The 115,343-nt window shown below is 51.2% G+C and carries 99 protein-coding genes and 1 pseudogene (1 of these 100 running past the window's edge); 24 read left to right on the top strand and 76 right to left on the bottom strand.

Annotated features, from left to right (window positions below):
* A protein-coding gene (locus E2980_RS02490) for a GerAB/ArcD/ProY family transporter (protein WP_135150550.1) crosses the window boundary here: on the bottom strand, positions 1 to 876 show its 5' portion. It extends 216 nt beyond the left edge of the window; the window shows 876 of its 1,092 coding nt (coding positions 1-876); it begins with the start codon at positions 874 to 876; its stop codon lies off the left edge, out of view.
* 26 nt (positions 877 to 902) lie between these two features.
* Complete coding sequence (locus E2980_RS02485) at positions 903 to 2,438, bottom strand: spore germination protein (protein ID WP_420808599.1); 1,536 nt, start codon at positions 2,436 to 2,438, stop codon at positions 903 to 905.
* Positions 2,439 to 2,726: 288 nt separating this feature from the next.
* On the opposite strand from E2980_RS02485, the gene E2980_RS02480 reads away from it, so the two are divergent.
* Both E2980_RS02480 and E2980_RS02475 read left to right on the top strand, forming a co-directional pair.
* Complete coding sequence (locus E2980_RS02480; protein WP_135150548.1) at positions 2,727 to 3,299, top strand: RNA polymerase sigma factor; 573 nt, start codon at positions 2,727 to 2,729, stop codon at positions 3,297 to 3,299.
* Complete coding sequence (locus tag E2980_RS02475) at positions 3,286 to 4,044, top strand: hypothetical protein (protein ID WP_135150547.1); 759 nt, start codon at positions 3,286 to 3,288, stop codon at positions 4,042 to 4,044. The genes E2980_RS02480 and E2980_RS02475 overlap by 14 nt, the downstream gene beginning before the upstream one ends.
* Before the next feature lie 43 nt (positions 4,045 to 4,087).
* Here the strand turns inward: E2980_RS02475 and E2980_RS24895 are convergent, their stop codons facing one another.
* From E2980_RS24895 to E2980_RS02465, 3 genes are read right to left on the bottom strand one after another with little or no spacing between them, the layout of a single operon-like run.
* A complete protein-coding gene (locus E2980_RS24895) occupies positions 4,088 to 4,219 on the bottom strand; it encodes a hypothetical protein (RefSeq protein ID WP_276322229.1) in 132 nt (43 codons plus the stop codon).
* Between the two features lie 49 nt (positions 4,220 to 4,268).
* Positions 4,269 to 4,607 carry a hypothetical protein gene (locus E2980_RS02470; protein ID WP_135150546.1) on the bottom strand — a complete coding sequence of 113 codons (339 nt, stop codon included), beginning with the start codon at positions 4,605 to 4,607 and terminating at the stop codon, positions 4,269 to 4,271.
* 23 nt (positions 4,608 to 4,630) lie between these two features.
* Positions 4,631 to 4,960, bottom strand: coding sequence for a hypothetical protein (locus E2980_RS02465; protein ID WP_135150545.1), 330 nt, complete (start codon positions 4,958 to 4,960; stop codon positions 4,631 to 4,633).
* A 135-nt stretch (positions 4,961 to 5,095) separates the two neighbouring features.
* On the opposite strand from E2980_RS02465, the gene asnB reads away from it, so the two are divergent.
* A complete protein-coding gene (gene asnB, locus E2980_RS02460) occupies positions 5,096 to 6,952 on the top strand; it encodes an asparagine synthase (glutamine-hydrolyzing) (RefSeq protein ID WP_135150544.1) in 1,857 nt (618 codons plus the stop codon).
* Positions 6,953 to 7,021: 69 nt separating this feature from the next.
* Here asnB and E2980_RS02455 read toward each other — a convergent pair whose 3' ends face one another.
* Both E2980_RS02455 and rph read right to left on the bottom strand, forming a co-directional pair.
* Complete coding sequence (locus E2980_RS02455) at positions 7,022 to 7,651, bottom strand: XTP/dITP diphosphatase (RefSeq protein ID WP_135150543.1); 630 nt, start codon at positions 7,649 to 7,651, stop codon at positions 7,022 to 7,024.
* The gene (gene rph / locus E2980_RS02450; RefSeq protein WP_135150542.1) at positions 7,648 to 8,394 is read right to left on the bottom strand and encodes a ribonuclease PH; all 747 of its coding nucleotides are present in this window, start codon (positions 8,392 to 8,394) and stop codon (positions 7,648 to 7,650) included. Before rph ends, E2980_RS02455 begins: the two co-directional genes overlap by 4 nt.
* 153 nt (positions 8,395 to 8,547) lie before the next feature.
* Here rph and E2980_RS02445 point away from each other — a divergent pair, with 153 nt between their 5' ends.
* From E2980_RS02445 to E2980_RS02435, 3 genes are read left to right on the top strand one after another with little or no spacing between them, the layout of a single operon-like run.
* Entirely contained in the window at positions 8,548 to 9,873 is a 1,326-nt protein-coding gene (locus E2980_RS02445) for a spore germination protein (protein ID WP_135150541.1), read from the top strand.
* A gap of 4 nt (positions 9,874 to 9,877) precedes the next feature.
* Positions 9,878 to 11,017, top strand: a complete 1,140-nt coding sequence (locus E2980_RS02440; RefSeq protein ID WP_135150540.1) for a hypothetical protein — start codon at positions 9,878 to 9,880, stop codon at positions 11,015 to 11,017.
* 18 nt (positions 11,018 to 11,035) lie between these two features.
* Complete coding sequence (locus E2980_RS02435) at positions 11,036 to 12,133, top strand: Ger(x)C family spore germination protein (protein ID WP_135150539.1); 1,098 nt, start codon at positions 11,036 to 11,038, stop codon at positions 12,131 to 12,133.
* A 2-nt stretch (positions 12,134 to 12,135) separates the two neighbouring features.
* Here E2980_RS02435 and E2980_RS02430 read toward each other — a convergent pair whose 3' ends face one another.
* The gene (locus E2980_RS02430) at positions 12,136 to 13,245 is read right to left on the bottom strand and encodes a GerMN domain-containing protein (protein ID WP_135150538.1); all 1,110 of its coding nucleotides are present in this window, start codon (positions 13,243 to 13,245) and stop codon (positions 12,136 to 12,138) included.
* A 160-nt stretch (positions 13,246 to 13,405) separates the two neighbouring features.
* Here E2980_RS02430 and E2980_RS02425 point away from each other — a divergent pair, with 160 nt between their 5' ends.
* Positions 13,406 to 13,954 (top strand): phosphatidylglycerophosphatase A family protein, encoded by a 549-nt coding sequence (locus E2980_RS02425; protein ID WP_135150537.1) that lies wholly within the window; start codon positions 13,406 to 13,408, stop codon positions 13,952 to 13,954.
* 432 nt (positions 13,955 to 14,386) lie between these two features.
* Here E2980_RS02425 and E2980_RS02420 read toward each other — a convergent pair whose 3' ends face one another.
* Positions 14,387 to 15,418 carry an MBL fold metallo-hydrolase gene (locus E2980_RS02420; protein ID WP_135150536.1) on the bottom strand — a complete coding sequence of 344 codons (1,032 nt, stop codon included), beginning with the start codon at positions 15,416 to 15,418 and terminating at the stop codon, positions 14,387 to 14,389.
* On the bottom strand, positions 15,415 to 16,176 hold the full coding sequence (locus E2980_RS02415) for a class I SAM-dependent methyltransferase (RefSeq protein ID WP_135150535.1): 762 nt from the start codon (positions 16,174 to 16,176) through the stop codon (positions 15,415 to 15,417). Before E2980_RS02415 ends, E2980_RS02420 begins: the two co-directional genes overlap by 4 nt.
* A gap of 197 nt (positions 16,177 to 16,373) precedes the next feature.
* Here E2980_RS02415 and E2980_RS02410 point away from each other — a divergent pair, with 197 nt between their 5' ends.
* From E2980_RS02410 to E2980_RS02390, 5 genes are read left to right on the top strand one after another with little or no spacing between them, the layout of a single operon-like run.
* Positions 16,374 to 17,741 carry a YheC/YheD family endospore coat-associated protein gene (locus E2980_RS02410; RefSeq protein WP_135150534.1) on the top strand — a complete coding sequence of 456 codons (1,368 nt, stop codon included), beginning with the start codon at positions 16,374 to 16,376 and terminating at the stop codon, positions 17,739 to 17,741.
* Positions 17,716 to 19,035, top strand: a complete 1,320-nt coding sequence (locus E2980_RS02405; protein ID WP_135150533.1) for a YheC/YheD family endospore coat-associated protein — start codon at positions 17,716 to 17,718, stop codon at positions 19,033 to 19,035. The genes E2980_RS02410 and E2980_RS02405 overlap by 26 nt, the downstream gene beginning before the upstream one ends.
* Positions 19,016 to 20,392 (top strand): YheC/YheD family endospore coat-associated protein, encoded by a 1,377-nt coding sequence (locus tag E2980_RS02400; protein WP_135150532.1) that lies wholly within the window; start codon positions 19,016 to 19,018, stop codon positions 20,390 to 20,392. The genes E2980_RS02405 and E2980_RS02400 overlap by 20 nt, the downstream gene beginning before the upstream one ends.
* A complete protein-coding gene (locus E2980_RS02395; protein ID WP_135150531.1) occupies positions 20,392 to 21,561 on the top strand; it encodes a YheC/YheD family endospore coat-associated protein in 1,170 nt (389 codons plus the stop codon). The genes E2980_RS02400 and E2980_RS02395 overlap by 1 nt, the downstream gene beginning before the upstream one ends.
* A gap of 28 nt (positions 21,562 to 21,589) precedes the next feature.
* On the top strand, positions 21,590 to 22,786 hold the full coding sequence (locus E2980_RS02390; protein WP_167746943.1) for a YheC/YheD family endospore coat-associated protein: 1,197 nt from the start codon (positions 21,590 to 21,592) through the stop codon (positions 22,784 to 22,786).
* 533 nt (positions 22,787 to 23,319) lie between these two features.
* On the opposite strand, the gene E2980_RS02385 is transcribed toward E2980_RS02390, so the two are convergent.
* The 22 genes from E2980_RS02385 to moaA form a co-directional block, all read right to left on the bottom strand.
* Positions 23,320 to 24,000, bottom strand: a complete 681-nt coding sequence (locus E2980_RS02385) for an HAD-IA family hydrolase (protein WP_135150530.1) — start codon at positions 23,998 to 24,000, stop codon at positions 23,320 to 23,322.
* Positions 24,001 to 24,040: 40 nt separating this feature from the next.
* Positions 24,041 to 25,024 carry a substrate-binding domain-containing protein gene (locus E2980_RS02380; RefSeq protein WP_135150529.1) on the bottom strand — a complete coding sequence of 328 codons (984 nt, stop codon included), beginning with the start codon at positions 25,022 to 25,024 and terminating at the stop codon, positions 24,041 to 24,043.
* A gap of 15 nt (positions 25,025 to 25,039) precedes the next feature.
* A complete protein-coding gene (locus E2980_RS02375; RefSeq protein WP_135150528.1) occupies positions 25,040 to 26,800 on the bottom strand; it encodes a cache domain-containing sensor histidine kinase in 1,761 nt (586 codons plus the stop codon).
* Between the two features lies 1 nt (position 26,801).
* On the bottom strand, positions 26,802 to 28,415 hold the full coding sequence (locus tag E2980_RS02370) for a response regulator (protein ID WP_135150527.1): 1,614 nt from the start codon (positions 28,413 to 28,415) through the stop codon (positions 26,802 to 26,804).
* Between the two features lie 129 nt (positions 28,416 to 28,544).
* Entirely contained in the window at positions 28,545 to 29,507 is a 963-nt protein-coding gene (locus tag E2980_RS02365; RefSeq protein WP_135150526.1) for an ABC transporter substrate-binding protein, read from the bottom strand.
* Positions 29,508 to 29,590: 83 nt separating this feature from the next.
* Positions 29,591 to 30,580 carry an ABC transporter permease gene (locus E2980_RS02360; protein WP_135150525.1) on the bottom strand — a complete coding sequence of 330 codons (990 nt, stop codon included), beginning with the start codon at positions 30,578 to 30,580 and terminating at the stop codon, positions 29,591 to 29,593.
* A gap of 19 nt (positions 30,581 to 30,599) precedes the next feature.
* Entirely contained in the window at positions 30,600 to 32,081 is a 1,482-nt protein-coding gene (locus tag E2980_RS02355) for a sugar ABC transporter ATP-binding protein (RefSeq protein ID WP_135150759.1), read from the bottom strand.
* 211 nt (positions 32,082 to 32,292) lie between these two features.
* Positions 32,293 to 33,033, bottom strand: coding sequence for a YheC/YheD family protein (locus E2980_RS02350; RefSeq protein WP_135150524.1), 741 nt, complete (start codon positions 33,031 to 33,033; stop codon positions 32,293 to 32,295).
* A gap of 153 nt (positions 33,034 to 33,186) precedes the next feature.
* The gene (locus E2980_RS02345; protein WP_167746942.1) at positions 33,187 to 34,620 is read right to left on the bottom strand and encodes a flotillin family protein; all 1,434 of its coding nucleotides are present in this window, start codon (positions 34,618 to 34,620) and stop codon (positions 33,187 to 33,189) included.
* A gap of 36 nt (positions 34,621 to 34,656) precedes the next feature.
* Positions 34,657 to 35,157: an NfeD family membrane protein gene (locus E2980_RS02340; protein WP_135150522.1), complete on the bottom strand. Its 501-nt coding sequence runs from the start codon at positions 35,155 to 35,157 to the stop codon at positions 34,657 to 34,659.
* An 82-nt stretch (positions 35,158 to 35,239) separates the two neighbouring features.
* Positions 35,240 to 35,809 carry a manganese catalase family protein gene (locus E2980_RS02335; protein WP_135150521.1) on the bottom strand — a complete coding sequence of 190 codons (570 nt, stop codon included), beginning with the start codon at positions 35,807 to 35,809 and terminating at the stop codon, positions 35,240 to 35,242.
* 15 nt (positions 35,810 to 35,824) lie between these two features.
* Positions 35,825 to 36,082 carry a spore coat protein CotJB gene (locus E2980_RS02330; RefSeq protein WP_240702843.1) on the bottom strand — a complete coding sequence of 86 codons (258 nt, stop codon included), beginning with the start codon at positions 36,080 to 36,082 and terminating at the stop codon, positions 35,825 to 35,827.
* 97 nt (positions 36,083 to 36,179) lie between these two features.
* Positions 36,180 to 36,413, bottom strand: a complete 234-nt coding sequence (locus tag E2980_RS02325) for a spore coat associated protein CotJA (protein WP_135150519.1) — start codon at positions 36,411 to 36,413, stop codon at positions 36,180 to 36,182.
* Positions 36,414 to 36,592: 179 nt separating this feature from the next.
* A complete protein-coding gene (locus tag E2980_RS02320; RefSeq protein ID WP_135150758.1) occupies positions 36,593 to 37,000 on the bottom strand; it encodes a Fur family transcriptional regulator in 408 nt (135 codons plus the stop codon).
* A 75-nt stretch (positions 37,001 to 37,075) separates the two neighbouring features.
* Positions 37,076 to 38,110 carry a sporulation integral membrane protein YtvI gene (gene ytvI / locus E2980_RS02315; RefSeq protein ID WP_135150518.1) on the bottom strand — a complete coding sequence of 345 codons (1,035 nt, stop codon included), beginning with the start codon at positions 38,108 to 38,110 and terminating at the stop codon, positions 37,076 to 37,078.
* Positions 38,111 to 38,138: 28 nt separating this feature from the next.
* The gene (locus E2980_RS02310) at positions 38,139 to 39,500 is read right to left on the bottom strand and encodes a hemolysin family protein (protein WP_135150517.1); all 1,362 of its coding nucleotides are present in this window, start codon (positions 39,498 to 39,500) and stop codon (positions 38,139 to 38,141) included.
* A 50-nt stretch (positions 39,501 to 39,550) separates the two neighbouring features.
* Entirely contained in the window at positions 39,551 to 40,702 is a 1,152-nt protein-coding gene (gene yfkAB / locus E2980_RS02305) for a radical SAM/CxCxxxxC motif protein YfkAB (protein WP_135150516.1), read from the bottom strand.
* A gap of 136 nt (positions 40,703 to 40,838) precedes the next feature.
* Positions 40,839 to 41,957, bottom strand: a complete 1,119-nt coding sequence (locus E2980_RS02300) for an HD-GYP domain-containing protein (RefSeq protein WP_135150515.1) — start codon at positions 41,955 to 41,957, stop codon at positions 40,839 to 40,841.
* A gap of 158 nt (positions 41,958 to 42,115) precedes the next feature.
* Positions 42,116 to 42,967: an undecaprenyl-diphosphate phosphatase gene (locus tag E2980_RS02295; RefSeq protein WP_135150514.1), complete on the bottom strand. Its 852-nt coding sequence runs from the start codon at positions 42,965 to 42,967 to the stop codon at positions 42,116 to 42,118.
* Positions 42,968 to 43,005: 38 nt separating this feature from the next.
* Positions 43,006 to 44,439, bottom strand: a complete 1,434-nt coding sequence (locus E2980_RS02290) for a bifunctional metallophosphatase/5'-nucleotidase (protein ID WP_135150513.1) — start codon at positions 44,437 to 44,439, stop codon at positions 43,006 to 43,008.
* Positions 44,436 to 44,909 carry a molybdopterin-dependent oxidoreductase gene (locus E2980_RS02285; RefSeq protein ID WP_240702841.1) on the bottom strand — a complete coding sequence of 158 codons (474 nt, stop codon included), beginning with the start codon at positions 44,907 to 44,909 and terminating at the stop codon, positions 44,436 to 44,438. The genes E2980_RS02290 and E2980_RS02285 overlap by 4 nt, the downstream gene beginning before the upstream one ends.
* Before the next feature lie 18 nt (positions 44,910 to 44,927).
* Positions 44,928 to 45,929, bottom strand: a complete 1,002-nt coding sequence (moaA, locus tag E2980_RS02280) for a GTP 3',8-cyclase MoaA (protein WP_205699911.1) — start codon at positions 45,927 to 45,929, stop codon at positions 44,928 to 44,930.
* Positions 45,930 to 46,048: 119 nt separating this feature from the next.
* On the opposite strand from moaA, the gene E2980_RS02275 reads away from it, so the two are divergent.
* Both E2980_RS02275 and E2980_RS02270 read left to right on the top strand, forming a co-directional pair.
* Complete coding sequence (locus tag E2980_RS02275; RefSeq protein ID WP_135150512.1) at positions 46,049 to 46,819, top strand: molybdenum cofactor biosynthesis protein MoaE; 771 nt, start codon at positions 46,049 to 46,051, stop codon at positions 46,817 to 46,819.
* Positions 46,816 to 47,862, top strand: a complete 1,047-nt coding sequence (locus E2980_RS02270) for a ThiF family adenylyltransferase (RefSeq protein WP_135150511.1) — start codon at positions 46,816 to 46,818, stop codon at positions 47,860 to 47,862. The genes E2980_RS02275 and E2980_RS02270 overlap by 4 nt, the downstream gene beginning before the upstream one ends.
* Positions 47,863 to 48,152: 290 nt before the next feature.
* On the opposite strand, the gene E2980_RS02265 is transcribed toward E2980_RS02270, so the two are convergent.
* The 5 genes from E2980_RS02265 to E2980_RS02245 are packed head-to-tail and all read right to left on the bottom strand — an operon-like array spanning position 48,153 to position 52,862.
* Positions 48,153 to 49,106, bottom strand: a complete 954-nt coding sequence (locus E2980_RS02265; protein WP_135150510.1) for a 1-phosphofructokinase family hexose kinase — start codon at positions 49,104 to 49,106, stop codon at positions 48,153 to 48,155.
* A gap of 22 nt (positions 49,107 to 49,128) precedes the next feature.
* On the bottom strand, positions 49,129 to 49,983 hold the full coding sequence (gene fba / locus E2980_RS02260; protein WP_205699910.1) for a class II fructose-1,6-bisphosphate aldolase: 855 nt from the start codon (positions 49,981 to 49,983) through the stop codon (positions 49,129 to 49,131).
* Positions 49,984 to 49,997: 14 nt separating this feature from the next.
* Positions 49,998 to 50,963, bottom strand: a complete 966-nt coding sequence (locus E2980_RS02255; protein WP_135150508.1) for an ROK family protein — start codon at positions 50,961 to 50,963, stop codon at positions 49,998 to 50,000.
* 20 nt (positions 50,964 to 50,983) lie between these two features.
* Positions 50,984 to 51,775, bottom strand: coding sequence for a DeoR/GlpR family DNA-binding transcription regulator (locus E2980_RS02250; protein WP_135150507.1), 792 nt, complete (start codon positions 51,773 to 51,775; stop codon positions 50,984 to 50,986).
* 19 nt (positions 51,776 to 51,794) lie between these two features.
* Positions 51,795 to 52,862, bottom strand: coding sequence for an SIS domain-containing protein (locus E2980_RS02245; protein ID WP_135150506.1), 1,068 nt, complete (start codon positions 52,860 to 52,862; stop codon positions 51,795 to 51,797).
* Positions 52,863 to 53,036: 174 nt separating this feature from the next.
* Here E2980_RS02245 and E2980_RS02240 point away from each other — a divergent pair, with 174 nt between their 5' ends.
* The gene (locus E2980_RS02240) at positions 53,037 to 54,086 is read left to right on the top strand and encodes an HD-GYP domain-containing protein (RefSeq protein WP_135150505.1); all 1,050 of its coding nucleotides are present in this window, start codon (positions 53,037 to 53,039) and stop codon (positions 54,084 to 54,086) included.
* A gap of 52 nt (positions 54,087 to 54,138) precedes the next feature.
* On the opposite strand, the gene E2980_RS02235 is transcribed toward E2980_RS02240, so the two are convergent.
* The 16 genes from E2980_RS02235 to E2980_RS02160 form a co-directional block, all read right to left on the bottom strand.
* Complete coding sequence (locus E2980_RS02235; RefSeq protein WP_135150504.1) at positions 54,139 to 55,098, bottom strand: C40 family peptidase; 960 nt, start codon at positions 55,096 to 55,098, stop codon at positions 54,139 to 54,141.
* Positions 55,099 to 55,223: 125 nt separating this feature from the next.
* Complete coding sequence (iolB, locus tag E2980_RS02230) at positions 55,224 to 56,036, bottom strand: 5-deoxy-glucuronate isomerase (RefSeq protein ID WP_135150503.1); 813 nt, start codon at positions 56,034 to 56,036, stop codon at positions 55,224 to 55,226.
* Positions 56,037 to 56,912 carry a class II fructose-1,6-bisphosphate aldolase gene (gene fba / locus E2980_RS02225; RefSeq protein ID WP_135150502.1) on the bottom strand — a complete coding sequence of 292 codons (876 nt, stop codon included), beginning with the start codon at positions 56,910 to 56,912 and terminating at the stop codon, positions 56,037 to 56,039.
* Positions 56,913 to 56,950: 38 nt separating this feature from the next.
* On the bottom strand, positions 56,951 to 58,411 hold the full coding sequence (locus E2980_RS02220; RefSeq protein WP_135150501.1) for a CoA-acylating methylmalonate-semialdehyde dehydrogenase: 1,461 nt from the start codon (positions 58,409 to 58,411) through the stop codon (positions 56,951 to 56,953).
* 22 nt (positions 58,412 to 58,433) lie between these two features.
* Positions 58,434 to 59,429, bottom strand: a complete 996-nt coding sequence (gene iolC / locus E2980_RS02215; protein ID WP_135150500.1) for a 5-dehydro-2-deoxygluconokinase — start codon at positions 59,427 to 59,429, stop codon at positions 58,434 to 58,436.
* Between the two features lie 23 nt (positions 59,430 to 59,452).
* Complete coding sequence (gene iolD / locus E2980_RS02210; RefSeq protein ID WP_135150499.1) at positions 59,453 to 61,318, bottom strand: 3D-(3,5/4)-trihydroxycyclohexane-1,2-dione acylhydrolase (decyclizing); 1,866 nt, start codon at positions 61,316 to 61,318, stop codon at positions 59,453 to 59,455.
* 31 nt (positions 61,319 to 61,349) lie between these two features.
* Entirely contained in the window at positions 61,350 to 64,493 is a 3,144-nt protein-coding gene (locus tag E2980_RS02205; RefSeq protein WP_135150498.1) for an alpha-mannosidase, read from the bottom strand.
* 32 nt (positions 64,494 to 64,525) lie between these two features.
* Positions 64,526 to 65,278, bottom strand: coding sequence for a sugar phosphate isomerase/epimerase family protein (locus E2980_RS02200; protein WP_240702818.1), 753 nt, complete (start codon positions 65,276 to 65,278; stop codon positions 64,526 to 64,528).
* Positions 65,275 to 66,216 (bottom strand): aldo/keto reductase, encoded by a 942-nt coding sequence (locus tag E2980_RS02195; protein WP_135150497.1) that lies wholly within the window; start codon positions 66,214 to 66,216, stop codon positions 65,275 to 65,277. Before E2980_RS02195 ends, E2980_RS02200 begins: the two co-directional genes overlap by 4 nt.
* Positions 66,217 to 66,241: 25 nt before the next feature.
* Positions 66,242 to 69,289 (bottom strand): glycoside hydrolase family 2 TIM barrel-domain containing protein, encoded by a 3,048-nt coding sequence (locus E2980_RS02190; protein WP_135150754.1) that lies wholly within the window; start codon positions 69,287 to 69,289, stop codon positions 66,242 to 66,244.
* Positions 69,290 to 69,314: 25 nt separating this feature from the next.
* Positions 69,315 to 70,601 carry a glycoside hydrolase family 125 protein gene (locus tag E2980_RS02185; protein WP_240702817.1) on the bottom strand — a complete coding sequence of 429 codons (1,287 nt, stop codon included), beginning with the start codon at positions 70,599 to 70,601 and terminating at the stop codon, positions 69,315 to 69,317.
* A 33-nt stretch (positions 70,602 to 70,634) separates the two neighbouring features.
* Complete coding sequence (locus tag E2980_RS02180) at positions 70,635 to 71,582, bottom strand: carbohydrate kinase family protein (protein WP_135150495.1); 948 nt, start codon at positions 71,580 to 71,582, stop codon at positions 70,635 to 70,637.
* A 39-nt stretch (positions 71,583 to 71,621) separates the two neighbouring features.
* On the bottom strand, positions 71,622 to 72,641 hold the full coding sequence (locus E2980_RS02175) for a LacI family DNA-binding transcriptional regulator (protein WP_240702816.1): 1,020 nt from the start codon (positions 72,639 to 72,641) through the stop codon (positions 71,622 to 71,624).
* A gap of 52 nt (positions 72,642 to 72,693) precedes the next feature.
* Positions 72,694 to 73,509: a carbohydrate ABC transporter permease gene (locus E2980_RS02170; protein WP_135150494.1), complete on the bottom strand. Its 816-nt coding sequence runs from the start codon at positions 73,507 to 73,509 to the stop codon at positions 72,694 to 72,696.
* A gap of 18 nt (positions 73,510 to 73,527) precedes the next feature.
* Positions 73,528 to 74,412, bottom strand: a complete 885-nt coding sequence (locus tag E2980_RS02165; protein WP_135150493.1) for a carbohydrate ABC transporter permease — start codon at positions 74,410 to 74,412, stop codon at positions 73,528 to 73,530.
* An 88-nt stretch (positions 74,413 to 74,500) separates the two neighbouring features.
* Complete coding sequence (locus tag E2980_RS02160; RefSeq protein ID WP_167746941.1) at positions 74,501 to 75,784, bottom strand: extracellular solute-binding protein; 1,284 nt, start codon at positions 75,782 to 75,784, stop codon at positions 74,501 to 74,503.
* Positions 75,785 to 76,141: 357 nt separating this feature from the next.
* Between E2980_RS02160 and E2980_RS02155 the strand changes: the two genes are divergently transcribed.
* The 3 genes from E2980_RS02155 to E2980_RS02145 all read left to right on the top strand — a co-directional run bounded on the left by E2980_RS02155 (position 76,142) and on the right by E2980_RS02145 (position 80,866).
* Complete coding sequence (locus tag E2980_RS02155; RefSeq protein ID WP_135150491.1) at positions 76,142 to 77,047, top strand: AraC family transcriptional regulator; 906 nt, start codon at positions 76,142 to 76,144, stop codon at positions 77,045 to 77,047.
* 93 nt (positions 77,048 to 77,140) lie between these two features.
* A complete protein-coding gene (locus E2980_RS02150) occupies positions 77,141 to 79,141 on the top strand; it encodes a beta-galactosidase trimerization domain-containing protein (protein WP_135150490.1) in 2,001 nt (666 codons plus the stop codon).
* 819 nt (positions 79,142 to 79,960) lie between these two features.
* The gene (locus E2980_RS02145) at positions 79,961 to 80,866 is read left to right on the top strand and encodes a hypothetical protein (RefSeq protein ID WP_135150489.1); all 906 of its coding nucleotides are present in this window, start codon (positions 79,961 to 79,963) and stop codon (positions 80,864 to 80,866) included.
* A gap of 61 nt (positions 80,867 to 80,927) precedes the next feature.
* Here E2980_RS02145 and sufB read toward each other — a convergent pair whose 3' ends face one another.
* The 7 genes from sufB to E2980_RS02110 all read right to left on the bottom strand — a co-directional run bounded on the left by sufB (position 80,928) and on the right by E2980_RS02110 (position 87,331).
* On the bottom strand, positions 80,928 to 82,325 hold the full coding sequence (gene sufB, locus E2980_RS02140; protein WP_135150488.1) for a Fe-S cluster assembly protein SufB: 1,398 nt from the start codon (positions 82,323 to 82,325) through the stop codon (positions 80,928 to 80,930).
* Between the two features lie 18 nt (positions 82,326 to 82,343).
* Positions 82,344 to 82,793 carry a Fe-S cluster assembly sulfur transfer protein SufU gene (sufU, locus tag E2980_RS02135; RefSeq protein ID WP_135150487.1) on the bottom strand — a complete coding sequence of 150 codons (450 nt, stop codon included), beginning with the start codon at positions 82,791 to 82,793 and terminating at the stop codon, positions 82,344 to 82,346.
* Positions 82,777 to 84,006, bottom strand: a complete 1,230-nt coding sequence (locus tag E2980_RS02130) for a cysteine desulfurase (protein ID WP_135150486.1) — start codon at positions 84,004 to 84,006, stop codon at positions 82,777 to 82,779. Before E2980_RS02130 ends, sufU begins: the two co-directional genes overlap by 17 nt.
* Positions 84,007 to 84,008: 2 nt before the next feature.
* Positions 84,009 to 85,313: a Fe-S cluster assembly protein SufD gene (sufD, locus tag E2980_RS02125; protein WP_135150485.1), complete on the bottom strand. Its 1,305-nt coding sequence runs from the start codon at positions 85,311 to 85,313 to the stop codon at positions 84,009 to 84,011.
* Between the two features lie 18 nt (positions 85,314 to 85,331).
* Positions 85,332 to 86,111 carry a Fe-S cluster assembly ATPase SufC gene (gene sufC / locus E2980_RS02120; protein ID WP_135150484.1) on the bottom strand — a complete coding sequence of 260 codons (780 nt, stop codon included), beginning with the start codon at positions 86,109 to 86,111 and terminating at the stop codon, positions 85,332 to 85,334.
* A 162-nt stretch (positions 86,112 to 86,273) separates the two neighbouring features.
* Positions 86,274 to 86,846, bottom strand: a complete 573-nt coding sequence (locus E2980_RS02115; protein ID WP_135150483.1) for a DUF1802 family protein — start codon at positions 86,844 to 86,846, stop codon at positions 86,274 to 86,276.
* A gap of 194 nt (positions 86,847 to 87,040) precedes the next feature.
* Positions 87,041 to 87,331, bottom strand: coding sequence for a hypothetical protein (locus E2980_RS02110; RefSeq protein ID WP_135150482.1), 291 nt, complete (start codon positions 87,329 to 87,331; stop codon positions 87,041 to 87,043).
* Between the two features lie 157 nt (positions 87,332 to 87,488).
* Here E2980_RS02110 and E2980_RS02105 point away from each other — a divergent pair, with 157 nt between their 5' ends.
* On the top strand, positions 87,489 to 89,240 hold the full coding sequence (locus E2980_RS02105) for an alpha-glycosidase (protein ID WP_135150481.1): 1,752 nt from the start codon (positions 87,489 to 87,491) through the stop codon (positions 89,238 to 89,240).
* Positions 89,241 to 89,438: 198 nt separating this feature from the next.
* On the opposite strand, the pseudogene E2980_RS02100 reads toward E2980_RS02105, so the two are convergent.
* The 5 genes and pseudogenes from E2980_RS02100 to E2980_RS02080 form a co-directional block, all read right to left on the bottom strand.
* A pseudogene (locus E2980_RS02100) lies at positions 89,439 to 90,838 on the bottom strand (hypothetical protein).
* 177 nt (positions 90,839 to 91,015) lie between these two features.
* Positions 91,016 to 92,695 (bottom strand): alpha-amylase family glycosyl hydrolase, encoded by a 1,680-nt coding sequence (locus E2980_RS02095; RefSeq protein WP_240702815.1) that lies wholly within the window; start codon positions 92,693 to 92,695, stop codon positions 91,016 to 91,018.
* Positions 92,692 to 93,531: a sugar ABC transporter permease gene (locus E2980_RS02090; RefSeq protein ID WP_135150480.1), complete on the bottom strand. Its 840-nt coding sequence runs from the start codon at positions 93,529 to 93,531 to the stop codon at positions 92,692 to 92,694. Before E2980_RS02090 ends, E2980_RS02095 begins: the two co-directional genes overlap by 4 nt.
* Positions 93,528 to 94,841, bottom strand: a complete 1,314-nt coding sequence (locus E2980_RS02085) for a sugar ABC transporter permease (RefSeq protein ID WP_135150479.1) — start codon at positions 94,839 to 94,841, stop codon at positions 93,528 to 93,530. The genes E2980_RS02090 and E2980_RS02085 overlap by 4 nt, the downstream gene beginning before the upstream one ends.
* Before the next feature lie 78 nt (positions 94,842 to 94,919).
* Complete coding sequence (locus E2980_RS02080) at positions 94,920 to 96,233, bottom strand: sugar ABC transporter substrate-binding protein (RefSeq protein ID WP_135150478.1); 1,314 nt, start codon at positions 96,231 to 96,233, stop codon at positions 94,920 to 94,922.
* Between the two features lie 463 nt (positions 96,234 to 96,696).
* Between E2980_RS02080 and E2980_RS02075 the strand changes: the two genes are divergently transcribed.
* From E2980_RS02075 to mtnA, 3 genes are all read left to right on the top strand, one after another.
* Positions 96,697 to 97,731, top strand: a complete 1,035-nt coding sequence (locus tag E2980_RS02075) for a LacI family DNA-binding transcriptional regulator (RefSeq protein WP_135150477.1) — start codon at positions 96,697 to 96,699, stop codon at positions 97,729 to 97,731.
* A gap of 189 nt (positions 97,732 to 97,920) precedes the next feature.
* On the top strand, positions 97,921 to 99,129 hold the full coding sequence (gene mtnK, locus E2980_RS02070; protein WP_135150476.1) for an S-methyl-5-thioribose kinase: 1,209 nt from the start codon (positions 97,921 to 97,923) through the stop codon (positions 99,127 to 99,129).
* A 44-nt stretch (positions 99,130 to 99,173) separates the two neighbouring features.
* Positions 99,174 to 100,244 (top strand): S-methyl-5-thioribose-1-phosphate isomerase, encoded by a 1,071-nt coding sequence (mtnA, locus tag E2980_RS02065; RefSeq protein WP_135150475.1) that lies wholly within the window; start codon positions 99,174 to 99,176, stop codon positions 100,242 to 100,244.
* 22 nt (positions 100,245 to 100,266) lie between these two features.
* Here the strand turns inward: mtnA and E2980_RS02060 are convergent, their stop codons facing one another.
* Entirely contained in the window at positions 100,267 to 100,581 is a 315-nt protein-coding gene (locus E2980_RS02060) for a YunC family protein (protein ID WP_135150474.1), read from the bottom strand.
* Between the two features lie 177 nt (positions 100,582 to 100,758).
* Between E2980_RS02060 and E2980_RS02055 the strand changes: the two genes are divergently transcribed.
* Positions 100,759 to 101,193: a hypothetical protein gene (locus E2980_RS02055; protein ID WP_135150473.1), complete on the top strand. Its 435-nt coding sequence runs from the start codon at positions 100,759 to 100,761 to the stop codon at positions 101,191 to 101,193.
* A gap of 92 nt (positions 101,194 to 101,285) precedes the next feature.
* Here E2980_RS02055 and E2980_RS02050 read toward each other — a convergent pair whose 3' ends face one another.
* Together E2980_RS02050 and E2980_RS02045 are read right to left on the bottom strand one after the other, a co-directional pair.
* Positions 101,286 to 103,106, bottom strand: a complete 1,821-nt coding sequence (locus tag E2980_RS02050; RefSeq protein WP_240702813.1) for a putative bifunctional diguanylate cyclase/phosphodiesterase — start codon at positions 103,104 to 103,106, stop codon at positions 101,286 to 101,288.
* 125 nt (positions 103,107 to 103,231) lie between these two features.
* Positions 103,232 to 103,612, bottom strand: coding sequence for a DUF423 domain-containing protein (locus E2980_RS02045; RefSeq protein ID WP_135150471.1), 381 nt, complete (start codon positions 103,610 to 103,612; stop codon positions 103,232 to 103,234).
* A gap of 72 nt (positions 103,613 to 103,684) precedes the next feature.
* On the opposite strand from E2980_RS02045, the gene E2980_RS02040 reads away from it, so the two are divergent.
* Positions 103,685 to 104,140, top strand: a complete 456-nt coding sequence (locus E2980_RS02040; protein ID WP_135150470.1) for a hypothetical protein — start codon at positions 103,685 to 103,687, stop codon at positions 104,138 to 104,140.
* A gap of 497 nt (positions 104,141 to 104,637) precedes the next feature.
* Here the strand turns inward: E2980_RS02040 and E2980_RS02035 are convergent, their stop codons facing one another.
* From E2980_RS02035 to E2980_RS02000, 8 genes are all read right to left on the bottom strand, one after another.
* Positions 104,638 to 105,636, bottom strand: coding sequence for an MFS transporter (locus tag E2980_RS02035; RefSeq protein WP_135150469.1), 999 nt, complete (start codon positions 105,634 to 105,636; stop codon positions 104,638 to 104,640).
* A gap of 164 nt (positions 105,637 to 105,800) precedes the next feature.
* Positions 105,801 to 106,643, bottom strand: coding sequence for a carbohydrate ABC transporter permease (locus E2980_RS02030; protein ID WP_135150468.1), 843 nt, complete (start codon positions 106,641 to 106,643; stop codon positions 105,801 to 105,803).
* A gap of 14 nt (positions 106,644 to 106,657) precedes the next feature.
* Positions 106,658 to 107,560, bottom strand: a complete 903-nt coding sequence (locus E2980_RS02025; RefSeq protein WP_135150467.1) for a carbohydrate ABC transporter permease — start codon at positions 107,558 to 107,560, stop codon at positions 106,658 to 106,660.
* Positions 107,561 to 107,636: 76 nt separating this feature from the next.
* Positions 107,637 to 109,010: an ABC transporter substrate-binding protein gene (locus E2980_RS02020; RefSeq protein WP_205699909.1), complete on the bottom strand. Its 1,374-nt coding sequence runs from the start codon at positions 109,008 to 109,010 to the stop codon at positions 107,637 to 107,639.
* 143 nt (positions 109,011 to 109,153) lie between these two features.
* Positions 109,154 to 110,431 carry an extracellular solute-binding protein gene (locus E2980_RS02015; protein ID WP_135150466.1) on the bottom strand — a complete coding sequence of 426 codons (1,278 nt, stop codon included), beginning with the start codon at positions 110,429 to 110,431 and terminating at the stop codon, positions 109,154 to 109,156.
* 32 nt (positions 110,432 to 110,463) lie between these two features.
* Complete coding sequence (locus E2980_RS02010; protein ID WP_135150465.1) at positions 110,464 to 111,450, bottom strand: substrate-binding domain-containing protein; 987 nt, start codon at positions 111,448 to 111,450, stop codon at positions 110,464 to 110,466.
* Positions 111,451 to 111,463: 13 nt separating this feature from the next.
* Positions 111,464 to 113,254, bottom strand: coding sequence for a cache domain-containing sensor histidine kinase (locus tag E2980_RS02005; protein WP_135150464.1), 1,791 nt, complete (start codon positions 113,252 to 113,254; stop codon positions 111,464 to 111,466).
* A gap of 1 nt (position 113,255) precedes the next feature.
* Positions 113,256 to 114,881, bottom strand: a complete 1,626-nt coding sequence (locus E2980_RS02000; RefSeq protein ID WP_135150463.1) for a response regulator transcription factor — start codon at positions 114,879 to 114,881, stop codon at positions 113,256 to 113,258.
* Positions 114,882 to 115,343 lie beyond the last annotated feature (462 nt).

Genomic DNA, 115,343 nt, shown 5'->3' with positions numbered 1-115,343 from the left:
ATAGAAAGTGATTGTATAGCTGGCGAACATTTGCATGATCCATATCGTGAGCAGCAAAGATTCGAAACGTTCAAAGAGCAGACCTTCGATTTCAAAGCTTCTCATGAGATCTATCGTGGGCCAAGTTATCGCTTGAACTCCCTCGATGGATAAGGCGCCTATAACTAGGATGATTGTCACTAAGTAAAAAACAATCGTAACGCCAATTCCAACGACAACGACTTTTACGCCCTTGTTGGGATGCTTCATAAAAGCAAGTAGAAGCAGCATGATTTCGGGGCCTGCAAAAGCAAGCGTCGTCGCCTTCACCCCTTTCAAAACCGGCATGATACCGAGGCCTAATACCGGGCGCAAATGATCGACCTCGAATATTCTCAGGCTCAGCGAGGCAATTACGATAAAAATAATAATCGTGATCGGGAAAATGATTTCAAAAAGGCGGGCAATCGGGTTAATTCCTCCAACCGTCACAAAAAGACTCACCCACATAAAACATAAGATAATCGCCGAGCTCGGAGTTCCCTCCAATAAGAAAAAGTCGGTTACTGCCGTCATCGATCTAACTTGAAATGCGGAAGCCATAAAAAAATAACAAATAATGAGCAAACTTATGAATCCTCCGCACCATTTCCCGATGATATCCCGACTATATTGGTAAAAGGTTTTCTCAGGATACCGCTCGCTTAACTTCGCCATAATGATCCCTGCGAGCATCGCAAGAAGTCCTCCAATAATAACGGATATCCATACATCCGGCGTTTTCACCGCCTGCGCAGCCGTCCTAGGAAGAGTGAGAATGCCTGTTCCCAGCACGTAATTGATGAGGATAACTGCTGATTGCGGGGTCGTAATTCGGTCTTTCGGAGTGGAAATCATTCTTGGCGGCCGCCCTTCTCAGTGAACTAACCCTTTCGTATCGGGTTCCGGGTATGCATCATTTTGGGGCGACGTTTCATCATCAAGAGCGGCATGCGAATCATAAAATCCTTCCAGTCGCTAAGCCGATAAGGAACAGCCGGGCTCGCATAAGGTAATCCGAAACTCTTCAGCTTTACCAAATGGCTGCACAGCAATAGAAAAAACAGGATAACCCCGTACAACCCGAATACCGCTGCGCAAAACATACCGATAAACCGCAAAATCCGGAACGTAAGCCCCAAGCTGTAATGCGGGATGGAAAAGGAGGAGATCGCCGTTACGGCGATTACGATGACTAGAATCTGGCTGACGATACCCGCCTGAACCGCGGCTTCTCCAATAATGAGCCCTCCGACGATGCCCATCGCCGGACCGACCGGTTTGGGTAAGCGCAGCCCTGCTTCCCTCAAGATTTCGATGGATATTTCCAGAATCAAGGCTTCAATGATCGCCGGAAAAGGGACTATTCCCCGAGTTCCGATTATGGAAATGGCCAGCTTGGTCGGAATCAGACCCGGATGAAACGATATAAAGGAGATGTATAAGGCGGGTGCCAGAAAGGAAACAAAGACCGCAAAATAACGCAGCAGCCGGAAGAGCGTGCCGGGAATCCAACGCTCGTAATAATCTTCCGGCGTTTGCAGCAGCATGCTGAAAGTAACCGGAACGATAAGAACAAACGGCGTGCCGTCCAATAAGATGGCTACCCGTCCCTCCATTAATGCGCCGATTACGCGGTCGGGCCGCTCCGTATTCTGTACTTGCGGAAACAAGCTAAGATAATTGTCCTCTATAAATTGTTCCACATAGCCTGATTCCGGCACGCTGTCTATATCGATTTTTCGAATTCTTCGCTTGACCTCTTCCACTAATTTCGTTTCGGCAATATCTTCCATATAGGCGATGACGAGATCTCTTTTTTCACGCTTGCCCACTTGAAATTTGATTAACGACAGGCTCGGATTTTCACCATCTCGTCGCAATAGGGCGGTATTATCGCATAAATTTTCATTGAAGCCGGCCCGCGGGCCTCTTATTAACCCTTCCGATATCGGTTCTTCAATATTTCGCGATTTTCCGTTCGACGTTTCTAGGAGGAATATATCCTGTAATCCTTCGATCATTAGAGCCGTTGAGCCTGTCAAAACTTTTGGCGTCATTTCTTTGATGCGCCGGGCCTCATCGACTTTTCTTATGGAAAGAACCTTATTTAAGATGTACTCTTTAGACAGGTTTCCATTTGTCCGATGCCGATCTTTGGGACATTCTTCGTAATCCGACATCAACGATTTCATGATGTGCTTGTCGATAAGATTTTTATCCGACAGTCCCTCAACAAACACAATCGCTGCTTTAAGGCCTATACCGCCTATTTGGAACTCCCGAAAGTATACATCCGAATGACGAGCCATTTCATGTCTAACTGCTTCTAAATCCTTCGCGAAATCGCCTGTGAACCATTCGTTCGGATCTTGGGCTTGAGTTGTTTGATTGGAGTCCATGGATTCGCCGCTCTTCATTTTATCCGCTGTCCGAATCCAATCAAAAGTTTTATAGATCGCATACGGAATAATCGCTGCAATTAGCGACAGGGCAAAAACTTTCCAGTCCGGAATATAGGCGACAATCGATTTCCACATTTCCTATCAACCCCTGCAAGTATATTTTCCCTCTTCACGTAAAATTAACCACAGTACAGTCATCTTCGACCGTCTTTGCTCCGGAACATCCGCACCGATCTGGTGATTATGCTAAAATCGCTTTTTTCCGCGTAATTCCTCTACCAAAAGATATTTATTCCGTTTTGTATGTATACCGCTTTGATTTGCGAAACCAATCCCTCTTTTAAGTTGTCTAAAAATGATACATTACGTTCTATCATGCACGCCTATGGGCAAGAGGTTTGGAACTACGTGTTTGCCTTGACCCGCAACCGCCACGACGTCGATGATATCGTACAGGAAGTGTTCATCAAGTGCCATCGGTCGATCGATTCGTTCCGCGGGCAATCGGCGTTCCGGACTTGGTTATTCGCGATCGCGCGGAATACCACCTTTAACGTACGCAAAACGGCATACTGGCGAATGGTGATCCCTATGGGAAGCTTATTCGGGATAGGCAATCGAGGAGACCCTGTTTCCCCTTCTGCCGAGGATACGTTTCTGACGAATATGATCGAAGGATCAATATGGGAAAAGGTTCTCCTGCTCCCCGCGAAATATAGGGAAGTCCTCGTCTTGGACGCGGTATACGAACTCAATCAACGGGAAATCTCCGAGCTACTCAACCTCTCGGTTGGGGGAGTCAAATCACGTCTTAGCCGTGCCCGGGAGAAGATGAACAAGCTACTGAGGGAGGAAATTGCACATGTCGAAGCATGAAGCCATGATGGACGGGGATCGTCCGGTTTGGTACGGAGAATTGTCGCACCCTCCCTTCCGGACTTTCAGGGACGAAGAGCTGAACGCGGTCATGGAGAGGGTACGCTCGGGAAAAAGCGCGAGGAACGCTTTGCGGATAAAATGGGGCATTGCGGCACTGTGCTTCGTTGTTTTGTTAGCCGGAGTTGCTGTTTTGGATCGTACATCCTCTCTTCACTTGTTTACTAAATCCTCGTCTCCTGCGACTCAATCCGGAAAGTGGTCCACCTATGCTGAGATGGAGTCGACCTTTTCTTTCCCCTCCGATTGGGAAGTCGTACGAACGAGCAATGACAGATTGGAATTCATATCGGATAGAGGCTCTGTAGGAAGCTTAACTGTAATCCAATACGGCTTAGCTTATTCGAGAACGTTCGAAAGTCATTATCCCCCAAATTCTAAGATCATCGAGACGGTACCCGATCAAGCAAAATCCGAGCAGGAACGAAAAGATCATAACATCGGTTTGATTGGACCTCAAGCCACACATATGAGATTTCAATTATATACAACAGAAGGCGAGCCTGGATTCATTGAAGATCATTATTACTTCATGCAGGCCTTGGTAACTTACGACTTTGCGTTCCGTTCGGATTGGGTTGATCAACAAACTGCGGATGTCATCGCCGAAAGCTTCGTCTACACCGGCAAACTGCCTTCTAACCCTTGCGAATCTAAAAATGTCACCTGCGATTACGACAAATAAAAAGCCGCCAAACCCCTTAATTGGGGAGGGCAGCTTCAGGACCTTAACGGTTATGCGGCCGAGCCGGACTGTTCTCAGCGGGATGAAAATGATTGATTTTGAGCTTTTCCTCTACGTAATCCTCGCCTTTTTTGGCGATTTGGTTGCCTTTGTTTTTCTTGAATTTTTCGGCCATGTGTCTCTGTTCACCTCCCCTTCTGATCTAAACCGCCGATTGAACACGCCTATAAGTTCCTATCCAATACTTCAGCGATACCCGGATATGCCAAAATTTGAGCAACGAATTCCTTCCGGTCGCTCTCGCCTATGTGGTCGGGCGTGAAGAGCATCGTCCCCATCACGTCATCGAACGCGGAATGAAGGTTGTTCTCGTACCAATCGATCTCATAATCGGCATCGTTAGAGATGAGCTTAACGAGCGAATAATCCCCATTCTGGCTCGTGCGAAAATATGCCAGCATCTGCGGGTTGCGCGGATGATCGGTTAACACCTCCACTTCGGCGAACGGCTGTCCGCCGCGATCCAAGACCCGTCGGAAATGCGCCTCTCTAACCTTCGTCATCGGATCATTTCTCCTCCTGGCGATCAATGCAAGATGTTCATCGATTCGATATGCTTTCTGGTTTCATCCGTTCCTAACTTGTGCAGCATGCGATAAATATCCTTGAATAACGCGTCGTAAGTCTCATTCCCGGGATCGTCGCTGACGGTGGGGGATCCGCTGAAATGAAGCGCGTTATCCTCGTCCGAGTCCTGTAATTCCTCGAACAGCACCAGAAGCTGGTTCACTTCATCCTCGTTAGCTCGAATGGCGAACTCGAATGCAGCCGCCTCGGGATCCTCCAATATTTGTCCCGCTCCGACCGCTACGTAATAGGTAGTCCTGGACGGATCGGAATTTTGGGTTTCTGTCATGGAGCATGCCATCTCCTTTTCCCGGTAAAGAACCGTTACTCCTTACGTATTTTCTCCCGGAGGACATACATGTTATGCCTTTTTTCGCATATCCATCTTATGATCGGTTTTTAGGCAGAGGAGGGTTGAAGGCACATGTGTGGAATAACCGGATGGATTGATTGGAACAAGGATTTAACGACTCAAGCGGACACGATCGAGAAAATGACCGAAACGTTAGAGCTTCGCGGACCGGATGCGGCCGGCACTTGGCTATCCCGTCATTGCGCCTTCGGACATCGCCGCCTATCCGTCATGGACCCTGCCAATGGCGCCCAACCTATGGTTCGCCCCGCCAAAGGCGTAGACAATCATGACTGCGTGCTCGTGTATAACGGTGAATTGTATAATGCCCCCGAGCTTCGCAAAGAGCTGCAGGATCTGGGCTATCGGTTTCGAACGACTTGCGATACGGAGGTTCTGCTGCTCGCCTACGTGGAGTGGGGGCAGGAGTGCGTTGAGAAACTTAACGGCATTTTCGCCTTTGCCATCTGGCAAACCCATGAGGAGAAGCTGTTCATGGCGCGTGACCGCCTGGGAGTTAAACCGCTGTTCTATCGTCGGGAGGAAGGACGTCTCTTGTTCGGCTCGGAGCCGAAAGCGATCTTGGCGCATCCGGAAGTTCCGGCCGAAATCGACGCGGAGGGGCTGGCGGAGCTATTCGTTATCGGTCCTGCCAGAACGCCCGGGCATGGGATCTGGCGAGACTTCCTCGAGCTGAAGCCAGGCCACTGCCTCCAATATGATCGGGCCGGAATGAGGATATTCGCATACTGGCAATTGCAGAGCGCCGATCATGAAGAGGAAGTCTCGCAGACGGCCGAGAAGGTCCGCGAGTTGCTCGCGGATACGGTAGAGCGTCAGCTCGTATCGGATGTGCCGATATGCACCTTGCTATCCGGCGGCCTTGATTCCAGCGCCTTAACCGCGCTGGCGGTAGACTATTACCGGAGAGAAAATCAGGGCAACGTGCATACCTTCTCGGTCGATTACGTCGACAACGACAAGCATTTCCACGCTCATGATTTTCAACCGAACTCGGATGCGCCTTGGATCAAGCGGATGACCGAATATCTTTCGACCGTTCATCACCCCGTTCAGTTCGATACCCCCGAACTCATCCATGCGCTGGAAGCAGCAGTCCTCGCAAAGGATACTCCCGGTATGGCCGATATCGATGCATCCTTGTATTTGTTCTGCCGAGAGATCAAGAAAGAAGCTACCGTAGCCATCTCGGGCGAAGCCGCGGACGAAATATTCGGCGGCTACCCTTGGTTTCACCGCGAAGATGCCTTAAAAGCCGAAACCTTCCCATGGTCCTTGGCCACCGGCTTGAGAGCTAGTCTGTTATCCCCGGAACTCAGGGAGAAAATTCATCCGCAGGAATACTTGGCCGATCGCTATTCGCAAGCCGTATCCGAGGTTCCGCATTTGGCCGGAGAGGACGAAGTCCGCAAACGCATGAGGCGCATGTCCTACTTAAACATCACCCGGTTCATGCCCACCTTGCTCGATCGTAAGGATAAGATGAGCATGGCCGTAGGGCTTGAAGTTCGAGTACCCTTCTGCGATCATCGGCTGGTCGAATACGTATGGAACATTCCTTGGGAAATCAAAACGGCGGGCACTCGGGAAAAAGGATTACTTAGAAAAGCGCTCGAAGGCGTTCTTCCCGACGACGTGCTTTACCGCAAGAAAAGTCCATATCCGAAGACGCACAATCCGAACTATTTAACGGCTGTACGTGCCCGACTCCTTGAAAGATTAGACGATCCTAGCTGCCCGCTCCTGCCGCTTGTGAATTCGGCTAAGATCAGGGAACTCGCCGCGGCATCCGACGCCAGCTCCCATCTCCCTTGGTTCGGCCAGCTCATGTCCGGGCCGCAATTGTTCGCTTACTTGCTGCAAATGGACTTTTGGCTGAGGCAGTATAAGGTCAAGATCGTATTATGATTGCAAAACCAAAAGGCGACCGAGTTGGTTCCGGGTTGGTCGCCTTTTTTGCGTGAAAGTATTAAAAGCTTAAAGCAATGCCAACAACTTGCGCAAGGCTTGTCCGCGATGACTGATGGCGTTCTTCTCTTCCACCGTCAGCTCCGCCATGCTGCGCGAATGCGAAGGAACCCAGAATAACGGGTCATAACCGAATCCGTCCGCTCCGCGGGCTTCACCGAGAATGAACCCTTCGACCGATCCTTCCGCCTGCAACCGGCTGTCATCCTCGGGATCGTAGAGGACGAGCGAACAAGTAAACCTAGCCGGGCTAAGCAACCTAAGTCCGAACTCCCCGTCCGAACGAAAGTCTGCTCCTGCCTTTTCCAGCTCCCGCAGCAGCTTCGCGTTATTCGCCGCGTCTCCGGCGCCTTCGCCCGCGTAACGCGCGGAGTAAACGCCGGGAGCGCCGTCAAGGGCATCCACGCACAATCCCGAATCGTCCGCGAGCACCGGCAATCCTACGAGATTGGCAGCGGTTGTCGCCTTGATGAACGCATTCGCCGCGAACGTTTCGCCGGATTCATCGATGTCCGGAATCCCTTCGACCTCGTGCAAATCCTTAACCTCGATTCCGAGTTTCCCGAAAGCATCCCGGAACTCCTTCGTCTTGCCTCGGTTACGCGTAGCCAAGAGCAGCGTGCCGCCTTCCCCGATCATGCCTTGCCTCCGCCGATCCGCTCTCCTGCCGGGCCCAACGCGTCCTTTTGCAGTTGGATAAGCTCGTGAATGGCATCTTCCGCGAGCGATAGCATTTGATCGAGTTCCGCTCGAGTAAATGGAGCTTCCTCTCCCGTGCCTTGTACCTCCACGAATGCTCCCGCCCCCGTCATAACCACGTTCATGTCGACTTTGGCTTTGGAATCTTCCTCGTAGTTCAAATCTACGACCGCTATATCCTGAATAACTCCCACGCTGGTGGAAGCCAAATAATCCGTCAAAGGATACTTATCGAAAGCGTTCGTGCCTGCCAGCTTATGTATGGCTAACGCCAAAGCAATGTAAGCGCCGGTGATGGAAGTTGTCCTCGTGCCTCCGTCCGCTTGGAGCACGTCGCAATCCAGCGTAATCGTTCTTTCGCCAAGAGCGTGCAGATTCACGACCGAGCGTAGCGCACGTCCGATCAGACGTTGAATTTCCATGGTGCGGCCGGTTAGCTTCCCTTTCGCGGATTCTCTTTGATTACGGGTATGCGTAGCGCGCGGAAGCATGGAATATTCCGCTGTTACCCAACCTTTGCCCTGCCCTTTTAGAAAAGGAGGAACTCTCTCTTCCACGGATGCGGTACAGAGCACCTTCGTGTTGCCGGCTTCGATAAGTACGGAGCCTTCGGCGTATTTATTCGGATGCAGCGTAACCGCGAATGGCCGCAGGTCACGAGATTGTCTACCATCGGATCTCATTGATTTGCCTCCCAAATACTGAACTTTCACCATTTTACCAAAGGATGCCCTTAAAAGCATCTTCAAACTCGCATGTTGCGTATTAGCGTATGATTCAATAGCCTTGGGGCAATATACAGAGGATGGAAAATCAAGGATGGGAGGCCATTGTTCATGATTGAAGAAATCCGCTCCGACTTCATAGACGCTACGGATCTGTTCACGGATATTTTGGATAACGGTTTCTGGGCTATAGAAATTGCCTATTTCCCCTCCTTGTGCGATGAACGGATTAAGGATGGAGTATTAGTCCCGTTTTCCTATCGTTTCGATCCCGATGAATTTCGGAGAATGCTGCATTCTAATCCAAAATACGAAAATGCGGACAATCCCAAAGAATGGGCGAATCTGCTTCTGAAAGGATACGTCTTACTTAAGATCGAGGGAAAGCACTATTCATTTAAGTCGGATCGAACGCCTGTAACTCAGATTGACATCGCGCAGGTAGAGTCAACGTTGCAAGGTCCTCAGGCCGCTTTCACGGAAGATTTGAACATCAACATGTTTCTCCTGCGCCTCAGGTATAATGTGCCTTCGTTAACCGTGGAGCCTTTCGATAAAGGCACGCTGTCCCGTACGGCTCTTTTCGTCGTGTACGATCATCGGCTCGTGAATCCAAACATTCTGAAGTCTTTGCATAAGCAGTTAGACAAGGTCAAGCTCGATTTATTGCAATCCTCGGGACAAATGATCAAACAATTGACCGAAAAAAGTCGCCGTTTATTTCCGACCATACTGGAGACGGAGCGTCCCGACCGCGTCGCTTCCATGCTTAGCAAAGGGAAGATCGCCATACTGATCAACGGGAGCCGGTTCGCGTTGCTGCTCCCCGTCAGACTGTTCGACTTCATGCACGCCATGGACGATGAATACGAATCCTTCTGGATGAGCCGTCTTCTCTCGATCGTTCGATATTTCGCCGTCGTCCTAACGATTACTCTCCCGGCTTTATATATCGCGATCGTATCCTATAACCCTGAGATCTTCCGAGTGCAGATTGCCTTCACGATCGACGGCAGCAGAGCCGGAGTCCCGTATCCGTCGTTCATCGAGGTTTTCATCATGTTATTCATGATAGAAGCGCTAATCGAAGCCAGCATTCGCCTTCCTCGGATCGTCGGATCCACGGCAACGACGGTAGGCGGTCTCATTCTCGGCCAAGCGGCCCAACAAGCGGGTCTCGTCAGCACCATCATGATCATCGTCACCTCCGTCGTGGCGATTTCAAATTTCGTCATTCCTAATGTGAGCTTTAGCCAGTCCGTCAGGTTAATGAAGTATTTGTTCATTGTTATCGCCATGATTTACGGGGTTAGCGGCGTCGCCGTCCTTTTCTTTGCCTTGATCGTCTATCTCTGCAACCTCCGCAGCTTCGGAGAACCGTACTTCGCTCTCTTTACGAGCCGATCCAAAGAAAAGTCCAACAAAGAAAAGGGTTGATCCCATGTCGCGTTATTTCTATTATCACGTCATCTACGTCGGCTTGATAAATATCATGCTATTCGTTCCCTGGACTCTCGTTCATTATCGGTTCAACGGTGCCGTATCCGGGATGGCGATTGCCGCAGTCGCAGGTACGTTCTTGGCCTACCTAACGACATCGCTTTACTTGCGCTTTCCGGGCATGAGTCTTCCCGATATCGTCAATAGCTACCTGCCGCGCGGATTTGCCGTGTTCCTTAATCTGATCGGAGCGTCATTATGGGTTGTGGCAGGAATTCTAGTCATTTACTCTTATTCCTCTACGATCCAGCAATTTTTCAACCCTGACATGAATCCATATCTATTTTTGCTCCTCATGACTGCAGCTGGGGTGTGGGGCGCAAGCCGTTCCACGAGATCCGTACAATTCGCGCAAGAGATTATGCTTTTGATTAGCGCGCCGCTGATCATCATGATCTTATTCAAGGCCATCTTCAGTCCATGGCTGGATTGGGACGCGATAAGGGTAACCGCCGGGTACGTTCGAACCCCGCCGTCCTTCATCTCCTTTTGCGCGGCGACCTTCGTGTTCGCCGGGTACAACACGCTGGCTGTATTCAACCGCCTGCTGCCGCCAGGGACGCAGATCCGACATCGCTGGATCATCCCTTTGGTCTGCTCTTTTTTCTTGCTCGTTTCCTTTTTCGTCCCCATCGGTTTTCACGGGACAGTCGGCGTCGCCGAATACTTGTACATTTGGAGCGTAACCGCGGACTCGATGATCATGGAATACGGATTCGTCTATCGGGTATTGTACGTTTTCTTGCTGCTCTATACCGCATTGTCGCTCATGTTCGCCATGAATACGTGGCATACCGCCATGGAATTCATTAAAGCTTGCCATCCTAGGCACAAGCCGAAGCCGGACCAATTCCCCGTGTCTCCCGCCAATTGGTGGATTAATCTTGCCTTCGCCGGCCTCACGTTCGGCTATGCCTTGTGGACCAATGAGCAGCGCAACCAATGGGTGAACCAAAATTGGCTAATAGCCCGGACTTTCTCCGACGTATTGGCCGCGGTGATTCTAGGTTGGCTAGCCGTAAAAGCCGCGCGAAGAAAACGGTCTCCTATCCCATCGGAAGCGGCTTCTCAGGATTCCTAATGCAAGGAGGAACATCTCATGCGTCGTGCTAGAATATTTTTTTCCGGTTTCGCTCTGCTTCTCATTTTCTCGATCAGCGGCTGCGGATTCAAGGACATCGATAAACGCTTTTTCGTCGTGGCCATGGGAATCGATCGGGGGAGCGCTCCGAGTAGCTATCGTGTTACGGTACGATTAGCTATACCGACTGGCAACATGGAAAGCGGAGAAACAAAGACGGAAGTAGAAACGATGGAGGCTCCTAGCATTGCGGAAGCGGTGCGCCAACTTAAATCGATAGTCGACAAGGAACTTGACTTCGGGCATTGCAGAGTCATCCTGTTCGGCAGAACCTTAATGGAGGACGGAGTAGACGACCCTATCAACTGGTTGTCCCGCCGGCGCGACATTCAACAGGTCGCTTTCCTTGGGATGGCGGAGCCCGATGCCTTCCATGTGCTGAAGCTCCATCCCCAATCGGAACGTTATCCTGGAAATGCCTTATTCCTATCATTCGGGAGCGAAGGGACGGAGTCCTCTTATACCCTGACCGAATATTTATTCGACTGGGTTCGCCGCCAGTCGGAAACCGGAAAAGACGGATTCTTACCCATAATCAGGACGGATAAAGACAGAAATTCTTACCGGGTTGACAGAGTGGCTTTCACGGACAAAGAGAAGCTGCGCCTCTGTTTGGATCCCGAGGAGTCGCAGCTGTTTAACATTTCGGCCAGACGATACGATAAAGCAGCCATCGCCATGCCTTATCAAGGGACCCGAATCGTATTCGCTCTCTCGCAGGTCATAACCCGAGTAAGCATAACCCGTGACGACGTCCCTACCGTAACTTTCCATATCCGGGCATCCGGGTTCTTGGAAGAAAGCCCTCCGAATTTCATGGAAGGGGATATCCCAAAGATCGAAAGCCGCTTGCAAGCGGAAGTTAACAATCGACTAGTGGATTTGCTTAACAAAATCCGAGGCGCAGAAGTCGATCCTTACGGATTCGGCCTTCATTACTTAGCGACTTATTTCGGAAATACCAAGGATTGGGAACATTGGAAGAAAGTTTATCCCGAGGTTGTTTTCCGCGTTCAGAGCCGCATCGTGATCGAAAAAGTCGGACTGGTCGAATGAATTTAGCGAGAAAGGGTATTGACGTATGCTTGTCGGGTTACGGGCCGGTCGTAAGCGCGATTGTCCGAATCCACCAAGGAGTCGTCCCCATTCATGACAACTTGTACCTGAGGTACGCCGGTTGCTTCCGTCAAGGTCAGTACCAGCGCTTCCATCATCTCGGATGGAACCGGCGATTTCGGCACCCAATCCGAATCTTGCAAGGATACGTTTACGGTGTCGGCCATTTGGGAAAGCTTCTCTATCGACATGTCGTTAGTTAATACGGCTTTGAGCGATGACGTTTTTTGCGGTCCAAGAATCAACTGCTCAAGCGCTGCCTTTGCCGGATCGGCCTGTCGGTTGATTAAGCGGGTTACAGGAACAAAGTAGCCTTCTCCTTCCGCGGATTGCGCCGAGAAATACAGCGTTACTGCCATCGCGCGGCTGATCTGAATGTTTGCGACTTTCTCCAGGTTAATGCCCAGGCCGCGAGTTAGAGTCGAATCGACGGGAATTCCCGAGGAGGGCAAGGATTGAATCGGCTTACCCGCGACGGACAGCTTAACCTTATTGATTCCGGGAAGCTCCGTCAAGGTCCACACGAGCGCCTCTATGACTTTACGCTCTTGCGCTGCGGCAATGGTTGGAAAAGGAGCGGCAAAGTCGATAGCAATCGTATGCTGGGACGTATTCTCGGTCACTGAGTTTACCTTCGTTCCCTCCGGCAATACCGCCCCGAACCCTGGCGGCAACTGATCCGCAAGCTGTTTGTTTTTAGTCATCCAAGCAATCGCTTGCTGGGCAGTGGTTTGGGAAGGCGATTGCGCCGGTGATTGGGTCAGCGATTGCTCTGAGCTCTCGACATCATCTTCTAACCTTAGAGATATTGGGGCAAGATACCCGTTACGGTCTTGCAAATAGACCGTCACGACATCGTTCCCTTCCAGAATGGCTGTCGGAGACATATCCTGAATCATGGCCTGCTCAACATCATAAGGCGGCGGATCGATGCTTTCCGCTTGATCGACATTGGTTCCCGCACCCTGGCTACAAGCCGATAACAATGGCAACAACAGTAGAATAGGTGCCCATTTCCGAAACGCGATGCCCCGGTAGAAACTTTTCTTCATTCTTACATCCTCCTATCATATGATGGCCGTAAGGGTAGGCTGACGTTTCATCGGCCTCCTATTTGTAGTACTATGTATACGAGCCCTTGGGATAATTATGTACGTTTGTCCCATTCAAGTTCATGACGGAGGCCTAAGGCTTCGGAAAGAGGTGTTGTTCATGTCCCAACCGAACGTGTACCGTCTTAACAGCAAGGAGGTCGCCAAGGCGACGGAAGAATGGTTAACGAAGCGAGGTGTCACCAAGGAACAAATCGGGCAGCTGGTTATGCTGCTGCAGAAGGATTATTTCCCTGAGCTGACACTGGCGGAATGCGTCATCAATGTGGATTCCGTTCTGTCCAAGCGCGAGGTGCAGAACGCGGTGCTAACCGGCATCCAGCTTGATATGTTAGCGGAGGAAGGGAAACTGCTGCCTCCGTTGCAAGATATGATTTCCTATGACGAAGGCCTATACGGCTGCGATGAAATATTGGCTCTGAGCATCGTCAACGTCTATGGAAGCATCGGATTCACGAACTTCGGTTACATCGATAAGCTTAAGCCAGGCGTCCTCAGAAAATTGAACGATAAAAACAGCGGGGAAATTCATACGTTTCTTGACGATATCGTAGGCGCTATCGCGGCAGCGGCATCCAGCCGCATCGCCCACCGCAAGCAAGCGGAGCGCGAAGCGGTCGCGGAGGCCTTTAAAGAAGGCGGAGAATAGATGATTCGCTATTTATGAAAAACAGCGGCAGCCCGGACTGATAACTAGTCCAGACTGCCGCTGTTTTATTTACAGCGCTTTTGTGAGTCTCTAATAATAGACATCCTGCTAAGTCGAACTACAGCGCTCCCAAGCTACTCCTATCGGGCATTTAATTTGACTAAGTCGAATTACAGCGCTCCTAAGCTACTCCCATCGGGCTTTTAATTTGACTAAGTCGAACTACGGCACTCCAAAGCTACTCCCATCGGGCATTTAGTTTGACTAGGTCGAACTACAGCGCTCCCAAGCTACTCCTAACGGGCATTTAATTTGACTAAGTCGAACTACGGCACTCCGAAGTTACTCCCATCGGGCATTTAGTTTAACTAAGTCGAACTACAGCGCTCCCAAGCTACTCCTAACGGAGTCACTTTCGATCTTGTTCTACCGTCACGAGGTACTAACACGCCGATAGCCTATACGTGCATTGCCATCCCCCGCATGCCCGGATTCTATCCGAACAACAATCCCTCGCTTCTCCAATTGGATCAAGTGAGCGATCGTCTCCGCTAGCGCGAATCGCAAATTGTGGGCGTTGCTTCTCAAGCGCGTACCGAATAACAGCTCGCATACCTCGAATGCGGTTCTATCCTCATTGCCAATTAACTCCGCCATCTTCTGCAGGCGTCGTTCATGATGTTCAAGCAACTCCTCGATGCGTAGCCGATATTGAAGAAACGGGTCCCTATGGCCGGGGAACACCATCGCCACCTCGAGATGTCGCATCTCCCCCAGACCGGTAAGAAAAGAACCAAGAGGGTCCGGATCACCGTCTGGCATCCACCCGATGTTAGGAGAAATGTCCGGGAGTACTTGATCGCCGCATAGCAGTTTGCCGCCTGCTTGATCGTGGAAAATCAGATGACCCGGAGCGTGGCCCTCTCCCCCGAGTATTTCCCAATGCATGTTCCCCATTCTAAATCGTTCGCCAGGCTGCAGAATCGACGGATTCACCGGTTGAGGCGACACTTTGTTACGGAAGCCGCGCATGTGGACTAGCATATCCTCTCTTAATTCCTCGGCCAAGCCGTGCCGCAGGAAAGCCTCCGTCAACTCCTCGGAGAACGTCTCGTTCTCGCCCCACAGCCGTCTGGCGCTATCAAGCGCCGCTTGCGACATCCAGACCTGAGCACCCGTTCTCTTCTGGAACCATCCCGCCATGCCATAATGATCGGGATGATGATGAGTGATCACGATCGAAATGATATCTTGCCAACCAATGGAGAGTTCTGACAAAACCTCCGTCCAGAAGACTTCCGTATCTTCCGTCCGAAGCCCTGGGTCGATGAGCGTCCAGCCTGTTTTCTCCGAATCCTCCGGCAGCAGGTAGGCATTCACCCATTTTAACGAGAAAGGAAGGGGAACTTTGACCTGCAACCATCCGCTTTCCCATTGCGTGATAAATTGAGATTTCTCACTCATCCGGTTCGTCTCCCTAACAGAATGAGCCTCTTCGAGCTTTCCGAATCGTATTCGCTTCCGTCGTAATCGCCATAAACTCGTTCCAGGAAGAGTCCTGCCTCCATGAGCAGCCCTTGGAATTTTTTCAGCCCTATTAGTCGAACTCGTTCCTCATAGTGCCTGCTTGGTCCTTGAATACCCGCATCATCCCTAGGTGGCATGACTTCGATTTTTTTTATGACAAAATCTTCTTCGATCGTTCGTATCTCCGTAATCCGAAGTCCGGTCGGTTCATCCACCCGATCGGATTCAGGAACTAAATGTCGCAATAAGTATGAGGGGTTCAAGTAATCGATCAAGTATCGCCCATCCGGCTTAAGTACCCTTCTCATCTCCTGCAAAACGCGTAAATTATCCTGATCGTCCACGAAATAACCGAATGACGTAAACCAATTTACCGTGGCGTCGAACGTTCCGCAGTCGAACGGTAAACTTCGCATGTCGCCGCGAACCCAGTCGACCCCGTACTCCGGATCTGCGCTCCTCGCTTCCGTCAGCAGAACCTCCGACAAATCTAACCCCGTAACCTCGTAACCTAATGCCTTAAGCGCAAGCGCATGCCGGCCCATGCCGCATCCGACGTCCAGCACGGAGGAGTTTGCGGGAATATTCACCCATTCCATCATCGCGCCGATTTCCCTCTTTGCGTTTTCCCAGTTCCGATGACGGTAGACGATCTTGTAATCCTCACCGAAGCTTTCGGTAAACCAATCACCCATGAATCGAAATCCCCTTTTCCATGAAAAAAGTCCCTATTTCCATCATAACATCATTCCAACACCGCGTCCCAATGCAATAAGTGCTATCACCGATAGATAGATGTCCTCATATGATGGAGTATTCTCGCTAGCCCCCAGGAAGGATGCCTACGAGAGCCTTCGCCACGACCTATGCAAAGGTGGAAGGAGTACGAATCATGTCCACCCCGAAAATCAACGTCCAGGTCATCAGTTCCGGCATATTGTCCGATGACGTCCTGATGCTGGGGGAATCCCTGATGAAGCAGTGGAAAATACCTGCCCAGCAGCATCTCGCCTTACAGTTCGGTTCTTTCCGTCACTCTGTAACCATCGTCCCTGTTCCGCGTTACGAAGGATTACGAATTAGCCAGACGCTTGCTCGCAGGATGGGCATTTCCTCCGGTACTCCGCTTCGCATCCAGTATCAGGCGTCAACCCGATCGCTCGCCCTTGGTCCTTTGATCGGCGTGCTGATTAGCCGGGATAATCCGGATCAGCCGGATAAACCGTTTGGAGACATTACGATGTTCTGCCGGGAATTAACCGATGCTTGCCGCAGCCAAGGCGCTTATGTGTATTTTTTCACTCCGAACGCGATCGGGTCAAGTCTGTCCACCGTGGAAGGCTGGGTGTATACCAAAGGCTGGTACCGGATGATGCTTCCGGCACCCGACGTCGTGAACAACCGCCTGACCTCCCGCAAGCTGGAAAATCAACCGGTCGTCCAACAATTCATACGGGAAATCAAACATCGGTTCGGAGCGCAAATATTTAACGAGAAGTTTCTAGACAAAACGGAAGTATTCGAAGCGCTCAAGAAGGACTCCGCACTGCAGAAATATTTGCCCGAATCCCACTCGCTTCAGAACTATTCGATGCTCAAGAGCATGTGCTCCAGATATAGTGCCGTATTCCTGAAGCCGGTAAGAGGAAGCTTAGGCAAAGGGATCATTCGGCTTTCCCGCATCGGCCCGGAAAACTGGCAGGCGTCTTACGCCACCGTTAACGGAACCAAGAAGCAATCCTTCAACAGCCTGGTTAAGCTTTTCTCCACCATTGCGGGCAAGATGAAAACCGTACGTTATCTGATTCAGCAAGGCCTAAACCTCATTGAAATCGATGGACGTCCCGTGGACTTCCGTGCTTTAACGCAGAAGAACGCAAGCGGAAAATGGGCGATCACCTCGATCGTAAGCCGAACGGCGGGAACCCACCATTTCGTTTCCAATCTCGCTAGGGGTGGTACGTTATCGACGGTCAAGGAGTCCGTCGCCAAGTCCAATCTTCCCGTCCAATTCCGGGGAGACGCTTCCTCACGCCTGTCGAGAGCGGCACTGGACATCGCCAGGGGGGTCGACATGTACATCCCCGCGCATTTCGGTGAGCTGGGGATCGATCTGGCTCTGGATACTTTAGGCCGCGTCTGGCTTCTCGAGGTCAATTCCAAGCCTTCGAAGAACGATAACACACCACTCAAAGAAGGGAAAATCCGCCCCTCGGTGCGGATGATGATTCAATATGCGCGTCATGTCTCCGGTTTCTAAACCGTATAGCAGCAACACGCGTTCCGATGGCGCCCTGGGCATTCTCGTTTGCGAACGGGACGGAAATCCCCCATTCGCGGAAAGTTCCTTCATAAAGCGCCTGAGCCTGATCGGGGCGAATAGCGGCCTTCGATTGTTCGCGTTTTCCCCTTGGACCTGGAACTCGGGGAACGATTCCGTAAAGGGCTGGAGTTGGAACAACCAGAAACTGCAATGGGAAGCAAGCCAGAAGAAGCTTCCTTCGATCGTGTATGACCGCTCATGGCCTGAAACGCAAGAGGAAAAACAACGTTATCGTCAAGCCTTGCGGCAGCTTTGCTCCGCTAGACGTCTTATCTTCCTGAACGGTCGCTTGCCCCATAAAGGAAAAGTATATGAGATCTTATCCAAGGATCTGACGTTTAAGTCTATTATTCCGCCGACGGCACGATATCAAGGGCCGATTTCCCTGAGCTCTTGGCTTCGAAAGCATCGCCATGCCGCATTCCTGAAGCCTATCGCCGGTAGCCAGGGCAAACGCGTTATCGCGGTTATCCGCATAGAGTACGGAAAGATAAAGCTTACCGGAAGACACGAGGATAACCGGCTTTTGAATAGGAACTGCGAGAACGAAGCCGACGCCTTGCGACGAATTGACCGTTGGATCGGCACGCGCGAGTATCTCATGCAGCCTATGCTCGATTTAACGGGTAACTCGGGTGAACCGTTCGATTTACGCGCGTTAATGCAAAAAAACGGAGCCGGACGCTGGGTGCTCACCGGAATCGCGGCTCGCCAAGGCGCGCCCGGGAGCGTCACGGCTAACCTGCACGGAGGCGGTACTGCCGCTCCCGCGGAGAAAGTACTCACGCTCCAATTCGGAGAGCAACGCGGGAGCGAACTTCTGCAGGAAATGAAAAGACTATCGTTCCTGATCGTAGCAAGGCTGGAACAATCATTTGGACGATTCGCCGAAATCGGTTTGGACTACGGGGTAGACCAAAGCGGCAGGCCCTGGTTTTTGGAGGCCAACTCCAAGCCAGGCCGCGCCGCTATGGGCTCCGCTGGCAAAGAAGCAGCTTATGCCTCCGCGGAGCAGCCACTGTCCTACGCCAGATCTATCCTGCTTCGACTTGCGACAACCGACGCGCGGCTATCGCCGCTGGGTAACGGTTGCTCATTTGCGACAACCGACACGCAGCGATCGCCACTGGGTAACGGTTGCTCATTTGCGACAACCGACACGCAGCGATCGCCACTGGGTAACGGTTGCGCTTCACCTGGGAGGGTAATTCATGAGTTTGACCATCTGTAACGTCCATTTCACACAGCAGCCGGAACGTATCGTATGGTTTTCCAGCCCGCTTGCAAAGCTGCTAAAGCTGGGCGGACGTAAATCGGTTAACGTCAAGCTCGGCAAAGACATCGTACCCGCTTCGGTGCGGACCATCAAGCGCAAAGGTAATCATGTCTATATGTCTGCGGGGCTTCGGCGTTCCGTAAGGATTCCTAAATCCGGAAACGTATATTTAAACAATGACGAGGGAGAAGAAATTCAACTAGGTCCGCTCATTGGAGTATTGACCGACAGCGGAAGACGCTCCTCTTCGGCTCCTTTTGGCGAAAGAACCGGATTCGTCAAACAGCTTCTTCACTTAGGCCAGAAGAAAGCTTATTTCTTCGCCTTTACGCCGCACGATATCAACTGGCAGCAGGAAACGATTCATGGTTGGTTCCTGGACGGAGGCGGCGGTTGGACACGTCGAGTCGTTCCCCTGCCCGACGTCGTCTATAACCGGCTTCCAAGCCGCCGCGCGGAAACCGGGTACACGATTACGACGCTTCGGGATAGGTTCGTTAAGAAAAAGATTCCCTTCTTCAACTGGAGCTTCTTCAACAAGTCCGACGTCTATAATCTGCTGGATAAGGACGTTGAAGCGTTGCGTCACTTGCCGGAGTCCATCAACAACCCTACTCCGGAGAAAATCAAAGAGCTTCTGGAGAAGCACCAATTCCTTTACTATAAACCGACCGCGGGAAGCCTCGGCATTGGGATATACCGGCTTACCTATCACCCTCGCAAAGGGTACTTTATCCGCTATCGAAAAACCGGCGGTAATGTCCTGCTGAGGTTTAGCAATTTCAATAGCCTGATGAAGATGTTAAAAGCAAGGCATGGCGCAAGTTTAAATAGCTATGTCGTACAGCAAGGCATTCGATTGGTAGAAATCGAAAATTGCCCGATTGATTTTCGGTTCCATATGCATAAGGACGGCAACAATGAATGGGTCGTTGCCGGAATCGGCGCCAAGAAAGCCGGCAGAGGAAGCGTGACGACCCATATCAAGAACGGCGGCTCCCTTATGACGCCGGAGCAAGCGCTCAGCAGAACCTTCGGAGATAGATCGGACGAAGTGCTCAAGGAAGCCAAAGCGGTTGCCATCAAGCTATCCGAAGCGATCGAACGTAATTATTCGCATACGCTTGGCGAGCTTGGGCTCGATATCGGAATCGACCGGGATAGCGCGGTGTGGATGTTCGAAGCAAACGCTAAACCCGGAAGATCGATCTTTAAGCACCCTGCGCTGAAGGAGCAAGGCAAGGCATCCTTGGAATATATTCTTGATCATTGCCTCTATCTCAGCAAATTCCGCAGGAGGGATGATTCTTGATGAGTCCACAATCTCTCCTGCCGAAACCGAACGTGGAGGACGCGGCGGCCGATAAACCGGTCGTCGCGATTCTTACCATCGAAGACGACATCCAATTTTTCCGGGGCAATCGCAGCAACTTCGTCGACTTGATCAACACGGGCCAGCAGATGGGCATCACCACATACGTCATCACGGTCAAGAACCTGAAGCTTCAAGCGGCGCGAGTACTTGGTTATACGTTTCGCAAAGACGACGAAACTTGGGTGCAGTCGTGGTTTCCACGCCCGAACATCGTGTACAACAGGATTCCTCAACGAGAAGATGAAAGGCTGCCGCGGGTGAAAAAAAAACTAGCCGCCTTATCAAATCAACCCGATATCCGACTGTTCAACCGTCGCTTCTTCAATAAATGGTCTTTATTTCAATGGTTAAACGAGAATAAGTCAACCAAATCTTACATTCCGGAGACGAAGAGATTGACGGATCCGGTCATTCTTGCAACGCTTCTGAAGAAACATCGTTTACTCTATCTGAAGCCTGTAAGAGGCAAAGCCGGCGTCGGGATCATGACCGTGATGGTGCAGCCGGAGAAGAGATTACCCTATCGTTTGCAGATTCAAGAGGAGAAAGGAAGCCGGACGTACCGGTCCGGGACGATGAAGCGATTGTGGGATCGCGTGGTTAAGCAATCCGCCGTCCTGGGAGAGCCTTATATCGCCCAGCAAGGAATAACGCTTGCAGCGGTGAACAGCCGTCCCTTCGACTTGAGGGCGCTCGTGCAGAAAAACGGATTCGGGCAATGGGAGTTATCAGGCATCGGAGCGCGAGTTGCGGGCGATTCCAGCATCACGACTCATGTGCCGCGCGGAGGTTACATCGACGACCCCGAGAAGCTGCTCTTATCCATATTCGGTAAGGAAAAGACGGGCAAAGTCCTGGGGAAAGTGCGTAACACGACGATTACGTTGGCCAGACAGATCGAGCGCTCAGCTCAATATCGCATGTGTGAAATGTCGATGGATCTTGGCGTGGATACGACCGGACACGTATGGTTCTTCGAAGCGAACTCCAAACCGATGAAATTCGACGAGCCGCACATTCGGAATAAATCTTTGGAGCGGATATTTCAGTACAGCCTGTATTTGCACCGTTCCAAGCTAGAGAACAAGGGAGGCGTCGCCACGTGAACGTGAACGGCGCGGAGGTGACTGCATTTTGGCACAGCCCGTACTTGGCATTCTTACCTTATACTTGAATGAGTCCAAAGTTTTAGAGGAACGACCGGTTTACGAAAAAATGATAAGGGCGGGAAAACGAATCGGAATATCCGTATTCGTCTTCACGCCTCAAGACGTTGAGGATAGAAGCGGGAAAATTCACGCGATGGTATATAACTCGGATACGAAAAAATGGGGCAGGCGTTGGGTACGCTTTCCGAACGTCGTCTACGATCGTTGCAGAATCCAAAAAAGCTACCGCTTCCAGCAACTCCTTGCTTTCCGGAAACGTTACTCTCATCTACTGTTCCTCAACCGCCCTCTTCGCAACAAATGGACCATCTATCGCACACTTGGCAAAGTACCGGCATTCCGCTCTCATCTGCCGATTACGAAACTCTATCAATCATCGGAAGACGTCGCGATGCTGCTTAAGAAATTCCCTACCGTTTATTTAAAACCGATTAACGGGACAGGAGGTCGGGGCATCCTTCGCATCGACAGGCGAAAAGACGGCACGCTGCTGTTGCAAGGGCGGAATCATTCGCGCAAAATCGTTCAGCCTAGGCACGTATCGAGAAGCAGCCTCTCCTCTGCCTTAAGCAGTTGGGATATGCATGGCGATCGTTACATCGTTCAGCAAGGGCTGAACATCAAACTGCCTAGCGGCAGGATCCACGATTACAGAATGCTTGTGCAGAAAAACGGCTCGGGTTCATGGGAGGTAACGGGGTGTGCCGGACGGGTGGGGCCATTCCGCAGCATTACCTCCAACCTGCATGGCGGAGGAGAGGCTGCAACCATGAATTCGCTTCTCCGGCAATGGATCGGAAGCGACGAGACGATCACTCAAATCCGGGAAACGGCGGAGAAATTCGGCATTAGCGTCGCTCGCCATCTCGATGGCGCATATGGAGCTTTATGCGAATTGGCGCTTGATCTTGCGATCGACAGAAGAGGGAAGGTGTGGCTTCTCGAGGTCAATCCGAAGCCTTCCCGCGAGGTATTCAAGCGAGCCGGCGAGCGTGATGTCTATCGCAAAGCCATCGTGCGTCCGATCGAGTACGCACTCTGGTCCTACCGTCAGAAGAAGGAATCCCGCAGCTTGAAGGCAACATCGAACATTAGCACGGATATGGATCAGCGCCAATTGTCCGAATTGATTGCCGAATATGGGCACGCCTCCTCGGATTAGGTAAGTGGAATAAGGGATATCCCCTTCAGTCGGGGATATCCCTTCGGTCGTTTTATCGGTGTCACTCGCCCGTGCCGCGAAGGCACTTTTTTGGCCTTGGTGGTGCCATGGCGCCCATCGCGCGTGTCGCGAAGGCATTTTCTTGGCCTTGGTTGTTGCTCAGGCGTCACCGCGCTTGCCGCGAAGGTACTTTCTTGGCCTTGGTGGTGCCTTGGCTCCCATCGCGCGTGTCGCGAAGGCATTTTCTTGGCCTTGGTTGTTGCTCAGGCGTCACCGCGCTTGCCGCGAAGGTACTTTCTTGGCCTTGGTTGTTGCTCAGGCACCATTAGTCGCATTTTGCGACAATGAGCGGAGTTCAGGTTGGTTTGCCCTCACCTTAGTCGCATTTTGCGACAATGGGCGGAGTTCAGGTTGGTTTTCCCTCGCCTTAGTCGCATTTTGCGACATTGAGCGGAGTTCGGGTTGGTTTGCCCTCGCCATAGTCGCATTTTGCGACATTGAGCGGAGCGTGCAACTGAAAGGAACGCAGGTCCCTAAGGCAACAGCTTTAATAGCTCCGGGAACGACCGGATGACGGCATCCGAGCCGTCTAGCTCGCCTTCCCGGCGGAACCCCGCGTAATCGCAACCGACGACGAATAAACCGTTTCTTTTGCCGGCTTCCACATCGGACGAGCGATCTCCCACCATCCACGCGTTGTCCACGCCGAAAGTATCGAGTAACCGGCGGACCAAATCCACCTTCGTAGTCGTCGAGAATTCACCGGCGCTATACGTTCCTTCGAACCAATCGCTGATTCCTTTGACCGCGGGCACGCCCTTCACGTACTCTTCCAGCCCGTTGCTGGCAATGAATAACCGGATTCCCCGATCGCGCAACTCCCTCAACGTATCGATTACGCCCGGATACAGATGACCGCGTCCCGACGCCAATTCTTCCATCTCGTACTGCAGCATCAGAACATTAGCCCGCTCATGCGCCGCCGGAGATCCGTCCGGCATTACTCTATTCCAAATATCCGACAGAATCATTCCCAAAGAACCTAGCAGCGAATCTATTGGAGGCAGCGGCTGTAAATAAAGTCCCTCGGAACGAAGCGTCTCGAACACCCGCCGGTGTACCGTTTCCAATAACGTCTCGGTTTGGAACAACGTTCCGTCCAAATCAAAAATAACGGCTTGAGGCACGACAGTTGCTTTCTTGATTTCGCTCATGACAATCTCCCTAGAAGTTTTTCTCCCATCATACCTTAATTCATTGTCCTTCAAAAGGAAACAGCAGCTTTTGATTTTCTTTCGTGTACATGTTCATCTTGGTGATCACTTCCGACCCCGTATCTATCAAGGTCTCGACTTCTCTGCCCTTCGTCACGTCCACTGCCACGCGAACCGCCAAATATCCCATATTGAAAGGCTTCTGCACGACGATCGCTTGGATGATATCTTCCTCTAAGAATGCGATCTCGTCGGTAGAGCTGTCAAACCCTACCATCTTGGGGCGTTCCCCTGCCAAGAGCTCCTTAACCGCCTTCGCCGCTCCCACCGTCGTCGGTTCGTTTAAGCATACGATGCCGTCCAAATCCGGCTTATCCCGGAGCAGCTGCTTGACGATCTCGTAAGCCTTCGACTCGGAGGCATCGGAATAATAGGTTTCCTCCAGCACCGATTCCATACCCGATTCCTTAAGTTGATCCCGTACGCCTCTCTCGCGCTCCATTGCCGGCGTGGAGCCTTTGACGAAGCTGACGATGGCGATCCGCGCGCTCTCGTCCAGCCCTTGCGCCATCGATTGGCCGGCTTGCTTACCGGCTTTGTAATTGTCCGTCGCGATGAAGCTGGCGGAGATTCCGCCGTTCAATCCGGAATCCACCGTAATAAGCGGAATGCCCGCGGAACGAATTTTCCGGGCAACGGGAACGAGCTGGTTATAATCCGAAGCGGCCATGACGATCGCTTTCGGACGTTCCTCGATCGCCTTCTCGAGCAAAGCGATTTGCCCGCTAATATCGGATTCCGCCACCGTGCCGACCGTTTGAACCTGCTCGCCGAACTCCTTTGCCGCCATGTGCACCCCTTGCCCGAGCACCTGCCAGAAATCGATTCGTCCGTCGACCGTCTTCGGCACGAACAGGATCGGCTTATCCTTCTCCGTCCATGGATTGGACACGAATGCATAGAGAGCTCCGATGCCCGATGCCAGAACAACAGCCGCTACGCATCCGATGATGATTTTTCGCATGACCATCGTTCCTCCTTAGCGTATTTCCGGTATCCGAAGCGTTACGCTCGTGCCTTCTTCCGGCTCGCTCCGAATCTCTAGACCGTAACAATCTCCGAAATAGAGTCCGATCCGATGGTTTACGTTCTGCAACCCGACTCCTTTGCCGCCTTCGCTCTGACGCAATCGGTCGGTCAATGCATGCACCTGCTCTTCGCTCATGCCAACGCCGTCGTCAATAACCTGCAGTACGATCGTACCATTTTCCCGCCGCCCGGTTATCGACAGATGCCCAATGACGGCCTGTTGCTTCAACCCGTGATAAATCGCATTTTCAACTAAGGGCTGAAGAACGATCTTCAATGTCTTGCAATCGTAAAGGCTCGGGTCCACATCGATCACGTAGGTGAATTTGTTTTTATAACGAATGTTCTGGATGGTTAAATAGTTGCGAATATGCTCCAGCTCCACTTCGATCGGGACAAGCCCGTCGCCTTTGCTTATGCTGGAACGGAACAGCTTGGCAAGCGCGCTCGTCATCTTCACGACCTCTTCCATCTTCCCCATCTCCGCCATCCAGATGATCGAGTCCAGCGTATTGTACAGAAAATGGGGATGAATCTGCGCCTGCATCGCCTTCAGCTCGCTAATCCGCTTCATCTCCTGCTCCTCGACGATCTGGCCCATGAGATCCTTGATCTTGCCGATCATCAAGTTAAACGAACGGGACAGCTTGCCGATTTCGTCCGTCGATTCTACCTCTACGCGGGTATTGAAGTCGCCTTTCTCCACTTTTTTCATAAGGCTTTCAAGCCGCTTGATGGGTTTCGTTAGCCTAAAGGAAAGGAATATGGAAATGGATAACGCCACGATGAGGAAAAGAATGCCCGCCAGCACCGAGGTCGTGCGGATTTCCCGCTTATTGCCGACCAGCTCGTCCGGATAAGTAACGCCAATGACCTTCCAGCCGAATTCGTTCGTGCGGATCGTGTATATTTTACGGTCGCCGTTCTCTTGAATCGGGATAGAGCTATCCTTCGTCGCCAGCAAGGTCGGGATCGCCTCGGATTTGAGCCGGCTGTACAGGAGCTGCTGCTGGGGATGATAGATCAAATCTCCTGCCGGATCGAGAATGAACACGTAACCGCGATTGCCAAGCTCGATTTGTTTGCACAGGTTGTTAATGACGTTCAGATTTAGATCGACCATCAGCACTCCGCTTCCGGGTTTCCCGGGTTCGCCAAGCTGCCTGCTGATCGAAACGACCCATCTATATTCTCTTAAATATAAATACTGGACATGGGAGGAGCTGATTACGACTTTCCCTTGAGCCTCCACCGCATTCCGGTACCAATCCTGACGGGTCAAGTCGTCCACGGGCTTATACTCCGGCTGTTCCCTGTCGGATAGGACATTGCCGTTGGCTCCGGCGAACAAGATCGTGGCGATATCTTCCCTCGATCTGACGACCGAACGGAAAAATTTCCCTATCCCCTCCTCGAGGACGAATGCTTCCGGGGAATGAAGGTCGCGGAGCGCTGCCGCCTTTTCCAGCTCGCTGTTGCTCATGACCAACGAAGAGATGCTGACCATGTTATCCAGATAGGTTTGGACATTCGCATTCACTTGGTCGATCAGCTGCTCGGTATAGGTTTCGGCATTGTCCGTCACGGCTTCTTCCGAGAGCCGGTACGAATTGTAGGTCAGCAATGCCGTCATCGCCAGAATGAGGCAGGAGAAAGCGATGGCGATGCTCGTATGAATGCTCTTGAACCGGAACGGCTGCCAAGATCTCATCTCAAGAAATCCCCTTATGCAGAGTTCGATATTCCTTCGGTGTCGTACCCGTCTGCCGCTTGAAAATAACGCTGAAATAATGGGGATCGCCATAGCCGACTCTTTGCGCGATTTCGTACGTCTTATGGGAAGTGACCGCTAGCAATTGCTTCGCCTGTTCGATCCTCGTCCTCGTTACGTATTCAATGAAGGTCACGCCGGTATGTTGCTTAAACAAAGTACTGAAGTAGCTAATGCTCATATACAGATGATTGCAGACGTCGTTTAAGCTCAACTCTTCGTTCATGTAGTTATCTTGGATGAATTTCTCCGCTTGCCGCATCTGGGTTAGCGTTACATTGGAGCGCTTTGCTGACAAGTCCGTTAAGATCCGGTCGCACTCTTGTTCCAGTCTAGTCTGGATCGCATCCAAGGTTTTCATTGCTTGGATTTGAGCGAATACTTCATCTTCGATTCCCGACTCTTGATTTAACCCGGTCTCGGAGATCCAGTTCATCAGCGCGACAAGCAGCTTATGAATGACTCCGTATCCCTTGTCTGCCGTCGTCCCCGAGGTCCTAAGATCGTCGAATCCGGTTTGAAGCGCCTTGGAAACGCAAGATTTGCTTCCGGTGCGCATGGCGCTGACCATTCTTTTCTCCCAATCGTTATCGTGGACGCTCACGTCCGCTGCGCTTCCAAACTCCACGTCCTGAATGGACAAGGTTTGGTTAGCCCCCAGCATGAACCGGTAGTCTAGGGCCGAAAGCGCTTCCTGAAAAGTCTGCGGCAATCGCCGCGTCTCCTCGCAGGGCCGGCCGATGCCGATAGATATCGTGCGCTTCAAATATTTCTCCACGCTATGTCGGACGTGCTTTGCCAGCGTTTGGCTTTGCAAAGCCAATTGATCGTGAGGCGCGGAATAGAATGCCGCAATCTTATGTTCCCGCGTCCGGAATACGATGCCCCCATGCTCCTTCTCGATAATTTCTTGCATGATATTGTATACGCCGAATCGGTGCAGTTCCCTATCGGCATCGGAGAGCTTCGGACCGTCTCCCTGATTCTCGTCCAGATCTCCGATCAAGGCAACGTACGCGGGACCCGCTAACCGCAATCGATAGTTTTCCATGCCGAACTCACGCTCTTCCTGCCCCATTGAACCGGTTGCCAGCTTTTCGAGAAATTGCTCCTTCAACAGCGGCAAACTTTGATGGAGCTGGCTTTGCAATCTCGATAGATCATCTCTCCGGAAACGATCTTCGTCCAGCTCGACCTTCATCCGCTTAAGGAAGCTTGTAAACTCCTGCGAATTCAACGGCTTAAGCAAATAGTCGTTAACCTTAAGCTTGATGGCCCTCTTGGCATAATCGAAGTCTTCGTACCCCGTCACGATGACGACTTTCACTTCGCTGCAATTCTCGAAAATACGACGAGTCAGCTCAAGGCCGTCCATGAAAGGCATGCAGATGTCGGTAATGACGGCATCCGGTTTAAGGCTCTCCATCGCGTCCCACGCGTCGCGCCCGTTTTCGAAGTCCCCGACCAGCTCGAAGCCGCATTCCGCCCACTGAGTTTTGTATTTCATGCCTTCCCTGACCTCGTCCTCATCGTCGATCAAGATGACCTTGTACATGCCACACCCCCATGATGCAATCCATTTATCTAACCCGAGTATACGCGATAGTTGCTTTCTTTGGATACAATGCAAGACGAGGCTGCCCGCATTTTCCGGACAACCTCTCTTGCTTGGATCAGCATCATTCTATTCGTATAGAAGCGGTTTGATCTCGTCGGAATCGATGTTCGTTTTGTCGTACCAGTGGAAGCCCGTATCGATCATTTTCGGAACCGACTCGCCCTTCTTCGCCTGAACGGCTGCCTTGACCGACCAGTAACCGATGCCGATCGGATCCTGGGTGATGGCGCCGGCCATCTTGCCGCTGCGAATGGCTTCCAGCTGCTGCTTGCCGGAATCGTAGCCGACGATGATGATCTTTCCATCCTTCTTAAGCTCCGTCACCGCGTTCAATACTCCGATCGCCGAGCCTTCATTTGCTCCGAAGAACCCTTTAACGTCAGGATGCGCTTGAATGATCGCCTTAGCCAAGTCGGTAGATTTCAAATGGTCGCCGCCTCCGTATTGGATGTCGACGATCTTGATATCCGGATACTTCTCTTCGATCCGCTTCTTGAATCCGTCGCGGCGATCGATTCCCGTTCGGCTCGTTTGGTCATGCACGATCAACGCCACTTCGCCTTTCCCGCCGATCAGTTCGGCCATTTTTTCGGCCGCCAAGCCTGCTGCCGCGATGTTATCCGTTGCCGCCGTCGTGATCGGGATGTCGCTGTCCACGCCGGAATCGAATCCGATAACCGGAATGTTGGAGGACTTCGCTTTCTCGAGCAGAGGCGTAGCCGCTTTGCTATCGAGCGCGGCGAACGCGATCGCCGCGGGCTTCTTGTCTAACGCCGCTTGCAGCATTTCGATCTGCTTGTCGACCTGCGTTTCCGTCTCCGGACCTTCGAACGTGATTTCAACGTCGAACTCCTTAGCCGCCTTCTCCGCGCCTTGTTTGACCGCTTGCCAGAATTGATGCTGGAACCCCTTGGAGATGACCGGGATGTACATCTTTCCATCCGATGCCTCTTTGTTATTATTTCCGCAAGCTGCGAGCACGGTCATGGCGAGAATGATGGCTAACGCGAGCGAACCTAGCTTTTTCATGTTCACTGTGTGTCTCCCCTTATCCTTATTAAAGTTGTATGTCACTCCCGAGCGGAGGGAATACCGAAGGAACGCGATATGGACTAACCTTTACGACGTCGTAAAATATCCGAGTAAACCGCGCCGATGACGACCAATCCGATAATGACCGTTTGCCATTCCTGAGGGACGGATAGGATTCGCAATCCGTTGGTCAATACGCTCATGATCAGCGCGCCGATGACCGTTCCGAGAATGGTGCCTTGCCCTCCGCTTAGCGAAGTCCCTCCGATGACGACAGCGGCGATCGCTTCTAGCTCGTAGCCGGAGCCTAACGCGGGCTGGGCTGAATTGAGACGGGAAGCCATCAAGATGCCGGCGATGCCGCTGAAGGCTCCGGTAATCGTATAGATCGTGATTTTCCAGAAATTCACGTTAACGCCGGAGAGTCGAGTGGCTTCTTCGTTGCTTCCCAAGGCGAAGTTATAGCGGCCGATAATCGTATTCGCGAGCAGAAGTCCGGCGATGATGGCAAGACCGAAGAATAAAAGGACGGCATTGGGAATTTCGACTCCGAACAAAGACTTCGTGATCGAACCCATCGATATTTGCGCGAATGCCGGCGTCTCGTCGAAGTAAATCGGTTTCGTTCCCGAGATGACAAGGGATAACCCTTTCGTGATCATCATCATGGCGAGGGTCGCGATAAACGGAGGAATCTTCATCTTCGCGACGGCCAAGCCGCTAATCGCTCCGCACAAAGCTCCCGTTATTACCCCTCCGGCGACGCCGAAAGGAATGGGAAGACCCCAGAACGTGATGATGACCCCCGCCATGACTGAACTGAAGGTCATCACGGTACCTACGGCAAGATCGATTCCCCCGGTGATAATCACGAAGGTCGAACCTAATGCCAACACGCCGATTACCGCGGTCGAGAGAAGAATGCCAATGATATTGTCGAATTGAAAAAAATTATCGGAGGATAGCGTAAACACCAGCACGAGGGCGATCAAGCTGGCAAAAGCCAGCAGCTGCTGCAGGACTCCGGATTTGATGTGAATTTGCTTATTGGTCGTTATCGCGACTTTCATGTTGTTCCCCCCTCCGGTCTTAGCCCGTTCGGCTAGTGGCCAGCTTCATGATTTTCTCTTGGTCCGCTTCTTCCCGAAGCAGCTCTCCGGTAATGCGGCCTTCGCACATGACGATCACGCGATGGCTCATCCGCAAGATTTCAGGCAGCTCCGACGAGATCATGATGATGGATTTTCCTTGCTCCGCTAATTCTTCGAGAAGCTTGTAAATCTCGCCTTTGGCACCGACGTCGATTCCCCGCGTCGGTTCGTCGAAGATGAGAATGTCGCTGTCCCGCGTCAGCCACTTTCCGATGACCACCTTCTGTTGGTTGCCCCCGGACAGGAACTTCACCTTCTGGTCCACGCTTGGCGTCTTTACCTTTAAGGATTCGACGACCTTCTCCGCCGACTCCGCTATTCTCTCTTGTTTCATCCAACCAAGGATGCTCCGATATCGGGAATAGGAAGCGACCGCAACGTTTGCTTTAACGTCCATGTCTACCAACAAGCCGTATTGCTTACGATCTTCGGACAAATAACCGATGCCTTGCTTGACCGCGTCATGAGGGTTATGGATGCGCGCTTGCTTCCCATGAATAATGATCTCTCCCGAATCGATGCGATCGGCGCCGAAGATCGCCCTTGCCACTTCCGTTCGACCTGCTCCCATCAAACCGGCGAAGCCTAAGATCTCGCCTTTTTTCAAGGTGAACGCGATATCCTTCAGCGCATTGCCGCGATTCAGATTACGGACCTCGAGCACGGTTTCCGCCTCGCTATCCGTCTGCTTAAAGTCAACGGAATGATAGATTTCCCGACCGACCATAAGAGAGATGATTCGATCAACGGACACTTCGTTCGTCTTTAATGTATCGATATAACATCCATCCCGCATAACCGTTATGCGGTCCGAAATCCGTTTCAGCTCGTCCATTCGGTGCGAAATATAGACGATTCCGACTCCCGAGGCCTTAAGCTGGCCGATGATCCGGAACAGCTCTTGAATCTCGCTATTCGTTAGCGCTGCCGTCGGCTCATCCATGATTAATACTTCGGAATCATAAGAGAGCGCTTTCGCGATTTCGACCATTTGCTGCTTGGCTACGGTTAAATCCGATACCCTCGCGCGAGGATCCATATCTAAGTTCATCCTGCGGAATAAAACGCGGACCTGCTCATCAAGAGCCTTGTCATCGAGCAGCAAAGGGAACTTCTTACGCGGTTCACGCCCGATATAGATGTTCTGCGCGACCGTAAGATGGGGCATGAGATGAAGCTCTTGATGAATGATGCTTATGCCTAGCTGCTGCGCTGTCTTCGTATGAGGAATGTCAACCTCTCGTCCTTTGTGAACGATGACCCCGGCATCCTTCTGATAAACGCCGGTCAGTATTTTCATGAGAGTAGATTTCCCGGCTCCGTTCTCCCCTACAAGGGCATGAACCTCTCCGGCCTGAAGTTGGAACCGACACTGGTTCAAGGCATGAACGCCCGGAAAGGACTTCTCGATTCCCTCCATTGCGATCAACGGTTGGCTGTCCACCCGTACACCCCCTCTGTTCGTGCGCTTGTGCTCATTGTAAAGGGAAAGCAGCGCGGGCAGAATTCATTATCTTCCACAAAAAAGGTGAGAATTTTACGATCTTTAATATATCTGTACATTCGCACATACGAATATAAAGCAAATAAAGCCCCCGTCTTTGGGGGCTTCATTCATCTTATGATAGACACTATCGTTTGCCGTACGCCTTGGCGTAACGCCGAATTTTTCTGAAAATGGACGGATCGGGAAGCTTTCTGAAGATAAAAGGATCCGGACTTGTGTTGACCTCAATAATCCATGGCGTCAGCGAACGATCCATCCCAACATCGACGCCGACTTCGCATACTCTCGTGAATTTGCGCCTCATCGCTATCCCCGCTTTAACCCCTAATTTACGCAGCGAACGGATTTTGTCCCTGACTTCCGATGAACTTAGATGTCTTCCAAGAAGACGTTCCACGGACATTAGAGTCCCGCCCCCATGATAATTGGTCACGATTTTGCGGGCAGCCGCTACTCTTCCGATAATCCCCGTCGTCTCCCAGATCTTGCGAGGGTTAAGCTGCGCCATGACTCTAAGGTCGAAACGCCGGCCCTTGTATTTAAGCAAATGAACGCCTCGTTGAATCAAGTACTTCCTGCCCTTTATTCTCATCAAGAGAGCTTTATACAAGGCATCAAAGGACGGGTAAGATCGGTCCTGCAACCCCGCCCGAAATCGATATCCGCTTTTCATTCTTTCTACTCTTATGACGCCCTTGCCATGCATTCCGACATCCGGCTTCACATAGACCATCCTGTACTCGAGCAGCATTACCTTCAACCGTCGCTTGCTGAACCTAACAGTCGTGGGTATGATGCGCCTCAGCGATGGGTTTCGAAGCAAGGCCGCGGTTTTTCTCCATTTGCTACCTACATATTGAGGCACTTGGCATCCTCCCTGAAATCCGGTATGTTACCTTCGGTTTCAGCTTATGTGATTTCTGGCGGCAATGGGACAAAAACAGGCATTGGCGGGGAAGGGTCGACGCCCGATCGGTTCAAGCGCACATTAAAACTTGACCCCTCCCTCATGAGGAGGTTATTCCACGTTGCCGGAGCTGAACTCTTTCTTTACGGCACCTTCCCCTTGCGCAAGCTTACGCAGCCATTGGTTGACGTCCACGCCGGTTAAAGCTCCAACGGTTTCCGGCATTTTGGCAAGCAAATCCGTCACGTAGCTAGTAACCTTGCCTGCTCCGCCGTTCGGACCGCTTCCCCCTCCGTCGACGATGACGATTTTCTCCGTTCTGGACAGCGGCTCCGCAATCGCCCTCGCGATCTCCGGAAATTTCTCAATGATGAGCTCGATAACGGCCGCTTCGCCGTATTTACGCAAGGCATCCGCGATTTTGTCCTTCGCTTCCGCCTCGGCAAGGCCTTTAAGCCGGATGACGTCAGCCTCGGCCGTACCCTCCGCTCTTTCCTTATCGGCATTCGCGTTACCGGCGAGTCTTACCGATTCCGCCTCGGCTTTGGCCTTCGCTTCGATTTGGTACCGGTCGCCCTCCGCCCGCTGCTCCTGCGCGAAGCGCTCCGCCTCCGCCTGCTTCTTCACCGTCGCCACGAGCTCGAGCTCGCGCCGTTCGATTTCCTTGGACTCCAGCTCGATTTGTTTTTCCCTCTCGATAACCTGGATTTGCATCTCTTCGGCTTTGACGGATTGCATCGTGCGTGCTTCCTGCAGCTTATACGCTTGGTCTGCTTCCGCCTTCTTCATATCCTGCTCTTGCTTAAACGCCGCCTTCTTCACTTCCATCGCCTTATGCGCTTCGGCTATGTTCGTCTCCGCGGTGAATTCCGCTTTCTTGCCATCCTCAAGCGCCTTGGATTTGGCTACCTGTTCATCGCGGTAAGCATTCGCCTTGGCAATCTCGGCATCCCTCTTGACAGAGGCGATCTGGGGTTGCCCTAGCGCATCCAAGTACCCGTTCTTATCCCTAACGTCGCGAATCGTGAACGAAACGATCTGCAAGCCCATTTTGTTCAGATCGCTTGCCGCGACCTCTTGCACGTTCCTTGCGAATTCTTCCCGGTTCTTATACACGTCTTCTACGGTCATCGTGCCAAGGATTGCCCTAAGATGTCCCTCCATCGTCTGCGTCGCGATGCCCTTGAGCTCTGCGTCCGGTTTACCCAGAAATTGTTCCGCCGCCGTCGCCATCGATTCCTGATCGCCTTTGATCTTGATTTGGGCTACGCCGTCTACCATGACAGGAACGCCGTGAACGGTGTACACTTCTGGCGTATGGACGTCGACCGTCTGAACTTGCAATGACAGGAAGGATGCGCTTTGCACGATCGGCCAGACGAACGTACCGCCTGCCTTCACGATCTTCATGCCGTCGCGGGTAAGCGCGCCAGTCACGATCATTGCCTCGTCGGCCTTAACCGTGCGGTATCTAGAAGCGAATACGATGATGAGTAAGATAACGACAATTACGATGCCTACCGGAATGTACAACGTTGCGTCCATGCTCAAAGAAATCTCCCTCTCTTTATTCGAATATCGTTATATTTTTTCTACGACGAAGGTTCCCGCCGTCTCATCCAGGATTCTTACCTGCGATCCTTGCGGAATGGTCTCTTCCTCCAAAGCTTTTGCCGGCGCATTATGCCGCGTACCTCCTTGTTCATAAACGATTTCGCCCAATCGCAAGGCTTCTATTGATATAACGACCTTAGCTTCGAGACCGATCATCTCTTTCGACGAGTGCGCCGTACCCTTCTGAGCGGCTTGCAGCGGAAGAACGACCAAGAACAGGATTGCGGAAGAAACTCCTAGCGCAATTAGCAACGCCAGGCTTGTTACCGGGATAACCGACCAATTCGTATGATGCTGCAGCAAATACCCGATCCCGCCGAATACGGTCATGAAGGTCGCGATAATTGTCGGAGATAGGAACGGCAGCTCTCCGGCATGGAATTCCAGGCCGAACAAGTCGCCTACGATTGCCGTCAGCGCAGCATAAACAACTCCGATTCCAAACAGAATGATCATGGCAGTTTCCAATATACTCCCCCCTTTCCGGGTAAAACAAATAACCTGCTCCGAGCGATCATGCCGGAACAGGTTATTCCTAACTGCTCATCCCTCAATAGAATTTCTTCTGCTCCCGGTCCGCCTTTAGAATCTCAACCGCTTCCTTGAACCTCATGGAATGAACGATTTCGCGCTCGCGGAGAAACTTCAGACTGTCCTGAATGTCGACATCATCCGTATAATCGATCAACCATTGATAAGTAGCTCTCGCTTTCTCCTCTGCCGCTATGTCTTCGTATAGATCCGTGATCGGGTCTCCCTTGGCTTGAATATAGGCCGCTGTCCACGGAACTCCGGCGGCGTTATTGTAATATAAGGCGCTGTCGTGATTGACGTAATGAGTTCCGAGACCGGCAGCCTCCAGCTGCTCCGGGGTTGCGTCCTTCGTCAGCTTATAGATCATAGTAGCGATCATTTCTAAGTGGGCGAATTCTTCCGTTCCGATATCCGTAAGTAATCCAACCACTTTATCCGGTATCGAATACCTCTGATTCAAATACCGCAAAGCCGCCGATAGCTCCCCATCGGCTCCTCCATATTGTTCTACCAAGTATCGAGCCATTCGTGGATCGCACTTGCTCACCTTAACCGGATATTGCAGCTTTTTCTCATAAATCCACATCTTCTCGCCCCCTAATCACACTTGCCAAGGCCAGGGGCTATCCACCCACTGCCATGGAAAACGGCTATAGCTATGACCGAATTGCAGCAAAGGACCGTATTTCATCTCGAATTCGTTCGCCATATGTTGCCGCCTTTGTGCGAGCTGATTAAATTGCTGAACCGATTGCATATCCGTTGGATGGGTATCCAAATACAAGGTTAGCTCCACGAGGGCAAAGTCAACCTTCTGAAGCTCTTCCAGCTCCTTCCGGTAAGCTTCGTCGCCTCGCAGGTTTGGTTCCGGATTTTTGTTACGCTCATTGCGTTCGTTGCGGTCATTACGTTCATTGCGGTCATTACGTTCATTGCGGTCATCCCGTTCATATCGGTCAACCATTTGCCTTGCCTCCTTTTACCTCGCGTCTAGAAGGGTAAGGGCTATAGAGAGCCGGCCATAACGTTCCCCTGCGTAAGGCTTCGTCCAACGAATATTGCGGCAAGTTCATCGGTTGAAAAGCAATATACTGATTCGGCGGCACGACATACCATTTCACGCGAATTGGTGGACAAGGGTCATTAGAACTAACATACGGCATGTAATCTCGCCATTGGGCGTCGAACATGAAATTCCCCTCCTCGGATGTTCGCCAGACGTTCACAGAACCACTTTCATATCCGCTTATATCCTATGCCAATGCTCCGCAAGTTCAGACTAATAAAAAAAAGCCTTTGGAATGAGCTCCAAAGGCTAGCTTCGTAAATCGAAGCTCTGTTATTTGAAATCCTACCGTCCGAGATCGGCTTACGACGAAGCTGCTTGGCACTCCTCGCAAATCCCGTAAACCTCGAAACGATGATTTAATATTTTATAGCTTCCTGGAAGAGACATCTGCTGCTCCATCGGGCAATACTCGAACGTGAGCGTCTTCTCGCAATTGACGCAGATGAGATGGTGGTGATGATGGTCGAGGCAGCTCCCCTTGAATTTCAAACCGCCCTCCATGAAATAAAACTGTTCTAGTACGCCCATCTCGCTAAGCATGCGCAAATTGCGGTACACCGTATCGAAGCTGACGCTCGGGTATTTCTCGCTCATCTGATCGTATACGTCTTTGGGGGACAGGTATCCCTCGTTGTTGGTGAAGATCTGCGCTAACGTTCTGCGTTGGTCCGTAATTCTCCAACCGTTCCTCGACATCGTATCCAGCATGACCTGTCCCAAATTATGTTCCGACACCTGGCTCTCCCATTCCTTTCATAAACAAATCGAACTGCTGGTTATCCGTTATTGAAATTTGATCTTAAAGTCGAACAGGCCTGCCTTCCTCATCGCCATGAACACGATGACGACGATCGGACCCAAGAATACTCCGATGAGACCAACCAGCTCATAACCGACGTACAAGCTGATCAGAGCTGACAATGCACCTATACCCACTGCGTCTCCCAATATTTTAGGCTCTACGATGCGGCGGACAACGGTGATAACCAAGAAAAGAAGAATGAGTCCGACGCCCGTATATACTTCTCCGATGGCGAGTTGATAGACCGCCCAAGGGACAAGCGCCGAACCAACGCCCAACACGGGTAAAATATCGACGACAACGATCAATAAAGCTATAGCTAACGGATATCCTGTTCCTATGATCAGCAAGCCGACAAAAGCTAATACGTAAGTGATAACGCTGAGCAATAGCTGAGCGCGCAGGAATCCGAACACCGATTTGCGAAGGCTAAACAATACTTCCTCCACTTGCAATCTGGATTTGTCCTCGAACAGCGACAGGAACGAGCTCTTCATCGCAGGCATGCTTAAGGTAAACAGATATACGGCTACCAGGAACACGATGAAGAAAATAAAGAAATCCGGAATCCCCGACGCGAACCCGAACAGCACGCTGGATATCTTTGTCGATAATTGGGTCAACCCAGTGGTAGCGGTCGAAATCCATTTCTCCAATTGGTCTGGTACGGGCGCGGCTCCTTTGTTGGAAAACTGCTGCGCTCGTTCGATTAAATCCCTTATGTATTCATTCGCGCTCTCGAGCATGGAAGGCAGCTTATCGAAGAAAGCCTTCAGCTCGCTAACGAGCTTCATCCCGATTAATCCGAGCAATCCAAGCAGAATCACGGTAAACAAGGTGCTGGAGATCGTAGAAGCCGCCAGACGGTTCATTCTTCCTTTCTTCATGAGAAGCATCGTAAGAGGCTCGAGGAAAATAGCCGCGATAAGTGCCAACAAGAAGGGAGCTCCTACGGTGAATAATAAATATAAAAAGACAACGGATACGACCATCAACAGCAACGTGCGAATCGGCAATAACCTATCCCCTCTCTAGCCGAACTTCTTATTGATTCGGCTGATCCTTCGAAACAGACGCGGGTGTCTCGACGACGGCGATTTTATTCTTATAGATGTGCACCCTTTGAACGCGCAAGCGCTCCGTCTGGGCAATCTCGAATACATAACCGTCATGGATGACCTTCTGGCCTTTGGAGATATTGCCTTCCAGGTGGTTGAACAGCCAGCCGCCTATGGAATCGACTTCTTCGTCCTCGATCTCCAATCCGAACATGTTGTTCACGTCTTCAATAAGAATACGTCCTTCCACGGAGGTTAATTCCCCCTTCACGACGACGGTAGGCAGTTCGTCATCGAATTCGTCGTGAAGCTCGCCGACGATTTCTTCCAATATGGTTTCGGCCGTCAACATGCCGGCGGTTCCTCCGTATTCGTCAATAACGATGGCGACTTGCGATTTTTTAAGCTGCATGAGCTTTAAGATTTTACTGACTTCCATGGATTCCGGCACGCTAAGTATCGGCCTTAGGAAATCCTTGAGATCATGCTCTTCATCCGGATCGGCCGTCAACAAATCCGTAATATGGACAAACCCGAGAATCTGATCCTTATCTTCAAGTCCGACCGGATACCGAGTATGCTTGGTCAAGTATACCTGCTTCATGTTATCGGCATATGAAATGTTGGTGAATAAGCAATCCATGTCCGTCCTCGGCAGCATGACCTCGCGCGCAACCCGGTCCGCGAATTCGAACACGTTGTCGAACAGCGTCAATTCGTCTTTGTCGATAATCCCGCTCTTGGCGCTTTGGTTCATCAGGATGCGTATTTCTTCTTCCGTATGCGCCGCTTCATGTTCACCGGCCGGCTCAACGCCGAACAGCTTAAGCAGCCTGTTCGCAGTCCCGTTCAGGAACCAAATGAAGGGAAGGAAGGTTCGGTAGAACATTAGCAGAGGCCATGATAGCCACAACGACACGCCGACGGAACGCTGGATGGCAAGCGACTTAGGCGCTAGTTCTCCCAGCACGATGTGCAAAAAGGTGATGACGCAGAACGCTACGGTGAACGCGACTGTGTGGATCACCGTCTCATCGGTCACTCCGAAATTATGCAGGAGCGGAGCGATAATCAGATCCGCGATGGCCGGCTCCCCTACCCAACCGAGACCAAGCGACGCCAACGTAATGCCAAGCTGCGTTGCCGACAAATAGGCGTCCAATCTTTTGTTAACCTTAAGCGCGTACTTCGCCAGCACGTTGCCTTCATTCTCAAGCTGTGTCAATCTGGTCTGACGGACTTTAACCAACGCAAACTCGGAAGCGACGAAAAATCCGTTAAGAAGCACTAAGAACAAAACAAGAACAACGTTCCAAAATATTAAACCCCATTGTAGTTCCAAGTAAATCCTTCTCCTCCTCGTCTACCCGTACCGGCTATCGAAAAAAATCCGATGCCTTAGGGGATCGCGTGCTTGCTCTTAAAATCGATATCGCGGTAATACATGTCGGACACTAGCAGATTCGGTCCGCAGCAGCTCGCCGTCGGACAATGGCAATTCACGGCCTCCTGCATAGGATGTGCTCGCCACTTGGCGAATACGTCATCTAACTTCTCGTTCTGAATATTTCCAAAAGAAGGAACCGAGGCAAAGTCCGTGACATAGACATCTCCGCTGAACATATTTACATTTACCCGATTTCGTCCATCTGGATCATTTCGGACGGTAACGTTCTTCTCTTCCCTTAATCTTCTGACTAAACGCCGCTCTTCCTCGTTGTCGCTGCAAGCGAAGAACGGCAAAGTACCGAAAAGCATCCAAACGTCCGGATCGCGAGTGTTCAGCAACGTTTCAACGGCATCGAACATTTGCTCGCGGGTAACCGCGGGAAGACCCGATGCAAACGAGCTGGGATACATGGGATGGACTTCATGGCGCTGGCACCCCATCCCCGCGATCAATCTATGAATATCCGATATCTTGCCGTAAGTACGAAAGTTGATCATGGATTCGGCGGAAACGAATAACCCGCCTTTCGAAAGTCTTTGCGCGTTGTCGATCATTCTCTCGTACATCTTGGCGGTAGTATCTATGCGGACGTTCCTGCCTGTCCGGGCAAAGCCGATCCGATGAAAATCCTCCGCTTCCGTATAATTAAAAGATATGTGCATGACATCCAAATAAGGAGCGATGAGCTCATATCTTTCGTAATCCATCGTCACGTTGGAATTCAGCTGCGTCCGAATGCCGCGTGCCCGGGCATATTTCAGCAAGGGAAGCAGGATGTTGCGTACCGTCTCCATGCTGAAGGTCGGTTCTCCCCCGGTCATGCTGATCGTCTCTAGATGTTCGACTTCATCCAGCCTTCGAAAAATGAGCTCCATAGGCACATACGGAGCTTCCTTCATCGTCAAGCTGTCTCCTACGGCACAATGCTCGCATCTCATATTGCACAGATGGGTCACGGTTAATTCCACGCTCGTAAGCTCGTGACGCCCGAAACGTTGCAACGAACGAATCGGATCCCAGGGGTCGTTCTGGGGGGATAATGCTCTCCAGCCTGTTGGCGGCGCGAAAGGAACTGCTGCCGGTTGGGAAATTGCTTGCATAGTCATACTCCTGTCGTTTATTACGTTCCTTTTATTTTACTTGTCGAACGCAATAAAAACAAACTTTGGGCTCAAGATAAAACAAAACAAGCTGTCCCGGCACGCAGTACGCCTACAAGGGGACAGCCGTTATAAATCACGCGGGCAGAGGGCTCAACTCTTCCGCGCCCAACTCTATCTTGGAGATGAGAACGTTATGCCTCTTGGACAGATCCATATCGAACGGGGCTTTCAATTCCACGCCGTATTCATCCGTAAACACCCTGATGACCGGGCGGTGCGCGCAGGTCGAGTTAATGTCGCTAACGACAGCGCTTTGTCCCGTGTTCAGCTTAACCGTCAAACCAATCGGATAGATGGCAACATTATCGCGAAACAATTGCAGCATCGACGTATCGTATAGAATATCGCTGCCGGAATACAAAGCCTCCACCGCTTGATGCGGCAGCATGGCATTTCGGTATACCCGATGGTTCGTCATGGCGTCGTAAGAATCCACAATTCCGATCCATTTCGCATAATCGTGGATTTCGTCTCCCTTAATTCCCCTTGGGTACCCGGATCCGTCAATTCTTTCATGATGCTGGTATGCGCAATGGGCAGCCAACAACGGAATGTTCGGCTCATCCTTGAGAAGGTAATAACCGCGCTCCGCATGCCGTTTCATCTCTTCGAATTCAGTTGCGGAAAGCGTTCCCGGCTTCAGCAATACCTGCATGGATATTTGGGTTTTGCCAACGTCATGCAGAAGGGCGCCTAGGCCTAAAGTAATCAATTGTTCCTGATTATAACCGCTAGCCATGCCGAGCATCGTTGTATACACGCATACATTGAGCGAATGCTTGTATAGGTAATGATCCACCGTATGCAAATTCATAAGCATGATCATGGCATCCTGTTTATGACTTAGATCGTCCATAATCATCTGCATGACCTCTCTCATTTTTCGCCCTACGTAGGGATATGTACCTGTCTTACTACTCTTGCGAGGCTGGTCTACGAAAGTCCGGAAAGCGGTACGTATCGCTTGAATCGTGCGTCTCTGCGTCTCGTCGCTGAGCAATTCGGGGACGACCAGACCTTCCGTCCTAGAGTCTACAATGTAAAGAAAACTAATTCCGCACTCTCCCAGCCTGCGAATCAGCGTAGATGTCAGTTCGACCCCTTCCGCTAATAGCACGATACCCTCGTCGGAATAGATTTTTTTAGCCAGTTTCATGCCCGGACGACATAAAGAAATCGGCATCATGCGCATTTCGTGATAATTCCTCCTTCTACGTGTCGATTTCGTTCAAGAAGGCAATTTTTCCCTTAACATTTATCATCGGAAATCTCTTCGTAATATTTAAGAGATTTCCACAGGAAAAAATCGCTTTTTCCACAAAAATCGACATTGTTCATCATTTTCTTAACTTAATTCATGATGAACAAGTAGAACAAGGCGGCGATCAAGAAGCGATACCATGCAAAATACTTTAATTTGAACTTCTGCAGCACTTTTAGGAAAGCGACCACGACAATCCAAGCCACGATGAAGGAAACAATAAAGCCCGTCAAGAGGAATCCGAGATCTATGTCGCCCGAACGGAATTGATCCAGATTGCTTAGGATCTCGTAACCGGTCGCAACCGTCATGATCGGAATGGCAATGAAAAACGAGAAGTCGGCCGAGGCCCTGTAACTGACTCCGCCAAGCATACCCGCGGCGATCGTGGAGCCCGATCTCGAGAAACCGGGCCAGACGGCCGACACGCATTGTAGAACTCCGATAATCAAAGCTTGCTTATAGGTGATATCGTCCATCGTCTCAGCAGTCTTTTTGATTTTGCCGGAGTCGTATAATGCCTCTGTCACCCACATGTAAATTCCTCCCGCAACGAGAGCCCACAGAACCGGCGCGGGATGAAACCCGATTTCCTTGATATAGTCTCGAAAGAGGAACGCAACACCCATAGGAGGTATAATACCGAGCGCGACATGAATGAGATTGAGGCGCCGTTTAGGAAAAGAATCAACGGAGAGTCCGCGCACGGACTCCTTCTTGCCGAGTCCGAATATCTGCAGGATTTTCTGGCGATAGACGAGCGCGATGGCCAGAATAGCGGCGAATTGGATAACGATTTCGAAGGTCTTGAGCTGTTCTGGCGCTTCTTCGTAACCTAATAGCTTGTTCGTCAGGATCATATGTCCGGTAGAAGATACCGGGAGAAACTCCGTTAATCCTTCGACAATTCCGAGTATGATGGAATCAAACCAATGCAGCATTGTAACTGTTCACTCCTAATCCATTATCGTTTATCTATCTAGACATCAAAACTCCATCGAGGAAATCTGCTCTCTTTAATCCAATGTTCTTCGTTAAGCGCATGGGACAGTGCATTCCGGATGAATTCAGGCAAGAAATAACGGACATCCCGACCCTCCTTCAAGCCGACGTAACCTACTCCGAACGTAAACATATCCAAGGTTCCTACCGAATAGATCCGCGACTCGTCGAGAAGATCTCCATGAACTCTAACTTCCTTGACCCGATGATAAGGCGCTTGGGAAAGATCGGCCATTACCTCCAGCCCGTCCAGGCAAAGCATTCCCAATACCCGCCCCCGAAAGCCGAATCCGCGTATCTCAAGCTCTTGGAAATCAGGAAGCAGGCTCTCCTCGAGCGATCTGAGAATTAATGCACCGCTCAGCTTGATCAAACAAGGGTTAATCGGAGAAGGACAAATCGCATGAATCGTCTCTTCGGTAACCTTCCCGGATGAAAGACCCTGCAGCAGTTGTCCGGAATTGACGAGTCCGATCTCGGCGCCCGTGATGCGGCGAACCGCAATCGCCAGTAATGTCGGAAGGGGAGACTCCGCGTCGTTCCGACAATCCAGCGGCTCGGCCAAATCGGCGATCACCCTATTCATGGATAGTCTGGCTCGCTCGCGAAAACCTTCCACGAGATTATCCATTTCGGGTTGACGCGGATAATCGTCCGTCGCCAGGCTGCGGCCGGTAACCTTCACAAGCTTGTTGTCTTGATCGAACGCCAGTTCCAAGTGACCGATATAATAACCGAACTTCCCTGCCGCACAGATCGCCGTATTCCCGATAATAAGGGGAACCTCCAGAAGATGATGGGTGTGTCCGCCAAGAATAATGTCGATCCCCTCAATGGTGGAAGCTATTCGCTCATCTTGGCGTATTCCGAGATGAGACAATACGATCAACACGTCCACCTCGGGACGCAGACGATCTACCTCATCTTTCAAGACGTCGATCGGATTCCCGGCATCCCAGCCTAGAAGCTTATAATATTCGTTAAATGGAGCCGTAACGCCAATTAAACCAATACGTATCCCCGCTCTTACCAGCTTCAAATTAGGGACCATCCAGGAAGGACGCCGCTCGGTCTCGCTAAGCACCATATTCGCGCATACGATAGGGATCGGCATGTCCCGGAACAAGACATCGAGCTGCTCCAACGTATAGCTTAACCCTTCATTATTGCCGAACATGACGGCATCGAAGCCGATGTGCTCAAGAACCGCGCGATTCACCGCTCCTTGCGAGCCTTCGGTTTCCAAGCGCGCGCGATCTAGAAAATCCCCGCAATCCAGGACAAGGAACTTATCGTGATCCACGCGATCTTTAACTCGGCCCACGTATCCGGCGATACGGGAAGTCTCTTCGAAATGGCTATGTAAATCGTTCGTATGCAGGAGGGTAAGCGTCACGTTCGGCTTGGTCATCGGGATTTCAACCCTTTGCTAAGTTGGCTAGGCGCGATTTCGTTAAGAAATCCATAGATCGCCTCATCTCCTAGAGCGGCATCGGCGATAAAACGCAGGGTTGTGACGCTTTTAACATTAAGGCAAGCGCTTGTTCCATCCGGCACATACAGCCTTATCGGATAGCCTTTGGAAAGCGGTTGCCCTTCTATGGCATATTGAAGCAGCGAGCCGCTTAATTGATTCCAAGGGATCGTGGCTTGGAACTCATCCGCGGCCCGTACGGTTAAATGCGTCGGCGTTTCGAAATGATGTTCCCCGGGCGACTCCATCAAGGAATCGCGGAATGCGGAATACCATTGGCGCAAGTCAAATCCTTCTCCGACCGCCCCGGGAACGCGCGCCTCAACGGGGAACGCTTCGCCGGACAGCTCTGCCATCGCAAGCGGTGTGGTTGTGAATGTAACGTCATTCGGCATGATAACGGTCACGGACAATGATCTTCTCTCCTATCCTCCGATTTGCGACATCCGCCGCTCCGTCGGCACGTGGCTTTGTTTATCTCCCGCCAGCAAGGCAGCCATCTCATGATTCTCGGGTTTAATGTCCATTGCTTTGCGGAACAGCTCCTCCATGTCATCAGGCGATCCCAGCGCAGGTCTTACGTTCAATTCGTCTACCCAGTACAAGCATGGTTTAATATGGCCGTCCGCCGTAAGCCGGAGCCGGTTGCAACTCTTGCAGAAATGCTCGCTGATGGGGTGGATGAGTCCGAATGTTCCCGCTCCGCCGGCGATCCGCCAGTTCTCGGAGGGTCCGCTTCCTTTCGGCCCCTCCGCTTGCTCTAGCGTATAGCCCAAGCGGTTCGCTTCTTCCAGCACTCTTGAGAGCGGGAGATAGTGGTCTCTCCAGCCGGCATCGTCGTGTCCGATCGGCATGTACTCAATGAACCGGACATGCATCGCCTGCTCCATGGACAGCTTCAGGAAGCGGCCGATCTCATCCTCGTTGACTCCTTTTAACAGCACGCAGTTCAGCTTGATCGGACTTAAACCGGCCTCGACCGCGGCTTCCACGCCTTCCCATACCTTGTTCAGGTCTCCGCGGCGGGCGATGAATTTGAATCGCGTCGCATCCATCGTGTCCAAGCTAATATTCACGCGCTTAAGTCCCGCCTGCTTTAACTTGGCGGCTTGGGACGCAAGCAATAATCCATTCGTCGTCAGAGAGATGTCGTCCACTCCCGGCAATGCGGATAGACCGGCGATCAGTTCATCCAATCCCGGCCTCACCAGCGGTTCGCCGCCTGTAATTCTGAATTTACGGATGCCTAGCTTCGCGGCCGTAGCCGCTACTTCTATAATCTGCGAATACGATAGCAGTTTGTCTTGATCCATGAATACCATGCCCTCTTCCGGCATGCAATACAGGCAACGCAAGTTACAGCGGTCGGTTACGGAAATGCGCAAGTAGGTATGCTGTCTCCCGAACCGATCTATCAATTCCGGCATCACCACCAACTCCTTCATTGCCATTGTAGTGTCCCTATAGCATAACATTTTCACAGGCGATATGGTATGCTTGGGGAAGGTAATGTTTGACGTTTCACGGGAGGAAGTTGAACATACACATGACAAACTCTAATGAAAATCAATGGAAAATATCCTTATTCGCCGGACTAGCCGAGCGGTTAGGAACGCGCTCTCTACTCCTGTCATGGGAAGAAGAGCAACTGCGGGCCGGAATGATCAAGCAACGGTTGGCCGCTCAATTTCCCGAGCACTCCGACGTACTCTCTATAAGCTTCATGGCGCAAAATCAAGCTTACGCGCATGACGAGACCATCGTGAACCGTACGGACGAGCTTGCGTTGCTGCCTCCGGTCTCGGGCGGATCCGACGTGCCGACGAATGCCGAGGGCACGCTAGCGGAGGGCAAGCGCTACGCCATAACGGAAAGCCCCCTCGTAATCGATGGCGTCATATCCAAGGTATATCACCCCGACCACGGTGCCGCGATTGCCTTTGTAGGTACGACCCGGGAGTGGACCGCAGGCAAACGGACCGTTACCTTGGAGTACGAAGCGTATGTGCCGATGGCCGAATCCGCCCTCTCTCAGATAGGGGAAGAGATATCGGCTCATTGGCCTGGTACTCTGTGCGCCATCTCCCATCGAATTGGAAACGTCGGAATCGGAGAAGCGAGCGTAGTCATCGCCGTCTCCTCCGCCCACCGCGCGGATGCCTACGAAGCGAGCCGATATGCGATCGAGAGATTGAAGCAGAAAGTTCCGATTTGGAAAAAAGAAATCTACGAGGATGGCACGGAGTGGAAGGGGCATCAGCTCGGACCTTGGGATCCGACCGCTTCGCTCGAGCTGCCGGGAGGAGAGGCAAAATGACTTCTGTCAGTGGGGATGCGCGATACGCCAGACAAGTCCGGTTCGCGGCGATCGGAACGGAAGGACAAGCTCGACTGCTGCAAGCTCACGTCGCCGTCGTCGGCGTTGGAGCTCTCGGTTGCGTCATCGCCAATCAACTAGCCCGCGCGGGAGTTGGAAAATTGACGCTCATAGATCGTGACATCGTGGACCGCAGCAATTTGCAGCGCCAGCTGCTATTCGACGAGCAGGATGCGGCCCAAGGAACTCCGAAGGCAATCGCGGCCGCCACGCGGCTATCCGGGGTTAACAGCGGCATCACCCTACTCCCCCATGTAGCAGACCTAAGCACTTACAATGCGGAGACGCTTCTGTCGGGTGCCGATATCGTAATCGACGGAACGGACAACTTCGGCGCGAGGTATCTGATCAACGAATTTAGCGTCAAACATCATATTCCTTGGATATATGGCGGAGCTGTCGGCGCATCGGGAATGACTTTGACGATCGTCCCCGGTACGACGCCTTGTCTAAGCTGCCTATTTCCCGAGCCTCCGCCGGGCGGAACGTTGGATACTTGCGAAACGGCAGGAGTCCTCTCCCCGATCGTGGATACCATCGCTTCCATTCAGGTGATGGAGGCTATCAAGCTCATCACGGAACAGCGCGAAGCGCTTCATGGCTCGTTGCTCCAAATCGATCTCTGGCAGCATCAGTGGCAATCGTTATCGGTCAGCGGAGCTAGGAGGCCCTCCTGCCCCGTATGCGGGCAACGCCGTTTCGACGCATTGGAGGGAGAAGAAGCGCACGATGCGATGACCACCTCTCTATGCGGCAGGAACACGGTTCAAGTATCGCCCGTCAAGCCTTTGAAATTGGATCTTCAATCGCTCGAGCTGCGGCTTCGCGTAGCAGGCCGAACAGAGCTGAACCCCTACTCGCTGCGGTTGCACCTTCCCGAAGACATTACTTTTCTGCTCTTCGCGGATGGCCGCGCGCTCGTCATGGGTACGGACGAGCCTCATCTCGCGCGCCGTACTTACTCGGAGATCATGGGTGAGTAACGGATAATTTTTAAGAAATGGTTTGCTGTGAGGAGATAACGGTGTCAGTTTGTGCTCTAAGCCGCTGCCAGCGGTCTAAATGAGTGAAAACGGAGTCAGTCTGTGCTCTAAGCCGCTGCCAGCGGTCTAAATGAGAGAAAACGGAGTCAGTCTGTGCTCTAAGCCGCTGCCAGCGGTCTACATGAGAGAAAACGGAGTCAGTCTGTGCTCTAAGCCGCTGCCAGCGGTCTAAATGAGAGAAAACGGAGTCAGTCCGTGCTCTAAGCCGCTGCCAGCGGTCTAATGCTCTTCTAGCGATTCCATGCTTCAACCCGGACCTCGCGCAGCAATGTTTGATGATCGGCCAGGCGCACGTCGCCCGCCACGGAAGATAAAGCGTTGGCGCATCCCGCTGCGGCCGCGTATTGCAAGCATTCCACCGCAGGCCAATTTCTCGCGAAGCCGTAAGCGTATCCGGCAACGAATGCATCTCCGCACCCCACCGTGTTGACCACCTTAAGCTTAGGCGTCTGGACACGGTAGAGTTTCCCTTCCACGCCGGCAACCGCTCCTTCACCTCCCAAGGTAACGACCACGTTCGCAATCCCTTTGTTCATAAGGGATACGACTCCCTCGTAAAGATCGTTTTCAATTGTCCCGGCCAGCAATGGTACGATTTCTTCTTCGTTCGGCTTAATGAATGATGGCTTAGCCAACAAACCTTGCGATAGAGGCTTACCGCTAGCATCCAGGAACACCTCCGCCCCGGCAGCGCGCGCGATACCGATCAATTGTGCATATAATCCTGGATGCAGTCCTTTAGGAATGCTCCCCGAAAAAATGACTAGAGCCGACTCTTGAGCCAATTGATGAAGCTTGCGCTTCAAATGGTCCAAATGCTTCTCGCGGATGTCGGGACCCGGCTCTAGAATTTCGGTTGACGTGCCGTCGCCGCGATCGATGAAATTCAAGCACAGCCTCGATTCTCCCAAAGCTTCTACGAATTCCGCCTCGATGCCTATCTCCTTCACTTGGTCGATAATGAATTTACCGTTGTATCCGCTCGCGAATCCCGTAGCGGCTACCTCCGTGTGTCCCAACTGGCGAAGCACGCGGGCGACGTTAACGCCTTTGCCGCCTGCCGCCGATAATACGCTCTCCGCGCGCATGACCGTGCCTTTGACCAAAGTCGGAACATAATAGGTTTTGTCGATAGCCGCATTTAAGGTTACTGTCGTAATCTTCTTTCTTTTTTTCGATTCCATCCGGTTGACCTGCCCTCTTCGTCTAAGCTTTGCCTATAGAGCCGCATAGACGCATTTTTTCGATTGCCGCAGCTTTCAACGCTAGTTTCGCAGGAACCATGTATTTGCGAGGATCGTTCTCTTCCGGGTTGGCCGCGAATACTTCCTTGATCGCGTCGGAGAAAACGATACGCAGCTCCGTTGCCACGTTCATCTTGGACATACCGAGGGAAACGGCCTTTCTCACCTGATTTTCCGGGATACCGGATCCTCCGTGAAGAACGAGCGGAATGGATACCTTGGACGCGATTCGCCCGATCCGATCGAAATCGATATTCGGATCTCCTTTATATATACCGTGAGCTGTACCGATTGCGGGAGCTAACGTATGAACGCCCGTCAATTCCACGAATTTGGCGCATTCATCCGGATCCGCGAGAAGAGCGTCGCGCTCGTCCACGACGATATCGTCCTCCACGCCGCCGACTCGGCCTAGTTCAGCCTCGACATTAACGCCTACCGCCGCAGCAGCCTCAACGACTTTGCGGGTAGCAGCGACATTCTTATCGAATGGATCATGGGAAGCGTCGATCATTACTGAGGTATATCCCGCACGAATGCATTGCATGATGATGCCGAAGTCTGAGCAATGATCAAGATGCAAGGCAATCGGCACGGAGCTTCTATTGGAGGCAACGGTAGCCGCAGCTGCGATATAATCCGCTCCCAGATGCTTAACCGTGCCTACGGTAGATTGAATGATGAGCGGGGATTTCGTTTCCTCTGCCGCTTCGACTACGGCTTGCAACATTTCCAGCGTGTGAACGTTAAACGCTCCGACGCAATAGCCTTCTGCTCGGGCTTTCCGTAAGAGCGGAGTTGATGATACCAATGCCATGATTAATTCCTCCGTTATGATCTGGTATGATATTGTCTCGCGTATAATGCACTCCCGATAATGCCGGCGTCGTCGTTATGCTCAGCCGCCACAACCCTCAAACCTTCCCGGAAATCGGGCAACAGCAAACGAAATAATTCATCCCGGAGGGGGGCCAATATTCTTTCACCCGCCAGCGCGCCCCCTCCGCCTATGACGATCACCTCCGGGCTTAACACCATAGCCGCTGCTGCTAAAGCCCGGCCGTTAAGAGTACCCGCACGAGTTAGAACCTCTGTCGCGAGAATATCTCCTTCATCCATCGCTTTAGAGAGATCCGCCGCGGACAGTCTATCTATCGAATCGCCCGGATACCATTCCTGCAGTACGCTCTTGCGGCCCTTGAGAATTGCTTTCTTAACCTGCCTCACCATGCCGGAAGCGGAAGCAACGGTCTCTAAGCATCCGAATAATCCGCATGCGCACGGCTCCTCTACGCCATCCATTCGAACATGTCCGATCTCTCCGGCCATTGCCTTGTAACCGTAATGGAGTTGTCCGTCCATCACCATCGCGGCCGCGATGCCGGTTCCGATCGTAATGCCGAGCACTTGCCCGAAACCGCGTCCAGCGCCAGCTACCGCTTCTCCGTAGACATATAGCCTTACGTCGTTGTCGATGCGGACGGGTAAGCCGAGTAAGGTTTCCAGCTCGTCAACTACCGGGACATTGCGCCAATTCAAATTGCCGGCGAATCGGGATATACCCGCCTTCGGGTCGACGAGGCCGGGAATTCCGACGCCCACGCAGGACACCTCGTGCTCGCTTTGAAACTCGTCGCGAACTTCACGCACCATGTCCGCGATCCGGCCGAGCACGGCGGAATGTCCCGAATGGGCATGAGTCGGACGTTTGAGCTTCCGAAGCACGCGTCCATTCTCATCCACGGCTCCGCAGACGATGTTCGTCCCTCCGACATCAACCCCGATTGATAAGACCATCGAAGAAAATCCCCTTCCTCCTAAGAGTCTGATAAGGCCATACTCGCCAGATAAACCTTTACATTCATTAGGTCTAACGCTTTATATAACGATGCTGCCGGCTTTTCATCCGTAATGCAAGCGTGAAGCTCTGTCAGCGCGGCTACGTGAAACAGCGAGGATTTGCCGATTTTCGTCCGGTCGAATACCGCGATCGTCCGGTCGGATCTCTTCATAAGCAGGCTGGCGATGTTCGCTTCGAGCTCAGAGTAAGTACTTACGCCTTGTTCCGTAATCCCGTCGATACCCATAAACATTTTATGAATATTGAGCGCCTTCACCGTCTGTTCCGCTAGAGGTCCGCATAATTCGAAGCTCTTATTCCTAAGCACGCCTCCTGTCAACACCACCTGAAGCTCTTCGTTATCTGCAAGCTCCATCGCAATGTTAACCGCGTTGGTCACGACCGTGATGTTCCGCCTTTTCTTCAAAGCTTTCGCGATGAGAAAAGTCGTCGTTCCGCCCGTTAAGCCGATGACGTCGCCCTCTTCCACGAGGGATGCCGCCCTTTCCGCAATCACTTCCTTCTCCCGGAATAATTCACCTTGCTTCTCGCGGAAGGGGACTTCGCGGATAATCCCGCCGCCTTCGTACTTGGCTCCCCCGCCCATCGTGCGTATCACTCGGCCGGTTTTCTCCAGGTCGTCGAGATCCCGTCTTGCCGTCGCTTCCGAACAATCGAATTTTTCCGTCATTTCCCCCAAGGAAATGCTTCCGTAACGTTCAAGATAAGCAAGCACCTGCTCTTGCCGTTCCGATTTGTTCCGCGTCATCTTCGTGACTCCCTTATGGTCAGATCGTAACTACCTGCGTTAGATTCCTAGGATGATCGGGGTCTACTCCCCGCTTCATCGCCGTGAAGAACCCGAAGTATTGCAACAACGGCAGGTGTAGAACCGCCCGCGCCTCATCCGAAAGCGTCTCCCCGCCAATCTCGAAAACCGCATCGGCGAAGGCGGTGTCTTTTCCTTTTGACGTTGCGACTAGAAGCACGAATGCGCCGTAGGCCTTCATTTCCTCCGCGACTTTTAATTCGTATGCACGGGCTTGCTCGGAGACTAGGAGGCATACTAGCGTTCCCGGCTCCACGACCGATTTCGGCCCATGCCTGAACTCGAGCGTGCCATAGCTTTCCGTCCATACGTAAGACATTTCCTTCAGTTTCAAGCCCACTTCCTGCGAAAGTCCGTAATACGCACCCATTCCTAGATAAATGTATTTGATAAATTCGTTATCCTCGACCAAGCTCTCCGCGAAGCTCTTGCCGCGATTCACGATATCGCCATGGAGCTTAAGAACCGCTTCCATTTGCTCCGCGTAATGTCCGCCTGCCGCCAGCGCGATAGCCGCCTGCATCATGTAGGTCATGCTGCTGAACGACTTTGTCATAACCGTGCTTTGCTCTTTGCCGAGCGGGGATATGAGACATGGAGCCATCAAGGCTAATCGACTTGTCTTGTAGCAGCTAATTCCGCAAATCGTCCAGTTGGACAGCGCCTTAACGGATTCCAATGCAAGGATCACTTCGGAAGATTCCCCCGACCGCGACACGCCGACGAGAAGAACTTTGCGTCCGCGTGCAACCGATTGGTCCCTGAACAGGAAGATATCCGAGGACGGCAACGCGACCGCGCTTCGGCCAAGCCACGACTTGAACGTGGTCGCCATGACTTGAGCTTGGTAATAAGAAGAGCCGGATCCGATAAATACGACCTCTTCGTACTCGGTGTCGCCGAAATAAGAATGAACCCAATCCTCTTGATTTTTCAATTGTTCCCAAGCTGCCGCAAGGGCCTCAGCCTGTCCTCCGATTTCGGGAAGCGTTAGTTGGCCTCTCGTCAAAGTTACCACTCCTGTCATTTCATTTAATAATGCAATTATAATTCAATCATAATGAAATTTTCAATCACCAATTTGATTAAAAATATCAATACAAATTCTAGGTTGCAAGCAAATGCTTTACTTGGTAGCATGTAAATTAGAAATATTTAACCGAATTTCCTCAATTATTCGAATATCCTGTCGAGGTGTGACATGAGAGTCCATATTACCGAAGTTAAATCAGGCGATCGATTAGCGGAGGATATCTACAATGCCTTCGGATTGCACGTTCTTTCGAAAGGGGCAACCCTGAACGAAAAAGAATTGACCAGGATGTATCAGCACCAGATCGACTATCTCGAAATCGATTGGCGTCCAGGCCAAACTCCGGTTAATGAGGAATCGGCGCCAACTCCCTCTTACAATCCGCTCCTTCGTCCGCTTTACCACGATGCGGTGGCCGGAGCCGAGCAGTTGTTCGAACGCGCGCTTGCGGAAGGCCGTATATACGAGGAAGACATCCAGGTGAGCTTCCAGCCTCTTGTCGAGAATTTTCGCGCGGAACGGGATGTCGTATCCCTATTGCTGATGCTGAACAGTCAGGACGATTATACCTATCAGCACTCCGTGCAAGTTGGAATGCTCAGCTATTACATAGCACGTTGGCTCGGCTGGAGCGAGGAAGAAACGGTACGCGCGGGGAAAGCCGGTTTTCTTCACGATATCGGCAAATGCAAGATCGCCGATATTATCATAAACAAACCGGACAAACTTACCGAAGAGGAATACGAGGAAATGAAGAACCATCCTCAGCACGGTTACGATATCTTAAAGAGCTCCTTCGACGATCCGGCTATCGCCTTAGCCGCCTTGCAGCACCATGAACGCATGGACGGCAAGGGTTATCCGTCAGGCTTAACGGGCGAGAAAATTCATCCCATGGCTAAGATCGTTGCCGTAGCAGATGTATATAGCGCCATGATCTCCTCTAAGGAGTACGGGGAGAAGCGCGACTTGCTTCACGTTCTTCGCGACATGTACGAGCTAAGCTTCCAAGAGCTTGATCCCGACATTACTCATACTTTTATCCGCCATATGATCCCGAATTTTATTGGCAAGAGGGTAGATCTTACTTCAGGGGAGTCAGGTATCATCGTCATGACCCATCCGACGGATTTCTTCCGTCCGCTCGTTCAGGTAGGAGAGCAATTTATCGATCTGTCCGTAAATCGGAAGATAGAAATCACGCAAGTCCATACGTAAAAGCCAAAGGCACTTCCCGCAGCGGGAAGTGCCTTTATTCGTCATTATACGTTTACAAATAACGCTTGGCGAAGAGGAAAGTTCTTTTCCAATAGGGCTGATTAATCGGCGTGATTTGAACGCCTTTAAGGGACTGCGGACTTGAATGGATCATGTTGCCGCCCCCAATATAGATGCCTACGTGTCCAACGGTTTCATTACTCTTGAACCGACCCGGCACATAGAAAAATAGCAGATCCCCGATTTCCAGGTTGTCCCTCGCGGCGTAGGTCCCCTTCTCCGCTTGCTGCTGCGCGACTCTAGGCAAGTCTACGCCGAACTGTTCAAACACGTACTGCGTGAACGAAGAGCAGTCGAAAGTTCCGGTTTCCTTGTACGGTCCCGTTCCGAACTCATATTCGATCCCCAGAAATTTCTTGGCGAAAGCAACTATTGGCTCATCGTCCGACTCGCCTGAAGCTATGGCCACCGCGGGCTTCGCGGGTTTCTTAGGCTTCGCGTCCGAGAAATCCAAAGACTGGCCGGACGCCCCCGTTTCATTCGGGGAAGGCTTCGGGAAGAAGGCGACATCATCCGTCTCGACGGTGAATACCGTTACGTCGCCGAACAGCTTCTGGAGGCTGGATACCGACATGTAAAGCTGATTGTCGGCTTTGATCGCAGAGGCGGGCATACGTATATTCTTCCCCGCCCAATTCACCGTGCTTTGGCCCGTCCGGAATATCCAAGCCGCATCGTAGTCGCCTATTCCGTAAGAGCCGTCGCGCAACCATGCACCCTGATATCCCGTCGCTTGAGTCAGATCGCCTAGAGATACGTATGCCGTGTTCTGGAGCTGGCGAATCGGAACGATATGTCGTCCTTCCGTCAAATCCGAAGGCGATTGCCCGTCCGACTGGACCTTTACGGGGCCGGAATGTTGCTTCAAATCTTTCGTATCACCCGGATTGTAGACGCAACCTGACAAGAGAAGCAGGCCTATTGCCGCAGATAATATTCTCATGAGCTTCATGGGTTGAGCCGCCTTCCAAATGGATATCGATACTCCCTTTAGGATGACGTTCCCTCGTTCCGTTTATACTTCCTCTAAATAAACGAAAAGGCAGTTTCCCTTGTTATTGGGAACTGCCTTTTGCATTACCTTGGTTTGTTTATAATCCATGCGTGGTCCTGATCGTTATGAAACTTCCATAACCGCTTAGGTCCTGCCATGACGTTCAAATAATAAACCTCATAACCCGGAGGGGCCGATACCGGGTGGTAACCCCGCGGCACCAACACCGCTTCGCCGTTCTTAACCGCCAGCGTTTCGTCAAGCGACCTGTCGTCGGTATAAACCCGTTGAATAGCAAAGCCTTGCTCCGGCTGCACGCGGAAATAGTAAGTTTCCTCTAGCAAGGATTCCTCCGGCAACGCATCCCGATCATGCTTATGCGGAGGATAACTGGACCAATTTCCTTCCGGAGTAAACACTTCAACTACTAGCAAGGAATCCGCGGGCTCACCTTCGGGTAAAATGTTATGAATATGCCGCTCGACGTTTCCTTGCCCTCTCGTCTCGACGCCCACCTGCTCCGGGGATATCAACCGTGCCGCATGCGTACCTTTGCCAGGAGCGGAGCATACCGCTATTTCCAAGTCGGTCAAGGCCTTGATTTCATATTGGTCTTCGTTAGGGACATATACCGAGTAAGGCGGCGTTTTCTCGAACACGCTCATCCGCTTGCCGATATTCATCCATTCCGCATGGTTGGTCCGTATGTCCGCTTTACCGCTTAGGAGCACGAGACACATTTCGAAGTCCCCCGTGTTCCGTTGCAGCGTTTCGCCTGCTTTGAGGTGTACCGCTTCGAATCCGACATAAGTCCATCCTGCGGATTCCGGCGTGACCGACAGGACGGAGCCGTCCTCTTTGGGCTGCCTAAGGGGCTTTACGATCAAATCAGACATTTAGACTTCTCCTCCCGCTTTGCCCGTGCTGCCGAATAGGCGCATCTTAGCCGCAACGGACTCTTGGATCGCTTTTCTTGCCGGTATCAAATAATGGCGGGGATCGTATGCCTCGGGATGCTCCTGCAAATAGGATCGAATTGCCGTTGTGCATGCGATTTGATTATCCGTATTCACGTTGATCTTGGCCGTTCCTAGGGAAATCGCCCGGCGGATTTCCTCATCCGGGAGCCCGCTTCCGCCGTGCAGAACGAGAGGAAGACCGGTTAAACGCCTGATTTCCCCCATCCGATCGAAACCAAGTTTGGGCTGGCCTCTGTATGGACCGTGAACGGAGCCAAGCGCAGGCGCCAGGCAGTCGATGTCGGTCTCCCTGACGAGGCGGACGCAATCTTCCGGAACGGCGTACATCGCTTCCGCTTCGTCGACCACGAGATCGTCTTCCCGCCCGGTGATCCTGCCAAGCTCCGCTTCCACGCTCGCTCCAAGCACATGAGCCGCTTCCGTCACGCGCTGCGTAATTTCGATATTTCGTTCCAGCTCATGATGGGAAGCATCGATCATGACCGACGTGAACCCGGCGTGAAGCGCGCGAATGCACACCTCGTAAGATGAACCGTGGTCCAAGTGAAGCGCGACGGGCACGGTAATCCCGTAATGCTCGATCAACGACTCGACCATCCCCGTAATGAAGGGCAATCCGCCCATGTAAGGAATATAAGCTTCGCTTACGCCCAGAATAACCGGGGAGCTTTCCTCGTTCGCGGCGATCAATATGGCCTGCGTGAATTCCAGGTTATTCAGGTTGAACTGACCGACCGCGTATTGTCCGGCAAGCGCTTCTTGAAGCATCGCTTTCATCGATACGAGAGCCAATGGGATTCATTCCTTCCGTCTCCAGTAGAGTCGGCCGCTTACCAGCGGGCCGTTACCATTTTCTTGCGCGTATAGAATTCCACGCCGTCGGTGCCGTTCGCATGCAGGTCGCCGTAGAACGATTTCTTCCAGCCCGAGAACGGGAAGAAAGCCATCGGCGCAGGTACTCCAAGATTGACGCCGAGCATGCCGGCATCGATGTTCTCGCGGAATTTGCGCACGTTGCTGCCGTCTTGGGTGAAAATGCATGCGCCGTTAGCGAAATCGGAACGATTGGAGAGCTCGATCGCCTCTTCCAACGTGTTCACCCGCGTTACCGATAGTACCGGCGCGAAGATTTCGTCTTTCCATATTTTCATTTCGCTAGTGACATTATCGAAAATAGTCGGTCCGACGAAGTACCCATCTCCGCTTGCTGCCGCATCGTTCCGTCCGTCGCGGAGCAACGAAGCCCCTTCGCTCTCGCCCGCTTCGATGTAACCAAGCGCTCGATCCTTATGCGATCCGCGAATGACGGGACCCAGGAACACGTCTTTATCCATTCCGTTGCCGATCGTCAGGTTATCGGCTGCGGCAACCAGCTTTTCAATAAGCGGATCCGCGACTTCCCCGACGGCTACGACAACGGCGCAGGCCATGCATCGCTCGCCAGCCGAACCGAATGCGGCATTCACGATCTGCTGCACCGTACCGTCCAAGTCGGCGTCCGGCATGACGATGCTATGGTTTTTGGCACCGGCCAGCGCTTGTACTCTCTTACCGTGCGCGGTTCCGGTTTTATACACGTATTCCGCTACAGGTTGGGAGCCAACGAACGAAATCGCTTTGACATCCGGGTGCTCGAGCAGTCCGTTCACGACGTCGTGCGCGCCATGGACAACGTTCAGTACGCCGTCGGGCAGTCCGGCTTCTTTGAATAGTTCAGCCAAGCGGTTTGCAAGCATCGGCGTACGCTCGGAAGGCTTGAGCACGAACGTATTTCCGCAAGCGATAGCGAGCGGGAACATCCAGCAAGGCACCATCATCGGGAAATTAAACGGCGTAATGCCGCCTACGACGCCGATCGGGTAGCGGTACATGCCCGATTCTACGTTCGTTGCGATGTCGGGAAGCTGTTTCCCCATCATCAAGGAAGGCGCGCCTGCCGCGAATTCTACGCATTCGATGCCGCGTTGAACCTCTCCGTAAGCTTCGGAGTAATTTTTGCCGTTCTCCAAAGTGATGATCCGGGCCAGCTCTTCCCAATTGTCTACGAGAAGCTGCTGATATTTGAACAGGACGCGAGCCCGGCGGGGAACAGCCGTGCGGCTCCAGCCCGGAAACGCTTCTTTGGAGTTCAAAACGGCGGCGTCTAAATCTTCTCTCGAAGATAAAGGTACACGTGCGATCGTTTCGCCGGTAGCCGGGTTGAATACCGCATCGGTCTTGTCCGACGCCGAAGCGACCCATTGGCCGCCGATGAAATTTTTAAGCGCTGCGGGAGCGATGGTCTGAGACATATCGGGAATTCTCCTCTCGAAATTAAACTTGTTTGAATTCGCTCATAAAGTCTTCCACTTGTTTAACCGTCGGCATGGCATCCGAACAGCTATGGCTGGAAATGACGATGGAAGCGCATGCGCTGCCAAATTCCATGCTGCGGCTGATACTCCAGCCCTGCATTAGTCCGTATAGGAATCCCGCGGCGTAGGAATCGCCCGCTCCGAAAGTCTTGATGACCTTCGCGGGGAAAATCGAACCCTTGTGCGAGCTGCCGTCTTTACCGTAAGCGATCGAACCTTCTTTGCCGTGCTTGATGACGACGATTTCCGCATGGTGGCCGAACCATTGCGCGGCCGTTACTTCGTCGCTCCGTTCGGTGTTGCCGTCGAACTGCTCCAGCATGTCGAACTCCTCGCGGGTACCGATTATAATGTCGCTCTTCTCTGCTGCCGCGTGATAATAAATCGCCGTTTCCTGCGGATTGGTCCAGGTATAAGGCCGGTAATCGATATCGAATACAACCTTCGTGCCGTGTTTGCGCGCATAGCGGAGGGCCAGCAATACCGCTTCGCGCGAAGGGCTCTTCGCGAGAGCCGTTCCGGAGACGAGCAGTACTTTGCTGCTGGCTATCAGCTTTTCGTCCACTTCTCCAGGTTCAAGCTTTAAATCCGCGACGTTATCCCGATACATCAGGATGCTGCAATCTTCCGGGCTCTTGATCTCGGTAAAAGCAAGCCCGGTTACGGCGCCTGTCCGATCGGTCGTCACGCCGGACGCATCAATGCCGTTGTCGTGCAAGTATCGGACGATAAACCTGCCCATTTGGTCGTCGGCAACTTTGCCGATAAAACCCGTCTTCATGTCCAAGCGGGACATGCCGATGGCGATGTTGGCTGGGGAACCGCCGACATATTTGGTGAAAGTCATCGTCTCTTCCATCGGACGATTGATTTCGTTAGCGTTCAGATCGATGCATAGCCGACCGATCGCTACAAAATCGAACGGCTTGCCGGTTGCGAATGATACTCGCTCCATCGAGATCCCTTCTTTCTTGTCCGTTAATAAGGCCGCGCCGTTTGAATCTTCTTCCGCATTTCGGCATGCGCCTTCAATACCTTGTCGTCCGTGGATACTTCCGGCACTCCGACGTTCCACCAAGAATCATAGCCATCGGTGTTCGTTCCAGGCAGTACCTTTATCTCGACGAGCACAGGTCCTTGCTCGGCTTTCGCTTGACGAAGCGCTTGTTCCAATTCATCCGCGTTGCGGGCGGTATAGGATGCTGCACCCAAGCTTCGGGCATGAGCAGCGAAATCGATCGGCATATATTTGCCGTTCAAACGTCCCGTCTCCTTGGAACGGAAGCGGAATTCATTGCCGAAGCCGTCGCTGCCGTGTCCGCGCTGCAGGTTATGAATGCATTGGAAACCGTGGTTGTCGAATAAAAGCACGGTTAGCTTAACGCCTTCCTGAATGGCGGTCACGAGCTCCGAGTGGAGCATAAGGTAGCTTCCGTCGCCCAAAACCGAATAGACTTCGCGCTCCGGTTCCGCGAGCGCCACGCCGAAAGCGCCGCTGACCTCGTATCCCATGCAGGAGAAGCCGTATTCCATATGATAAGTTTTCGGTTCGGTCGTCCTCCATACCCGATGCAAGTCTCCCGGCAAGCTGCCGGCAGCCGCTACGACGACGTCCTTCGATCCGATGAACCCGTTGACGACGCCAAGGGCGCGCGTTTGCGTGAAGCCTTCAGAGCTCTCCAGCGAATAAAGGCGGTCGACCTCTCCGTCCCACTCCGCTTTAAGTCCCTTCACGAAACCATCCGCGTAACCGGAACGATATCCGCGTTGCGTAAGTTGCGCTTGGAGGGCAGAGATCGCTTCCCTAGCGTCCGCCGTAACGAACTCCCCCTGCATCTTAACCGAGTCGAACGCGCTGACGTTTAAGTTCAGGAACGCGACATCCGGGTTGCGGAAAGCGGATTTGGAAGCCGTCGTGAAGTCGGAGAATCTCGTGCCCACGCCGATAATCAGGTCGGCTTCCGCCGCGATCCGGTTCGCCGCCAGGGTGCCGGTCGTGCCGACACCGCCAAGGCCGAGAGGGTGATTCCATGGAACAGCGCTTTTGCCAGCTTGCGTCTCCGCTACCGGAATGCCAAAGGCTTCCGCGAACGCAAGCAGCTCCTTCGCGGCAACCGAATAATGAACGCCGCCGCCAGCGATTATGAGAGGTTTCTTCTTGCTTGCGATCAGATTTACCGCTCGCTGAATGGCTTCGGGCGCGCCAGGACGTCGATCCAGATGATGGACCCTCTTCTCGAAAAAGTCCGCCGGATAATCGTATGCCTCCGCTTGAACGTCTTGCGGCAGCGCCAACGTTACGGCACCGGTATCCGCGGGATCGGTCAGTACGCGCATCGCCTGAAGCAGCGATGACATTAACTGTTCCGGACGGACGATGCGATCCCAGAACTTGCTGACCGACTTAAAAGGGTCGTTCGCCGAGATCGAGTAATCGCTGGGGATTTCCAATTGCTGAAGCACGGGATCCGGCTGGCGGGAGGCGAAATTGTCGCCTGGCAGCAGCAGAACCGGAATACGGTTGACCGTAGCGGTTGCGGCTCCGGTGATCATGTTCAGCGCTCCCGGTCCGATCGAAGTCGTGCAAGCGAAAATCTGCTTGCGGTTCTTCTGCTTGGCGAAAGCCGTTGCCGCATGAACCATCCCTTGCTCGTTCTTGCCTTGCAGAAAAATCAGATTGCCGGATTCCCGCTCGAGCGCTTCGCCGATGCCGGTTACGTTGCCGTGTCCGAATATCCCCATGACTCCCCGAACGAATTTGGTTTCTTCTCCGTCCACGGTAATATATTGTTGATCCAGAAATTTCAACAAAGCCTGTGCCATTGTCAATCGAATGGTTTTCATTAGCAAAACCTCGGTTTATGATAAATTTGGATTAAACTCGAAGATGAACGATAAAGGTTTTGATTTCATAAGGCTTCAGTTCGAATTCCGCATCGGAAGACAAGGCAGTTCCGATCGGCCGTTCCATGAGGTCGCATTCTTGCAAGGAATCGATTTTGAAATCGCTGCTTAGCCGGACCGTCGAACGAACGCCCGCGAATTCATGGACGCGCAGCACGAGATGATCCCCATCCTCCGCTTTTTTTACCGCATCCGCCATCACGTTGGAGGCAGACAAGCGGAACAACGAGAACGCGCCCTTAGCTGGAGCTCCGTTATAAGAAGTCAAAGGATTGTTAAGCGACCATGCTTCCTGCACGGTACCGCCCGCATACCAATCTCCTTCATGCGGGAAAAGAGCATACACGAAATCGTGTTCTCCGATATCGGCATCCGGATCCGGATTGATGGCCGATTTCAACAAGGACAAACGCAGGACGTTATCCTTGATGTCGTAACCGTATTTGCAATCGTTCAACAAGCTTACGCCGTAGCCTCGTTCCGACAGATCCGCCCATTGGTGTCCGACCGTCTCGAAGCGCGCCCAATCCCAGCTTGTATTCCAATGCGTCGGGCGCTTGACGTTCCCGAATTGGATATCGTAAGTGGCTTCCGTTGACCGGACTTCAACCGGGAATGCGACTTTCAGCAGCTGCTGGTGCTCCTGCCAGTCGATATGCGTACGGAAATCGATCCGTCTGCTTCCGGCGTAAACCGTCATTCTTTGCGTGATCAAGGACTTCGCGTAGCGCCACTTGAATTCGACTGCGGCAAACAAAGGTCCCGATTCCACAAGCTCGGCGGAAACCAATTCGGTAATTTCCCGCATTTTCTCCTGGTAGAAAATATCGATGTCCCATGCCTCGAAGTTAAGCGGCTTGTCTTCGAATACTTGCAGGACGTTGCCAAGGGATTGTTGCGCGAGCACGTCCCGGCGATTGTCCAGGTCGTATATCCGGGAAAGCTGTCCCGCTTCGTTCCATTCGATCTCGTAATGAGGCGTCTTCAGCGCGCGGCCTTCCATATGGAAAGGTGTAACCGCCGCAGCAGCGGACGATGGCGCCGATTCAGCCTTAAATTGAATCGAGGTCAGTCCTAACGAAGGCACGTTAGAGGCAGCAACCGTCCAAAGGCCATCGGAATATTGGGATACTAAGGAATTCCCTTCCGCATCCATCCAGACGCTGCCGGAAGTAACGCTATCTCCCGCGATCTGAACCAAATCGTTACGCTCCCAAGGCGAGCTATTGAGAACCGTCAACGTTCCTTCCGCATTGCGGCCGCCGACGAAAGAAGCCGCTTCGTTCCATGCGTCCGATGCGATGGATAACGCCTCGGCATACTCCTCGCGGCTGTCCTCGTACACTTCCTTGATCGAGGAACCCGGAATGATATCGTGGAACTGGTTGCGAAGAATGATCGTCCAGCCCTGATTCAGCTTTTCTTGGCGGTAGTCGCTCATATTGCCCCGCAATACGCCTGCCAACGCGCTTACCCATTCCGTCTCGCGATAGAGAAGCTCCAATTTCCGGTTCATCCGTTTATTATAGGCTTGGCTAGTGTACGTGCCCCGATGGTATTCCAAGTACAACTCGCCGTCCCAAGTGTGCACGTAGCGATCCGTCTCGTTGAAGGTTTCATGAAGCCGCTGGAAGTAATCGTCCGCGCGACCCGTCTTCACGTTCGGCAATCCCGGCATGGTATCCAGCCGGCGGCGCATTTCGAGCATCTCCCGGTTTACGCCTCCGCCTCCATCTCCGTAACCATAGGAAAGCAGCAATTCTTGGTTCACTTCTTTTTCCTGGTAGCCTTCCCATGCCCCTTTAACCGTCTTGGGCGTGACCAAACCGTTGTACGTATAGAAGAAGGAGTTCGCTTCCTCCCAATCATCCGGAGTCGTAATGAAATGCGTGAGTACTTCCGATCCGTCGATTCCCCGCCATTTGAACGTGTCGTGCGGCATTCTATTGAATTGATTCCAACTGATTTTGGTTGTCATGAACGTTTCGAAACCGGATTTCCGCAATATTTGCGGCAGTGCCCAGCTATACCCGAATACGTCCGGAAGCCACAGATACGTGCTTTCCACGTCGAATTCCTCGCGCATGAACCGCGTGCCGAACAGGAACTGCCTTACCAGCGATTCGCCGGAAGTCAGGTTGCAATCGGCTTCGAGCCACATGCCTCCGCCGATCTCCCAACGTCCTTCGCGCACTCGCTCGCGGATTTGCTCGTAGATCTCCGGGTAGTCCTGTTTGATATACGCGTACAACTGCGGCTGCGTCTGCAAGAACACGTAGTCCGGGAAACGTTCCATTAAACGAAGAACGGTAGAGAAAGAACGGGCGCATTTCTCGCGCGTATGCTTCAGTCTCCATAACCAAGCTACATCGATATGGGTATGACCGACGGTCGTAACCGTTACCGGATGACGTTTCTCGAAACGGTTCAGTTCCGCCAGCAATCGTTCGCGGGCTTCGTATACGGATTCCCGATACGCGTCGGAGCCCGGATTGGACCAATCGACGAGAAGAAACGCGCGGTCGAGCGCTTTAACGAGACCCGCGCGGTCCGGATGCGCGGCATCCAACGCTTGAATCGTTTCCAGCACGGCGCGGCCGGTATAATAGAAATCGTCGATTTTCTCGTCCAGCCAGCAGAGCTCGGCGCGGTTCACCGTGTGCTTCATTTCGCGCGGCTTGCCTCCGCCGTCAAGACCCGACCACAGGCGAATGTCCATTCTGCCAGCCTTGCCGTCGGCTTCATCGGGCAGGAATACTTCTTGATGGTTGGAATCGACGCCTTGGAACGGAGCACCGTTCCAGTAAAGCAACGACTCGAAGCCGTCGTTGTTTCCTCCGCCCGTCTCACCGAAGTCGAAGCGTCCGAGCACGGTTTTGCCTGCCCATTCCTTAGGAACCTCGATGTTGCGGGATAGCCATATATAACGGTCGCGTCCTTTCCATGTTTCGCCGGTCTTTAATTCGAAAGCGGGCGATCCGACGGGCGGTCGTGCACCCGTTTCTCCTGCCTCGTCTTCAATGGCGGAGAAGCTTTCCAAGGGAATCGCGTCGCGATAACGGGTTTCGCTTAATTCGAGAAGCCTCGCTTCCAGCTTCTTATCTGTGAACAACATGTTTATCCTCACCTTTTCCCCTGGATATCAACTCAAAGCGACTTCTCGAGCTTCAATAAATTTTCCAGACTGACAGCCAAGCTGTCCATCGGATTGCCCGGACAATAGTCCTGCTCCACCGCAAACCATTCCACGCCGCTTTCCAGTCCCCATTTCAGAATCGGAGCGAAGTCGATCAAGCCGGTTCCGATTTCGGCGAAATATTGCCGGCCGTCGGCGGTCATATCCTTCAGATGAAGAATCGGCATCCGGAAAGCATAATTCCGGATAAAGGATAGAGGGTCATGGCCTGCTTTCAGGACCCAATAGGTATCGATCTCGGCAAAGACAGCGGGCTCTTCCAACAAATATTCGAGCGCGAATTTCCCTTCGATCGAAGTATGAAATTCAAAGTCATGATTATGGTAACCGGCCCGATATCCCGTGCCAGCTACCTTGGAAGCAACCTCAAGTAAATCTTTCCGCACGCTTGCATACCCTTCGGGAGTTTGCAGTCCGTCCGGCAGCGAGTGGCATATGAAATCTTTCGTATCGAAAAAGAGGGCTTCCTCCAGTACGGCGTCCAGATCATGCTTCATCCGCTCCAAGCCCACGTGCATGCCCGCCGCCCGCAAGCCGACTTCCTTCATCACGGCCGCGATGTCGCGAGCGGGATAACCATGCAGTCCGTCGATTTGAACGGCTGTCCATCCCATTTTGCTTAAGTCTCTAAGCACGCTTTCGAAATCCTTCTTCACTTCGTTCCGCAGGGTATACAACTGAGCCGCAAGTTTATGTCTGATCATTGATCGATCTCCTCCCTTTGCAGATCTAGCCACTCCACTTCCTGCGGGGTAAGCTCGAGATTCATCGATTGAATCGAAGAATGGAACTCCTCCGGATTGCGAGGGCCGATAATCGCGCAAGTAGGGAAAGGTTGATATAGGACGTAGGATAAGGCGATTTGGATCGGAGTAACGCCTTTCTCTTCCGCCAGCTTCACGGCGCGGCGATATCTCTCCCAGTTATCGTCGCTGTAGTATACTCTGACCATTTCCTCGTCCGTCCGGTTGTCCGGCGAGAAGTTACCCGAGAAGAATCCGCCCGCTTGCGCCGACCACGCCAGTAATGGCAATTGCGTCTTGACGTGCCATTCGCATGTTTCCCGATCCGCGGAGATAGCGCCCGCCCATCTAGCTTCAAGCGGTTTGGCCAAGCTTAGGTTAGGACTGTTGAAGGAAAAGCCCGTCAAGTTATGGGCAGCCGAGTATTCATTCGCTTCCTGTATTCTCTTGTGGGACCAGTTAGAAGCTCCGATAGCGCGGATTTTTCCCGCTTGAAGATGCTCGTTCAGCTCTTCCATGATCGGGCCGACGGCAACGGTCGGATCGTCCCGGTGAAGCGCGTAAAGGTCTACGTAATCCGTTCCGAGCCTCTCCAGGCTTTCCGCCAAGTCTTTCCGTATCGCCTGGGGATTCACGCGAGGTCCCGGGCTCCCGTCGTCATGGTGAGCGCCTTTCGTTAAGATGACCAGCTTTTCCCGCAGCTTCGTCTCCGCCAGCCATTGGCCGAGGACGAGCTCCTTGCCCCGATATTGATGCGCGGTATCGAAGGCGTTGCCTCCGGCTTGGATGTACGCATCCAGCATCATTCGTTGCGGTTCCTCCAGCTTCCTTAAATCCCCCGTCCCCATGAATAAACGGGAAATCTTTTTGTCGACGCCTTGAATTTGGATATATTTCACCGGTCAGTCCCCCTTGATAGTACGATTATTCATCTTCTTTAAATACAGGCATCAAGCTTAACTCGTATCGGAATTCCTTGTCGTTCAGACGGTAGGCTTCCGCCAATTCCGGTCCGCAGGAGTTTGAACCTACTCCGCTCATTTTATAGTCCAAGTGCACGATCGTTTCTTTTCTCTTCTTCCTCGCAAGCTCCCAATCGTGCCTCGCTTCGGTTAGATCTTCCGGCGAGTAATGGGACGCGTTAAAAGAGAAGCCTTCCGGCGTGGAGAAGCGCAGGCCCATGCCTTGCGCGTTGGACACGATGGCCCATTCCGTACCATACCTGGAGCCGTTTTCTTGCGGCATAATGTAGTTCTCGAACATCTCGTCGACCGTCGTCAGGAATTGTCCTCTTCTTACGCTTTGGCGTTTGTCGACATAACTCTCATGAGGTCCGAAGCCCGAGTACTCCACCTCTTCCATTCCCTTCGGCATCGTAAGCCGAACGCCGAATCGCGGAAGATAAGGGTAAGGCAATTCCTCTTGGACCTTAACGGTCAACTGAAGGCGTATCTCTCCGGAGGCATTCACCTTCCAGAGGGATTCCCCCTTAAGAATCGCCGTTTTGCTGTCGGCCCCCAAGGAAAACCGGCTTCTGAGCTCAACGTCCCCGTCACCTGTTATGGACCAATCGCATTGGTACGTTTTCATTGCGGCCCGGTCATAGCCTTCCTCTATCCACTTCTCTTTCACGTGCATATCGTTATCCGTCGGTGCCCGCCAAACCGAGAACGCCGAAGGAGCGTCAAGCATGTTCACGCCGTTCCTCGAAATCCGGCGAACGGTCCCGAGCTCCAAGTCGAACGCATGGCGGAAATCCAAGCCTTCGATGGTCAGCAAGCGTCCCGTCTCTTCCGTTTGCAGCGCGGGAGCTTTCTTACCTTGGACATGAGAAACGTCGTCGTACAAACTAGGCTCCGCGTTACTCCATTCCAGCTGCTCGAACGAGATTTCATGACCGGCTTCCGCCCACCTCGTCTCCTCTTTCATCCAGCTAGTGAAAGTATGCACATATCTCCCGCTTGAGGTTTCGGACACGGTATACGGCAGGGTCAATATACGCGAGTCGTGCGGCTTAATCCCATCTAAGTCAAGCTGAGCTTGTTGAAGCAGCCGTCCGTCCAGCTCTATTTTCCAGAACACGCCTACATGGGAAAAGTCGATAAAGTCGTATAGATTAGTCACTTTAATCTGACCGGCTTTCAAATCGTGCGCTTCGAACCGAATAGGCGAGAGCACTTTCTTGAGCTCGAGAAGGCCCGTATGCGGTCGGCGATCCGGGGTAACTAGTCCGTCGATGCAGAAATTGCCGTCGTTGGGCTTATCTCCGAAGTCGCCTCCGTAGGCATAGAAAGGCGTGCCGTCTTTCGTTTCCGTCTTGATCCCGTGATCGTTCCACTCCCACACGCAGCCGCCGGCAAGCTTAGGATAACGGTAAATGACGTCCCAATAGTCCTTCAAATCGCCCGGTCCGTTGCCCATCGCATGACTGTATTCGCACAAGAAAAGGGGCTTAACGTTGTTCTCGTCCTTGGCGTAAGCTTCGATTTCTTGAACCGATGAGTACATCCGGCTTTCCAGGTCCAAGCACTCCACGTTCGAACTGCCTTTGTAATGCGGTGCCGCGCCTTCGTAATGAACCGGAACGGAAGGATCTCGTTCTCTGATCCATTCAGCCATCGCGATATGGTTCGCTTCATAGCCGGACTCGTTGCCGAGCGACCACATCACGACGCACGGATGGTTCTTGTCCCTCTCTACCATGCGGGCCGCGCGGTCTATGAACGCCGCCGTCCAATCGGGGTTGCGGGATAACGTGTGCGACGATCCTTCTTGGTAATCGTTACCGATGCCGTGGGACTCTAGATCCGCTTCGTCCACGACATAAAAGCCGTACTCGTTGCATAAATCCATGAACCGGGAATCGTTCGGATAATGTGAGGTACGGATCGTATTCACGTTATTTTTTTTCATCAATACAAGGTCTTTGATCATATGGGTTACCGGAATCGTCTGTCCGAGCTCCGGATGGGAATCGTGGCGGTTAACGCCTTTGAGCTTAACGGCGCGTCCGTTGATCCGGAACTCTCCGTCCTCGACAGCGACTTGCCTGAACCCGACCGGAAACCGCAGCACTTCTTCGCCGCCGCGAACGTAGAGCTCGTAAAGATACGGCGTTTCGGCGCTCCACAACTTCGGATTGTCCACCTCGAAACGGAGCGTTCCTTTGCCGTCGACAACGGCTTCGGCCGAAGCCGCGACTTCCCCATTGGCGTCCTTTAACTCGGCGCTTGCGTACATGCTCCCCGTCGTCTCGATTTCCGTCGTCAGAACGGCTTTACGGAAACCTTCCTCGAACGATTGCTTATTGAACGCGTCCCTAATGCGGACGCGATCTCGCTCAAGCAAGTATACGTCGCGGAAAATACCAGAAAAGCGCCACAGATCCTGGTCTTCCAAATAGGATCCGTCGCACCATTTCAACACGAGGACGGCAACCCTGTTGTTCCCCGTCTTAAGAAAAGTCGAAACGTTAAACTCAGCGGGCATGCGGCTGCCTTGGCTGTAACCGGCGAATTGTCCGTTCACCCACAAGTAGAAGCAGGAGTTGACCCCTTCGAATACGATGTACTTTTCTTTGTCGTCGCGGCGATCCGCGACATTGAACTCCCGAACGTAAAGTCCGGCCGGATTGTTATTGGGGACGAAAGGAGGATCGTTAGGAAAAGGATAATTGATGTTCGTATATTGGAGTTGATCGTACCCGTTCACTTGCCAGCAGGATGGGACGATTAAATCATCCCATTCGCTTACGTCCGCCGTTTCCTCGTAAAAAGGCTCTTCCACGTTTAAGACGCTGTTATGGTACTGAAACTTCCAAGACCCGTTTAAGGTTTGATAGAACGGGGATTTCCCCCGCTTTCCCGACTTCGCCGTAATGTCATCCGCGTAGGGGATATAGGAAGCCCGCGGAGCCTCCCTGTTCACTTGGAGAACGTTTAAGTTCTCCCAATATCGATTCAAGCGGATCATCGATTTTCCTCCGTCCATGAAAGAATCAACCTTTATTAAAAAATCCTCTTCCCATTAAACGATAAAGCAATTCGCCGAAAAGGCTATTGGCCCAAGCAAACCATGGGCGCGTATAGCTTGACGGGTTATCAGGATCGAATCCTTCGTGCATGTATCCCGTATCCGCATCCGTCCGCTGCAGCATGTCCAGCAACTCATGGATCTCGGCATCGTCCTGCGCCGTGAGCGCCTGCATCGCCAAGCTGATCGGCCAAATGTAGCCGACGGGCGTATGCGGGCTTCCGATTCCCTTGGCGAATTTCCCCTCCTGATAAAAAGGATTATCCACGCTTAACACGAATTTGCGCGTGTTCTGATAGAGAGGATCGTCGAAATTCGTATAGCCTAAGTAAGGAATCGAGAGCAGGCTGGGCACATTGGCGTCGTCCATCAAATTATGGTTGCCGAAGCCATCCGTCTCGTACGCGTAGATCTTTCCGTACTTGGGATGGATATAGGTGCCATAGGTCTGGATGCCGTAGTCGATCTCTTCCCGAAGCTCGGCCGCGAGCCGAACGATTTCGGCGTCATCCCATACTTCGGCGGCGATTTCCTCGATATAACGGAGGACGACAACCGCAAACATATTGGAGGGGATAAGATACCCGAACGTGCAAGCATCGTCGCTTGGCCGAAATCCGGACCAGGTCATCCCCGTATAATTCACGGGCATTCCCATTCGGTTGTTGCGCAGCGTGTCGCTCGGAGGACAATCGATTCGGGCGAACCGGTAAGGAGATTGCTCGGCATGCCTTTGTTCGGTTTTCCACAAAGCAATGATCGTATGAACCGCGCTTCGGAAAGAATCGTCGAAGATGCCCTTGTTGCCGGTTTCTTTCCAGTACAAGAAAGCTAGCTGAATAGGGTAGCAAAGAGAATCGATTTCATACTTTCGCTCCCATACCCAGGCATCGAGCTCGGTCAAATCCTGGTCGTAACGGTTATCGTTAGCTTCCTCATTGAATGCGTTGGCATAGGGATCGATATGAATATAAGCGATTTGGCGGCGTATCAGGCCTTCGATCAAGCGCTGAAGTTCCCCATCCCCTTTAGCAAGCGGCAAATAATGTCTGACCTGCGCGCTGGAATCCCTTAGCCACATCGCCGGAATATCCCCGGTGATAACGAACGCCGATTGATCTTTCAACAGCTTAGTCGTCGTTTCCAAAGTATTCGGATAACACTTTATGAACATATCAAGCAGCTTCGGATACGCGGCTAGCGAGGACTCCGCCTCTTTCAGCAAATCCGAAACCGAATCGGGTAGCTTCATTCTTGGTTCATCTCCCATCTCCAACCGTTCGTTTTACGATCGAACAGATCGGTTTTCCTCTTGCCGACGGATAAAATCATTCAGTCCTTCGAGGTTCGGCGTGCCCGTACTTCCTCCGAAGGCGGTGACGGAAAGTGCGCCGCAAGCATTTCCATAACTTAAACTGGCTTTGACATCCATTCCCGACAAAAAGCCGAATAGATATCCCGCGTTAAAAGAGTCGCCGGCGCCGGTCGTATCAACCGTTTCGACGGAATATCCGGGAAGGCGGGTGATTATCCCATCCTTCATAGCCATGGCGCCTTCGGCCCCCAGCTTCACGACGACATGACCGCAATATTCCCCCATGTAACGAAGACTGTCTTCGACATTAACCATTCCGGTGTAATGAAGAGCTTCGGTCTCATTCATCAAAAACACGTCGAACAGCTTCATCAATTCGAAAATACCCTTATCCCACTCGCCGGAATCATCCCAACCCACATCGCTGGATAAGGTGACTCCTTTCTCCTTAAGCGCTCTTGCCAACGTCATATACTGGTCATGATTCCGCCTCCCCATATATCCGGTCACGTGGACGTGCCTTCCTTGCGCGACAAGGTCTAAATCCAATTGGTCTACCTGAAGCTCCGCGTTCGATCCCGCGTAAGTGATAAAGGAACGATCCGTATCGGGATTAAACGCGATCGAGATACCGGTATTATGGAGTTTGCTCGTTTGAATCATTCTGGTATCGATACCATATTTAGTGAAACTTTCTCGGATATATTGACCGTAGCCATCATCGCCTAACACTCCGTTAAAAGCCACTCGAACGCCGAGTTTGGCGAGTGAAACCGAGAATAAAGCGGCTCCTCCGCCAACGTGCATCATCATATTGTCCACGAATACTTCCTGGCCGGGCTGCGGCACCTGATTGCAACCCACTACCACGAGATCGATATTGGCATCGCCGATAACAACCGCATCGAATTTTCTCAACTTCTTCTCCCTCTTCCAATCGCTTTATGATAAGGCTTCTTAGCTGTTAACGTATGATTTGCAGCTGTCGCGAATGACCAGCTTATGCTTTAGAATGACATCCTCCGCAGATAAATCATCGTTACCCGATATTAAATCAAGAAGTTTATCGACGGTCACCTTCCCCATTTCCAAGATGGGTTGTTCCATGGAGGTCAGACGAGGACGTACTTGTTCCGTCAATTGGCTTCCATCGAAGCCGATGACGGAAAGATCGTCCGGAACCCTTAATCCATGGTCATGGATACAGTTCATGGCTCCAACCGCCATGTCGTCGCTTACCGCGAATACCGCCGTTGGATAGACTTCGCAAGCCAGCATCGCCTTCATCTGCTCGTAACCGCTTTGCGTTTTATAATCGCCGAAACGGATGTAGTCGTCTACGACCTCGACTCCGAAATCCGCAAGAGCATGGCTATAACCTACAAACCGGTTCTGCCCGGAAGTCACGTCCCTCATATCGCCTCCGATAAATCCGATTCGCTTATGGCCTAACTCGATTAAATGTCGCGTCGCGTCATAAGCTGCCGCGTAGTCGTCGATAATGACGGATATGAATTTTTGATCGACGGGTTTAACGCTCGAGAAAATAATCGGAATATCCAGCTTGTGGATCAATTCGCGTATTTCGTCGTCCATTTTCTCATGCATGATAATAATGCCGTCTACGCGCATTTGTTTGAACACTTGCAAATATTTAAGCTCTTTATCCGTATCCTCGATGATGTTGCAGACCAGTAGATTATAGTCGTTGAGGCTCGCGGTTTTCTCGATCGTGCTCAGTATGGTGGAATAGAAGCTCGAAGTTACATCGGGAACGATTACGCCGATTAGGTCCGTTTTCTTCCGCACGAGACTTCTTGCAATGTGACTAGGCGTATAGCCCAGTTCGTCTATCGCCCGTTGCACTCTGGCTTTCAAATCGTCCTTTACGTATTTCTCGCCGTTTAATACCCTCGAGACCGTCGTTACGGAAACGCCCGCATGCCTGGCGACATCTTTAATCTTCGGCGCCATCATCGTCACCCTGCCCTCTTGATAACTTATACCGTCCCTGGATCGAAGCTTTGGATTAGCTTTTTACTGCCCCTTCCATGATGCCGGCGATAAATTGCCTGCTAACGATAAGGAAGAAGGCAATCAAAGGAACCGTAGCCAGAAGCGTTCCTGTCATAACCATCGAATAATCGCCGGTATGAACCGATTTTAATTGCTGCAACGTTAACGTCAAGGTGAATTTCGAAGTATCCGTCAACACGATCAGAGGCCACAGATAATCTTCCCAAACCCCCATGAACGTCGTAATGGCAAGGAAAGCAAGAGCCGGCCGGAGAATCGGCAACGCAATGCGCCAATACAATCCGAACTTGGTGCAACCGTCGATGCGGGCAGCTTCGAGCAAATCGTCATGTATCGCCAACGCATATTGCCTGATCCAGAAAATCCCGAACGCGCTTGCTATGCCCGGAACGATCAGAGCTTTATAGCTTCCGAGCCAACCGATTTCTTTAATGATGATGAACTGCGGCACGAGAAGCATTTGCGCGGGAATCATCATCGTTGCCATCATCAGGTAGAAGAGCACCTTGGAGCCCGGGAATTTGAATTTGGAGAAAGTAAATCCCGTCAATGAATTGAAAAACAATTGAAGCACGCAGCTTACGACCGCAATGAAAAGGGTATTGAACAGCGCGCGGTAAAAATTGATGTTATCCATGACATGTTGATAATTCGTCAAGAAATAGTCACCGAAGACCAGCTTCGGAGGAAAAGAAAAAATCGCGCTCGTTTCATTCGTCGACATGACCACGAGCCAATAAAACGGGAATATTGAAAATATAACACCGATTAACAAAAAAGTATGCACGAATATCTTTTTTGCAGTCATCTTTTATGCTCCTTTTTATCAATCGTCCGACTTATTGAATACCTTCCAGTTCAATACGGAAATGAGCCCGATTATGACGAACAGGACCCACGAGACGGCAGCGGCATATCCGTAGTTCTGGTAAACGAAACCTTCCCGGAACATATAGAGAACGATCGTTTCCGAGCCCGGATACGGAGCTTGATTGCCAGCGAGCACTTGAGGCTCGGTGAAGATCTGGAATCCGCCGATCGTCGACATCATGACCGTAAACAATATGATCGGGCGAAGCATGGGAATCGTAATTTTCGTGAAGGTCTGGAACATTGTCGCCCCATCCAGATCCGCCGCTTCGTACAAGTCTTTCGGGATTCTTTGCAAACCGGAGAGATAGATGATGGCGTTATATCCCAAGTATCTCCAAGCGATCATAACCGCGATAACGACCCGCACTCCGGCGCTCGTATTAAACCAAGCCACTTTATCCAAACCGAGCTTTTCCAAGAAAAAATTGATCAGCCCGTACTCGTTCCCGAACATGGACTGAAATATAATGACAACGGCAACCATGGCCGTTATATTCGGAAGAAAATAGGCAATTCTGAAAAACCCTTTGAATTTCGTGATGGACAGATTGATCGTGAAAGCGACGATCAATGCGCATATAAGCATGGGGCCGTTAGCCAATAACCAAATCGCCACGTTGTTGATCAGAGCTTGCCAGAAATTCGGATCCTGGAACATATAAGTAAAGTTGTTGAAGCCTACGGACGTCATATCCCCGATCCCGTCCCATTTATGCACGGAGAGGTAGATCGAGAAGAAGATAGGAAATACCGAAAACACCAGGAACAAGATATAAAAAGGAGAAATAAACAGATAAAGCGTTCTGCTTTTGTATATTTCTTTTAAAAGGCCTCCCATATTACTCCTCCGATAATTCGATGAGGCAGGGCACGAATGGCCTCCCCGCCTCATCCTTTATTTTATTCCCTTATCAGACAAATTCCGTTTAGCGCGAAAGCTGACGTTTAATTTGCTCTTGCGCGCCTTTCCATGCTTTTTCCGGATCTTGTTTCTGAGCGTCTACCGTACCAAGAGCTTTTGTAAGCTCGTTGTATACCATGTCGTCTCTTGCATCCGTATGCGCTACTTTAACATCCTTCGCCGCATCGGCGAACACGGTGCTCAAATCTTGATTGCCGAAGAACTCGTTTTTGTTGACCATTTCCGGGTTTGCGTAAATTCCCGGAGTTGACGGGTAGTTACCGAATTCCTTATAGCCTACGACCAAGTTCTCCGGGCTTACGAGGAATTTGATTACTTCGTACGCTTCTTTCGGGTATTTCGTCGATTTCAGGATACCCATGAACGATCCGCCTTGATTACCCACGCCACCCGGCGGGTAAGCGATGTTCCATTTCCCCTTCGTATCCGGCGCAGCCGCGATTACGTCTCCTACAGCCCATGACGCTCCCGAAAAGGAAGATATTTTGCCGTTGTTCATAGCCGCGTTTTTCTCGGAATCACTGGAGAATGGGAATGTTAAACCCGCTTGATAGGCTTTGACCGACAAGTCCCAAGCGCCTTTGATATGTGCCTGATCTCCGATGAATTTCCCGTCTTCGCTAAAGAAGGTTTGGCTGCTTTGACCGATAATGGTTCTGAAAATGTCTACGACCGTACCCGATTGCGATCCGGTCTTGTCTTTAACTTGCTTGAGGATATTAAAGTAATCGTCCCATGTCTTCACTTGATTTTTGATTTCCTCAGGCGTGCTTGCCGCGCCGGCTTCCTTGAACAAGTCGCTGCGGTAGTACAACACCACGGGAGCAACATCGATCGGCAAACCGATCAAATATTTATCGTCGGGGGTTGCGCCCAACTTCCATTTCCAATCCAAGTATTGAGATTGGATGTCTTTAGCTCCTTGATCGTATAGATTAACGAATTTGTCATTGTAGGTCAGCATCGTAGATATCCAGCTGTCCATGGTGACAATGTCCGGGCCGCTGCCGCCGCCCGTAATCGTTGTTTTCAATTTGGTTAAGAAGTCTCCTCCGGATGGAAGTTTCTCCGCTTGAAGGTTGACATTCGGAAATTTCGCTTTAGCCGCTTCGATTGTTGAATCGGAGATCGCGCCGTTCCAGTACCACATCTTTAATGTAACTTTTCCGTTTGCAACGCTTTCATTCGGGCTTTCGCCAGGGCTTGCATTGTTATTTTGACCGCAAGCCGTCACGACTAAGATAAAGCATAATGCTAGCAGAGCACCGGACAAGGCTTTGAATTTCATTGTTGTGTTCCCCCGATTCATTTAGTAAGTGCTACTCGTTGTAAAACTTTTGTTTTTTAAGCATTCCCAAATTACTGCAATTCGCTTTTAACCAGTATTCTTCACCACCACCTTTCAACACAGAAAGCGCATTCTGGTACCGATACCATAAATAGGCGAAAATAAATTCTGGTACCGATTCCATACTCCCTGAAAAAAATTTAGTTACGGTCGCAAAATTTTCTGGTATCGTTTTCATACTTGGCTTGAGTTCAGTATAATATGATCAACCCCGTTTGACAATAGTCATTATGCATTTCTCATTTAACCGCTTACAGGTAATATTTTCTTGCGAACCGAAGGAGTGAAACGAATCTCATGGAATTAAAGGAACGATGGATTCGGCTGTCCGACATTTTTCCGCAAATCTACCGTGCCGACCCCTATCCGTTCCGGCCGAATGAACGAATCGGGCCGCGTAAAACGCTTGTGCACACTTTTCTGTACATATTCGAAGGCAGCGGTACTCTGATAATCGGCAATACCTCCTATCCATGCATTCGTGACGATTTGTTTTATATAAAGCCGGGAACCGTTCATTATTTTCAATCCGATGCGATCCACCCCGTGGTTCATGCTTCGATTTACTTCGATTGGACCGGCGAGGAAACCCGTACCGGAGATATGTCTTTGTTTCGTTACGGCGATACGGGTTATGCTTTGTCGGGTTGCTCTCCGAACTTCCTTTTCATAGACTGCCCTCCGATTCCGGTCAAAACGCATGCCCCTCGGAATAGTAAATGGATGAGCGCTTATTTAGAGCTCATTGACGATATGGAGAAAACCCGGGAAGAAGCCGTCCTATTGAGGCGTTCCTTATTCGAGCAGTTCTTCGCCGGGATGATTGCCTATTGTCGAAAACCAACGGCTCCCGCAAGAGATCCGAGAATTCAAGCCATCGTCAATGAAATGCAAAGTCTGCCTAAGCACCCGGTCACCGTGGAACAATGGGCTTCCCGGTACGGACTCAGCACCTCTTATTTTCACCGTTTGTTCATGGAAGAGACCGGCATGAGCCCAAATGCTTACGGCACGCGATGCAAGCTTAGGAATGCCAAAAAATTATTGCGCGAGACCAATCAGCCTATCTCCGCGATTTATCAAGAGCTCGGATTCAGTTCGGTTCACTATTTCTCTAGGCTTTTTAGCAAACACTTCGGTGAATCGCCGTCCGCTTACCGAAGAAAGTCCAGAGAAGGATATAGCGATAACTTAAATGAGTAGAGAATCGTACAACAAAGATATCATTCGCCAAAGACGAGAAAACGTACAAGTACTACAATGAAAGGAATTAACCCCTGAAGAGGAAGTGACCCCATGAATCATTTTCAGCCTATTCGTTACCGCCAAGTTCATTTGGATTTTCATACGTCTGAACAAATCAAGGGCATCGGGAAAGATTTCGACGAAGATCAGTTTATCGCTTGCCTGCAGCAGGCGCACGTGGACACGGTCAACGTATTCGCGATGTGCCACCATGGATGGAGTTACTTCGACACGAAAGTCGGGAAGCCGCATCCTCATTTGGAAACCAACCTATTGCCGCGCATGTTGGACGCCTGCAAGCAGCATGACATCGAAGCTCCAATCTATATTACCGTCGGATTTAACGAGCTCTCCGCCCGCGAGCATCCCGAATGGATAGCGATAGCTCCGGAAGGCGATGATCGCTACGGTCCTCCTCCGGTAGACGATAACCAAGCTCCCCGTCCGACCGGCTTCGATGGCTGGCATATGCTTTGCTTAAATACGCCCTATTTGCAATACCTTCTCGACTATACCCGGGAAGTGATGGATAAATTCCAACCTGTTGGCATCTTCTACGACATCGTCGGCGAATACCCTTGCGTCTGCTCGTACTGCCGAGCCAGCTTGAAGGAAATGGGATTGGACGAAAACAACCCGGAGCACCGCATGCAGCTGGCCAAAAAGGTCTATTTGAATTACTTGCGGAAAACTTCGGAGCTGATCTGGTCCCTTAACCCGCAAACAAGGCTGTATCATAATTGCTGCACGGAAAAAATGGGGGAAAAGCAGTATTATCCTTACTATTCCCATTATGACATCGAATCGCTCCCGACAGGCGGATGGGGATACGATTACTTCACCAGCATGGTTCGGTATATTCGGAAGCAGGATTTCCTTTACCTCGGGATGACGGGGAAATTCCATAAGTCTTGGGGAGAATTCGGCGGCTTTAAGAATCCCGCCGCGTTGAAATACGAATGCCAGCAAATGCTCGCATTCGGCGCCAGAATATGTATCGGAGACCAACTTCACCCTAGCGGCCGGATGGACGAGGAGACGTATAGAATCATCGGCGAAGCTTACGAAGGAATTGAAGCCAAGCAGCAGTGGTGCGAAGATGCGGAGAGCGTCGCCGAAATCGCTATTCTGTCGGCCAATGCCCTCGTCGGCGCCGAAGACAGCCGAACGAGCGATATGGGTGCATACATGATGCTGGAAGAAGGCCACTATTTGTTCGATATCATCGATGATACGATGGATTTCTCCGCCTACAGGATCGTTGTGCTGCCGGACAGCATTCGAGTATCGGAAGCTCTGCAACGTAAGCTTAAAGACTATTTGGCCGGCGGCGGAAAACTGATTCTAAGCGCGGAAAGCGGACTGCGATTGGATCGGGCCGAATTCGCCTTGGACATCGGCGCGGATTTCATGGGAAAATCGGAATGGGATATCGATTATACCTTGGTTACGGACAGATTGGGCAACTCCCTCGTGAGATCGCCGTTTCTCAATTATGAATCCGGATATCGGGTTCGGGTTTCCAAAGCCGATCTATTGGCAGCTGCTTACAAGCCCTATTTCAACCGAACGTACGCGCATTTCTGTTCGCACCTTCATGCTCCGGCCGAAGGGGATGCGGGTTACCCTGCCGTTATTCGCCATGGCAACGTGATCTATATCGCCCAGCCGTTATTTAGGATGTACCGTAACCACGGCATGCAGCTTTACAGGGATCTGTTCCTGAGCTGCGTCAAACAGTTGCTGCCGGCTCCAACCGTAACAACCAACCTGCCATCGGCGGGGAAAATAAACTTAACCCGGCTGGCAACCGGGAACGATCATGTGCTGCATTTGCTTTACGCAGTCCCGATCCTGCGCGGAGACACCCAGGTGATAGAAGATGTGCCGACTTTAAGCGATATCTCTGTTAGCATTCAATTGCCAGACGGAATTAACCAAATCAAGCTTCTTCCCGAGATGACGGAAGTCCCATATTTAACGGACGAGCATGGATACACGTCCTTTACCTGCAAAGTTGCGGGCCATCAAATGATTCTTCTCCAATCTTAAACCACTAATGTTCATATAAGGGGGCTGTCCCAAAAGTGTAAACTTTTGAGCAGCTTCCTTTTTATCATTGGACCAGGTCGAACTTGGTGTAGGAATAGTTGCTGCTACTATTAATAATTCGTCCTCATTTGCGCTAAATTGGTGCTCGAAGTCGGCGTGGAGGGCCGTAGTTAGCTTTAGTCAAACTAATTGCGGCTCGGAGTCAGTGCGGAGGGTCGTAGTTAGCTTTAGTAAAACTAAACGCGGCGCGGAGTCGGTGCGAAGGGTCGTAGTTAGCTTTAGTCAAACTAATTGGGTGCACGGAGTCAGCGCGGAGGGGCGTAGGTAGCTTTAGTCTAACTAAATAGGTGCACGGAGTCACATCGGCGGGGCGTAGGTAGCTCTAGTCTAACTAAATAGGTGCACAGAGACACATCGGCGGGGCGTAGGTAGCTTTAGTCAAACTAATTGGTTGCCTGGAGTCGGCGCGGAGGGTCGTAGTTAGCTTTAGTCTAACTAATTGCGTACTGGAGGCTTTGTTTAAGGAGTTGTAGTTTGCGTAGGTTTACTAATTGCGTGAGTGGAGAGGATTTATGAGTGAAGAATGGGCTTTCCCAAAAGGGTAAAACTGATTAAGTAAATCCCAAAATATGAACAAGAAAACCTCCAAATCCACTATCAAAGTGGGGATGGAGGTTTTACTTTGGCTTGATTATTCATCGAAAGTGGGGGCTCAAAAATCCAAAATTGACTTTTGAGACAGCCCCTTTTCATTTTTCGACTCCATCCCCCCAGCTATTGCCAAGCGGCATATCCATGCATATTTTATATTAGTTAATTTTGAAGGGAGAAAAGGTTTTGAAAATTGCCGTTGGATTCGTGCATGGTATCGGAAAACAACATCCCGACTTTTATCTAGGAATGGCTGCTGCTTTAGAAAGACGATTAGCAGAGGTTTGTCCTGAAGTCGAGCTGGTTCCGGAAGGGATTTACTGGGCGGATATAACCGATAATCTCGAAAAAAAACTTCAAGAAAAGCTCTCGCCTTACCATTTAAGATGGGATAATATTATTGATGCACGGGGTTTCATGATTAATTTCGTAGGCGATGCTATCGCTTATCAGCCTCTTCCCAAAATAGACGACCCGGCACCGAAGGAATATATTTATACGGACATTCACGAGCGCTTTGCTCTAAAGCTTCAGTCGTTGGCTCACCAAGCAGGCCCGGATGCCCCGCTTTGTCTGATTTCCCATAGTCTTGGAACGATCATTACAAGCAATTATTTATATGATCTGCAAAACGGCAAAATACCTCCTCGCATTCGCGGAATTATCGATAAGAGCAATACTCCGTTAGAAAGAGGGGAAACGCTCACCCATCTTTACACAATGGGCAGCCCCATTGCATTATGGACCTTGCGGTATCATGATTTCGGCAAACCCATTTCTGTTCCGGCAATGAACCTTCGCGGTCAAGAGATCGGGGAATGGGTTAATTTTTATGATAAAGATGATGTCATTGCTTATCCAATCAAGATCCTGAGCGAGCAATATGACGAAGTCGTCAAGGATGATATCGAAGTACGGAATCCCGGTTTATTAAGCGGGACTCCTCTAGGATCGCATGGAGGCTATTATCATTCGGATGAAGTTATCGAGCGTATCGTTCAATCGCTCGCCGAGATGTACAATAAAATCACATCTCAACATGATATTGCCGCTGCTAAAACTACTGCGAGTTAAAGCTAAAAAAAGCCCATCGGCCGAAACCGATGGGCTTTAACTTTAAGAGCGTATTTACAACTTAACCGATACTGCCTTCCATCTCGAACTTGATGAGACGGTTCATCTCGACCGCGTACTCCATCGGCAATTCTTTGGTGAACGGCTCGATGAAGCCCATGACGATCATTTGCGTAGCTTCGGCATCCGATAATCCGCGGCTCATCAGATAGAACAATTGATCTTCCGATACCTTGGATACGGTCGCTTCATGCTCCAGCGTAATGTTGTCGTTCATGATTTCGTTGTAAGGAATCGTGTCGCTTGTCGATTGGTCATCGAGGATGAGCGTATCGCACTTGATGTTCGCTTTGGCACCCTCGGCATTGCGGCCGAAGGAAGCAAGTCCACGGTAAGTGACTTTACCTCCGTGCTTGGAGATGGACTTGGATACGATCGTCGAGCTCGTATCCGGTGCCAAGTGAATCATTTTCGCGCCGGCGTCCTGATGCTGTCCTTTGCCCGCTACCGCGATGGAAAGAACCATGCCTTTCGCTCCGCGACCCTTCAGGACAACCGCTGGGTATTTCATCGTCAGCTTGGAGCCGATGTTGCCGTCGACCCATTCCATCGTGGCGTTCTCTTCCGCGACCGCACGCTTGGTAACGAGGTTGTAGATGTTAGGAGCCCAGTTCTGGATCGTCGTATAACGAACGCGAGCGTCCTTCTTCACGATGATCTCTACGACCGCGCTATGAAGGGAATTCGTGCTGTATACGGGAGCCGTACAGCCTTCCACGTAGTGAACGGAGCTTCCTTCGTCGGCGATGATCAGAGTACGTTCGAATTGACCCATGTTCTCGGAGTTGATGCGGAAGTACGCTTGTAACGGAACCGTACATTGCACGCCTTTAGGAACATAGATAAAGCTTCCTCCGGACCATACCGCGCTGTTAAGCGCAGCGAACTTGTTATCCGTTGGCGGAATGACCGTACCGAAATATTCCTTGAAAATTTCCGGGTATTCTCGAATAGCCGAATCCGTATCCGAGAAAATAACGCCTTGTTTCGTCAATTCTTCTTGCATGCTGTGATATACGACTTCGGATTCGTACTGTGCCGAGACGCCGGCAAGAAACTTTTGTTCCGCTTCCGGAATACCAAGCTTATCGAAAGTCGCCTTAATTTCTTCCGGCACTTCTTCCCAAGTTTTCCCTTGTTTCTCCGACGGTTTAACGTAGTACTGGATCTCTTCGAAATCCAGATCGTCCATGTTTCCGCCCCACTTCGGCATTTCCATCTTACGGAATTGCTCCAGCGATTTCAGACGGAACTTCAGCATCCATTCCGGCTCGCCCTTCATCTCGGAAATCGTGCGAACGATTTCTTCGGTCAGACCTTTACCGGATTGGAAAATCGCCTTATGCTCATCGCGAAACCCGTATTTATACTCTTCCATATCGGGCATTTGCTTAGCCATGATCATCAACCTCCTCGTTTATTCTTCAATACCTTCGTGCTTGCCTTTGCCGTGCTCTACGCCTTTGCGAAGCGCGTTCCAAGCCAGAGTCGCGCACTTGATCCTTGCCGGAAACTTATTGACGCCCGATAGTGCCTCGACGTCTTCGTAATCCCCGAATGTGGCAGGTTCGCCTTTCATCAGGGCGGAGAAATTATCAGCCATCTGCAATGCTTCTTCCGCCGTCTTGCCCATGACCGCTTCCGTCATCATCGAAGCCGATGACATGCTGATTGAGCAGCCTTCCCCCGTGAATTTCGCATTGCGTACGATGCCGTCCTCTAGCTGAAGCTGAAGGGAAATACGGTCGCCGCAGGTCGGGTTGTTCAGGTTGACGGTAACGGATTCGTTGTCCAACTCGCCGCGGTTTCTCGGCGTTTTATAATGATCCATGATCACGCGGCGGTATAAATCATCTAATTGGCTCATAACCGAAAAACTCCTTTGTCTTGACCAGCGATTCGGCCAACCGGTCGACATCGTGCTCGGTATTGTACAGATAGAAGCTGGCCCTTGCGGTCGCGCTCACTTTCAGCCAACGCATGAGCGGCTGCGCGCAATGATGACCGGCCCGGACGGCGATGCCTTCCGTATCGAGCACCGTCGCCACGTCGTGAGGGTGAACGTCTCCAAGATTGAAGGTAACGAGTCCTACTCTCTCCTTGCGAGGTCCGTAGATCGTCAAGCCTTCAATGGCGGATAACCGCTCAATCGCATATTGGGTGAGTTTTATTTCGTGCTCATGGATGTTATCGAGTCCGATTTGCTCCAGGAAATCGATTGCCGCTCCAAGTCCGACGGCACCCGCGATCATCGGCGTACCGCCTTCGAATTTCCAAGGCAGCTCCTTCCACGTCGAATCATATAGCTCGACGAAATCGATCATCTCGCCGCCGAATTCGATCGGCTCCATGTTCTCGAGCAGCTGCTCCTTCCCATAGAGTGCCCCGATTCCTGTCGGACCGCACATCTTATGTCCGGATAACGTGTAAAAATCGACGTCGAGCGCTTGCACGTCTACTTTCATGTGAGGCGTGCTCTGCGCGCCGTCGACGACGATAATCGCGCCCTTGCGGTGCGCGATCTCGGCGATCTTCGCGATTGGATTGATCGTGCCGAGGACGTTCGAGGCATAGGCAATCGCGACGATTTTCGTCTTCGCGGTCACCGTCGCTTCAACGTCTTCCAGCGTGATCGTCCCGTCCGGCTGCAGCGGAATATATTTGAGCGTCGCCCCAGTCGCCTTCGCGGCTTGCTGCCAAGGAATCAGGTTGCTGTGATGCTCCATCGCGGTGATGACGATCTCATCGCCCTCGCGGAGCGTCTGACGAGCATAACCCGAAGCTACGATATTCAATGCCGTAGTCGTACCGCGGGTGAAAATAATCTGGCGAGAGGCCGGAGCATTGAGAAACCGGGCGACTTTCTCCCGTGCCCCTTCGTATGCGTCCGTAGCCCGCGATCCTAGCGTATGAACGCCGCGGTGGACATTGGCATTGTCCCACTCGTAATACCGTTTGATGGCTTCGATGACCGAACGCGGCTTTTGCGTCGTAGCCGCGTTATCTAGGTAAACGAGCGGGTGACCGTTAATTTCCTGGTGAAGAATCGGAAATTCCGATTTCAGTGCGATGGGATCCATAATCAGCCCAGCTTTCTTTCTAGGATGCGGTGCAATTGCTCGCGCAACCCTTTCAGCGGGATTTCGGAAACAACCGGATCTAGAAACCCGTGAATGATAAGGCGTTCCGCTTCTTTACGGGAAATTCCCCGCGACATGAGATAGTACACTTGATCTGCGTTGACTTGGCCGACGCTTGCCGCATGGCCTGCCTTAACGTCGTCTTCGTCGATGAGAAGAATCGGGTTAGCGTCTCCGCGAGCTTTTGGACTCAGCATAAGTACTTTCTCAGTCTGCTGGCCGTTCGCCTTCGTCGCGCCTTTCTCGATCTTTGTAATTCCGTTAATGATCGCCGTTGCTTCTTCTTTCATCACGGCGCGGGTAATCATATCGCTCTCGGTCGAACGGCCGAAGTGTACCGCTTGAGTCGTCAGGCTCATGCGCTGGCTGCCCGTTCCGATGGTAATAATCTTGGAATCGGACGTCGAACCGTTGCCTTTAAGCACCGATTTCGTGTCCGTAATGGAATTGCCGTTGTGCAAGTCTCCGACGATCCACTCGATACGCGCATCATTGTCGAGAACCGCGCGACGGTAAGCAATATCGATCGCGCTGCTGTCCATTTGATGTACGGCTGCATATTGAACGACTGCGCCCGCTTTCGCGAATACTTCTACCGCGCTATTATGCAATAAAGTGGAAGCTGCATCTCCTAGGGATGAGGCGACTTGTTCTACAAAGGATACGCGACTGTTGCTCTCCGCGATCACGAGAACATGTGGCATGAAAGTTGCTTCCGCATCATCCACGAACAATAGAGCTTGAATCGGTGCTTCGATCGTGACGTTACGAGGAACATATAGGAATACTCCGCCGTTCCACAAAGCTGCGTGAACAGCCGCAAGTTTATGCTCGTCTTTAGAGTACGCGGTCATGAAATGCTTGCGAAACAGCTCTTCATGATTGCGGGAGGCTTCTTCCAAGCTAGTCAGTATTACGCCTTGCGCCTTCAGCTCTTCTGAGATTTGCGTAAAGATAACCGAAGAGTTGTGCTGTACGATCAACGCGCTGCTGTTCTCTTCAGGCAGCAACGCCGTTATTGCAGCCGGCAATTCCGAAGCCGTCGTGACGGACTGTCCAGGACGACTAACTCCGTATTGATCTAATGTCCAACGCGTAAGCGGAAGCTTCTCCGGCTTAGGCAAGTTAAGCTCCGTCGCTAGTTGTCCGGCTTCTTCCCGCAAGGCCACAAGCCATGCAGGCTCGTTCTTGCTGCGAGAGATCGCGGCTGCCGCTTCCCGGCCGAAAGAGGTGGTTGGTGTACTCATGAATGCTTTGCCTCCTCTTTAAGCTTGGCCGACGGTCTCGTCGACGATGCCCAGTTCTTCTTTAACCCAATCGTAGCCTTCTGCTTCCAGACGTTGCGCAAGCTCAGGTCCGCCGGATTTCACGATGCGGCCTTGCATCATGACGTGAACGAAATCAGGCGTGATATAGTTCAGCAAACGCTGATAGTGAGTGATGATGAGGAATCCGCGGTCCTCGGAACGCATGGCGTTCACGCCTTCGGCAACGATGCGAAGGGCATCGATATCCAGACCGGAGTCGATTTCATCCAAAATAACGAGTTTAGGCTCGAGCAGCATCATTTGCAGTATTTCGTTGCGTTTCTTTTCCCCGCCGGAGAAGCCTTCGTTCAGGTAGCGGTGCATGAACTCGGGGTTCATTTCCAGTTCCTTCATCTTGCCTTCCATTTGGCGAACAAATTTAATGAGGGAAATCTCGTTGCCCTCGCCGCGACGAGCATTAATCGCGCTGCGCAAGAAGTCGGCGTTCGTTACGCCGGTAATCTCGCTTGGGTATTGCATAGCCAGGAAAAGACCCGCGCGAGCACGCTCGTCCACTGCCATCTCCAGCACGTCTTCGCCGTTAAGCGTAACGGAACCGTCGGTTACTTCATATTTCGGATGCCCCATGAGCGCGGATGCCAACGTACTTTTACCGGTACCGTTGGGGCCCATGATCGCATGAACTTCGCCGCCCTTGATCTTAAGATCGATGCCTTTCAAAATTTCTTTGCCCTCTATGGACGATTTCAGTCCTTGAATTTCGAATTGAGTAGACATGCCCTTACCTCCAAGTTTCTATGAGGATTTATTTGTAATAAATCCTTATTTATAATCATTTTAATTTGATTCTCATTGATTCTCAATAACAATTTTATGAAAGAAACAATAAAAAAGCAAACCGGGCCTTTTCCCTTTTGGGATTTAGGTCCGGATTGAGCATTATTTCGTTATTCTTATTCGTGTTCTCACCGCATCGACTTGCTTCTCGAACTCTTCATCCGCTAATACCGGCGTCTTGGGCACGGAAATCACGTCCTCAAGCCTAAGCCAAGATTTGCATCCGCCGTAACTGTCGTGCATCGGGATGACCTGAGGGGTTTCCAGCTTATATACTCGCAGTATCAATACGTGAAGCGGCTTCGTTCTTTTCCACTTTAACCGTTCTTCCGCATAATCCTCCGTCCAGATGTGCAGCTCATCGAGTCGTTGCAAAGTCTCTACGTCGGTTACTTCTATATCCTCTACGACTTCTGCGAATGAAGTTATTTTTACCGAATCCGAGTTTTCATCCGCTTCGGCCTGCGTCAAGTTCACGATCTCGCTCGCTTCCGGTTTGACCAAATGCGGTCTCTGATGCTCGTACGAGGGAAACAGGTAGAACTCCGGGCTCTCCAGCCTGAATTCCTTCGTTTCCTCGGATATGCCGCCTTTGCGCAGGACGATCACTTGACGGCCTTCCTCCAGCGCCTTGACGGCAACAGCCCACTCCCTCAGCGCAATCGGTGTCTCCATCTCATGCATCGCTCCTCTCCCACTGCTTTGTTCCTTTAGTATAGCACAGTTAAGGTTTGGGGAGGTCGATTCGCAGTTCTATATCCGGTATGGGAATGAGGCCTACAATCGGAGCGGTAACAAAAGTGAGGTTAGAATCCGGAGATAAAGCTGGGAACTCCTTGATATGTTCATTTAAGGAAGCCGACGAATGCTCACTCTAGCGGAGTTAACGAACTTTCTTTGTTATCTCGGCTCATTTCCTCCACAGCTGGCAGAGTTAACGAACTTTCTTTGTTATCTCGGCTCATTTCTTCCACGGCTGGCTGAGTTAGCGAATTTTCTTTGTTATCTCGGCTCATTTCCTCCACGGCTGGCAGAGTTAACGAATTTTCTTTGTTATTTCGGCTCATTTCTTCCACGGCTGGCTGAGTTAACGAACTTTTTTTGTTTTGTGGGTTGGTGCTTTCCTTTTGATAATGGACCGATATAAAAGAAGATTCCATTCGATTTCATTATATCGTATAATGAAGCTATCAATTAGAAGGCCCTGTTGCCCGGTCTATGACTAAAGGCACAACCTCGGAGCTGCATTCCGGGGTTGTGCTTTTTTTATTATTCTAGGTAAACGGATCCCATTAACTCAGACAAAGGAGCCCTCCTATGCTAAGAGAAGCCATTTATCACCGCCCGAAAAACAACTGGTCTTACGCCTACGACCGGGAAACGGTCCATGTACGCCTTCGCACCAAACGGGACGACGTCGCTCAGGTTACCCTCATCTATGGAGACAAGTACAACTGGCATGTCGTAGGCTCGCAAAGTTCGGAAATGAAGGTGTTCGCGAAGGATAACCTGTTCGACTATTGGCAAGCAGCCGTAAAACCGACCTTTCGCAGGCTGAAGTACGGCTTCAAGCTGCAATCCGGCAAAGAGACGTTATGGATGAACGAGCAGGGTATTCATGAGAAGGAACCAGAGAACATCTACATCTATTACGAATATCCTTTCCTCAATCCGGCGGACGTGTTCGAGCCTCCGGCTTGGGTGAAAGACGCCATATTCTATCAAATATTTCCCGAGCGTTTCGCCAAGGGCGATCCTGCAATCGATCCCGAGAACGTAGAGACCTGGGGCGGCAAGCCGACTCCAAGTAACTTCTTCGGCGGAGACCTTCAAGGAGTTATCGATCATCTCGACCATCTGGAAAAGCTAGGCATCAACGCGATTTACTTCAATCCGTTGTTCGAAGCACCGACGAATCATAAATACGATACGATCGACTACTTAAAGGTGGATCCGCATTTCGGTACGAACGAGAAGCTTAAGGAACTTGTGAAAGAATGCCATTCCCGAGGAATCAAAGTATTGCTTGACGCCGTGTTCAACCACAGCGGAGGCCGATTTCCTCCGTTTCTCGATGTTAAAGAAAAAGGCGCTAATTCGCGATATGCTGATTGGTTCCACGTTAGGGAATTTCCGCTGGAGGTTCGGGATGGCGTTCCGACGTATGACGCCTTCGCTTTCGAACCGCATATGCCAAAGCTGAACACGGAAAACGGCGAGGTCAAGGAACATCTTCTCGAGGTTGCGCGATACTGGATCGAAGAGATCGGAGTAGACGGCTGGCGCCTGGATGTCGCGAACGAGGTTGACCACCAATTCTGGCGGCAATTCCGCGATGTCGTCAAGAAGGCGAATCCGGATGCGTACATCCTCGGGGAAATCTGGCATGATTCACAGCCTTGGCTTGGCGGAGACCAATTCGATGCCGTCATGAATTACCCTTTGACAGAGGCCATGCTCGATTACGCGGTACGGGGGACGCGCGACGGCCGCCAATTCGCCGACTTAGTCGGTTATCTGAACGCCGCTTATCCGCAGCAAGCGACGGAAGCGTCCTTTAACCTATTGGGCAGCCATGACACGCCTCGATTGCTCACGCTCAGCAAAGGAGATAAGCGACGGATGAAGCTCGCCACGGCCATTCAATTCACGCTGTCGGGCACCCCTTGCATCTACTACGGCGATGAAGTGGGGTTGACCGGAGAACAAGATCCGGGTTGTCGCAAATGCATGGAGTGGGACGAGACGAAGCAGGATCAGGAGCTATTCCGGTTTTTCGCGGAATTGGTGAAGCTTCGCAAGGACCATCGAGCGCTTCGGGACGGCTCGTTCGAGGTGCTCCAATCCGAAGAGGGCAGCAAGTCGCTAGCCTACGCCCGCGAGGCAGACGGCGAGAAATTCATCATCGCCTTGAACGCGAGCAAACGTAAAGCAACCGTTGCTATTCCAGTTGAAAAGGATACAGACTTTCAAGTCGTTCTCGGCGAAGGAGAAGCTAAAGTAAAGGGCCGTAAATTGCAGGTATCTCTCCCTCCAATCAGCTACGTTATTTTGAAAGTAGGACGTTAATTCGCCGATATGGCTAACTCCATTTTTTCCTGTAGTTCGGTTTAACCTAACTGCAATGCGAATTCTATGCTCTTCAGCGCCTGCAATTCGGTTTTACCTAACTGTTTGACTAACTCAAATCCTTGAGTCCCCACACAACGAAAAGACCGTTCCCTCGCTCAATAAGAGCATGGGAACGGCCTTTTTGCGATTCATTCATCAAACTAAGAATATGGCCACTACCGTAGTGGCCGCGAGTCCGATCAGCACCGGCTTCAGGTTGCGCCGGGCAAGCTCGAACGGGCTGACGCCGCAGATGGCCGCAGAGGGATGAGCGCCCATGGAATGAGCGTGCCGCCGCCGACCCATATGGCCGCTACCTGACCGAGCGCGGTTAATGTCGCCGCTCCAGTGCCGATGGCTGTTGAGAACATATGAGCGATCGAGCCGACGAGGGAAATACCGGAGAAGCCCGAGCCGTCAAGCCCCGTGATGGCTCCGATTGCTGTCAACGTCACGGATGCCACGATGCCGTTCATCGGCACATGGTTTGCGAGCGCAACGCCGAGATCGTTGACGATCCCGTGAGAGCCTTGCAGCAAATGGTCGCCGAACAAATCCTTGAAGGCCGAATCTCCCAAGTAGAAGAAAGCCGCGATGGGAATGACCGGACCGAACACCCGGAATCCGAATTGAAAACCTTCTATTAAATAGGAGGTCGTCTCCTCTAGTCCTTTGTTTCGATGGGCGAGCATCGTTACGGCGATGAGGATCAGCACAGCAGTTCCTCCGATTAGCGCCGTCGCATTGCCTCCCTGAAGATCTAAAGCAAACATCGCCACAACGTCTATAGCGAACAGCACCGGGATACTTATCGCCAGAGCTTTCTTTGTTGCTTTAGGCAGTACAACCCCAGCTCCCGACGAGACAACGACACCAGTGACCGCGCCTTCAACCAATCCGTTTTTCCACTTTCCGTTCTTCATGTCTCTGCGCATCATCCAGAAAGCGACGATCGTCGTTACCAAGCCCATTACGATGACGAGAGGCACGCTTGCCTCCATGACTTGAGATACCGGTAGTCCCGCCGCATCGGCGGTAAGCTTAGGCGCGCCCTGAATAATATAGTCCCCCGAAAGGGCGATCCCGTGTCCGAACAAGTTCATCGCGATGGCCGCTCCCAGAGCGGGCAATCCGACGCGAAGCGCCACGGGCAGCAAGACGGCTCCGATCAAGGCAACTCCTGGCGACGGCCAGAAAAACAACGAAGTGACCAGCATGATGATGCCGATACCCCAGAAAGCCATCGTCGGCGTCCGCAGGAAACCTGTCAGCGGTTTCACCATCGTCTCGTTAATGCCCGTGATAATCAGCACCCGGCTCATCGCCACGATTATCGAGATGATGAAGATCGTGCCGATCAGCTCTTTGGTCGCATAAATGAAGCTGTTGAAAATACCGGACACCGAACCGTTCAAGCTTTCCGTGGCGATCAACCCAAGCGTGAAAATACCGGCAACGCAAACAAGCGTCGTGTCCCGTCTTTTTACGAGCAAAGCTAAAATAAATACGATAAAGGCCACGAACACCCAGTGCAATGAAGTTAATTGAATGTCCACCAGAGCCACTCTCCAGTCATTCATATAAGTGCTTCATTGTATGTGCGGAAGCGGATAGGCGTTCGTGGAGAAACCGCAGGAAATATCTCCTGCGGTTTCTTGTTATTCCATGGTCCTCGTTCCTTGAAGGGGGGGGGTCAAGAACGGGATTTATTCTATTCATTCTGCAGGTTCGAATTACGGCTTCAGCACTACGGTCGTGTAAGGCGGCACTTCCAATGCTTGTTCTGCAAGCTTGACGCCTTCGTTAGTAGCTAGGGCTAATTTTGAGAAGGCTGTTAACTGTGCCTTGCCGGTCTGCAGCGGTACTGTCTGCGATTGTCCCGATAGGTTGTGCAGAACGAGCAATTGCTGATCCTCGGCTGCTCGTACGTAGGAAACAATAGCCGAATTGCCCGTCTCATAAGAGGCAATCTTTCCACCACGCAGTGCGGGCTCCGCAGCGCGCCACGAAATCAGCTTGCGATAGTGGTTAAGAAGCGAGTGGGGGATCTCGTCTTCGGCTTCCACGGACACAGTGCCATCTCCGCGATTCCGAGCAGGTTCCCATGTTGTTTCGTTAGGCGAACCTGGTTTAATCGCCCATGGGAATGGCTCTCGGATTCTTTCATCCGGTTTCGTGCCTGTCATTCCGAGCTCTTCTCCGTAATAGATGAAAGCTTTTCCCGGCAAAGTCAGCAGCATAGCCGCTGCCATCCGCGCGTGGTCTTCGTTGCCGTTAAGCGCAGTCATGACGCGAGTCTGATCGTGATTGGACAAGAACGGCGCATCTACGAACTTACCGCCGGATGATTTGGAGAAAAATTCGTAAACCCGGGACAGCGTAAATCCGATATCCTGGGCGTTCTCCGATTCCGCGGTGCCGAGTAATTTGCCTGCTAAATCGAAATTAAAAGCAGAATCGAGCGCATTGTCCAAATAAGGGGCGATAATGGCCGCCGACTCCCAAACCTCGCCAACTAGATAAGCATCCGGCTTGACCTCGTTCAGTCCTTTACGGAATTCCTGCCACCATGCTTTATTTTTAGCTTTGATTGCAGGCGAGTTAATCGTGGATCCGAAATCGCCGTAGATATGTTTAGCCGCATCAAGACGAAATCCGTCCACTCCTTGCTTCAGCCAATATTGGCCGATCGCGATCAATTCTTTGCGAACTTCAGCGTTATCGAAGTTCAGATCCGGCATGCCTTCCCAGAAGACGCCAAGATACTCGTCGCCTCCGCGGGAATGCCAGGGAACCGAACCCGTAGCGCCGTCGGAAGGCGATGCGCCGTTTTCCCGTTCGCTAGACCATGTATACCAATCGCGGTACTTGCTTCCCGACCCTTTGGCAGAATCCTTAAACCACGGGTGCTCTACGCTTGTATGATTCACGACCAAATCCATAATAATGGCGATGTCCCGTTTGCGGGCTTCTTCGAGCAGTCGTTTGAAATCCTCAAGCGTACCGTAATCAGAATTGATTCCGTAATAATCGGTGACATCGTACCCGTGGTAACTCGGAGAAGGTTGGATCGGCATAAGCCATATTCCATCCACGCCGAGGTTATCCAAGTAATCCAATTTATCCGTAACGCCGTTAAGGTCTCCGATACCGTCTCCGTTAGAATCCGCGAACGACCTTACGAAAATTTCGTAGTAAGCGTTCGTCGGTCCCTTGGCGGACAGAATCCCCGTGAAGGCATCGGGGGAGGATGCCTTTTCAGGAGAGGAACCCTTCAACTCCGAGGAATGCCCAGCGGTCGGACTTGCGTTACCGCCTGTGCTCGCAACGTTACCATCAATTCCGGACTGACAGCCGGCTAGTAACAATCCAAGCGCGGCAATACCGGCTATTAGCGGTTTACGCTTCATCATCCTTTATTAGCTCCCGATGTAAGTCCCTCCACGATGAAGCGCTGCATCATCATGAACAGGATCGTAATCGGTACGGCAACGAGTACGCAACCTGCGGCAAACATCGTAAAGTTCGCCGTTCTGAAGTTAGTCGCCAAATCCCACAAGCCGACGGCAACCGTCCATTGCTCGCGAGAGCGAAGGAGGAAACGCGCCAAAACGAAGTCAACCCATGCACCTACGAAAATCGTAACCGACATATAGATCAAGATCGGCTTGCACAACGGGAGCATGATCCGCGAGAATACCTTCAAGTGGCTTGCGCCGTCTATGCGTGCCGATTCCTCCAAGCTGCGCGGAATCGTATCGAAGAAACCTTTAACGATAAAGGCACCGCCGACTGGCGCGCCGCAAGAATATACAATGATCAACGCAAGGTGCGTATCCAGGAGTTCGAACTGATAGAACAGCAAGAACACGGCAACCAAGGACATAAAGCTTGGAAACATGTTCAGTACTAGAATCGTAGACATCGTCGTACGCCGGGCTTTAAACCGAAATCTCGATAATACGTAAGCGACTATCGTCGTTCCCAACGTCCCGAAAATCGTGCTGTATACCGCAATCTTCAGCGTATTCATGTACCACCGGCCGAATACGAAGCTCTTGTCGTTGAATAGCGAAGTGTAGTGCTCCATCGTAAATCTATCCGGAAGGAAGGTTGGGCTGTACATCGCTCCGCCTGGCCTAAAGGAAGAGATAATAATCCAAACCGCCGGATATAAGCAAATAACCGAGATGACAACGAGAAGGACATAGCTGAAAAATAATTTGATTCTGGTACTCGTGTTTTTCATTGCACCATGTCCTCCTCTTTGAACGATTTGGTCTGACGATAGCTGAATATGGAGATGGACGCGATAATAACGAATATGATAATACCGATTGCTGCCGCGAAGTTGAACTTGTTGTTGTTATAAGTAAGGCCGTAGAGCCATGTGACCAGCAAATCAGTGTGTCCTGCGAATTGATAGGATCCGTTCGCCGGTCCGCCGCCCGTAAGCAGGAAGATGGCGTTAAAGTTATTGATGTTGCCGGCGAATTGCGTAATCAGCACCGGAGCTGTAACGAACAGAACGCGCGGCATCGTAATATTCCAAAATTTCTGGATCGCGGATGCCCCGTCAACGTCCGCAGCCTCGTACAGATCCCGCGGGATCGTCGTCAGCACTCCCAGCATGAGCATCATCGTAACGGGAATACCGAACCAAGAGTTGACGAGCACGACGGTAAACTTAGCCCAATTCGGATCGGATAACCAACCGATCTTATCGATTCCGAAGAAAGCGAGATATTGATTGACCGGGCCGAATTCCCCATTAAACAGGTTGTTCATGATCAGCGCCGAACAGAGTTGCGGAATCGCGAACGGGATAATAAAAATCGTTCTCCAAAGCTTCTTGAACCGAATACCCGGCTGCTGTATAAGCATCGCGACCAGCATACCGCCGAAATAGGTGGTTACAGTCGCCATAATTGCCCATTCAACCGTCCAAGTCAGAACGTTCCAGAAGGTGTAGCTCCAAGTCTTGAAGGTCAACAAATCGCTGAAGGTCTTGAATCCGACCCAATCGACCAGAGATTTCGGGGGAATATACGATGGCGCTGAGTAATTGGTAAACGCGATCATGATACCGAAGATAATCGGCATGATCGTCAGGAACAATACGCCCAAAGTCGGCAAGGATAGCATCGTAATATGGAAGTTTCGATCCAGCAGCGATCCGGCCGTCTTTTTAAACGCAGGAATCGTGCCGCCTTCCTCTCTAAGCTTACCTACCCTATGAGCATCTCGGATCGCTTGCACGTAGAACAATATAAACAGGCAGAATATAATGAGGATGATCAAGCCTTCTATTAGAAGCTTGATCGAATGATCCCCCTGAATGACCTGAGTCAGCTTACCCACTTTAACCCGTTGTTGGGCTTTCTCCCCTAAAGTGACAACGCCCCATACCGCTTGGTATAGATGATTGATAAAATACCAAAGTCCAAGCGCGTCGATGGCGAGAAAGACGAGTCCTTTGATCAATTGCTTGTTGTATATTTGCCCTAGCCCTGGAGCAACGAGCGACAAAGCGGAAGCCTTCAGGCTGAACCCTCGCATCTATCGTCCTCCCCTTTCGCAAAAAAAATAAAGAGATCACCCGCCCGCATGGGCGGGTGATCCTTCTTCTCGATAATGTTATTGCGTAGCCGCGTTTGCTTCTTTGATTTGTCTAACCGCGTTGTCCAGCGCTTCCTTCGGATCTTTGTTGTTATCCCAAATATCCGTCAGAGCCGCTTGGCCAGCGCCCCATACGTTACCCATTTCAGGAATCGCAGGCATTGGGTAAGAGTTCTTGAATTGCTCCAAGATTCCGACGACAAGCGGATCAGCAGTAACTGTCGGATCTGCGGCAGCTTCGTTGTTAGATGGCAAGAAGCCAAGTTCTGTGTAGTAATTCAATTGGGACTCTTTAGTAGATGCGAAGCGAGAGAACAATTTCGCCGCGTTCGGATATTTCGTGAACGAGCTTACCGCAAATCCTTTTACTCCGGAGAAGGATACGTTTGCCTTCCCGTCGATCGTCGGCAATGGAGCGATTCCGAAGTTTATGCCCGCTTTCTTAAGATCTGCGATTGCCCACGGACCGTTAATGTCAAGCGCCAGCTTGCCAGTCGTGAACAAGCCTTTTTTGACGTCGAACGTTGCATCCGCAGCTTTCATTGGCAAAATTTCTTTCAGCTTTTGGAACATTTTCGCGCCTGTGATAGCGCCTTCGTTGTTCAAGCCGATATCGTTAGGGTCGGTGCTGCCCGATCCGAATACATAACCGCCCGGCGTAGCAAGGAATTGATAAGCATAATAGAAGTTCGTGATTTCCCACATGAGGGCGTATTGACCATCTTTGTTGAATGTCTTCGCGAATTCAATGATTTCATCATATGACTTAGGAGCTTCAGGGATCAGGTCTTTATTGTAGAACAATGCGTATGTTTCAACGGAGCGCGGGTATCCGTACAGCACGTCTTTGAAAGTAAACGCTTTAACGGATGCTTCGGAGTTTTCTGCAGTCGTCACGTCTTGGAAGTAGTCGTTCTCCAGCAAGATACCTGCCGCAACTGCTTTACCAAGGTTATCGTGAGGGAAAATGACAACGTCCGCGCCAACGCCGGCTGGACCATCGTTGACTAGCTTGTTGATTTGGTCTGGTTCGTTTACTTCCTCGACTTTAACCGGAATGTTATATTCTGCGGTAAACGCTTTTGCGATACCTTCCATGTTCTCGCGGAATTCTTTGGATTCCCATACTACGAGAGATGCTCCTTCTTCCGGCGCCAGTTCTTCTTCTGCCGGAGGTGCTTCTTCGGAAGCAGGTGCAGATGCGCTTTCGGTTACAGCCGGCGCGCTTGCGCTCGGAGAAGACGCATTATTGTCGTTCTTGCCGCCGCATGCCGCTAGGACGAATACCATCATTGCAACTAGGGACATGATTAACCATTTGGATTTGTTCATTAAACTGTAGAACCCCTCTCTGAAATCAATGATTTTGTGCGCTTGCTTTCCGTGTGCCATGAATTTAACGCATCTTCAAAATGAAGCAATAACTGTGCAAACGTTTGTACAAGTTTGCATATAACTGCTTTTTCCTTTGATTTCTCGGTAAATTCAACATTTCCGGAATAATGAAAGCGCTTTTGTTGATATCTTCATGATAATCAATTTCGTGAAAAAGTAAATCGTTTGCACATAGTAAAATCGGTCATTTTGTACGTATAATGACTTATTACCTTTCATTTTCTACAGATTTCAAACAATACCGGTTGTTGTTGCAATGCGCTATATGTGGCACAATGTAACCGTATCCATGTGCACACGTTGCACAATGCCTATACTTACGATTGCTTCTTAATTCTTCATCCTAGATAGGATACAATAAGTAAGTAATTATGATCTATGGAAAAGGAAGATCCTTATCATGACCGTTACGATTAAAGACGTGGCCAAGAAGGCAGGCGTATCTCCTTCTACGGTTTCTAGAGTTATTGCCGATCATCCTCGGATTAGCGCGGAGACAAGCAGAAAAGTAAAAGAAATCATGGAAGAGCTCGGTTACCATCCGAATCTCATGGCCAAAAGCCTGGTCTCCAGAACAACCCGAACGATAGCTGTTATCCTGCCCAAGCCTGCGGAAGAGCTCTTATTAAACTTCTTCTTCTATGAGTTAATCAGAGGGGTTCTCGCCCAGTTAACCCGTTCGGGCTATGACCTGCTCATGGCCGGCGGAAGTAACGAACAGGAAGAATTGGAGACCGTTACCCGACTCGTCCGGGGTGGCCGAATCGACGGTTTATTGCTGCTATACTCGCGTTCCTCGGACCCGATCATTACCTTCTTGCGTAAGGAGAAGATGCCCTTTGCGCTCATTGGCCGAAGCCTGGATTACGAAGACGTTCCTTCCGTGGATAACGATAACGTACAAGCAGCATACGACGCGACCAATCATTTGATCGCGCAAGGTCAGAAGCGCATCGGGTTCGTAAGCGGACCGACAAAGCTTGCCATGACGCAGGATCGGATGACCGGTTACGCTAGGGCGCTGGCAGAGGCAGATCTCCCGTTCAAGGAAGGCTGGGTCGTCGAGGGCGAATTCCTGCTCGAGAGCGGCTATCGGGCCATGGCCTCCATAATGTCGCAGCCAGAACCGCCTACCGCACTAGTCGTCATCGATGATGTCGTCGCATTTGGCGTGCTGAAGGGATTGGCGGAGCTGGGCTATCGAATTCCGCAAGACGTAGCCATCGTTAGCTTCAATAACATCGCTTTATCGGAATTAACGATGCCTCCGATCACTAGCGTGGACGTCGGAACGTACCAGCTTGGATACACCGCTTCGCAGATGGTTCTTCGGATGATTCAACAGGTTGAAATCACCGCCCGGCAGATCATTCCGCACCGTCTCGTCGTACGAGAGTCTTCTCTTCGGACGGTCGCGCAGCATATTCCATCTTAAAAACGAAATAGACACCTGTAACAGGACGATCAAGCGCGTGAACGATGCGCCGGATCATCCTGTTTTTCGTTGCTATCTCCAAGAAATACCCTACTTTAAACCACGGCAAAAGTAATTTATACTTACATACAGATCATTTCATGAAAAATACGACTGTACCTATCGGATAACCCTGTGGAGGCGAACGTTATGAGCAACTATCATCCTTTAACCGAAGTGGAAGCGATTGAGATCGCGAAAACCATTCCAGGCATATTCGATTCTGAAGGCGAGCTGGTAAGCCGTGAAATCGGCGACGGAAATTTAAATCTCGTTTTTCACGTCGGTCAGCCGTCAACCGGCAAGAGCGTAATCGTGAAACAAGCATTGCCTTATGCCAAAGTCGTCGGCGAATCTTGGCCGCTCACCCTCGATCGCGCCCGCATCGAAAGCGAAGCGCTTAAGATTGAAGGACGGTTAGCGCCCGGTCTTGTTCCTGAGGTATATCATACCGATAACGAGTTAGCCCTTACGGTTATGGAGGATTTAAGCAACCACGTGATCATGCGTCAAGGATTAATCGAAGGCGGAGTCTATCCGAAATTCGCGAACGATATTTCCGAGTTCATGGCCAGGACGTTGTTCTTCACTTCGGATCTGGGCATGAACCAGCAAGAGAAGAAACTGCTCGTTCATTCTTTCGCGAACCCCGAGCTCTGCAAAATCACCGAGGATCTGATCTTCGATCACCCTTATACGGATGCCGATACGAACAGCTTCGACCCGCATCTAAAGGAGCAAGCCGAGAAGCTTTGGGCAGATACGGAGCTGCACCTTGAGGTCGCGATTTTAAGAGAGAAGTTCCTTACTCACGCGCAGGCTCTCCTCCACGGAGATCTTCATACGGGAAGCATCTTCATTACTCCGGAATCGACCAAAGTCATTGATCCGGAATTCGCTTATTTCGGCCCGATCGGATTCGACATCGGAGCCGTGCTGGCCAATCTATTGCTCCACTTCGCTTCCCAGGAAAATTGGTCTGCCGACGAAGCTTCTCGTCAAACGCGCAGACAATACCTCGTCCAATCGATTCGGGAAATCTGGGTTTCCTTTGAACGAAAATTCCGCGCGCTATGGAATGAGCATGGCACGGATCGAATCGCGAAGACGGCGGGTTATCAAGACGATTACATGCAGAGGCTGCTTCAAGATACGGTCGGATTCACCGGAGCGAAAATGGTGCGCCGCATCGTTGGCCTGGCGCACGTCGCGGACATCGATCGCATTCCAGACCCTATCGTGCGCGAGAAAGCGCAACGGTTAGCGCTCGAGATCGGCAAGAGCCTGATTAAACGCAACCGGCAGGTAACCTCCATCGAGCAATTAATAAATATCGCCGATTCCGCCTCTAAAGCTTAAGTCGTTCGAATTAGGGAAGATGAATCGAGAGGAGCACGAAAAAGATGAGTAAAGAACAACAGGATAAATCCGAGGTGCTGCAATCTTTACGTTGGGAGAAAGACGCTTTATCCTTATTGGATCAACGGTTGCTGCCAGAAGAGATTGTTTACCTTCGCTTGACCAGCCCGCAGGATGTTTGGGCTGCAATCCGAGAGCTTAAGGTTAGGGGCGCGCCCGCTATCGGCATCGCCGCAGCCTATGGCGTTGTACTCGGCGTTGCCGATAGCATTGCCGATTCGCAAACTTGGGAGGCCGAAGTCAACCGCCATGCGGAATACTTGGCTACCTCAAGACCGACAGCCGTTAACTTATTCTGGGCGTTGGACCGCATGAAGGCTCGCGCTAGGAATCTAGCCCTATCCGGCACGCCGGCTGCGGAAGCAAAAAAAGCATTGCTAGCCGAAGCTCAGCTCATCCAGGCCGAAGATGAAGCTACGAACCGATTGATCGGTGAGCATGCTCTTACCTTGTTTAAGGACGGAATGGGCATTCTTACTCACTGCAACGCTGGCGGGCTCGCAACCGCTAAATACGGCACTGCCCTTGCCCCCTTCTACTTGGCGCTTGAGCAGGGCATTCATCTAAAGGTATTCGCGGACGAAACGCGGCCCGTCCTGCAAGGGGCTCGCCTTACCGCGTTCGAGCTTCAACAAGCGGGCGTGGATGTCACGCTTATCTGCGATAATATGGCCGGACACGTCATGTCCAAAGGCTGGATTCAAGCGGTTATCGTCGGTACCGACCGCGTGGCGGCCAATGGCGATGTCGCGAATAAGATCGGAACGTATAGCGTAGCCGTCTTGGCCAAGGCTCACAATATTCCTTTCTATGTAGCTTGTCCGCTATCGACGATCGATTTGTCGACGCCAACCGGCGCCGACATTCCGATCGAGGAGCGCCACGCCGACGAAGTATCCATCGGCTTCGGCAAACGCACCGCCCCTCAAGGCGTTGCGGTCTATAATCCCGCGTTCGATATTACTCCGAATGAATACGTTACCGCGATCATCACGGAGAAAGGCATTATCCAAGCGCCTTACGATATTAATCTCAAGAATCTGTTCAACAACTAACCAGGATGGGATGAAAAACCGATCAAGAAGCCGTTTTTGCCAAAATGCGAACGGCTTCTCGACCGCTCATGCCCACGTGAATTCCCAGAGCTCTCGCGGCATCGGTAACGGATTCGAGCGGCGCATCGAGCAATTGCTGAAATGTCCGGACGCCTACCGCGCGCCCCGCGATAATCTCGCGATCCTTAAGCCTTTCGTCCAGCAACTGTACGTCCAACGCTCCGCACATGATATAACCATCGCCTGCCGTTATGGCTAAGAGCGTTGTTTTGGGTAAAAGCACCTCGACGCCTACCGCGGTCCAATCCTCTATTTGAAACGGAATAACCCTAACCATGCCTTCCACCTCCCCGCCCTTCATCCAGCATAGGTTCATACGTTATACAATATGCGTCCAAGGACTCATTTTTCAGGGCTTATTGCCCTTCGGGACTATAATGGGCTTTATAATCGTGTTATATTGGGAGATAAGACATGGTTTCGACGAACTGCGCATTACAATGGAGGCATCTGCATGAACCGATCTAACGAAACAACTGATGGCTCCTATTCTTTCCACGTAGAAATTAACGTTTCTGCCTCCAGCAAAGGTGCCGCCTTAGAGCAATTGCTTCAAGTACTTAAAGATGCGAATTTCGCGGATTTCCGAATCGGCTCAAATATAGCGCAAGGACAAGCTGCCAACAACCGGAAATCGCCCCCCGCAACCAAGAAATCGGTTGTCAAAGCTCCAGCACAGCCAAATCCTCTCGAGTTGCGAATCAGTCAATTCATCGAGAGCAATAAGCTCATCCGGGTAAATATCAATAAAGGCCGAGGAGTGAAGATGAGCATCCCTTGCCGGGTCATTAATTTCGACCCGAGCAATCAGTTGCTCACCGTATATCACGTAGACGAGAAGCAAGTATACACCGTCGGGTTAAACGAAATCGACGATTTCGTGGATTGAAAGGATGAAATGACGACAATGACCTTCGGAACCCTAACGGGCCGGAGGTTTTATTAATTTATTAAAAAACAGGCCCCTAGGAGCCTGCTTAATTAAGCGGATTGAACGGGGAGCGCTAGGCGATTAGTCTTTGCTTGGAGCAACTCCATCGCTTCCGAGCTTGGAAGCGGCTTACTACCGTAGAATCCTTGCATCTCATCGCAACGGTGGGAACGCAGGAAGTGAACCTGGTCCTCTGTCTCTACCCCTTCGGCAATAACCTGCAATTGAAGGTTGTGGGCCATGGCAATAATCGCGGCAACGATAGCCGCGTCGTTCGGATCCTGTTGAATATCCCTGACGAAGGATCGGTCGATCTTCAGCCGCGCGATCGGCAGCTTTTTTAGATAATGAAAGGAGCTATACCCTGTCCCGAAATCGTCTATGCTGATAGTAACGCCAATGTCCGTTAATTCTTTCAGGCATTGGGATGCCCGTTCCACATCCATCGTCATGCTCTCCGTGATTTCAAGCTCCAGGTAGCGGGCGTCGAGGCCAGTATGCCGTAAAATCTCGGAAACTTTGTCCGTTAGGTTCCTCTGGGAAAATTGTCTGATCGATAGATTTACGGATACCGGGATACTGGGTATGCCAGCATCCTGCCATGCCTTATTCTGTCTGCAAGCTTCCTCTATAACCCAATCGCCGAGCGGCACGATAATCCCGCTCTCTTCTGCTGCGGGAATGAATTCCCCTGGAGGCACGAGTCCTCTCTCGGGATGTTTCCAGCGAATAAGGGCCTCCATCCCTACGATCTGACCAGATGCCAGGTCATATTGAGGTTGGTAATACAGCAGGAACTCTTGGTTTTGTAAAGCTTTACGCATCTCATGTTGAATGGTCAGCTTATGCAAGGCCACATTGTCCATGTCACTGGAGTGAAGCATGTAATCGTTCTTGCCGTTTTCCTTCACGCGATGGAGCGCTGTATCCGCTTTCTTAAGTAAGGTCGCCGCATCCTCGGTGCCGCTATCGCACACGGCGACGCCGATGCTTACCGTAATTTGTACCGGCACTCCGCTTAATTCAAATGGCTCTTCGAGTACCACCATCATCTGGTCTAAACGTCTAGCCACATCTTCGTCATCCTGCAAACCATCCAGGCAGGCTGCGAATTCATCGCCTTCCATCCGAGCGAGATCGCCGGGCTCGGACAATCCGCGGCTTAGTCGCTCCGCAATCTGCAGAAGAAGCATATCGCCGAAATCCCTGCCGAACGAAGCATTCACCAGCTTGAACCGGTCTACGTCCAAGTAACATACCGCTAGGCGCGTACCATTCATTTTCCCGATCTTAAGCTTCTCCTCGAGCCGGTTCGTAAAGAAGCGACGATTCGGCAGTCCGGTCATATCATCGTAATAAGCCATGTAGCGAATCCGTTCCATCGACCGTTTACGGTCGCTAATATCCTGAATGAACACCAAGAGACCTATGATTTTATTCCTTCTAACCAATGGAGAGGTATGAATATTCAAATCCATGGGATAGCCTTGTTTATGTATAATTTTAATTTCCTGAGAGCATTTCTCTCCCTTTAAAGTCCGAAGAAAAATTTGCCTGGTTATATCCTGCGAATCGTCGTCAACCATCGTGGCAAAGGGTTTCCCGGTCATCTCAACCTTGCTGAACCCGACCAAATCGGACGGATCCCGGTTGATGTCGATAAACCTTCCTTGCCGGTCAATTACCGCGAAAGCGATCGGACTATTATTATATAAAGAATCCAACAATTCTAGTTGATAGGATGGCCCCATAGAAGACTTTCGGGAACTTCTTCGGGCGAACATCCACCCCAATGAAGCGAAGCTAACGGTCAAAACTACGCCGGCGACCATTGCCGCCAGCCAAAGTCCATTGTCGGACCATCCGTTCACTAGGCTACGTCCTTCCTCCCTATTGGGAAATCGTTTCCAAGGTGATATTTCTTTTATTATAGAACAATCTCCGGCGATGTATAGCATTTTCCATTTTTATTAGACAAAAATCGGGAAATTAGGGGTTACTTTCTGTCATCCGAAGATCGCGCTGTCAAGGCCATGCAGATCCAACCTGCGATAAAGGCTACTCCTCCGAGCGGAGTAATCGCCCCGAGTACTTTAACATCGCTCAGCGCGAGGGCATAGAGGCTGCCCGAAAATAGCACAATACCGATTAACAGCAATCTTGCTGCCCAAACCGCCAGCTTCCGGGAAGGCAATCGATCGATAAGCAGAGCGATTAACAAAATACCGACCGAATGAAACATATGATATTGTACGCCGGTCTGGAATACGTCCATGGCGTCCGCGGACAGACGATCTTCCAGAAAATGCGCGCCGAATGCACCAAAAACCACAGATAACATAGCGGTAAGGGCTCCAATTTTTGTATACTTGTTCATAAAGGGTAAATCCTCCTTGAGCAAATTCAGTTGCATGCTCTACTTATCATAACGTGAATGAGGTGGAAAGTCATGAACGAGCATCACGAAAAAGATGAACAATTTCCGAACGACAGAGCCTTTACGCCAATTGAGCAACCGGCAAGCGGTCCTCGAAAGCATAGCGGCCTCGGCATTGCCTCCTTCGTGTTATCCCTGGTCAGCATCGTGGCTTTTATCGGCGTTACGATTGGCGTAATCGTTTTGATCTCCAACGAGATCGACTTTTCGACGCTCGTCGATTCCAACGGGCAGCTTACTATGACCGAGGAGGAGCTTATCAATAAGCTTCAGCCGCTGCTTGGTTACCTGATCATGTACCCTCTCGTTCTTGTCCTCAATGTCATCGGCCTTATCCTTGGCATTGTCGGCCTTGCGCGACGGGGTTACAAAAAGGCCTTCCCGGTACTGGGGACCGTCTTCAATGGCCTGGCAATCCTCGGGGTTTTCCTTCTCATGGTCATAGCGTTCGTGCAAAATAGCCTTTAAACAAATAGAGGGGAAACTAGAAAGGACCGCTATAATGAGGGGATCGGAATGGTACTGCCATTCCGTTTTTCTTAATATGGGGGTCTTATTTCTGCGGAAAAAAAGATGTACGAGCATTGGTCGCGTTATTGCGAAATAGCGAACCTAGTTCCGTTATTGCGGCCATGGGCGGCACTTTGGGCGAATTAGCGGAACCCAGTTCCGTTATTGTGGCCATGGGCGGCACTTTGGGCGAAATAGCGGAACCCAGTTCCGTTATTGCGGCCATGGGCGGCACTTTGGGCGAATTAGCGGAACCCAGTTCCGTTATTGTGGCCATGGGCGGCACTTTGGGCGAAATAGCGGAACCCAGTTCCGTTATTGTGGCCATGGGCGGCACTTTGGGCGAAATAGCGGAACCCAGTTCCGTTATTGTGGCCATGGGCGGCACTTTCCGTTTCGGAGAAATAAGCGTTCCTGGCGCGGGTATTTGGTTGGTTGGCGGCACCTTTGGCGAATTAACCGCTTTTGGCGTGGGTATTTGGTTCAGTGGCGCTACCTTCGGCGACTCCTACCGCCGCTTCACGGAGCGCGCGTTGCTGGAAAGCCGGTATGGACAGCAGGCAGACGACCGTCACTCCGATTAGGAGCGCAAACCCCGTTCCCCCCATATCCTTCAAGGGCAACGTTAGCCCCAGCAAAACGCAGCGTGTAACGACAAGAGTACATTCCCTCCATATGAGGAAGGAGGCTTGCTGCGAAGGCCCCGCATGTTGGATAAATCTGAATTGCTGCGCGTTCCATACGGTCGTAAAGTAAAACATGCCAATGGAAGTCATCACGTTGGAAAGGATGAGCGCGGCCGGATCCCGGAACAGTACGATCAGAAAACCAACCGCCATCAGCGTCATTCCTATCCACAGCCACCGCATTTCATCGATCTTTATTTTCCGGTACATCCATAATCCCAGCAACGAGCAGCATGTATAGAGCATGTTCAGCAATGCTATAAGTAACTTGTCTTGCGTCACGGAGAAAGTAAAGAGCAGCGTAAATAAATTCTGGAATTGCAAGAACACGCCCGCCGCAAGCAATGAAAGGAGAATCCACTTGGAGCCCGGACGTCCGAATGCGGAACGGAAGCCGTAACGGTTGCCGCTTGCAACGCTCCCTGGCTGTCGAGTCTCCGCCAATGTGATTCTTGGCATAAAGAATGAAAATACAAGCATCAAGGCAACGAAAACCAACATCATACCGAAGGAACCGGCATAACCGAATCCTTCGATGACTTTTGCCGAAACAAAAGGCACGACCATGGACAGGATCTGAGTAATGACCATAAACGAGGCAAAGTACGGAGCGAATTCGCTGCCTTTGCCTTTGAGGGCTATGCTTAGATTTTGTGCCGCACCCGATAAGCCGAACATTGCGCCTACAGGTATGCCGAGCAGGATGGTCCATAGCATTCGGTTATCGAATTGGACCGACACCAAATACGTAAAGCAGCGGCTCCGCAAAGAGCGGATGCCGCTAATGGTAAAGGTATGGAAAAACGATTTAAAAGCTTGGCCGCGGCAACGAACGCCATTCCCCAACTGATGAACATCGACATGTTATACATCGACACTTCGGCAATGGATTGCCCATCTTCCCAAATATACTCCCGACTTGATGACTGCCTTTATTTTACCGCCCCGGCCGTAATCCCGCTAGCGATTTGACGTTGGAAGAAAATATACATAAGAAGTACCGGAACGATCGTGATGAATAGCGCGGCGAACAGCGGCCCCCATTCCGTCCGGTATTGCATTTCCGCCTGCATGACGCCGATCTCGACCGGGAGCGTGTATTGGCTAGGATCGTTAATCAATATCGTACCTACGATGTATTCGTTCCAAATGTTGAGTACGTTAACGATGGCTATCGTAATAAGCCCGGGTTGGGATAAAGGAAGCATGACCCGGAAGAACGTCCCGTAATAAGAAGCTCCGTCCACGATGGCCGCTTCCTCCAGTTCCTTCGGCAACGATCTGAAAAATCCTACGAGCACGAAGATCCCGAACGCCAAAACGCTAGATGCATAGACGACGATTAAGCCCAGCTTCGTATTGATTAGATTCATAGAGTTCATGAGGAAAAATAGCGGGATTAGCGCCAAGACGAACGGAATCATCATCGAGGAAACGTAGAGAAGGTATAAGGAGCTGCTGCCCCTGAATTTATATCTCGCGAGGACGTAAGCGGTCGTCGCGGATAATAACAGTCCTAATCCGGTAGAACCTGCGGTAACGACCAAAGAATTCACGAAATACGTGCTGAAATTGTATTTGCTCCACACATAGGAGAAGTTGGACCACAGCAACGGGAACTCCGGCAATGACCAAGGCGCGTTGCGGAAAAACTGCTGGTTATCCTTCAAGGCATCTAGCAGCGTCCATAACAACGGGTATAATACCGAGATGCCCCATACGAACAGAATAGCGTAGAAGATCAGCTTGGCGATCGGATTCTTAATGACTGTCATCGGTTAGTCCTCCCCTAGCTCATCTCGACGGTCTCGTGACGCATTAACCGTTGAAGTATGATAGTCGTAATTAGCGACAGGACCAAGATGATAAACCCTATCGAAGCGCCATAGCCGAAATGGTATTGACGGAACGCCATTTGATACAAGTACGAGCCCATAACCTGCGTGCTATTATCGGGTCCGCCTTCGGTCATGATCCAGACGATGACGAAGGAGCCGTTCAGCGTGGTCATCATGATGTTCAACACGGATACTTTGATTTGCTCCCATACGAGAGGAATCGTAATATCGCGGAATTGCCTCCATTGGCCTGCGCCTTCCAAGCTTGCCGCTTCGTAATACGAGGCCGGAATGCTCTGGATCGCCGCGATCAAGAGAATCATATAGAACCCGATCCCCGCCCAGATCGCGGGCGGGAGAAGCATCCATATCGTATGGTTCGTAAAGCCGAGCCAAGTAATCGTAACTTGTTCTTGCGTGAATAACGAAAGAAACGCGTTCAAGAAGCCGATTTGCGGGTTATATATGAAATTCCACAGCACGCCGATAACGACGACGGAAATAACGTTCGGAATGAAGAAAATCGACCGGAAAAACCCGGCCATTCTGAAGCCGAATCGCGTGAGCGCGACCGCGAAGAAGGTAGCGATAGCCATAATGCCGACGACCTTGCCCGCCACGAGAAAATAGTCGTTACCTATCGCTCTCCATACGATCGGGTCATGAAACAACTCTTTGAAGTTATCCAAGCCGACGAACGTTTTGTTATCCGACATACCGGACCAATCGAAGAAAGAGTAATACAAACCTTGCAGTACCGGATAAATCGTAAACACGCCAAAGAATAGTAAAGTAGGGATGATGAATGATGCGATAAATACGTTCCGCTGCCACTTCGCAGTCCCTGAGTTCATAGTGCCCTACCGTCCCTCCGAGTAAAATCGCGGAGGATGATCGGGGCGATTGCCCCGCTCACCCTCCGCTTTAGTCCTATTGAACTTTTTTAACGACATCCGTTACGCGTTTGACCCATTCTTCAGGGGTAATTTTGCTGATCGTGAGCGCGTCGGTTGCATCCATCATAGCCTTATCTACGTCTGCGTTATAGGTAATCGTCGGGATAACGACAGTGTTTGGATCCGTCAAATATTTCGCCGCGTCTTTAACGAAGTTAGGAGCGTTGGAGCTGCTGATATCGCCTTTGATGTTCGATGGCGCTCCGCTAAGCTCTGCCCATTGGGAAGCTTGCGCTTTCGAGAAAATGAACTGCAGGAACGCTTTCGCCGCTTCTTTGTTTTTACCGTTCTTGGCGATAGCCACGGTTGCGGTAGAAGTATTCGCTACCACTTTGCCGCCGGCTTCTTGCGTGACCGAAGGAATGAATCCGAAGTCGAAGCCTTCCGGAATATCTTTGGACATTTCGTTAGGCAGCCAGAGTCCGTTCGGGATAAACGCGTCTTTGTTTTGCAAGAACAGCATTTGCGAATCCGTGTGGTTGATCTGGATGGAAGCTTTGTCGATAAAGCCTTTGTCGCGCAGGGCAACGATCTTATTCAAGGCCGCAAGAACGGCCGGGCTTTCGTAAGCTTCCACTTTGTTCGCCGCCATGTCTTGCAGAATGCTGAAATCGTTGTTATTGGCGGATACGATAGCGGGATATAGAATTGAACCGTTGATGTAATACGGATACTTGCCGGTGTGGATGAATGGAGTAATGCCACCCGCTTTGATTTTATCGCTCACGTCTAGGAACGATTGGAAATCGGTCGGCTCCGTCCAGCCTTTTTCTTTGAATAACGCTTTGTTCCAGAACACGCCCCATGAGTTCAATACGAGCGGAATGTTGTACACTTTACCGTCGAATTGCTGGGCAGGCTGCGCCAAAATGTCGGTGATCAGATCGCCGTCGATGTTCTTGGCGTCCTTCAGCCATTCCGTCAAATCTTCGAGTTGGCCGTCTTCTACCATTTGACGGTCGTTCAAGCCCGCTCCATCGATATAAACGAAATCGGGCGGATTTCCTCCGATCCAGCGGGGTTTCATTTGATCGTTGATTTTCGGTCCGCCGGATTCTTTAACTTTCAAGTCCGGATTCGCGGCTTGGAAATCGGCGATGACTTTTTTCCACCATTTATCGCCGTATCCTCCGACGAAGTATTGAATTTCGAAGTCGCCGGTCAGTTTCACGGCGTTATCTGCCGATGCCGTCTCGGAAGCAGGCGCGCTTGCCGATTCGGTAGCCGCAGGAGCCGATGCGGAAGGAGAATTGGATGCTTCGTTCTTGCTTGAACCGCATCCCGCTAGCGTAACTGCCGCCAGAATCGCGGAGATGCCGAGCGCTGCAAACTTTTTCTTCATAATCATTAAAGCAAACCCTCCCACGAATGATAAATTTTACGCTCTATCTGAGTTCGCAATGAACTCTAGCGCTTGATTTCATCATAAGGCGGGAGGGCTATAGTCTCTATCGAATATCTTCCACGAATTCTTTGTTTTCTTCTATTCGTTTAACGTCCGCTCTTGGTCTCGGCGAAATGTTGGAGCTGGTCTAATGCCGCTTGCGGCGTGGTGTGCTCGTAGAGAACGGCGTCTCCCATCTTGCGCGCGTAATCCAAGACCGCTTGCCACGAAGGCTCTTGGACGGGATAAAACTTTGCCTTGCTAAGGGCTTCCAGGTTCTTTCGCATGACCTCGTCTTGATCGGATAGCCGCGTGCCTACCGTTGTTGTAACCGGGAGAAACCCTTCCCTCTTAATCATCTCTTCGTAAGCGGAATCATCATAGAGGAAATCCAGGAATTTGGACAACGCTTCTTTGTTCGTATGGTCCGTCTTGAAGGAAACGAGCACGTCGTGCACACCGAAGAAAATCGGCGGCGTTCCATCCTTCACGGGGATCGGACCTACTCCCCATTTCAACCCGGGAAATTCCTTCGGCACGACCGAAGTGAAATAGTTGCCCGATATCATCATACCAAGCTCTCCGTAACCTAATATCCGTTGCTTCTCGTCCCGCGTCGTAACCGTCGGATCGGGATCCGTAAGTCCTAGGTCGAACAAATCTTTAAGGAAGGTTAACCCTTCGACGTTAGCCGTAGAGTTGATCGTCCACTTGCCATCCTTAATCCAAGTCCCGCCGGCGCCATAGAAGAAGTACGACAAGTACGCTTGCGTTTCATTGTCGGTCAAGTCGACGCCGAAGCCGTCCGCGGCGCCCGTAGCTTTGATTTTCCGCGCGGCTTCCCTCAGTTCCGACCAAGTCGCGGGAGGAGCGGCGATGCCGGCTTTGGCAAACAGCTCTTCGTTATAATACAGATTCCGCGTCGAAGCGACGTAAGGAATAGCATATTGCACACCGGTCATCCGGTCCATCTCCAACAAATTCGGATACAGCTTGTTTGCTAATTCGGGAGAAATCATTTCGCTGAAATCGTTGAGCAGTCCATCCTGGGCAAAATGAGCGTACACGTTCGTGTTCAGGAGGTCGGGCGGTTGGTTTTTGCTGATCATCGTCGTATAGATTCCGTCGAGAATATCCCAGTTCGCAACCTGAAGCTCAACGTCGATGAGAGGGTTCTTCAGTTCGAATTCTTTCACGAGCTTCTCTAATATAGGCTTCGTCTCCGTGCTGTACTCGGACGCTACGAAACGAATAAGCGCACGTTCCTCCTTTGGAGGTACGGAAGGCTCAGAGTTCGAATTTATGCACGAGGAAAGAATCATCGGTAGAATCATAGACATGACGATCGCAACGACGCGCTGCACCTGACGGGATATCAATTGCATAAGCTTATCTCATCCTTTCAAGTGGTGGAGCTCTACTTGTTATTGATAAACGGGAATAGAAGTTTCTGATTCTCCGGCGTATACATGTTTTCTTTCGTAATTACATTCGATTCGATATAGGTAATGGGATCGATTTTTCCGCCGTTTATGAGCTTTAACGCATTCTTCACGCCAAGATAACCCATATTAAACGGCTTTTGGACGATTGCTGCTTTTACGATACCCGCTTCCAACAGCTGAATCTCATCTACGGAGCTATCAAAGCCGATCAGGTTGATTACGTCTGTTCTTTTCTGTTCTTGCAATAATTTGGCAACGCCCAACGTAGCCGATTCATTCAGGGTAATAAACGTATTAAAGGGCTTGTCTCCCGCAAGCAGCTGCTTGGCGATCTCATAGGCTTTGTCTTCGGAGTCGTCCGCGTAATAAATGCCGAGCAGACTATCCTTGTAAGGCTGAAGCGCTTGATTCAACCCTATTAATCTCTCGGCTGAAATCTTGGATTGTTCATAGTCGCTAACGATTGCTACGGTCGGACGCCCATTCGTTTCCTCTATCGATGTCAGGCCGGCGAGATTTCCCGCCTCCACGTGATCGTTCGATACGACGACGGGCGACGGCTCCATATCGACAGGCGTATCGATGACGACAAGCGGAATGCCGGCGGAACGGACTTTGGCTAGCACGGCCGGCATCCGCTCATCCATGATGGGCGCGATGACGATCGCTTCCGGCTTTCGCTCGATCGCCTCTTCCAAGATGAGAATCTGGTCATCGGCGTCGCCTTCCAGCAGAGGACCTTGCACGTTAAGCTCAAGTCCCATTTCTTTGGCTGCCGCTTCCGCCCCTTTGCTTACCGCCTGCCAGAAATCGAGCCGTACGTTCAGCGACTTGAGAATGACGGTCACGTCATTCCCATGACTGCCCGCGCCGGAGAATATCTTGAAATAGAAAATGGAATATATCGCGATGACGAAAATAACAAGAATGAACCCTATCGTGAACCGTTGTTTGCGCATAAGCGTACTCCCTTTAATCGAGTTTGGGAATCGTAATCGTGACGCGCGTGCCTACTTCGATCTCGCTGCGGATTTGGATTCCGTATTCATGCCCGAAATAAAGCTTGATCCGCTCGTTGACGTTACTAATCCCGATGCCTTGGTTACGGGTATCCCCTTCACTTTTGAGAAGTATTCGCCCGAGCCGCTCCGGCGTCATGCCGAGTCCGTTATCCTCGACTTCGAATACAATTTGATCACCCGATTGCCTTCCTCGTATCGTCACTAACCCGTCTTCGATTCCATACCTATTCCGAATCCCGTGATAGATCGCGTTCTCGATGAACGGTTGCAGCAATATTTTCAGCGTCTTATAAGAAAGAATAGATTCGTCAATATCGATCGCATAATCCAATTCATCGTGATAGCGCATCTTCTGGATGAGCAAGTAGTTGGTAATATGTTCGATCTCCACCCGAATCGGCACCAATTCCCGATCCTTCGTGATGCTCGCGCGGAACAGCTTGGCCAATGCGGAGGTCATAAGCACGACCTCTTCGTGCTGCTTCTGCTCTGCCATCCACACGATAGAGTCCAGCGTATTATAGAGAAAATGAGGATTGATTTGCGATTGAAGCAGGAGCAGCTCGCTTTTGCGCTTGTTTTCCTGATTATGGATCATTTCCTCCATCAGGAATTTGGTCCTGCTCACCATGAGGTTAAAGGAACGGCCGAGCTGTCCGATTTCATTCATCTGCCCGATCTCCGTCTGAATATCGAAATTGCCTTTCTCGACTTGCTTCATATCGGATTGCAAATCTTTAATCGGTTTCGATAACCGGTGGGACAACCATATCGAAATAAGCAAGGAAATCGTTAATCCGCACAACGAATAAAGCAGGATGGAATTTCTCAATTCTCCCGTGCTCGCGATGAGATCGTCCGTATAGGCCACTCCGGCTATTTTCCAACCGAAATTAGTGTCCTGCACGGAATAGATCCGTTTGCCATCCCCATCCTTGGCGGTGAAAGAGCTGCCGCTCGAAGCTTGAATAACGTCCGAAATCCGTTCCGAACGAAGCTTGCTGTCTATGAGTTGCTGTTGCGGATGATAGACGATGTTCCCGTTATTATCCACGATAAAAAGGTAACCCTTCTTGCCCAGATTAATGTTGCTGCAAATGTCGTTAATGATGCTTAAGTTAAGGTCGACCAGGAAAATACCCTCGGCCGTAATCCCGTCCGTGCTCTTCAGCTCCCGGCTCAAGGAAACGACCCACTTGTATTCGTTCTGGATAATATTCTGCACGTGCGGGGCGGAGATAACGGATTTGCCGGCAGCGCTCTTGGCCAACTGATACCAAGCTTGCTCCTGCAGCTTTGCATTCGGATTTAAGCTCGTTATCCTCCTATCGGAGACGAACCGACCGTTGTATCCGAATACCATAATCGATGCAATGTCTTTGCGGGTATACAAGATTGCTTGGAATAAGTCGGAGATCCGTTTCTCGTATGTCCGACGATTCTCGGCGCTAATGAAGCTGTTGTCGGAGATGTAATATTTCACGTCTTTATTCGTAAGGGCGAGCAAAGAGATATTCTCCATGTTGTCGACATAGGATTGGATGTTCATGTTGACTTGCTTAATGACTTCCTCGATGTATCCTTTCGAGTTCCTCTCGACGGCATCGACGGATACTTGATAGCTTACGATGCTCGTTAACACGATCGCAGCCAATATCAGGAGGGAGAAAGCCATGGATATATTCGATTGAATGCTCTTCAGCGGGAACAAAGGAATGCGGAACGAACGTTCTTTGGGCATCTTAAGCTCCGCTCTCCTTTATCTGCTTTTCCCGATAATCTTTCGGAGTCGTTCCCGTATGCTTCTTAAACAGGATGCTGAAATAATTCGGGTCCTTGTATCCGACTTGCTCGGCGATTTCATAAAACTTCAAAGTCGTATTATGAAGAAGCTCCTTCGCCTTCGCGACTCGAACGGCGGTCAAATATTCGATAAACGTTTCTCCGGTATGCTGTTTGAATACGAGGCTGAAATAGCTCGTACTCATCAGAACGTGACGGCACAAGTCCTGCAACGACATCTTGTCGTTCGCGTAATTCGTTTGGATATACTCCACCGCCCGATGAATCTGCATGTTCGTCAGGTGGCTGCGGTTGTCGGCTATCGTAGACATGACCGAACGCACGATTTCCTTTAACCAAATCTCGATTTCGTCCAGCGTCTTGAAGCCGTACACGTCCATCAGCTTCATCTGCCGATCGTAGGATACTTCCTCGTCGTGAACGACGAGCTCCTGAATCGAATTCATTAAGGACAGAACGACCTTCTGCATTTGAAGGAAGCAGGCTTCTATCGGAGCCAGCGAAGATTTCAATTCGGCCACGCCGTTCTCGATAAGCTGGAAAGCTTCCCGGATGGAGCCGGTTTTGACGGCCGATGCCAGTTTGCGGTCCCAGTCGAGATTAGGGGGCAACGGCATCGATGGCTTTCCTTCCAAGTCCATAATGCTGAGGACGCGGTTTTTGCCGAGCAAGAAGCGGTAGTCCAAGACGGAGAGAGCGCTTTTATAGGAATCAGGCAGCTGTTCGATATGGGTGCAAGCTCTGCCGATTCCGATCGTAACCGTAAACTTCAAATATTTCTCGATATGATAGCGGACTTGCTCGGCAAGGGAAAACGCATGCTCGACTAACAAGCTTTCGTTCTCTTTGCCGGAGACGATCGCGACCATTCTTTCCTCGCGCGTTCGAAACAGGAGGGCGTTATCCTGTTCCAACGTTTCTTTGAAAATATCATAGGCGGCAAATCGCAGAAACTCGGCATCATGCTCATAAGAAAGAAGCTCACGGTCGCCGAAATCGTCGATGTCGACAACCATTACCATGTGAAGGGGCGGCGCGGGAGGAAGCTCGAAATAGGCGAAACGTTCCGCGATTTCCGCCCTGCCAAGCCCAACGGCAACAAGACGTTCGAGGAACCGCTCTTTCAGAAGCGGCAGGCTAGCCTTCAATTGACTATTCAGCCTGCCGAGATCCTCGCGATGCTTCGTTTCCTCGTCCATCTCCGCTTTGACGCGATCGAGCAGCTTCCTGATTTCTTGGGCCGTGATCGGTTTCAAGATAAAATCCGATACTTTGAGCCGGATAGCTTGCTGCGCATATTCGAATTCGTCGAATCCCGTTAGGATGATCATCTTGATATAAGGAAATTGAGCGGAGATTAACCCGGCCAGCTCTAATCCGTCCATGAAAGGCATGCTTATATCGGAGATGACAAGCTCCGGCTTGTGCTGCTCGACCGCTTCCCAAGCTTCACGGCCGTTAGCGTAATCGCCTATCAATTCGAAGCCATGTTCGTTCCAGTTAATCGTATTTTTCAATCCGATTCGGACTACCGCTTCGTCATCGACGATAATGACCTTGTACATCGGTGTCTCTCCTATCCGGTGCCGTAAGTAAAAGCGCTATAAATATATTAATTATGCCTTATAACTCGTCGGCTGACAAAGACTAATTATGCTGATTGATGCCTCTTTTCGACAAACCGATAGGTTGCGGTACGAGCGGGGAATCAGCGGCAGTGGGGAGGGGGGCGGAGAGATAGCGGAACCTCGTTCCGTTATTGTGGGTGCGGGGGTTTGTTTCGGCGAGATAGCGGAACCTCGTTCCGTTATTGCGAGCTGCGGGGGGTTGTTTCGGCAAGATAACGGAACCTCGTTCCGTTATTGCGGGCGGGGGGTTGTTTCGGCAAGATAGCGGAACCTCTGCAGCTAGAATAAAAAGTGGACACCTCATAAGAGTATGCAGATAATATACAACAAAGAGAAGAAGAGGTGTCCGGTATGGGAGAGATCAGACAAAGGTACAGTGACGAGTTTAAGGAACAGACG

This window comes from Cohnella luojiensis (assembly GCF_004564235.1).
Classification (GTDB): Bacteria; Bacillota; Bacilli; order Paenibacillales; family Paenibacillaceae; genus Cohnella; species Cohnella luojiensis.
Note: the sequence above shows the minus strand (reverse complement) of the source record. Positions and strands in the feature narration are given on the sequence as shown.

What these genes read in the sequence shown, in the direction of transcription:
- E2980_RS02485 (WP_420808599.1), bottom strand. Translation starts at nt 2,438, where the DNA reads ATGAAGAGCGGCGAATCCATGGACTCCAATCAAACAACTCAAGCCCAA.
- E2980_RS02480 (WP_135150548.1), top strand. Translation starts at nt 2,727, where the DNA reads ATGTATACCGCTTTGATTTGCGAAACCAATCCCTCTTTTAAGTTGTCT.
- E2980_RS02475 (WP_135150547.1), top strand. Translation starts at nt 3,286, where the DNA reads ATGTCGAAGCATGAAGCCATGATGGACGGGGATCGTCCGGTTTGGTAC.
- E2980_RS24895 (WP_276322229.1), bottom strand. Translation starts at nt 4,219, where the DNA reads ATGGCCGAAAAATTCAAGAAAAACAAAGGCAACCAAATCGCCAAAAAA.
- E2980_RS02470 (WP_135150546.1), bottom strand. Translation starts at nt 4,607, where the DNA reads ATGACGAAGGTTAGAGAGGCGCATTTCCGACGGGTCTTGGATCGCGGC.
- E2980_RS02465 (WP_135150545.1), bottom strand. Translation starts at nt 4,960, where the DNA reads ATGACAGAAACCCAAAATTCCGATCCGTCCAGGACTACCTATTACGTA.
- asnB (WP_135150544.1), top strand. Translation starts at nt 5,096, where the DNA reads ATGTGTGGAATAACCGGATGGATTGATTGGAACAAGGATTTAACGACT.
- E2980_RS02455 (WP_135150543.1), bottom strand. Translation starts at nt 7,651, where the DNA reads ATGATCGGGGAAGGCGGCACGCTGCTCTTGGCTACGCGTAACCGAGGC.
- rph (WP_135150542.1), bottom strand. Translation starts at nt 8,394, where the DNA reads ATGAGATCCGATGGTAGACAATCTCGTGACCTGCGGCCATTCGCGGTT.
- E2980_RS02445 (WP_135150541.1), top strand. Translation starts at nt 8,548, where the DNA reads ATGATTGAAGAAATCCGCTCCGACTTCATAGACGCTACGGATCTGTTC.
- E2980_RS02440 (WP_135150540.1), top strand. Translation starts at nt 9,878, where the DNA reads ATGTCGCGTTATTTCTATTATCACGTCATCTACGTCGGCTTGATAAAT.
- E2980_RS02435 (WP_135150539.1), top strand. Translation starts at nt 11,036, where the DNA reads ATGCGTCGTGCTAGAATATTTTTTTCCGGTTTCGCTCTGCTTCTCATT.
- E2980_RS02430 (WP_135150538.1), bottom strand. Translation starts at nt 13,245, where the DNA reads ATGAAGAAAAGTTTCTACCGGGGCATCGCGTTTCGGAAATGGGCACCT.
- E2980_RS02425 (WP_135150537.1), top strand. Translation starts at nt 13,406, where the DNA reads ATGTCCCAACCGAACGTGTACCGTCTTAACAGCAAGGAGGTCGCCAAG.
- E2980_RS02420 (WP_135150536.1), bottom strand. Translation starts at nt 15,418, where the DNA reads ATGAGTGAGAAATCTCAATTTATCACGCAATGGGAAAGCGGATGGTTG.
- E2980_RS02415 (WP_135150535.1), bottom strand. Translation starts at nt 16,176, where the DNA reads ATGGGTGATTGGTTTACCGAAAGCTTCGGTGAGGATTACAAGATCGTC.
- E2980_RS02410 (WP_135150534.1), top strand. Translation starts at nt 16,374, where the DNA reads ATGTCCACCCCGAAAATCAACGTCCAGGTCATCAGTTCCGGCATATTG.
- E2980_RS02405 (WP_135150533.1), top strand. Translation starts at nt 17,716, where the DNA reads ATGCGCGTCATGTCTCCGGTTTCTAAACCGTATAGCAGCAACACGCGT.
- E2980_RS02400 (WP_135150532.1), top strand. Translation starts at nt 19,016, where the DNA reads ATGAGTTTGACCATCTGTAACGTCCATTTCACACAGCAGCCGGAACGT.
- E2980_RS02395 (WP_135150531.1), top strand. Translation starts at nt 20,392, where the DNA reads ATGAGTCCACAATCTCTCCTGCCGAAACCGAACGTGGAGGACGCGGCG.
- E2980_RS02385 (WP_135150530.1), bottom strand. Translation starts at nt 24,000, where the DNA reads ATGAGCGAAATCAAGAAAGCAACTGTCGTGCCTCAAGCCGTTATTTTT.
- E2980_RS02380 (WP_135150529.1), bottom strand. Translation starts at nt 25,024, where the DNA reads ATGCGAAAAATCATCATCGGATGCGTAGCGGCTGTTGTTCTGGCATCG.
- E2980_RS02375 (WP_135150528.1), bottom strand. Translation starts at nt 26,800, where the DNA reads ATGAGATCTTGGCAGCCGTTCCGGTTCAAGAGCATTCATACGAGCATC.
- E2980_RS02370 (WP_135150527.1), bottom strand. Translation starts at nt 28,415, where the DNA reads ATGTACAAGGTCATCTTGATCGACGATGAGGACGAGGTCAGGGAAGGC.
- E2980_RS02365 (WP_135150526.1), bottom strand. Translation starts at nt 29,507, where the DNA reads ATGAAAAAGCTAGGTTCGCTCGCGTTAGCCATCATTCTCGCCATGACC.
- E2980_RS02360 (WP_135150525.1), bottom strand. Translation starts at nt 30,580, where the DNA reads ATGAAAGTCGCGATAACGACCAATAAGCAAATTCACATCAAATCCGGA.
- E2980_RS02355 (WP_135150759.1), bottom strand. Translation starts at nt 32,081, where the DNA reads ATGGAGGGAATCGAGAAGTCCTTTCCGGGCGTTCATGCCTTGAACCAG.
- E2980_RS02345 (WP_167746942.1), bottom strand. Translation starts at nt 34,620, where the DNA reads ATGGACGCAACGTTGTACATTCCGGTAGGCATCGTAATTGTCGTTATC.
- E2980_RS02335 (WP_135150521.1), bottom strand. Translation starts at nt 35,809, where the DNA reads ATGTGGATTTATGAGAAAAAGCTGCAATATCCGGTTAAGGTGAGCAAG.
- E2980_RS02325 (WP_135150519.1), bottom strand. Translation starts at nt 36,413, where the DNA reads ATGTTCGACGCCCAATGGCGAGATTACATGCCGTATGTTAGTTCTAAT.
- E2980_RS02320 (WP_135150758.1), bottom strand. Translation starts at nt 37,000, where the DNA reads ATGCTGGATACGATGTCGAGGAACGGTTGGAGAATTACGGACCAACGC.
- yfkAB (WP_135150516.1), bottom strand. Translation starts at nt 40,702, where the DNA reads ATGCAAGCAATTTCCCAACCGGCAGCAGTTCCTTTCGCGCCGCCAACA.
- E2980_RS02300 (WP_135150515.1), bottom strand. Translation starts at nt 41,957, where the DNA reads ATGCGCATGATGCCGATTTCTTTATGTCGTCCGGGCATGAAACTGGCT.
- E2980_RS02295 (WP_135150514.1), bottom strand. Translation starts at nt 42,967, where the DNA reads ATGCTGCATTGGTTTGATTCCATCATACTCGGAATTGTCGAAGGATTA.
- E2980_RS02290 (WP_135150513.1), bottom strand. Translation starts at nt 44,439, where the DNA reads ATGACCAAGCCGAACGTGACGCTTACCCTCCTGCATACGAACGATTTA.
- moaA (WP_205699911.1), bottom strand. Translation starts at nt 45,929, where the DNA reads ATGCCGGAATTGATAGATCGGTTCGGGAGACAGCATACCTACTTGCGC.
- E2980_RS02275 (WP_135150512.1), top strand. Translation starts at nt 46,049, where the DNA reads ATGACAAACTCTAATGAAAATCAATGGAAAATATCCTTATTCGCCGGA.
- E2980_RS02270 (WP_135150511.1), top strand. Translation starts at nt 46,816, where the DNA reads ATGACTTCTGTCAGTGGGGATGCGCGATACGCCAGACAAGTCCGGTTC.
- E2980_RS02265 (WP_135150510.1), bottom strand. Translation starts at nt 49,106, where the DNA reads ATGGAATCGAAAAAAAGAAAGAAGATTACGACAGTAACCTTAAATGCG.
- fba (WP_205699910.1), bottom strand. Translation starts at nt 49,983, where the DNA reads ATGGCATTGGTATCATCAACTCCGCTCTTACGGAAAGCCCGAGCAGAA.
- E2980_RS02255 (WP_135150508.1), bottom strand. Translation starts at nt 50,963, where the DNA reads ATGGTCTTATCAATCGGGGTTGATGTCGGAGGGACGAACATCGTCTGC.
- E2980_RS02250 (WP_135150507.1), bottom strand. Translation starts at nt 51,775, where the DNA reads ATGACGCGGAACAAATCGGAACGGCAAGAGCAGGTGCTTGCTTATCTT.
- E2980_RS02245 (WP_135150506.1), bottom strand. Translation starts at nt 52,862, where the DNA reads ATGACAGGAGTGGTAACTTTGACGAGAGGCCAACTAACGCTTCCCGAA.
- E2980_RS02240 (WP_135150505.1), top strand. Translation starts at nt 53,037, where the DNA reads ATGAGAGTCCATATTACCGAAGTTAAATCAGGCGATCGATTAGCGGAG.
- E2980_RS02235 (WP_135150504.1), bottom strand. Translation starts at nt 55,098, where the DNA reads ATGAAGCTCATGAGAATATTATCTGCGGCAATAGGCCTGCTTCTCTTG.
- iolB (WP_135150503.1), bottom strand. Translation starts at nt 56,036, where the DNA reads ATGTCTGATTTGATCGTAAAGCCCCTTAGGCAGCCCAAAGAGGACGGC.
- E2980_RS02220 (WP_135150501.1), bottom strand. Translation starts at nt 58,411, where the DNA reads ATGTCTCAGACCATCGCTCCCGCAGCGCTTAAAAATTTCATCGGCGGC.
- iolC (WP_135150500.1), bottom strand. Translation starts at nt 59,429, where the DNA reads ATGGAGCGAGTATCATTCGCAACCGGCAAGCCGTTCGATTTTGTAGCG.
- iolD (WP_135150499.1), bottom strand. Translation starts at nt 61,318, where the DNA reads ATGAAAACCATTCGATTGACAATGGCACAGGCTTTGTTGAAATTTCTG.
- E2980_RS02205 (WP_135150498.1), bottom strand. Translation starts at nt 64,493, where the DNA reads ATGTTGTTCACAGATAAGAAGCTGGAAGCGAGGCTTCTCGAATTAAGC.
- E2980_RS02200 (WP_240702818.1), bottom strand. Translation starts at nt 65,278, where the DNA reads ATGATCAGACATAAACTTGCGGCTCAGTTGTATACCCTGCGGAACGAA.
- E2980_RS02190 (WP_135150754.1), bottom strand. Translation starts at nt 69,289, where the DNA reads ATGATCCGCTTGAATCGATATTGGGAGAACTTAAACGTTCTCCAAGTG.
- E2980_RS02185 (WP_240702817.1), bottom strand. Translation starts at nt 70,601, where the DNA reads ATGAAGCTACCCGATTCGGTTTCGGATTTGCTGAAAGAGGCGGAGTCC.
- E2980_RS02175 (WP_240702816.1), bottom strand. Translation starts at nt 72,641, where the DNA reads ATGATGGCGCCGAAGATTAAAGATGTCGCCAGGCATGCGGGCGTTTCC.
- E2980_RS02170 (WP_135150494.1), bottom strand. Translation starts at nt 73,509, where the DNA reads ATGACTGCAAAAAAGATATTCGTGCATACTTTTTTGTTAATCGGTGTT.
- E2980_RS02165 (WP_135150493.1), bottom strand. Translation starts at nt 74,412, where the DNA reads ATGGGAGGCCTTTTAAAAGAAATATACAAAAGCAGAACGCTTTATCTG.
- E2980_RS02160 (WP_167746941.1), bottom strand. Translation starts at nt 75,784, where the DNA reads ATGAAATTCAAAGCCTTGTCCGGTGCTCTGCTAGCATTATGCTTTATC.
- E2980_RS02155 (WP_135150491.1), top strand. Translation starts at nt 76,142, where the DNA reads ATGGAATTAAAGGAACGATGGATTCGGCTGTCCGACATTTTTCCGCAA.
- E2980_RS02150 (WP_135150490.1), top strand. Translation starts at nt 77,141, where the DNA reads ATGAATCATTTTCAGCCTATTCGTTACCGCCAAGTTCATTTGGATTTT.
- sufB (WP_135150488.1), bottom strand. Translation starts at nt 82,325, where the DNA reads ATGGCTAAGCAAATGCCCGATATGGAAGAGTATAAATACGGGTTTCGC.
- sufU (WP_135150487.1), bottom strand. Translation starts at nt 82,793, where the DNA reads ATGAGCCAATTAGATGATTTATACCGCCGCGTGATCATGGATCATTAT.
- E2980_RS02130 (WP_135150486.1), bottom strand. Translation starts at nt 84,006, where the DNA reads ATGGATCCCATCGCACTGAAATCGGAATTTCCGATTCTTCACCAGGAA.
- sufD (WP_135150485.1), bottom strand. Translation starts at nt 85,313, where the DNA reads ATGAGTACACCAACCACCTCTTTCGGCCGGGAAGCGGCAGCCGCGATC.
- sufC (WP_135150484.1), bottom strand. Translation starts at nt 86,111, where the DNA reads ATGTCTACTCAATTCGAAATTCAAGGACTGAAATCGTCCATAGAGGGC.
- E2980_RS02115 (WP_135150483.1), bottom strand. Translation starts at nt 86,846, where the DNA reads ATGGAGACACCGATTGCGCTGAGGGAGTGGGCTGTTGCCGTCAAGGCG.
- E2980_RS02110 (WP_135150482.1), bottom strand. Translation starts at nt 87,331, where the DNA reads ATGGAATCTTCTTTTATATCGGTCCATTATCAAAAGGAAAGCACCAAC.
- E2980_RS02105 (WP_135150481.1), top strand. Translation starts at nt 87,489, where the DNA reads ATGCTAAGAGAAGCCATTTATCACCGCCCGAAAAACAACTGGTCTTAC.
- E2980_RS02095 (WP_240702815.1), bottom strand. Translation starts at nt 92,695, where the DNA reads ATGATGAAGCGTAAACCGCTAATAGCCGGTATTGCCGCGCTTGGATTG.
- E2980_RS02090 (WP_135150480.1), bottom strand. Translation starts at nt 93,531, where the DNA reads ATGAAAAACACGAGTACCAGAATCAAATTATTTTTCAGCTATGTCCTT.
- E2980_RS02085 (WP_135150479.1), bottom strand. Translation starts at nt 94,841, where the DNA reads ATGCGAGGGTTCAGCCTGAAGGCTTCCGCTTTGTCGCTCGTTGCTCCA.
- E2980_RS02080 (WP_135150478.1), bottom strand. Translation starts at nt 96,233, where the DNA reads ATGAACAAATCCAAATGGTTAATCATGTCCCTAGTTGCAATGATGGTA.
- E2980_RS02075 (WP_135150477.1), top strand. Translation starts at nt 96,697, where the DNA reads ATGACCGTTACGATTAAAGACGTGGCCAAGAAGGCAGGCGTATCTCCT.
- mtnK (WP_135150476.1), top strand. Translation starts at nt 97,921, where the DNA reads ATGAGCAACTATCATCCTTTAACCGAAGTGGAAGCGATTGAGATCGCG.
- mtnA (WP_135150475.1), top strand. Translation starts at nt 99,174, where the DNA reads ATGAGTAAAGAACAACAGGATAAATCCGAGGTGCTGCAATCTTTACGT.
- E2980_RS02060 (WP_135150474.1), bottom strand. Translation starts at nt 100,581, where the DNA reads ATGGTTAGGGTTATTCCGTTTCAAATAGAGGATTGGACCGCGGTAGGC.
- E2980_RS02055 (WP_135150473.1), top strand. Translation starts at nt 100,759, where the DNA reads ATGAACCGATCTAACGAAACAACTGATGGCTCCTATTCTTTCCACGTA.
- E2980_RS02045 (WP_135150471.1), bottom strand. Translation starts at nt 103,612, where the DNA reads ATGAACAAGTATACAAAAATTGGAGCCCTTACCGCTATGTTATCTGTG.
- E2980_RS02040 (WP_135150470.1), top strand. Translation starts at nt 103,685, where the DNA reads ATGAACGAGCATCACGAAAAAGATGAACAATTTCCGAACGACAGAGCC.
- E2980_RS02030 (WP_135150468.1), bottom strand. Translation starts at nt 106,643, where the DNA reads ATGACAGTCATTAAGAATCCGATCGCCAAGCTGATCTTCTACGCTATT.
- E2980_RS02025 (WP_135150467.1), bottom strand. Translation starts at nt 107,560, where the DNA reads ATGAACTCAGGGACTGCGAAGTGGCAGCGGAACGTATTTATCGCATCA.
- E2980_RS02020 (WP_205699909.1), bottom strand. Translation starts at nt 109,010, where the DNA reads ATGATTATGAAGAAAAAGTTTGCAGCGCTCGGCATCTCCGCGATTCTG.
- E2980_RS02015 (WP_135150466.1), bottom strand. Translation starts at nt 110,431, where the DNA reads ATGCAATTGATATCCCGTCAGGTGCAGCGCGTCGTTGCGATCGTCATG.
- E2980_RS02010 (WP_135150465.1), bottom strand. Translation starts at nt 111,450, where the DNA reads ATGCGCAAACAACGGTTCACGATAGGGTTCATTCTTGTTATTTTCGTC.
- E2980_RS02005 (WP_135150464.1), bottom strand. Translation starts at nt 113,254, where the DNA reads ATGCCCAAAGAACGTTCGTTCCGCATTCCTTTGTTCCCGCTGAAGAGC.
- E2980_RS02000 (WP_135150463.1), bottom strand. Translation starts at nt 114,881, where the DNA reads ATGTACAAGGTCATTATCGTCGATGACGAAGCGGTAGTCCGAATCGGA.